Here is a 112801-nt window from a genome sequence, read left to right on the forward strand (position 1 = left end):
GCACTCCTCACCACCATGCCAGGTAGGTATATAAATATATAGTAACTGCCTACGCGGCGGAGGCAAGTCCGAGTTCGCGGTAGCTTCGTGTCGCTCTTGAGGTCTCGTCGCCCGTGCTCTACCTTGACCCGAGGGCTCGTTCACTATCCGAAACCAGAGGAGATCCCCCGTCATGGGTGAAGTGGATGCCGCGGCGATGGAACCGATGTGGCCCCAGGGCGCGAGCGACGAATACATCACGGCCCGTATCGAACTGGCGAAAGCCGAACGCACGCTACGCGATCAGATCGAGGCGGTGGCCGCCGCCCGCCGGGAGATGCCGGCCGGACGCACCCTCGACGACTACGCCTTCGCCGAGGGACCGGCCGACCTCGGCAGGCCCGGACCGCTCCGGACCACGAGACTGCGGGAGCTGTTCGGCGAGCACGACACCCTCGTCGTCTACCACTTGATGTTCCATCCGGACGACGACGCGGCGTGCCCGATGTGCTCGCTGTGGGTCGACGGATTCCAGGGCGTCGCCCATCATCTGGGCCAGCGCACCAGCTTCGCCGTCATCGCCAAGGCCCCGCTGCCGAAACTGCGCGGCTGGGCGTTGCGCCGCGGCTGGGACGGCCTGCGCATCCTCTCCAGCCACGACACCACCTTCAACGCCGACCTGAACGCCGAACGGCCCGACGGCGATCAGCGCCCGATGATCAGCGTCTTCACCGCCGAGGGCGACCAGGTGCGTCACTTCTACACCCTGCCCGCCAACTTCCTCGACGACGCCCAACGCGGCATCGACCTGCTGTCCCCGGTCTGGAACATCCTCGACCTGCTGCCCGCCGGGCGCGGTGAGTGGTACGCCGAGAACGACTACGCCGGGCGTGCGCGCCAGGCCTGAGCGGCCGACGATCTCGCAGCGTCCGACTGGTTCTCAGGCAGGTTCCGGGAAGTCCCGAATGACCGGAGTCCAAGCATCTCCCAGTTCGTTCAGGCGGCGGATCTCGGCCAAGGCGGCGAACCAACCGGCCTCGTGCTGGGCAGCGTTGTCGAGTTCGGTGTCGGTGTAACCGCTTTGGACGAAGGTGAGGCGGGTGCCGCCGTCGGTGCCGTCCAACTGCCAGGTGACGATCGAGCCTTCGCTGTCGGCGAGGGTGATCCGGCGGTCGGGCTCGAATTCGGTTACTTCGCCATCGATACCCAGGGTGGCGCGGCCGCCGACCCGGGGTTCGAGTTCCACACCGGGGGCGCCGAACCACCGTTGGATCTGCGCGGGCTCGATCAGCGAGGCGAACACCTGCTCGGGCGGTGCGGCGATGCTGATCTCGGCCCGGATCTCGGTGCTGCGGCCAGGGCCGAAGTCGGCCGCAGGCGTCAGTTCGGTTCTGCCGTCCAGGTATTCGGTCAGGCGGGCCAGCGCGAGCGGCCAGAACACGTGCATCGCGTGCCTGCCGTCGCGGCGGCCCGGCGGATCCATCAGTTCTTCCAGCGTCGGCAGCCCGTCGTGGGTCAACCGCAGCACAGTGGCGGCGCCCGTATCTGCGAGCCGCAGCTCGACTTCGGTCTTCGCACCGTCCAGAACCCAAATGAACGCCAATGATTCGGACCCGGCGGTCGCGCTCTCTTGGTGCGGTTCGTCGCCCTGCGGGGTGGTCGATCCCCAGAACTCGTATCGGCCGGCATCGAGATCGACCTCGGCGTGCTCGGCCAGCCACCGGGTGAGCCGTGCGGGATCCGTCAGAGCCCGGTACGCCTCGTCTCGGCCTACGGAAAGCTCGGTTTCGACACGCAATTGATCACTCATCGGGTTCTCCTTCATCTTCGTGTGGATAACAGGCGACCGCGAGGCGAAAGGTCTCGCCCTGGCCGGCGCCGTGCCGGGTGAACAACTCCTGCAGCACGGTGCGCAACTCGTCGAAAAAGGCTTGCCGGTGGCCGGGTTCGAGCCGGATCTGTCCCGAGACCCCGAGTGTCGGGACCGGACCGTCCACCGGGGACAACGCGCCCAGCTCGCTCTGCACGTGCTCGACCAGGTCGAGCAGATAACCCAGGCTGAACTCGTCGCGCACCCGGCGTCGTTCGGCCGGGACCAGTCGCGGCGACACCCAATACGACCGCGCCACGGCCTGATAGACGCCCTCGCGGATCCCGTTCACGGGCCGCTCCGCGACCCGCTCGACCAGCCCGGCCGCCACCAGCTTCTTGACGTGATAAGAGACCCGCTGCGTCGATTGCCCCAGCACCTGCCCCACCTCCGGGCACGACCGCGGCTGCGCGAGCTGCTGCAAGACGTCGACCCGCTGCGGCTTGAACAGCACCTCGGCCTGCGCGATCGAGTCGACGTACAAAAGTTCTTTCACGAGAAACAGTATTTGTATGTCGCCGCGCTGTTGTCAATCCCCTTACGGCACCCAGACCACGGATCTCCGCCCGCGACACGTCGGCGGCTGTGGGCTGGTGTCCGCCCGGCCGCGCTGAACGATCGATCTTTGTTCCGTTCCACGGAACGTCGGCTGGAAAGCGGGGGCCGCACGCCGTGCAATCGAAAGACCTTAACCGAGAGCAGAGTTGGGAGCTCGAGCGTGATTTCCGACAACCTGTACCGCACCACCCAGGAACACCGAGCAGGCGCGGGGAGCGCACACGGCAAGATCATCCTGCTCGGTGAGCACATGGTGGTGTACGGCATGCCGGCCATCGCGGTACCGATGCCCGAGCTCCGCGCGCACGCCACCGCGTACGGTCGCGCGGCGGCCGGCTCCCCCGCCGCGGACGCGGTGCTCGACGCCCAACGCTCGCGCAGCCACCTCGTGCACGTCGACCCGCGTTCCGACGGCCGGTCGGCAGACAGCGTCGAGGTGGCCGCACACGCGTTCATGCGGCTGGTGGGTTACACGGAGCGCGGCGTCGACCTCGTCCTGCGCTGTGCGATACCGCCCGGCCGGGGCCTCGGCGCCAGCGCCGCGTGCGCCGTCGCGGCCGTACGGGCGCTCGCCGAGCATCTCGAATGCACGCTGACACCGGAGATCTTGCACCGCGCGGTACAGCACGGCGAAGACATGGCCCACGGCACCGCGAGCGGCATCGACGCGGTCGCCTGTATGGCAGCGGGACCGGTCTGGTTCGAATCGGGCTGGGTACAACCGCTTTCGGGACCGGCGCGGGCCCGCATCGTGGTCGCCGATACCGGGATCACGGGCAGCACCAAGGCCGCGGTCACCCAGGTCCGCACCCAGCTCGCCAGCGAGATCAACCAGGCACGAACACATTTGATCAACGCCGCGGCGCTGACGCGGATGGCGGCCGAAGACCTCGCCGCGGGCCGCATAGCCGAGTTGGGCAAGCACTGCACCGCGTTCCACGCCATGCTGTGTGAAATCGGTGTCAGCTGCGGCGCACTCGATCGGCTGGTCGCCGCCGCGATCGAGGCAGGCGCAGCGGGCGCGAAACTGACCGGCGGCGGCCTGGGCGGCTGCATGATCGCGCTGGCCGAGGACGACGAGCAAGCCGTCACCGTCCGCACGGCGCTGCAACAGGCCGGCGCCGTGCGCACCTGGACCATTCCACTCGGACGCCGATAACGCCCGCGCCGCAGCACTTCCCCGACCCGACATCGGACGAGCGATCGCCGGGTTGTCCAGCACCACCGCGAAGTGATCGCTACTCCGGCCCGTCCTCGCTACCGGTCGCCGAACCGTAGCCGAATCGCAGTTGGACAAGCGATCACCAGGTAATGATTGCGGCATCGGCCGAGAGCCCTCCGCCACCATTACCTGATGATCAACCGTCCAGGCTGCTCTACGCGTGCGACGGCGGATTGCCTGGGATCTGTGGGTTCGCTGAGAGATCGCCGACTAGGTCGATACATGCATACTTTCGCATATATTGTGGGGGCGCGGGGCCGCTCGATGGCCCTCCCGATCGAAAGGAACGAGCATGGCATCGACGCTGGCGAGAATCTTCGCAATGACCAAGGGCGGCAAGGTGAACAGCGCGACCGTCAAGTCGGCGATCCGCGCCAACGAGGGCACGATCAAGCGTGCGACCGACCTCCTCGACGCGCGGACCGCCGGGCGCTACCGCGGCAAGCTCGACAAACTTCAGCAGTCGGCGACGAAGTGGGCAAACCGATAGTTTCCCGGCCCGGAGCGGCCGATTCGGCCGAACGACGTTCTGCACCCAGCGCGTGCAAACTCCGGGCAGGGGGTTACGGCACAGATCTTCCTGAGTAGGTTCGGGCTCGGCGGGCTCGGAAGTAGTTGCCACAAGGGAGTGATCGATGTCCATCATGCCGCGGTATCCACGCCCGCTCGTGCGCGAGAGCGAAACCCAGGTCGAAGTGCCGGAGGCGGCAACCGAGCGGGGAACTCCCCCGGCTCGGCCGTACGAGCTCCGGTGCGATGTCTGAGCAGCCGGAGGGCCTCGTCGCCCGATCCGCTCGCCTGCTGGATCTGCTCGGCGATCAGGTCGAACCGGTCAGCCCCGCCGACCTCGCGCGCCGCGCCGAGTTGCCCAAGACCACGGTGTGGCGACTGATCAGGGTCCTGTGTGCCAACGGGCTGATCGAGCAGCAGGGGCCCGGTTACGTCGTCGGGCAGCGTTTGATGCGCATCGCCGTGCCGCCGCCGGAGAACCGAGATCTGTTGCGCGCGGCGGCCGTACCGTTCCTGGTCGATTTGCACATACGCACCGGGGCGACGGTGTCACTCGGTGTCCTGGCCGGCTCCCAGGTGCGGTACACGGAGCGGATCTACGGGCACGCCGCGGCGCGGACACCGTCGTTCGGTCAGACCTTCGCGCCGGTGCACTGCACCGCGATCGGCAAGGTCCTGCTGGCGTACGCCCTCGATCAGCCCGCCGAACTCCTGCGGGCCAAGTGCTTCGACCAGCTGACGCCGCGCACGATCACCGATGGCGCGGACCTGAAATCGCATCTCGCCCGCGCGCGCAGTTCCGGAATCGCCACCAGCGACGAGGAATTCACTCGCGGCGTGCGCTGCGTGGCGACGCCGGTGATGGATTGGCGACGCCGTCCCGTCGCGGCGATCGCGATCGGCGATTCCGTCGCGCGGTTCGACATCGACAGCGCGTGCGCGCTGATCCGCCGGACGGCGTTCGCGGTGTCGGTCGCGCTGCGAACCGGCACGCACAGCGGGCGCACGGAGCCCATCACGCGCGCGCATCGGTATCGGTGAGCAGTTCGCGCCCCACGTTTCGCACTGTCCCGTGGCCGCGGCGCTGATCAGCACGGTCGAGTCGCACGTTCCGCGCTGCCTCATGGCCGCAGCACTGATCAGCACGGTCGAGTCGCACGTTCCGCGCTGCCTCATGGCCGCAGCACTGATCAGCACGGGCGATACGTTCTACCAGCGTCGATTATCAACAGCGACAGCTACGTACCTCAGCATTCCGATCCAGATAATCCGCCGTCGTTCAGCGATCCTGCCGCACCCGGCCGATCAGGTAATGGTCCGACACCGGGTCGCCGAGGTCGACGAGCGAGCGTCTTGTGCGTGCGCGGATCGCCCAAAGGGGCACGGACGCTGCCGATCTCGGTCGTACCGAGCATCCGGCAGAACGGAACCGGTACCGCCGGGTCGGCCGAGCCATCGGGGGGCGGACGCCACTGCGCGCGGAGCCCGCCGGACCGCGCCCGACCGCGCCACCGCTGGGCCCGCGCCAAATCGCGGCTGCGGCCTGGCGCGCTCAGGCCGAGAGATGGGCGAGCAGTGCTCAGGCCGAGAGGTGGGCGAGCAGACTGCGTCGAGCCGAATCCACGTGCTCCTCGGCGCAGCACGCCAGCGTGTCACGATCACCGGACCGCAGCAGCTCGGCCAGCTCACGATGCTCATCGATCACCCGGTCCCGATAGTGCTCGTATCCCGCTGCGACACGGTGCGTTTGGAACAGATAGACCTGCGATCGCACGGCCTGCCACGCTTGGCTGAGCCGCTGGTTTCCGGCGGCGGCGTAGATCTGGTCGTGGAATGCGATGTCGAGAGCGAGCAGTCGCGGCCCGGATGCCGCACCGGCGATCTCGGCCGCCATCGCCTCGACCAGGTCGTCGAGCGGGGCGAGCTGCTCCGGACTCGCGGTGGCCTGGGCACTGATCGCGGCCAGCCGGTCCAGTGCACCGCGGACCGCGTAGACCTCCTCGATGTCCTGTGGCGTGACCTCGATGACGGCGGTGCCGCGATGCCAGCCGCTGCGGATCAAGCCCTCACGCTGCAGCAGGGCCAGACCCTCGCGGACCGATCCGCGGCTGACGCCGAGTGCGGCGGCGAGTTCGACCTCGCGCAGCGGCGCACCGGGCACGATATCGCCGGCGAAGATCGCATCGCGGATGACGTCGGCGGCTTCGTTCGCGAGCCCGCGACGTGCCGCCTTGGGCAGCGGTAAGTTCATGTCCCAATGTTGACATTAGGACATGGGGCGGAGCAAGCTGAAAGCCAGATTGCAGGAAGAAGGAGTGCTGACCATGCCAACCCGTCCCGCCATGCATTTGGCAATCCCGGTCGATGATCTGGACGCCGCCCGCCGCTTCTACGGAGACGTCCTCGGCCTCGAACAAGGGCGCAGCAGCGACCACTGGATCGACTGGAACCTGCACGGCCACCAGTTGGTGACCCATCTGGCGACGGGTGAGATCACCGCACAGGGCCTGAGCGAGGTCGACGGACATCACGTGCCGGTGCCCCACTTCGGACTACTCCTGCCGGCGAACGACTTTCACGCCCTGGCCGCGCAGCTTCGCACGGCCGGTGTGGAATTCGTGATCGAGCCGTACCTGCGATTCCCCGGTCGACCGGCGGAACAGTGGACGATGTTCTTCCGGGATCCAGCCGGAAATGCGCTGGAGTTCAAGGCGTTCGCCGATGAGGCACAGGTGTTCGCGCGATGAGACGAGTCTTGGTGACCGGGGCGTCGCGCGGGATCGGCCGGGCGGTAGCGGTGGCCTTCGCCGAGAACGGCGATCGCGTGGCGGTGCACTACGGCAGGGACGCCGACGCCGCGGCACAAACTCTGCGGCTGTTGCCCGGCACGGGGCACACCATGATCACCGGCGACCTCGGTGCTCCGGAGACCGCTCGACAGGTGGTCGAGGCGGCTGTGGACGCGCTCGGCGGCATCGACATCCTGGTCAACAATGCCGCCGTCGCTACCTCGGCCACCACCCGGCACGCGGTCGCCGAGGTCGATTTCGGGCAGTGGCAACAGATTTGGCAACAGATGCTCGATGTCAACCTGCTCGGCGCGGTGCACCTGACGTATGGGGTCGCCCGGCATCTGATCGACCGCGGCGCGCCCGGCCGCATCATCAACATCGGCTCACGCGGCGCGTTCCGGGGCGAACCCGAATTTCCCGCCTACGCGGCGAGCAAGGCAGCGCTGCACGCATTCGGCCAGTCCATGGCGATCGCACTCGCACCCCATGACATCGCGGTGACCTCCGTCGCGCCCGGCTTCATCAGCACCGAGCGCCAAGAAGCGAAACTCGCGAGCGACGCGGGTGACGAGGTCCGCGCCCAGAGCCCGTTCGGCCGAGTCGGCACCCCGGACGAAGTCGCCGCCGCCGTGCGCTACCTCGCCTCCCCCGACGCCGCCTGGGCCTCGGGCACAATCCTGGATCTGAACGGCGCGTCCTACCTACGCAGCTGAACACCAGGTAGCGGGCCGTCGCCTCGAGTCCGGTGGACGAGACGACGGCCAAGCCCCAGCTTGCTGCGGGCCGCACCAGCCCTCCCAGGACGCCGCGAGGCGCGGCAACGATGGGTAGCGACCGCGCCTCGCGCCGGCGCGGCGGATATCGCCATCGAACACGACACGGTCTGCCCGCCGCCGCAGGCGGCGTGCTGAGCACACTGCCGCTGCTCATGCAGCATCGACCCGCTCGTCGAACAGCCAAGCGCTGCCGGTCAAGTCATGACCGGCGGCGCTTGCCATCGCAAGGCCGATCACGCACGCGCCGCGCTGTCGTAGCGCCAGAACGATCGCACGCTCAGCGCCACGAGCACCGCCACGGCGACGCAGACGAGGGCCCCGCCGGACCAGGCGATCGTGAGCGTCGTGGCAGCCGCCATCGCACCGGCTCTGAGGTCACCGAGGCGGGGACCACCCGCGACGACCACGGTGAACACGCCTTGTAAACGTCCGCGCATCCCGTCGGGCACCTGGGTCTGCAACATCGTCTCCCGGTAGACGGCGCTGACCAGGTCCGCCGCCCCCGCCAAGACCAGCAACCCCACAACGGCCCACAAACTCCGGACCGCCCCGGCGGCGGCGATGGCCGCGGCCCACACCACCACCGCGACACTCAACGCCACCCCTTGGCGGCGCACGCGGCCGATCCATCCTCCGAACACACCCGCCAGCAACGCACCGACAGCGATCGCCGAATACAGCACCCCCACCCCCACGCCCGCGCCTCCGTGCCATCGCTCGGCCGCGGCCTGAGGGAACAGTGCCGTCGGCATCGCCAGCACCATCGCGGCGATGTCCAGCGCGAACGAGGTCGACAGCACCGGGTTCGTGGCGAGAAAACGCAGGCCTTCGAACACCGAACGCAGGCCGGGGCGGGTGGCCACCGCGGCCGCGGGCAACGGTGGCAGCCGCGCGGCGGCGTAGAGCGCGGCGGTGAACAGCACGGCGTCGGCGCCGTAGGCGAGCGCGAATCCGTGTGGCAGCGCGAGCAATACGCCCGCGAGCAGCGGTCCGAGAACTTGCCCGAGCGTGCCCGCGGTGTAGTTCAGCGCGTTGGCGGCCGGGAGCTGTTCGGCGGGCACCAACATCGGTATGAGTGCGCCGCGTACCGCCGCCGACACCGCGAAACCACCGGCCTGCACGGCGACCAGCACGAGAATCAATGCAGCAGAACGGATCCCCAGCAGGCTCTGCGCCAGCAGCGCGAGCGTGATCGCCCAGGTGAGCGACGACGAGAACAGGTACAGCTTGCGGCGATCGATGGCGTCGGCGACAGCGCCACCGTAGAGGCCGAACACGATTGTCGGCACCAGCCCGACCAGTCCGGCCAGTCCCACCACCAGTGACGACCCGGTCAGCGAAAACAGTTGCACCGCAACGGTCACCGAGGTGACCATCATCCCGACGACGGCGGTGGACTGGCCGAGGAAGAGGCGCCGGAATCCCGCATGCGCCAGCGGCCTGGTATCGGCCACCATGCGTCGCAGCCGATCACGGCGCGGTACCACCGTGGGGCCGGAACTCGGCGATGGCTTTCGAAGTGATCTCGTCGCTCGCATATCTTTACGATGCGTGGCCGCGAGGGTTCGATCTTCCGATAAACTGTCCAGTTGTGTCGCAAATCCGACAACACTTTCCGGCGGGCGAGGTCATTGCCCGGCACCGGCACGACGTCCATCAGTTGATGTATGTCAGCAGCGGCATTTTCGCGGTGCGCACCGATCACGGCACCTGGGTCGCGGGCGCCCACCGCGCCGTGTGGACACCGGCGGGCACCTGGCACGAGCACCGCGTCTACGGGCACGCCGATGTGCATCTGCTCGAATTCCCCGCCCACGACACCCTTTTCCCCGACGAGTCACCTACCGTCCTCGCGGTGTCCGCCCTGCTGCGCGAATTACTCATCGCCGCTACGGAACCCGAGCTCCCGCGAGGCGAATCGGCCCGACTGCGCGCCGTCATCCGCGACCGGCTCCGCAGCGCACACGTCACGCCGCTGGCCCTCCCGCAACCGCAGGACCCGCGCCTGGCGCAAGCCTGCCAACTCGTCGTCGACGATCTGAGCCGGCCCCGGACCATGACCTGGCTGGCCCGGCGCGTGGGCACGAGCGAACGCCACCTCGCGCGCCTGTTCCGCGGCGAGTTCGGCACCACCTATCCGCAGTGGCGCACCACGGCCCGGGTATTCCATGCGATGCTCGAACTCACCGCCGGCGCCTCCGTCACGCAGACCGCCCACCGCTGCGGCTGGGCCACTCCCAGTGCCTTCGTCGACACGTTCAGTCGCACCATGGGGCAGACGCCGGGCGCCTACCGCGCCGCCGCGATCGACGAAAACGCCGACTAGACAGCCGATCTCGGCGCGGTACCGCCGCTCGCCCGTCGAGTGCGGGCCACCCGAAGGATGGTGGGCGGCAGCCGAGTGGCTGTCACCGTTCATCCGTTCGGTGGTGTGCGCCGTTGCGGAAATTCGCTAATTTCGGGCGGCAGTCCCGCATGCCGCGCGTATCGACTCCCGCGTCGGTTCATCAGCCCTGAAAGGACATTCGATGGTTGATCCTGTGCCGAACCTGGCGGAAACCACCCGAGATCGCCTCGAACGCGGCACAGCCGCCCGGCCTTGGATCCGCGCTCCCGGCAACTGGTCACCCTCGGCATGCTGGCCGCGCTGGGTGGGTGCGAGCGCGAACTCACGGTGCACGCCAAGGCGGCTCTCACGGCGGGGCTCACCTCGGACGAACTACTCGAAACCGCTCTCCATTCGGCCGTCTACTGCGGCTTTCCCCGCGCAATGGAGTCCATGTTCACCATCAAGAAAGTCCTCGCCGAACACGAACTACTGTCGGCGACGTAAAGGTTCACACCCGTTACTCGAGCGCCTGCGAACCGACGAATTCGGCTGCTTCCTCTTCGGATTGAGCGGCGGGGGCCGAACCCCACATGTGTCTGCCGTTGGGTTCTTGGAGGAAGTAGACGGATGCGGCGCCTACGACGCCTGCGATGATCAGATAGTAGGCAGGCCAGTTCAAATCGCCGGTCAGGCCGACGAGGGCGCCGACGACGACCGAGGTGGTGCCCGCGAACAGGGATACCGCGACGTTGAATGCGACCGACAGGCCCGCGCCGCGCACCTTCGTGGGGAACAGTGAGGGCAGGGTCGAGGGCATCGTCGCGCTGAAGCAGATCAGCGTCAGCCCCATCATCAGCAGGCCCACGAAAACGGCGAACGCGTTGTTCGTGCGAACCAGCAGCACCATCGGGAACGACAGCACGATCAAGGCCGCGATACCGGTCCAGATGATCGGTTTACGGCCGACCCGATCGGAGAGGAAACCGATCACCGGAATGGTCAGCAACGCGACGGCCATCACCGCGATCTGCAGCCACTGCGAGACCGACGAGGACACCCCACCGCCGGTCGCGTCGGGCACCGTGGCGGTGACATAGGTCGGCATGTACGAGGTCAGCATGTAATTAGGGACATTCCAGACCACGACCAGACCCATGCAGACCAGAACGTACGGCCACAGCTTGGCGAGGATCTTGGCTTCGTCGCCGGTCTTGTTCGCCTTCTCGCGCTCTTCGGATTCTTTTTCCAATGCGGCGAAAGCCGGGGTGTCGGCCAAACGCATGCGCAGGTAGACGCCGACGATGCCGAGCGGCAGCGCGAGGAAGAACGGCAGCCGCCAGCCCCACGCCAGCAACTGCTCGTGGCTCAGTGTGGCATCGGCGAGCGTGACGATCAGCGCGCCGAGCAGATATCCGGTGAACGTGCCGAATTCCAGCCAGCTGCCGAGGAATCCGCGCCGCCGATCCGGCGCGTATTCGGCGATGAAGGTCATCGCGTTGCCGTATTCACCGCCCGTGGAGAAGCCTTGCAACAGCCGTGCGCACAACAGCAGCATGGGCGCCCAGAAACCGATCGAATTCTGGTCCGGGATGCAGCCGATGGCGAAGGTGCCGAGCGCCATCAGGATCATCGTGGTCGCCAGCACCCGATTACGGCCGATACGGTCGGCCAGCGGACCGAAGAACATACCGCCCAACGGGCGGACGAGGAACGCCACCGCGAACAGACCGAAGGTGGCGATGGTGCCCGTGGTGTCGCCGAGATCGGCGAAGAACACCTCTTTGATCGTGGGCTCGAAATAGGCGTAGACGCCGAAGTCGTACCACTCGGTGATATTGCCGATGCTCGCCGCGCCGATCGCCCGGCGGATGATCGGCGGATCGGTGACGACGATGTCGTCGAGCGACCAACGCCTCGGACGTTCGCGCGGGGTCAGCACAGCCACAAGGACACAACCTCCTCGAGTTCGCGATCCGCCGCGGCGCTACTCCCTTCCTGGCAATCGCGGCACTGTCTCAGGCTAAAACGACGGCGGACCGATCCCCGGGCGACGCTCCGCAGGGCGGTGACCCGGATCCGAACTCAACGCTCCGGCGCCAGAGCGCTGTAATAGTGGCGCATCGCCTCGATCACGGAGTGCAGCACTTTGTGCGCGGCGGTCAATTCCGTATCCGTCATGCCGGTCATGGCGAAGCTGATGTGATTGCTCACCGGGGTGAAGAACTCGCGCGCAACCCGCATCCCGTGCTCGTCGTAGCGCAGGATCACCTTGCGGCGGTCGGCGGCATCGGTTTCCCGTCGAATATGCCCGGAAGCGATCATTCGTTCGACCAGATACGTCACTGCCGCCGAGGTGACACCGAGCATGCCACCGAGCTGTCCCGCGGTGAGCGGCTTGCCGTCCATATCCGCGACGGCGATGAGGAGCAGCGCACGAAAATCATTGGGCCGCAGATCGTTCGACCGAGCGAACACATGGCCGATCTCTTCGGAGACCGCGGTCAGCGCACGAATGTCGAGGGCGATCGCCTGCTCCAGCTCCGCGCGCGCTCCCCCCGGGCGTGGGTCTCTCGTCGGCTCGTCGTTGTCCATGATCCGGGTAGCTTAACCTGGTACGCCCGTCCGCTTGCGTGCCCGGTCCGCGTGGTTTCCGGCCTCACCGCGACCGGTTACGCAGGTGATAGCGGCGCTCGGCATAGACCAGGTCATCGCGCCACAGCCGTTCGGCCGCATACCGCATCATCGGACGCAACAGCGGTAGCACCGGTCCGGCGTGGCGGAAGCCCGGACGCTCGGAATAGGCGATCACGGCCTCGACCACCGCGGTCCGGGCGCGGCCGTCCGGGCCCGGACCCATTGGGGTGGCGTGGGTTTCGACCACACTGCCGGTACCTTCGCCGGAGATGATCCGCATGACGATGGTGCGCGGGTCCGGACAGGTGAATTCCGCCTCGACCGGCACGCCGAGTCGGCGGGTCACCCGGAAGGTCACCGTCAGCAGGAATCGATGATTGTCGTCGGTGATGCCATGGCGTGGTGGTGTCTGTGTCACCTCCAAGCGGGCGAACGAGTACGGGTGGAACCAGGATCCGTGCCAAGGATCGAGGCGGTTGGCGATGATGTCGCGCGGTTCACAGACGCCGACCAGGCGGGTCACGGCGTTCACGGCCGCATCGGCGGGGCGATCGCCGAGAATCGGGGCGGCGGTGGGTTCTTCGCCACCGACCGCGTCCAAGCGCACCCAGGCGAGTACCCCGTCGTCGTGACCGGGATACGGGCACCATCGCGACGAGCCCTGTGCGCCGACCCGCAGTCCGTGCCACCGGCAGATCAGCGCGGCGTCTTCGATCTGTGCGGTCGCGAGATCGGCTCCCAGGTGTGGGCACGCCCCGGGACCCACGTGCAGGCTCCCGCTGTGATCGCGCCACGCGACGACCTCCACGCCGGCGACCGTGGTGGCGAACGGCCGATCCTGGCGGATCTCCCGGCTCCCGGCGATCACGTACCAATTGCCCGACGGCCGACCCTGCGACCAGCGCAGCGCCGCCGCGATCAGCGCCGGATCGGCATCGCCATAGGTGGGACGTTGCCGTGCCCACTTCTCCGGCGAGAACCGTTGCAGCGGAATCTTGTTCATCGATCAGTCCTTCCGCGGCCGGCCAGCGCACGCAATACCGCCGAGCGCCCCTGGCCCGGTACTGTCTGCAACCGGTGCCCCGCACCGCCCCACCGGCTCAGCAGCGCGTTCGCCGCGAGCCAGCCGGTGGTCGCGGCGCGTTCCATCAACGCGACCGGTAGGTCGACGCGGATACCGTCACCGGCCAGCACGAGTCCGGGTTGCGGTGTCCGCACTCCGGGCCGCCGTGCGAAGTCGCCAGGGGCGAAACGGGGGCAGTCCTGGCGCCACAACATGGTTTCACCGACAACGCGCGCGTCGGCGGTCTCGGGATAGATCTCGTGCAACCGGGCGAGCAGTCGGCCGCGCACCTGCTCGGCCTGCCCGTCCGGCGGCGGCCCGTCCGCTACCGCATAGGCGTGCAGTTCGATGACGCTGCCACCGCGTTCGCGAGCCCAGTCGGACGCTTGGCGCTCGTAGGTATCCACGACGCTGATGTTGTCCAGCGGGTCCATCCCACCGGTTCCCAGGAAACCGGGCCGATCCGCGCGCACCGGACGGTCCAGCCACAGGCGATAGACGGCGAAGCTCGGAGCTGTCGCCAAATCCGCTATGTCAGAGCGCCATTCGGCGGTGCCGAGCGTCGGCGACGCGGCCACGATGCGTCGCAGCCCGGCGATATCGGCCGCCAGCACCACCGCGTCGGCCGATATCGCCGCGCCCGCGTCGTCGGTGACGAGGAAACCGCCGCCGGTGGTTTCGATCCGGTCCACCGTTACGCCCGTGTGGAACCGGACGGTTCCGGGGCGTCCCTGAACACCTGATGCGGTGAGGTACTCCCGTAGCGGCGTCCACAGGCTCGCGTCGAAATTGTCCGCCGCGACGTCGAATACCAGTCCCTCGCTGGAACCGAGAAAATAGATGTGGAACATCGTCGCCAGTTCCGCGGCCGACATGTGCCGGGGTTCGACGAAGAAGCTGCGCGAGAACACCTCGAAAGCCAAGTGCCGGGCCGCTTCCGGGAAGTTGATCTCGCGCAGGAAGGTTTCCGCGTCCAGGTGGTCGAGCAACTCGTAGATGCCCGGCACCGACACCGCCGCCAACGGCGCCGCCGCACGCGCATCGAGCCGGATCAGGTCACGTAACCGAAACGTGGGACTGCGCAACGCGAAGGCGAGCGCGTTCCATGGTGGTGTCCGGGGCAGACCACGAAAGCTGTCCAGGCGACCGTGGCCGTCGATCAGCGGGTAGTCGTCCAGCCTGCGCAACCTGCCGAGCTGCGGATCACTGCGCGACAACAACTTTCGCAAGTTGTAGTACTGCGCGAAGAAGGCGTGGAAGCCGCGATTCATGGCGACCGGGGTGCCGTCGGGCAACTCCTGCGCCCAGCCGCCCACTCGCCCACCCAGATAGTGCTCCCGCTCGACGACCTCGACATCGACACCGCGCTCGGCCAGGCCGGTCGCGGCCGCCAAACCCGCGATGCCCGCGCCCACGACGACCGCTCTGGGCCGGATGCCCCCTCGGCCGAGATCGGCCAGACCCGGCGCTGCCGGGTAGCGCACCCGGCGCGCATCACGCCCGATTTCGGTGACGGTGGTCATCGTCGAGATTCCTCCTCTCGCTGCCGCGTCCGCTCCCAGCCGAGCAGCACCGCGGTCACCAGCGCGAACCCGAAGAGAAAGTCCTCCACCGGGATGTCCAACGGAAAGCGCAGTCCGAGAATATGATTCGGGTCGTAGCTGACGATGGGGGCATGCAGCTTGGTGAGCCAGCCGTCGACCGGGATCTGGAAGGCGAGCACGATCACCATCGACAGCCAGTAGGCCGACCGGCGAAACAGTCCGGTGCGCAGCCATTTCCACTCCAGCACGCAGACTACGGCGACCGCCGCGACGGCGGGCAGCGTGTAGCCGATGCCACCGAAGTTCACCGCTCGGCCCGCTTCCGGCGCATTGCCGCTGCGGTGCGCAGCAGCCGCTCGACCGCCACGAAGGTCAGTAGCCCGCACAGCGGTACCACCACGAAGAACAGGAGTTCCTCCAGCGGTAGCCCACCCGGCAGCAGGACGCCGACTATGTACCGCGAGTTGAAATTCCACACGCCTGCGGCGATCGCGACGAGATCCCAGATGACGAAAGCGGCGACCGGCACCAGGGTGCCGAGCAGCAGCCGAGGCCTGCGATACACGCCCTGGCCGACGAATTCCAGGGGGACCGTCAACAGCACGCACGCGAGCAGGACGAACAGATAATGCCATCGATCCACGCGCCCTCCTCAACGATCCTCTTGGGCGGTGCCGCGCACCGGTGCGGGCACCGAAACCGGCACGGGTGGTGCGTCACTGCGCCGACGGACCCACCAGGCTTCGACCGCACCGGATACGCCGACGCGCAACCGCGTCCAGGTGCCGACGCGGGCCCGATGCCCGAAGACTTCGAAGTCGCGCTGCTCGATGCGATCGAGAATGCGCGCGTAGAGGGTCAGTGCCGTCGCTACGCAGGGCTGGGAACGCGGTGCCAGCGACTCGATTCCGGCGCGGGCGTAGTCGTAGATTCCCCGGGTGATCTCGTGTTGTGCGGCCAACGCGGCACGAACCCTCGGCTCGACTTTGCGGTTACTGCTGCACCACAGCAGTAGTTCGCGATCGACGCCGTGCGCGGCGAGCTCATCGGCGGGCAGGTACACGCGGTCGCGCGCGAGGTCCTCGTCGATATCGCGTAGAAAGTTGGTGAGCTGGAACGCTTTACCCAAGGCCGCCGCGTACGGTGCGGCCTGGGCCACCGATGTCGCGGTCCCGAGCACCGGCAGCAGCTGCAGCCCGATCACCTCGGCCGAACCGTAGACATAGTCGTCGAGTTCGGCCCGGTTCGCATAGTCGGTGACCGACAGGTCCATCCGCATCGAAGCCAGGAACGCGTCGAAGAGATGCCCGGGGATTCGATAGCGTTCGGCGGTGTGCAGCACCGCCGCGAGCACCGGGTCGCCGTCTGCGTCGCCGGACTCGAATTGCCGGGCCAGCAGGCCCAATCGGCTTGCACGCTCGGGCACGGTGAGCAGCGGATCGAAACCGTCGAGGATATCGTCCGCACGCCGCGCGAATCCGTAGAGGGCGTGCACCGCGGGTCGCTGATCCGGCGCGAGCAACCGCGTCGCGAGGAAGAAGGTCTTGCCGTGTCTGGCGTTGAGCGCCCGGCATTCTCGATAGGACCGGCGTAGGGCCGGATCGCTGATCCCCGCGGCGTCGAGCTCGGTGCGCGTCATCGGACCTGCCGATCCGCGAAAGCCGCGGCCGCCTGGCCGGCCTCGCTCCAGGAGCCGGTCACTCGATCCGCGGCCAGGCGGCCGGAGATCAGCACCGGCGGTATCCCGACACCCGGAACGGTGGAACCGCCGGCCAGCACCACGTTCTCGACACCGCGAATCATGTTGGCGGGGCGGAATGGACCCGTTTGCGCGAAGGTGTGCGCCAGCGCGAAGGGGCTGCCGTCGAGCATGTCCTGACGTGCCCAGTCCGCGGGTGTCACCACCTGCAGCACCTCCGCCCCGCGCAGCGCATCGGACCCCAGCCGCCGGCGCGCGATGGCGAGGATCTGCTCGGCGTATTCCGGACCTGTTCGGTCCCAATCTATGTCGCCACGGGACAGATTCGGCGCGGGTGCGAGCAGGTAGAACAGGTCACGTCCCGGCGGGGCAAGCGAGGGATCCGCGGCGGTGGGCCGCGTGAGCAGCAGCGAGGGGTCGGACATGACCCGCCCCTCGGAGGTGATGTCGCGGAAGACGCTTTCCCACGCCGCACCGAACAGCAGTGAATGGTGCGCGATCTCGCTGCCGCGGTCACAACCGAGGTGCAGGATCACCGCCGACGGAGCAGCGCGCACGGCGACCGGACGTCGCGAACGATGGCCGAGCAGAGCGTGGCTACGGTGCAGTTCGGTGCTCAGGACCACTGCGTCACAAGCTATCTCGTCACCCTGAGCGGTGCGCACGGCGTGCACTCGACCGCCGGACCGGACCAGCTCCGTCACCGACGCGCCATAACGGAACCGCACACCGGCGTCGGTGGCCGCCGCCGCCAACGCGTCGGGTACCGCACGCATGCCCCCGCGCGGAAAGTACACCCCCGCCATGGTGTCCATGTGGGCGATCACGGCGTAGGCCGCCAGCGCGCGCTGGGGGGCGACGCCGGCGTACAACGACTGAAAGGTGAAGACGCGCCGCAGGTCCGGGTCGCTGATGAACTCGGCGACCTTGCGGTCCCAGCCGCGGAATCCGCCCAGGGCGACCAGCCGGGCCAGGGCGGGCGAAACCAGCGACAGCGGCGATTCGAAGTTCGACCCGATGAAACGATCGAACTCTGCCGCATACAGCTTGCCCAGCCAGTCCCGCAGCCTGCGGTATCCCGCGGCTTGCTCGGATCCACCGAACGCGGCGACCTGCCGCGCCATCTCCTCGGCGTCACTGTGCACGTCGAGCGTGCGGCCGTCGGCGAACCGCGCCTGATAGGCGGGAGTCACCGGGATCAGCTCCACCCGGTCCGCGGTCTTCTCCCCGACCGCCGCGAAAACGTCATCGAGCAGCTCGGGCATCGTGAGTACGGTCGGGCCGGTATCGATGCGATAGCCGTCGATATCGAGCCGACCCATCCGGCCGCCCGGCGTGGCGTCCCGCTCGACCACCGTGACCGAACGCCCGCGGCCGGCCAGGTGCAGCGCAGTGGACAGACCCGCCAGACCTGCGCCGACGACAACGACATGATCGGTGCGGCCTTTTACGGTGCGCATCATCTCTCCCTCGTCACAGCTGCCGCGCAGTGCACAGCAGCGCCATATGTTCCAGTGCCGCACGCCGATCCGCTGCCAGCGCGGCGGCGCCGAGCATCTCGGTGGCATCGGTCACCCGGTCGGCGATCATCGACTCGATGTACTCCGGCGCCCCGCTCGCCGCGATCAACTCCCGGCAGCGCGCGATCGCGGCGGTGTCGAGCACCGGCTGACCGGTCAACTCCGCCAACTCGATTCGAGTAGCGCTGTCGGCCACCTCGAACGCGGTGACCACCACGCTGGTCGCTTTGTGCTGGCCGAGGTCGCTGTCTTCCGGCTTCCCGGTGACCGCGGCGGACCCGAAGATGCCGAGCAGATCGTCACGCAGCTGGAAGGCCTCGCCGATGAGCGTCCCGTAGTGGCCGAGCACGGTTCTCGTCGTCGCCGGGCAATCGGCCAGTGCCGCACCGAGTTCCAGCGGCCGGCGCACGGTGTAGTCGCCGGATTTCGCGCGTGCGATGGCCAGCACCGCGTCCAGGGTGGGCATTTCCCGGCTGTCGTTGGACAGGTCGGCGAACTGCCCCACCGCCAATTCGATCCGCATCCGATCGTAGAGCGACCACAATCGCGCCAGCGCATCGGGCGCGAGTCCGCTGTCGCGCAACATCTGTTCGGCCCACACCAGGCACATGTCGCCGAGCAGAGTCGCTGCCGACGCGCCGAACCGGGCCGCCGACCCCGATCGGCCGTTCTTGTGATGCCGCTCGGCCAGTCGCAGATGGGCGGCCGCTTCGCCACGTCGCAGCATTCCCTCGTCCATCACATCGTCTTGCAGCAAAGCGAAGGCGTGCAGCAACTCCAGGCTGGCGGCCGCCCGCACGGCGGCCGGATCCGGCTCCTCCCCGCACAGCCAGCCCAGGTACATGAAGGTGGACCGCAGGCACTTGCCGCCGAGCACGTACTGCCGCAAGACCTCGTCGACACCCGTGCTCGCCAGCTCCTCGATTCGGGCCTGCCGTAAGAAGTCTTCGAGTTCGCCGAGCACGCGATCACGAAGCTCGTGCTGCCAGCGGGCGAAGTCGCGCCCACGATCCCACCCGGCCACCGTGCGCGGCGGTCCGACCGGATCGAAATACACTGTGCTCACTGGGGTTCTCCGTTTCGGGTAGCCGCGACGCCGGGATCGGCTCGTTGCCTGGTATGAGCAGACGACACCCGCGCCAGCGCCGTGGCGATCGACTCGAACGGGGCGTATCCGGCGATCTCGGTGGCCATCCGCCGCGCCGCCGCGCGGAGGTGCGGAGCAGACGCGACGTGGTCGACGGCCGCCGCGAGCGCGGCGGGCCGGGGACGAGCGGTCCCCAGATCGACGCCGACGCCGGAATAGGCGACACGGGAAGCGATTTCGGGTTTATCGGCGGTGTCGCCCGCGACGATCAGCGGCACGCCGTGCCGCAATGCCTGCTGCACGCCGCCGTACCCGCCGTTGGTGATCATCACATCCACGTGCGGCATCAAGTGTTCGTAGGGAACGAAGTCGGTGATGTACGCATTCGACGGAATCGGAGCAGCCGGCATCGGCGCACCACCCGTACACGCGACGACCACCAGATCGTGGCGATCACGCAAAGCCGTCAACGTCGGCCGGATCAACTGGTCGAAATCGTTGTTGTCCCAAGTACCTTGGGTCACGTGCACCACCTTGCGGCCGGTACGCAACGCGTCCCACCACGCCGGCAACACCGGATCCGGGGCGGCGGCGGGCGGGATCGGCCCGGTGAAGACCACCGAGCCGGGTAGGTCAGCCCGCGGGTACTCGAACCCGGGCACGGTGAACTGCAGGACCCGGTCGGCCAATACGGGCCAGTCCAGCAGAAAACGCGGCGCGGGACCTGCGCCGAGATCATGCAGCATCGCGTCGAGGCGGGTTTGCGCGCCGCGAAAGAGCAGTCGCTGCACGACGCGATTCATCGCTGTGTAGTCACGCCCCGCGCGCGGCTGCCAGCCGGTGCCGAACGGCGCACAGTCCGCGCTCGACAACATCAGCGGCACGACGCCGCACGCGAGAACCGGTGGACGCGGCGCGACACCGAGGACGAGCGGAATCGCGCCGGTGAACATGACATCGACCAGCACCGCATCGAACTCGGCCCGCTCCAGCACGGCGTGCAGCGCGTGATACTGGGCGCGCAGTGGCGACAGGAAGCCGGTTCGCATCTCGATCGTGCCGGTTCGCCAGCGCCGCACCAGGTTCGGCGTTCGGCCGCGAACAGCCCGCACGCGCGCCACCTCGGCTTCGCGCGGCAAGGATGTCACCGGCACGCCTGACGCCCGGGCCGCGTCCACGAAGGCCGCGCCGGTCAGGAACCGCACGTCGTGACCACGCCGACGCAACTCGGCCGCGACCGCCAGCATCGGTGTCACATGTCCGGGAATCGGTGACGCCGCGATCAGATATCGAGCCATGCAACTGTTCCTTCGCTGGTCGCCAGGCAGGCGCCGGCCACGTCGAGCCCGGCGATCCGGACGGCGGGCGGCGGCGCTGCCGCCCGCCCCAGCAAGGCCTCGACGCCGCCGGAGCAGGGTCGCTGCCTCGCGTTCACCGCCTCCGTGCCGATTGACACCTCCGTGCCGATTGACACCTCCGTACCGATTGACAGGGCGCCGATCGGGAAGACCGTACGGGTGCGAACCCACGCAAGCTCCTCTCGGGCGGTTGAGACACATCCTACGCTAAACGATGCGAAAACGATGCAGCATGTCGGCAGCATTGTCCGGTTCCTGAACCTTCGGGCATCTACGTCAAACCCCTTGCGGCACAACATTGGAGCGCCGACAGGCCCGGATCGCTACCGAGCCACCCGTCGCGACGGGGCGCCGCGCACACCGGCACGGCCTTCCAGACTCTTTCAGAAACTTAATCATTTGCCAAGTCCTTTCCCTGACAATTCAGCCGAGAAGGTCGATTGCCTCCTCCAGCGAGTCGACCCGAATCACCCCCTCGGGCAGGTCGTTCGCGCACCACCCGGGCCCCGCGGCGACGGTGCGAGCCGCAGTGTCGCGCACCGTCCGCGCCAGCTCCGGACTCGCCGTTTCCCGAGTATGCGACCACAACACCGCGACACTGCCCGGCCCCTGTTTGGCCATCGCGTCGGCGAGCGCATCCGCCGGCACCGACGCGCCCAGCAGCACCGCGGGGACACCACGCTCGGCCAGCGCCGCACGCAGCACTTCCAGCGGCAGCGAGTGCGTCTCCCCCGCGACGCACGCGAGCACGACCACCGGCACACCGGCCACCGGCCGCAGCAACGGCACCACCCGGTGCAGACTGGTGGCCACCGCCCAGGACAACATGTGTTCGACGTCGATCAATCGATCGCCGTCGGCCTGCCGCCGCTCGATTTCGGCAAACGCCGGACGGCACAACCGATTCCACGTCGCGACGACGCCGTAGCCGACGAAATGACCGATGATCGCCGCCAGCAGTTCCGTAGGGTCCAGGCGCTCCGCGGCCGCCAGCACGGGCGCCGTATCGCCGAGCGCGGGTACCGGAACAGAGACCGCCCGCGCCGCTCGGGCGGCATTGCCAGGACTCGCCCCGGCCCGCACCAGCCCCACCATCCGCGTGATCACGGCGAGATCGGTCTGCGAATAATGCCGATGCCTGCCCGGCCGATGCAGGGACGGGCCGAGACCATAGCGCTGCGTCCAGCTGCGCAAGGTCGCGACGGGGATCCCGACCATCCGCGCCGCCTGCCCCACGGTGTATTCGACGGCGGGCGCACGGGAGCTACCCCTTCCCGCGCCCTCGATGTCGTTCACGAACCATCACCGAGCGCAACCGGGCGGCCAGGCACCATCGCGTCTCCTCAGATCGGTTCTTTGCTGCACGATACCAACTAACGATGCACTATTGATGCAAGGTAGCCTGGCGGATATAGTTCATTTGCTTAACTATTAACTGTTTGAGATTGTTGGCGGAGGGCAACCGGCTGGTGGATGGCCACCTTGTGGCAAAGATCGACAGACTTAGGGAGAACCCATGTTCCACAACACTTCTCGCCGATTGACCGCAAGCCTGCTCGGGCTCGGCCTCTCGACCGTGGGCGCAGCCTGGATCGCCGCACCGCAGGCCGCGGCCGCACCCGCGGTGGATTGCCGCGCGCCGGGCGCCAGTCGGGTCGTCGGTGCGCTCGATGGGGCGCAGTGCGGGGCGAGCAGCGTCGACGGCAGCGCCGCTGCGGCGTTCGGCTTCGACGGCGCCGCCTACGCCGATGCCGGGCCCGCGAGCCTGGCGCTGGCGCTCGCGCAGAACGGCGGCACCGCCACGGCACGATCGCAGTCCCTGGCAGGTCCGGCCGCCATCGCCATCGGCCCCGGAGCCACCGTCAACGCCGCCGGCGTGCGCCCGGGACTGTCGATCGCCATCGCCGGGCCGGGAGCCACCGTCGAATTGACCGGACAGACCGGACCCACCTGCGGCGGTGGACTCGCGTTCGCCGGTGACTTCCAGACATTGCAAGGGTGTCTGTCCACCCGGTGACCCGGCGCAATTCATTGCGTCGACGCGAGGTCGCACCGGCGGCCTCGCGTCGACGGCGGGTCCACGACTTCGACGCATCCGACGATCAAAGGGGTTCTTATGCAAGCGGGTCAGCCGAGCCGGACCGCGTTGGGCGCTGCCCGCGGGCGCGCGGCGCATCAAAGCGCCGACGAACCAGTGATCTTTCACGATCCGCTGGCTGTTCCGATCGCCGAGGCGGCCGCCGCACTATCGGCCGAAGACCGCGAAGTGCCATGGGAAGCAAGGCTTTTCCTCGCGATGCGGCACCGCTTCGCCGAGGACGAACTCGCCGCCCGCGCGGATGACGTGCGTCAGGTCGTGGTTCTGGGCGCCGGCCTGGACACCTTCGGAGTGCGCAGCACCGCTCCGAACGTGACGGTCTTCGAGGTCGATCACCCCGACACCCAGGCCTGGAAACGGGACCGCCTCACCGAGGCCCGGATACCCGTGCCCGCATCGTTGCGTTTCGTAGCAGTGGATTTCGAGACCGACTCACTCTCGACTCGGCTGCGCGAGTCCGGATTCGATCCCGCCGCGCCGACCTTCTTCCTCTGGTTGGGTGTGGTCCAATACCTCACCGACGCAGCGATCGACACCACCCTGGGTTTCATCGCCGGCCTGCCCGCGCCGAGTCAGTTGATCATCGACTACAGCGAGCCGATATCGGCGCTGCCCCCGGACAATCGGGCCATGGTCGAAGTCCTCGCCGGAGTCATGGCGGCCATCGGCGAGCCATGGCTGTCGCTGTTCACCGCAGACGAAATCGCGGCCAAGCTGACCGAATTCGGCTTCGACGATATCGAGGACCTCGACTGGCCGGACATGATCGCCCGCTTCGCACCGGACAGCACCGCCACAGATCAGGTCGGCGGGCATGTCCTTCGAGCCGCACATCCAGGTCACCAGGCCGCCGAAGCAGCACCCGAAAGGACAGAAGATGAGCGTCACGAATAGTTTTCGACCACCCACGCCCGCCACGCTGCTACGCACCGGCGCAGCAGTCGCGGCGACCGCGCTGATCGGTTCGGCTGCGGCAGGACCGGGATCGGCGTGGTATCGGCGGGTGGACAAGCCTGGCTACCAACCACCGTCGGCCGTGTTCCCGATCGCCTGGACGCTGCTCTACGGCGATATCGCGGTAACCAGCGCCTACGCGCTCGACAACGCCGCCGAGCCCGAAAAGCGCTCACTCCGAGCAGCTTTGGCGGTGAACCTGGTCTTGAACGCGAGCTGGAGCTGGGTATTCTTCCGCGCCCATCGCCTCGGCGCCGCCACGGCCGTCGCCGCCGCGCTCACCGCCAGCAGCGCCGACCTCAGCCGACGAGTCGCCACAACCCACCCCGTCGGCCGGGCCTGCGCCGCCTACCCGGCGTGGTGCGCCTTCGCAACCGTGCTCTCGGCCGGCATCTGGCGCCGCAACCGCTGATCCACCCGCCGAGCGGCGCTAGCCGGAGATCTTGTTGCGCACTGGCTCAGTCGAGTTTCGCGAAGAAGGTGCGCAGGTCTGCGATGAGCGAGTCGGGGGCTTCCATGGCCAGGAAGTGGCCGCCGTGGTCGAGTTCGGTCCAGCGGACGATGTGGTGGTCGCGTTCGGCCCAGCGGCGGATGGTGACGTCGTGGGCGGAGACCAGCACGGCGGTGGGCACGGTGCTGCGCACGGCGGTCGACCAGTCCGCACCGCTCCACACGTTCGCGACGACGTCCTCGTAATAGACCTGAGCCGCCGAACCCGCGGTGCCGGTCAGCCAATACAGCGAGATGTCGAGGAGGATGCGATCACGGTCGATGCTGTCCTCGGGCAGACCGTCTTCGGGCATGGTCAGCTCCTTGAACTTCTCCACGATCCAGGCGAGCTGACCCACCGGCGAATCGTGCAGCCCGTACGTCACCGTCTGCGGCCGCTTCGAATTGCATTGCAAGTACGCATCGTTGAAGTTCATCATGCGGTCCCAGCGTTGCTGTTCGACCTCGCTCAGCCCGTCCATCTCGCCGTCGGCCCCGATCGGGAACGTGATCATCGCGCCGACGTGAATGCCGACCACATGTTCCGGGTACTGCCTGCCGAGGTGCGGGGCGACGAAAGCGCCGGTGTCATAGCCGTGCACCCCGTAGTGGTCGTATCCGAGCCGAGTCATCAACTGGCCGAACACCGTTGCCATCTTGCCGGTGCTCATGCCCGGACCGGCCAGCGGTGTGGAGAACCCGAAGCCGGGCAGCGACGGGATGACCAGGTGGCAGGCTTCGGCCGGATCCCCACCGTGCGCAACGGGATTCGACAGCGGGCCGATCACGTCGAGAAAGTCGGTGAATCCACCCGGCCATCCGTGTAGCAGCAGCAACGGCGTCGCATCCGGCTCCGGCGAGCGGACGTGCAGGAAGTGGACATTCTGCCCGTCCACCGTGGTCATGAACTGCGGGAGTTCGTTGAGCATCGATTCCTGCGCCCGCCAGTCGAATTCGGTGCGCCAATAGTCGGCAAGCTCCTTCAGGTATTCGACCGGAACGCCGCGACTCCAGCCGACGCCGGGCACCTCGCCGGGCCAGCGGGTGTTGGCGAGCCGAGCGTGCAGGTCATCGAGTTCGGTCTGCGGAAACTCGATACGGAAGGGGCGGATGCTGTCCGGGGTGTTTGTCATGACGCCGACGGTATGGAGCGCTTAGGACAGATCTGTTCCTAAGCAGAAAACGTTCCTCACCTCTATGAACCACGACCTGCACGCGGCGAACTCGCCCAGGCTCAACGCACCCGGGCCCAATTCACAGCGCCGCGGCGGCGTCGATCATCAGCGCCCGGGAACGTTCCGGTGACTCCGCCTGAATCGAGAGGCGGTCCATGACCCCGCGGTAGAGCCGAACATCCTCCGGACGATCCAGATACAGCGCGGTGGTCAACTGCTCCAAGTAGATGATGTCGGTCAGTTCCTGTTCGGCGAAGCGCAAGATGGTGAACGAACTTCCCGCGGCCGCGCTACCACCGGAGCCGTACGACAGCACCTGGATCGTCACGTTGGGCATGGCCGACATATCCACGAGATGCTCGATCTGTTCCCGCTGGACCGCCGTACCGCCGACCGGCCGATGCAGCACCGCCTCATCGAGTACCGCCCAAAGAAACGGTCCGCCAGGGGCAGCCAGAATCCGCTGCCGGTTGGTCCGCAATTCCACGCGGCGCGCCGCCTCGTTGCCGTCCTCGCCCATCTCGACAACGGCGGCAGCGTAGTTCCCGGTCTGCAACAGACCCGGAACCAGTTGGCCCTCATAGGTTCTGATCATCTGTGCCGCCCCTTCGAGACCGACGTAGGTCTCGAACCATTGCGGCAGCAGGTCGTTGTATCGATGCCACCAGCCCGGCTCGTTGGCCTTGCGTGCGAGATCGATGAACATCTTCCGCTGCTCGGAGTCGGTCACTCCGTAGAGATCCAGCAGATCCGCGATGTCACGTTCTTTGAACCCGGTGCGCCCCAACTCGAGCCGGCTGATCTTGGCGTACGAACCACGAATGTGGTCACCCGCCTCCTGCGGTGTGACGCCACATTGCTCACGCAGCTTGCGGAGTTGGCCACCGACCGCGATCCGCAACGCCGTCGGCCCTAATTCTGCGACTCGGGGGTCGACGACGATCCGGGCCGGTTCTGCGGTCATGGGTTCTCCGATGTTGGAAGTCCACAGCAGCAGCGCCGCCAGGCCCTCCCGGGCCGGACCGCGCCAGCGCTGATGATAACGCGCGAGTGCGCAACCAGCCCGCAGCCACGGCTCGGTCGTTTCGACCCGTTCGAACCTGGACGTGATTCATCTCGGCGAATAGCGTTCGGCTACCGCGTCGAAGGCCTGCTTGCGCTCGATGGACCCGTCGGTACCCACCGTGACCAGGCCGAAGCCTGCTTTGTCGAGGTCGTACGCGGGATCGTCGGCGTGGGAAAAACCCGGCATGGCGAAGGTGAAGACGAAGCAACCGTGCACCCCTTCGGTGTCGAACAGGTCGATCAGTTCGGTCAGGTAGCGGGCCTGTACGGATTCGTCGCGGGGATGGTCACCGCGGATGCGCGGTGGCGCGGCGAACCAGTCGACGATCTGGAACGAGCCCGCGCCACGGCGGTCGGCATCGGCGAACGCGCCGCAGCCGAATTCGGTGATGATCACCGGCTTTTCGTGGTCGCGCACCAGCGCGCGGATCCGGTCGCGGTAGGTGTCCTGGTTGCGGGCGGAACGGTAGAGGGCGGCACCGACGAGGTCGAACGGTGTCCAGTCGACGGACTCCCAGCCGGCGGCGGAGTAGGTGATCGGGCCGCCGAAGCCGGCGCGCGCGACGGCGACGGCCCGAGCGAGGAGCTGGTGCAACCGGCGGTCGATCCGGCGACGTAGCACGCGATGGAACCGGATGACGAGTTGCAGGCGAAGAAACGAGCGCGGTCCGGGAACGATACCGGGCACGGTGTGGGAGAACTCGCTACCGACCAGGAGCGTGACGCGGCCGGGGTGTTCGCGGCGCAGAGCCTCGGCGGCTGCCGCGACGACGCCCAGGTGCCGCAGCATCTGCCGCTGCGGGCGGTCGGTGGGGTCGGGGCGGAGGTAGACGTCCAAGCCGAGCTCGAGCGCGGCACCGGCGGCGTCGATCAATTGCGTTGCGTCCCTGCCGATCAGCATGACGGTATCGCAGTGCAGGTCCGCGGCGATGATCCGCAGGTGCTCGCGCCGGTGGCCGGATTCGACGTCATCGATCAGGTACGAGACACCCTGGGGATTCAGCATCGCGACGCCGTCCGGTTCGAGCCGGCCACTGGTCCGCCGATGACGTCGAAGGTGCTCGGCAGGTCCTGCCCGATCCCCCGGGAGGCGTCCTCGCCATACCGGGCCAGTTCGGTGCGGAGCGTGGTGAATTCGTCGGACAGACGCTGCGGGCCGAGATGGCCGGGCCCGCCGCCGGTGTCGATACGAATCTCGGGCATGCCGTCGCCTCCTGACGCACATTGTTCGGAGTCAGCCGTATTATGTCACCTGTATTGCAAAGGGGTAGGCGTGCCGAAACAGGTGGATCATGACGAACGCCGGGCGCTGATCGCCCGCGCGCTGTGGCGTGTGGTGGATGAGCGCGGCGTCTTCCGCTTGAGCATGCGCGAAGTCGCCCAGGCGGCCGGCATGTCGCTGGGCCAGCTGCAGCACTATTTCGCCTCTCGCGAGGCCATGCTGAGTTTCGCAGTGGACTTCGCCGGCGAGCAGACCGGGCTGCGCGTGCAACAGGCCCTCGGTACCGACCCACACCCCCGTGCGGCGTTGCGGGTGCTGCTGACCGAGCTGCTTCCGCTGCGCCCCGAAGCCCGGGCGACCAGCCGCTTACACGCGGCATACGTGCTGGTCGCACTGCACGACCCGGCCGTTCACGACCGCGCCCGCGAGGGCCTGCTCCGGGGGCGTGATCTCGTGGAACAGCTTGTCCGGCGCGCGATCACCGACGGCGAGATCGCCGACGAGCGTGATCCGGTCCTCGAGACCGATCGCTTGCTCGCCCTCACCGGCTTCACCTCGCTGCTCGAACTCGGCGTCGTCACGCCCGAGCAGGTTTTCGCCGCCATCGATCAGCATCTACAGGAGCTGTTCGCCGAGCGGTGACAGGCTCCGTCGGTGCGCGACGCCATCACTGCGCCGGTTGGCGGGCTCATGTCCGGATGACGCCTCACATTCGGCCGAGCCATTTCGTCGGACTATCGCAAGCGCAGGTTCGGCGGCCAGGTAGCCGCGATCTGCCACCGAGAATCGCGAACGGAGACAGCATGGCAGCGCAGGAAATCCAGATCAGAGCGTTCCTGGCGAGCCGGACCGAGGCACAACGGTCCAAGGACATCGATCGGCTCATGTCCTTCTATTCGCCCGATATCGTCTATTACGACGCCATCGCGCCTTTGCGGTTCGCGGGGCGCGAGGATGTGCGCCGCAACTTCGTGCGGTGGTTCGATGGGTACGTCGGGCCCATCGGCTTGGAAACCCACGAGCTGACCGTCGTCGCGGCGCAAGACATAGCCTTCGCCAACATGCTGCATCTGGACTCGGGACAGCGCCGCGGCGGGATCGAGCTGCCGATCTGGGTGCGCGAAACGGTCTGCCTGCGCCGGACGGACGACACCTGGGCGGTAACGCACGAGCACATCTCGCTGCCGGTCAATCCGGCGAACTTTCAAGTGTGGTTCGCGACAGGCAAAGACGCGCCGGCCCGACGTGGTGGACGATCCATTTTCGGGCTGGTCACCCAGAGCGTGCTCACGCGTTTCGGCCTGCGGCGCAAGGCATTCTGAGGAGCAGGCCGCGCGGCAGTGCCGAGCGCGCTGCTGCGCAACCTGCCTGCGAACATCGACCTTTCTCGTCCACGGACTCGCCGCACTGCAGCGAGGGAACCGCCGGCAGACCTGAAACTGACGGAGAAATTACGCTGCCACAAGTAGAACCAAGTGCATGCGCCCCTTGATCATCCCGCACGGTGCCTGGCTGCCACCGGCCCACCTACGACGGGGTCACACAGCGGTTGCGCCGCGACGGCGTCGATGTGACGGTGCCCGACCCGGGGGGACGGTCACTCGCCGACGGACGTACCGCAGCAGTTTGCCCAGCATCAACGCATCGCGAGAGCACGGGAGAGGGCAGCATGAACACCGCAATCGTAATCGGCAGCGGCATCGGCGGATTGGGCGCGGCACTCGGTTTGACACGCGCCGGCTGGCAGGTGACCGTATTGGAACAGGCCGACGACTTCCGTACGGCCGGTGCGGGACTGATGCTGGCGCCCAACGCGGTTCGAGCACTGAACTGGCTAGGACTGTCCGACCGGCTTCGGACGCTGGACGCAGCGCAGGGAGCCACCGGTATCCGGACCGCATCCGGGCGGTGGCTGATGCAAGGGGACGTGCGCGAGGTGCACCGCAGATTCGGCGTCTCGGAATATGCACTGCACCAGGCCGACGTGCACGCCTGGCTCGTCGACGCGCTGCGGCAGACCGAGCTGTGCTCCGGACATCAGGTCACGGCAGTAGATCCCGATACCGGTACCGTGACGTTCCTGCGCCCGAACGGCGAAACCGGCTCGCGTAGCGCGGAACTCGTTGTCGCCGCGGACGGTCGCTACAGCCCGACCCGGGCGCGCCTTTTCCCCCACCATGCGGGAATGGCCTACACGGGGTACCTCACCTGGCAGGGCGTCGTACCCGCCTGCGCCGCGGCCGATATCGACACGAGCGGTGCGTCGATCGAGAGTTGGGGCCGCGGACAGCGATTCGGCATCACGGCGCTCGCCGCCGGGCAGGTGTCCTGGTACGCCACGCTGTCGGCCCCACCGAACACCTACGCCGAGACAGGCATCGACACGGTCGCGCGACTTTTCCGGGACTGGCACGATCCCATCCCCCGGTTACTCGCGGCCACGCCACCGGAATCGCTACTGCGACAAGACATCTATTCGCTGGAGGCGCCGCTGCCCACTTACGCGCGCAAACGAGTCGTCCTGCTCGGCGACGCGGCGCACGCGATCACGCCCGATTTCGGACAGGGCGCGGCGCAAGCGCTGGAGGACGCCGCGACACTCGGTCGGCTCGGCGCCCAGCTGCCCACCGCGCAATCCCTGGTGGTCGGCTACGACCTGGCACGGCGCGGACGGACGCAGCGGCTGGCGCGAGCCGCGGCCGTCCGGGGGCGGGTCGCGCAGTGGCGCAATCCGGCACAGGTCGCACTCCGCAACGGTCTGGTGTGGTCGACACCGCGCGCGGTGTATCTGCGCTCGATGCGCGAAATCTACTCCTGGACTCCGGAATCCACGCTCGCCGCGCAGGACGCCGGGGCATCGGGCACGACGGTGACCGTGCCGAAAGCAAACAGCTGACAGGCGCAATCGTTGCCGTGCCAGGCATGAGCCGCGGCGGCAAGCTCACCTACGGCATGTTTCGCGAATGGCCTCGCCTTCCCATTCGTCATCCTCGATGACCTCGCCGTCGCGATCGCGCAGCAGCAGGCGCGGCTTCTACGACACCCGGCCGGTCGAACACAATGCCGTGCCTTTCGCGGTGACCATTCCGGCTGAGCAACTCCACGAGCAAAGTACCGTCGCCGCCGCCGAGGTCGGCGATCGAAGCACCGCCGGGCAGCTGGTAGCCGTCGAACATACCCGCCCGCAGGGTGCCGGCGAAGACCGTCATGGCCCGCCCGAAAAGTTCCGCGAGTTCCGGATTGGTGGCGATGTGGTCGAAATACGGTGTGCCGAAATACTTTTGCGCGGCGGGCTACCCGGTCCGCAGGGTGTGCGCGAGCTCGGCGACCGCTCGATAGTGCCGGTGCGCGCCGCCCACGGCGATGCCGTACATCGACTGCGGATGCTGCTCGGACAAGGTTGCCCCGAGGGGGGTGACGGCCACCTTGTCAGCTTCTGTCCGAAACACCCCGTGCGGCGTGACGGTGCGGATAAGCCGAGCCAGCGCGTCGGCGTCCGACCCGGTCCGTTCCGCCAAGGCCGCCACCGTCCGGGGTCGTTCTTGATCCAGAATCGTTGCGACGCCCGCTTCCGTGAGCACGAACAATGCCTGCGACAGCAGGAACCGATGTCCGGGGTCCGCGGACTGCCGCTCACCCTCGACGACTTCCTGCGCTGACGGCGGGATCCGGGAGTTCGGCGTTCGGTGATCCGAGGCTCGGCGACACGGGATCCGGCGGCGCGGGGTCCTGTGGCGCCGGATACCGCACTGCTGCGGGAAAGCAGCGCAGCAGTGCGGCGAGCCGCTCGGTATCGCCCGCCACCTCGGCGTCTGCCCGCTCGACGGCGTCGTGCAGCGCCGCACCGGCGAAGACCAGATCGCGCAATGTCGCCGCCTCCGGCACGGTCAGCCACGCGTCGGGTTCGGCGTGCTCACCGCGGTCTAACTCGAGGTGCCCGCCCGCAACGGTGAGGCGGAACCGATCGCCCGCGACGTCCAGCTGGCAGCGCAGCGACAGCTCACCCGCCAGTGCCGGATCGAAGGTGGCGCGCAGGGCGAACAGGAGCGCGTCGACGCTCAGTTCCGCCGCGCCGTCCTCGGGCAGCGGTGCGCGGCTGCCCCAGTGGGCGAGCGCGCGGAGCACGGGCTCCAGTTCCTGCCCGCGCTCGGTGAGTTCATACACGGCGGCGGGGGCAGGCGGTCCCAGGCGCCTTCGCCGCACCAGGCCGTCGGCTTCGAGCTCGCGCAGCCGCTGCGCGAGGACGTTCTGGCTCATCTGCGGCAGCCCGCGGTGCAGGTCGGAGTAGCGCTTCGGGCCGAAGATCAGCTCCCGCACGACGAGCAACGCCCACCGCTCGCCGACCGCGTTCAGCGCTCGCGCGATGCCGCAGGGGTCGTCGAACAGCCGCTTCTTGCTCATGCACCCGATTGTACTTGCACAACAGGTGTGAGCACTCCTAAAGTAGGAGTATGAACCGTGACCTCAGCCGACGGCACCGTCATCGGCTACACACGGCACGGCGGCGGGCCCCGGGTGGTCCTTGGTCGACATGCTCCGACGGTGACGACCACGCATCGAGAAATGGAGAGAAGCAGTGAACGAGATGACACTCCGTGTGACGTCCGCCGACGGTACGAGGATCGCCTACGACCGGAAAGGCACTGGCCCGGCGGTGATCCTCGTCGGCGGCACCCTAGACGACGGCGCTGAGAACGCGCCGCTGGCCCGGCTCCTTGCCAACCATTTCACGGTTTTCAATTACGCACGACGCGGCCGGGGCGCCAGCGGCAATACACCGCCGTACGCCTTGGCGCGGGAGGTGGAAGACCTCGACGCGCTGATTGCGACAGCCGGCGGCTCAGCGCACGTGTACGGCGCCTCATCTGGCGGCGCCCTCGCGCTGGAGGCAGCAGCGGCAGGTTCGGCGATCGACAAGATCGCGGTGTGGGATGTGCCGTACGTGATCGGGGACGACCTGCGGCCGAGGTTCGACCAGTACCTCGCGGACACCCACGAGGCAGACAAAGCCGGGCGGGACGAGGAGATGCTGGAACTGTTCGTGCGGCTTACCGGCGGACCCGACGCGGACATCGCGGCCGGCAAACAACACCCCTACTGGGCCTCGTCCGTCGCGCTCGCCCACACGCTCGTCAAAGACGCCGTGATCCTCAATGACTACGAGATCCCCACGAACCGACTTGCCCGCATCACTCAGTCGGTCCTGGTAACCACCGAGGGTCCGATCACCGAGCCCCAGATGGCGGGCCTCCCGACCGACTTCTTCGACCGCGCCGCGAAAGCGATAGCCGCTGCCACCCCCCAGACCGAACGACACACGCTCGACGGGCAGGGACACGTCGTCGCCCCCGAACTCATGGCCCGTGTACTGAAGACGTTCTTCAACCAGTAACGCGTCGACTGATCAGGTCGAGACCGTGGGTCGCTTCGGAACGCAGGCCCATCGGCCACGTCAGCATCGGTCGGTGAGCGGCGACTCCTGAGTTCCGGAGTCTCGCCGCGTGCTCAGCCGCCTGCGGACTCCAGATTGTTCACAAGCCGGCCGACAGCGAACTCGAAGCGTTCGTGTCCGGTGCCGGAGATCAGGTCGGCGGCATGGCGTCGGGTCAGCGGAAATTTCTCGGCGGGCAGTGCGGTGAAACGGTCCAGCAGTTCGTCGCGGCTGAGCACCCATTCCTGATCCTGGTGGCGGCGCCGCTGCTGGACCAGCGACTGCTCGAGGGCATAGGCGCTGACGTAGAGGGACAGCGCGTCGCGCGCCCAGGCGGCCGTCCGCGGTTCGACGCCGCCGGTGAGCAGGATCGCCAGGATGCCCTCGCCGACCCGCAGCGTCTCCAGATTGGTCGAGACCGTGGCCAGCGCGGCACGGGAGATGCCGGGGTATCTCAGGTAGAGGTCGCGGATCTGGGCGTAGACCGAGAGCAGCTGCGCACGCCATTCGACCGGATCCGGTTCGGGGAGCACGACTTCGGCGTAGAGCCGGCCGATCAGCAGATCGTCGATGTCGTCCTTGTTGACGATGTGGGCATACAGCGACGACGGACCGGTGCCCAGCACCGCGGCGACCCGCCGGATGGTCAGGGCGTCGTAGCCCTCGGTGGCGACGACCGTCAAGGCGGCCTCGGTGATCCGTTCGGCCGTAATCGGCGTCTTGCGGCGCGCCGACGCGACCGCCTCCGCGGCGGGTTGAGCGTGTCGAGCGGCACGGAGTCGACGGGGATCGGCTGGCATGTCGCTCACTATAGCTTGACACGAACTAAGTTCGCCGAGTAGTTCTTAGATCGTCATAACGAACTAAGTTCGTTTCGTGTGGTTTGTTCGTGGAGGTGAGTGATGCGCGTTTCCATCGCCGGAGCCGGTCTGGGAGGTCTGGCTCTCGCCCAGGGTCTGCGCGGCGCCGGGCTAGAGGCCGAAGTGTTCGAGCGCGATCCGGGCATCGCCGCACGCTTCCAGGGCTACCGGCTCGTGCTGAACGAGATCGGTTTCCGGTCCGTGCGCGACTGCCTGCCGACCCGCTGGCACCCGCTGCTGGACGAGATCGTCATGCCCGCCGCCGCCGAGCAGCTGATCCTGGACCCGCAGCTGAACGAGATCGGCAGGCTCGGCGCGGGCCGGACCGGCATCGTCGTCGACCGGCAGGTGCTGCGACACCTGTTGCTGACCGGTCTCACCGTGCACACCGATGCCGCGCTGACCGGCTACGACGTCCTGGCCGACAGCACGGTCCGAGCCCGGTTCGCGCACCGCGACCCGGCCGCCGCCGATCTGCTCGTCGGCGCGGACGGCGTCACCTCCGCGGTCCGCCGGGTGTTGTCGCCGCAGACCGCCCCGACCGATACCGGCGTCCGGTTCGTCATCGGCCGCACCTCGCTGACCGACGAATTCGCCGGTCTGTCCAAGGCTTACGGCTCGAAGATCAGCGGCGACGGCGTCAGCCTGCTGCTCGGCGCGATGCGCTTCCGCACCCCGCCGCAGCAGGCCGCCGAACAACTGGCTCCCGAAGTCACGCTGCCCGACATCGGCGACTACGTGCGCTGGGCCATGATCCTGCCGCCGAACGACTCGCCGGCAGACGCCACCGCACAGGACGCCGTGCTGTCCAGGATGCCCGGTTGGCACCCGGAACTGCGCGCACTGATCGAACAGGCCGACCCCGACAACACCACTCTGCTGTCCATCCGGGTCATCAAGCCTGGTGCGCGCTGGGCGGTCGGCCCCGTCACGCTGCTCGGCGACGCGATCCACGCCACCTCCCCGACCGGCGGCAACGGCGCGAACACCGCGCTGCGCGATGCCGATCTGCTGCGCCGCTGCCTGATCGAGGCAGAGGAAGGCCGCCGGGATCTGCTCGGCGCCGTCGACGACTACGAGCGGCAGATGTTCGCCTACGGCGCCGAAGCGGTGCGCAGCAGTCTAGAGAAGCTGCCCGCGTTCGCCCCCGAAGCCGCACTGTCCTGAGGCGGCATGCACGCGAAGCTGTCGAAGCTCCACTGGCCCGCCGGCGTGGGCCGAGTCGGCGCACACCGTCGTCGCGCCCGCCGCCGTCTCGCAGAGCCCCTCACCATCGCCGTGCTCGCCAGCACGCCGCACCCAGGCGGAACTGCTCATCCCCGCAAAGGTGCAGCCCCGGCCCTCGAATAGTGCCGGTCGCCCACCCGGTCCGCCCTGCGAGATGAGCCTGCGCCGGCTCGGTGTGGACCGGATAACCCGTCCGGAACGTTTCCGAGTGATACACCGGACACCATGCGGCTGCTCATCATCTCCGACACGCACGTCCCCAAGCGCGCACGCGATCTGCCGGACGTCATCTGGCGTGAGGTGGCCGCAGCCGACGTGGTCGTGCACGCGGGCGACTGGACCGAGGTCGCGTTGCTGGATCGACTCGAGGCGCGCTGCCGACGCCTGATCGGCGTATACGGCAACAACGACGGCGCACAGCTGCAGGCCCGGTTGCCCCTGATCGCCCGCGCCGAGCTGGCCGGGGTGCGGCTGGCAGTCGTGCACGAGACCGGGCCGGCGAAGGGGCGCGAGCAGCGCTGCGCCCGGAACTTCCCGGACACCGACCTATTGGTGTTCGGACACAGCCACATTCCGTGGGACAGCGTCACCGCGACCGGATGCCGGCTGCTCAACCCCGGCTCACCGACGGACCGGCGCAGACAACCACAGCACACCTATCTGACCGCACGCATCCACGCCGGCCGGCTGGATTCGGTTGTCCTGCACCCGATCACGAACAGCTCAGATCGTCGAGTCAACGACGGATGAGGCGGCGGGAGCGATATGGCCCCGCCGCCCGCGCCCCAAGGGCCGACTCGTTGTGCCCCACGTGCCGGCGATCGAGGGACGGACCGTCCGGTGGACCGGAGGTATCGCGAGCAGCCGGCGGGCCGTCTCGGATCGGGACGAACCGCAACGAAATTCGCGAACTCGTCAAACCATCGGCAGCCTGGACACCAGGGCGCCGACGGTTCAGATCCCGCCCTTCGATAACGCAGCGCCCGTACCCGGATATAACTCAGCATTCCCGTCATCACTCAACTTGCGGGTAGCTACGCACTCTTCGCATCGGTAGCACTGTCACCACGACTTCCACCCATCGGAAGGGATCTCGATGAGCCGACATCACATTGCCGCACGCACGCTCCTGGCCGCGCTAGGCACGGCCGCCGCCGTCACCCTGGCCGCACCTGCACACGCCGCCACTACCGTCGGTGTGCGCTTGAACGGAACCGAATTACGCATGTCCGGAAGCGATTTCGCCGACGACATCGAAATCGGTGCCGAGTCCGACGGGCTCACCGTCACCAGTAGAGCGGCCACCATCTTCATCGGCAGCGACTCCGGTTGCGAGCGGATCAACGACTTCAAGGTCCGCTGCCGCGGGGCCACCACCATTCACGCCGAACTCGGTCTCGGAAACGACACTTTCCTCAACGTCACCAACCGGCCCGGTGAGATCAGCGGCAACGTCGGAGCCGACAACATCACCGGCGGAGCCGGCGACGACACCCTGCGCGGCGGCAACGGCAACGACATCCTCGACGGCGCCGGCGGCTTCGACACGGTCATCGGCGGAAACAACTTCGACACCTGCATCGGCGAAAACGAATCCCTGAGCTGCGAAAGCTGAGGCTGTACAGCTCGATGCTCCCGCCCCGCCTACTTCGGCTACGGCCCTTCTCGAAGTGCTCGATGAAGGTTGTTGGCGGCGTTGGTGTTTGGACGAGGTCTCCGGTAGACGGTTTTCAAACCGCCGTACCGTCGCTGCAGGAGAGTCGGCGAATCGTGTCCGTGCCGCGCGGACGAAAGTCGCTGCGCTGGAATAACTGTGGCTTACGACGCGCGGCCCGGCGCGGTGGATGATCATCTTGCCATTCAGCAGAATTGGCACCCAGGATATCCGACAATGGGGAACGTCGGCATTTCACTGCCGACGAGTGGCTAACAGGAGAGCCCCATGGCACAGCTCGAATCCCCGTCCACCGCAATAGATTCCCCCACATCCGGCCGTTCCGCGGCAACGAGTGTTTTCGTCAATGGCTATCCGCCACGGCGGCGCGGCCTGGTCCTACTGCTCGGCGTGCTCGCCGGGTTCCTGCTGACCGTGGCGTGGTCGGCGCCGTTCGTGGACACCACGATCGGTGGCACGGTGGCCGACGGGCTACTCGGCCACGACGCCAAGGAAGCCGCGATCACCAGCATCGGCGCCGGTATCGTGTTCGCGTTCGTCTCCGGGCTGGCCGGCACGTTCACCGCGTGCAATATCGCCGTCTTCGGCGCCGTGGCGCCGCTGGCGGGCAGCGCGGGCGGCTGGTGGAACCGCGCGCAGGCGGTGCTGCGACCGCTGCTGTGGCTGGCCGTCGGCATGGTGGTCGTGTCCGCCGCCTACGGTGTCGTGGTCGGCATCTTCGGGACCGACATGCCGCAATTCGACACCGCGCCGAGCCGGCCCGGCGAGCTGTCGCCGCGGCTGGTCCAGTCCATGGTGGTGTTCGGCGTAATCGGGGTGATCATGACCTATCTCGGGCTGGCCGTCCTCGGTCTGGTGCGCGACCCGTTCGCCCGCATTGCCGCCCGCTTCCCGAACGCACCATTGGTCGTCTTCGGCGGCCTGATCGGCGCCTTCCTCATCGGACGCCCGTTCCCCTTGTTCCGCAAGCTGTTTCGCGATGCCGCCGAAGAAGGCAACATCCTCTACGCCGCGAGCGCCTTCGTCCTGCAGTCCCTCGGCAACATCGCCATCCTCGCCGTCCTCCTCATCCTGACCGTCCTCGTCGGCGGACGCCTGCAACGCTGGTTCCAAGCCGACCCACGCCGCGTCAGCATCCTCAGTGCCACCGCCCTACTCACCGTCGGCGTCTTCACCTTCCTCTACTGGGACGTGCGCCTGCTCGCCATGCGCGACATCATCCCGTGGTATCCGGTGGCGCCCTGGGTGTAGTCCTTTCCGCGGAGCCCGGCGCACGGATGCTTCCTCGCGCCGGGCCAGACCCGATACCCGGCGCAATCCATGCCGAGACAGTGCCTCCGGGAATCGATCGTTTGTTGGACACCGGCCCGGCCGGACCGAATCGACAGGACAACCACGCCGACGCACTGTCCAAGAAGCGTGTCGAAAACGCTTAGTGTCCAACAACTCGGAGAGCTGGGGCTGGTGGGTCTAGCCCCACCAGCTTGTGGGTCTAGACCTGTGTTGCATCGCTGTTGGTCTTCGTAGCGTCGTTGGCATGACGAACTCGAGAGACCCGAAGAAACTGCGCAACAGTGACTCTGCGGTGGCGGTGTCGCCGAACGATACTGGTGCCCAACACGTCTTCGGCATGGTGAAGGCGTGCATCGTGATCTTCGGTGTGATCAGTGCCGTGGTCTTGGCGACGGTGGCCGCGATCGCAGTGGCTCATGGCCTGGTGAATACGTTCATGTGGGTTCGAGCCGGTCTTCTGCTTCTCGCTGCTCCGCTGTTCTACCGGCTGGCTGTACATGCGTCGCGGGGAGAGTGGAAGAGCTTGGAGCGCTTGCGCATCGTGACGACGATCGTGCCGATCGCGATCGTCGTGGTTGACTTGATTCCGGGTGTCTGCCCGGTGTGGTACGCGGGGATGCAGGCGGTGTCGGCAGTGCCGCTGATCGCGATTGCCGTCCGCACCCGACGCGTCATGCAGACCGCTTTGCCGGCGGGGGCCTGAGCCGCCGTGACTCCTCGGGCAGGCAAGATGGCGCACAGGCGATCCTTGGGAAGGAGGGGGCTCGTGCGACGGTCGAGTTCGTGGTTGGGGGCGGCAGTCGGCGGGTTCGCCAAGGCGGCGGTGCTCGCAGCGGCGGCAGTGATTCTCCCAGCGCTGTCCCTCGCCCCGGCCGTGGCCTCCGCGTTGCTGGGTTCTGCATGGTCGTGGCGCAACCCGTGGTCGTGGGTGGGCGTGCTGATGTTCTTTGTTCCGCTCGCCTTGGTGTTCGCGCGGCGGCTCGGCGCGTTGTTCCGTCGGCTCGTCGCCCGGTGGTGCGGCATCGTGATCGAGGACGGCTACCGACGGCCGGAGACCGCGCCAGCGCCCGTGCGGTTGTCGACCGGGTACTGGTGGAACGGCCACTCCTATGAGCGCAGCCGCCGTGACGCAGAGGCAGATCAGCAGTGGCGTCGACGGATCGGCGATCCGGCGTATCGGCGGGACGTGCGGTGGGTGGTGATCGCAGCCGTCCTCGTGGGACCGGTGTGCGCTGTGCCGGTGGCTGCGCTGGCCGGTGCCGTGATCGCGTTCGCTCATCCGACGTCGGCCTCCGTCATAGTGGGAGTTCTGCTCGTGGCGGTCGCCGTCGCCAGCGCACCCTATGCCTGGCGGATCGTCGGCCCGCTCGCGCACCGATGGCTACGACTGTCCGAACACGCCGCTACCGCAGAACGCATGCGGGAGTTGGAGTTGCAGCGCGCGGACTTGACCACGGCGCAGGCCGCCGAGATCCGCCGCATCGAGCGTGACCTGCACGACGGTGCGCAGGCTCGCCTGGTCGCGGTGGGGTTGTCCCTCGCGACCGCGGAGAAGCTGATGGATCACGACCCGGCGCGCGCCAGAGCACTCCTGCGCGAAGCGCGGGAAGGCACGTCGAGCTCGCTGGCCGAGCTGCGCGAGCTCGTGCGCGGCGTCAACCCGCCGGTGCTCGTCGAGCGGGGAGTGGTCGAGGCGATCCGTGCGCTGGCCCTCGACAGTCCGGTCGACGTCCGCGTCGAGGCTCCCGACCGGATACGGCTGGACGTCCCGGTCGAGGCCGCTGTCTATTTCGCCGTCGCCGAACTGCTGGCCAACGCGGCGAAACACGCGCCTTCCGGGCACGTACAGGTCCGCATCCGAGATCGTGGCCGGGCCGTCGAGGTGGATGTCGACGATGATGGCCCCGGCGGCGCCGAAGTCGTTCCCGGCGGTGGGCTCGACGGCATCCGCAGGCGCCTTGCCGCATTCGACGGAGTTCTCACCCTGACCAGCCCGGCGGGCGGCCCGACACAGGCCAGAATGGTGGTGCCATGCGAATCGTCGTAGCCGAAGATCTCTACCTACTTCGCGACGGCATCGTCCGGCTGCTGGATGCGTACGGTCACGAGATCGTGGCAACGGCCGCGACCGGCCCTGAAGCGCTGCACGCCATGCTCACCCAGCGCCCGGATATCGCGATCGTCGATGTCCGGATGCCACCGACGAACACCGATGAAGGCCTCACCGCAGCGCTCAGCGCGCGCAAACAGATCCCGGGCCTGCCGGTGCTCATCCTGTCCCAGCATGTTGAGCAGTTGTACGCCCGCGAACTGCTCGCCGACCACGCAGGCGGTGTCGGATATCTCCTGAAGGACAGCGTGTTCGATGCCGAACAGTTCATCGACGCACTCGAACGTGTCGCCGCGGGTGGCACCGCGCTCGATCCCGCGGTCGTGACGAAGCTGCTCGCCCGCCCGACGGCCGCCACAAAGCTCGCCCAGCTCACCGAGCGGGAACGATCCGTCCTCGCGCTCATGGCCCAGGGGCTCTCCAACAGCGCGATCGCGAGCCGCCTATTCCTCAGCGAAAGCGCGATAAGCAAGTACACGACCACGACGTTCGACAAACTCGGCATCCAGGAGGACGGCACCGCCAACCGACGCGTGCTCGCCGTTCTCGCCTACCTCAACGACAGCACCAGAGGTAGCTGATCCACTCCTGGCCGTTGCTCACTGGTCCTTCGCACACCGTCTTCGGAAGATTTGTGGTGGGCGGAGGCTCGGCCGCATGAGACGGCGCGTCGCCGAATCGGGTAGACAACGTCGCCCCAGAGCAGTTCGGGCCGCCGCCGACCAGCAGGACCTCGACACGGGCGGGCAGGACGTCGAGGCGGGCAGTGAATCTGTTGCGCCCGAGCAGTTCTCGCCCGCATAGGGAGTCAATTGCTTCGGGCGAGGAAGGAATACGGTCACGTCAGCTCCGATGCGGCTGGGGCCGGCCGGGCCGTCGAGCCGGGGACAGCGAGCAGGGCAATGAACGGCAGCGCCAGCACCGCCAGCGGAGGCGGCGACAAGGGCGGATCCCGTTCCCAAGAAGGTGGCCCGAACCGCGGTGACACCCCGAACCGTCCCTCAGGCGAGCAACCCAACGCCCCTGACGATCCGCCGAAGGGCCAGCAGTACTCGGGAGATCTCCAGAAAGTCGACAATTCATACGCGGACAAACTGGCCGAACGCATCGGTGGCCAGTCGCGAATGAAGTTCGGCAACGACCCCAGCGGGCGAGAATTCGACGTCGTCAGAGACGAATTCGACGGACAAGCAAAACCGGGCGGACAGCAACTCGGTTCAGCATTCAGAAATCAGGGCAAGGAGTCCTTTGAAGCAGCGCAAGCGACTGGCCGTAAGGTGTACTACCATTTCGACGGTGAACCAGGGCCAGGCGTGATCACCAAGCTGTACGAATACTCAGCACGGTACAGTATCGAAGTTTGTCATCGACACCACTCCGTTCTGACCCGCGACCAGGAGGACGAGTGTTCGAATACCACGGATGGCTCACCGTTCAATACGACGTCGAGTACGACGACCATGCCCAGCTCGAATCGACATACCAGGCCGTGGAGGCTCGGCTCGACGTCTTCGATACCGGTAGCGGTCTCGTCGACCTCCGGTACGTCAACGGTAAAATCCAACTTCATTTCGCTGGATACACAAACCACCCACACTGGAACGTACTGGACGGCTTCAAAGAAGTCGGCGGCATAGCGCCAGGGTCGTTCGGTACCCTCTGGATAAGGAATGATGAAGACCCGAAACTCTACAACGAGTTTCAAATATTTGTCATGTGCCGCGGCAATACAACAACACAGAACGATACCCTTCTGTCCCCCTGCGTTCCACTGATCGAGAACCAGGACGAATAATGATGGCGCCTATCGCGACAGGCCGACCATCGCCCTGGCGATCGTCGAGCAGCTTCTTCGAAATCGAGCGCGATTGGGCCGGTGGCGGGATGAACTGCTCGGCATCGAGGTCGTCACCCCGGAGTCCAGCTACGTCTGGCAGTACAACAACGCCGACCGGTTCACCGTCGGCACGATCGCCGAGTCGCACTTCGACATCGGCCAATCCCGTTCTGTCCTATGGGATCGCCGCGCTGAAGCCGCGTAACTCCTCGCCGCGCAGATCGACCACGCCCGTTTGCCCTGTGGCCCAGCAAGATAATGTGCCGTTCCTGCTAGAACCGTTTCACATACTCGCAACTCACGATTCGCCCGATGCCTGGCGCAGGCGGAGTCGCGCCGATGCCGAAACCCCTTCGCATCAACCAGATTCGCGCCACCTTGACCCTTGGGCGTGCGTCGTGAACGCCTGGGCCAGTCCCAGTCGTCATGGTAGGCGATCACGAAACATGCAGAGCAAGCGGCAGCTTCGACCGTCGAGCTTAACCTAACCCGCGTTTGCCCAGTGCCGCTTCGTTCAGGTCTCAGCCCTTCGAGTTGCGCCTTCGGACCTGGCAGGACGTGGTGCGCGTGCGGTGGCCTGCATCCGCAATTGTCGAGGTTGCGGCACGACAGCCAAGGTCGGCCTGGTGTCGGTACCGGGAAGCATCTGCAGACTCCATCGACCAGCGATGGTCGCCAACGCCAAAGTTGCCTCCGTCAAGGCGAATTGGTCACCGATACATTTTCGGGCTCCAGTGGCAAAGGGCAGCATCGCATGACGCGACGGTGGAGCGGGGAGGTCAGGGTCGAACCGGTCGGGGTCGAACCGCTCGGGCTCGGGGTAGAGGTCGGCGCGGTGGTGGATCAGATACGAGCTGTAGATGACGGTGGTACCGGCCGCGAGTGAGTAGCTGCCGAGTTCGGTGTCCTCGGTGACCGTCCGCGTCTGCAGCCACGCGGGTGGACGTAAACGTAAGACCTCGTTGAGCACTTGGGCGGTGAACTGAAGGTTCGGCAAGTCTTCGGGGCCTGCGGGTCGGCCGGCGAGCGCGGTGTCGACTTCTGCGTGTAATCGGGCAGCGAACTCCGGATGCTGGTCGAGCAGGATCAGCGCCCACGCCAGTGTCGCGGCGCTGGTGTCGGTGCCTGCGAAGAAGAAGGTGAGCACCTGATCGACGATTTCCTCGTCACTCAACTGCCCGCCTCCGGCGCTGTCATGGGCAAAGAGCAACGCGGAGAACAGATCACCGTGATCGACTCCCTCAGCGCGACGAGCCGCCACAAGCTCGCCGAGGAGGGCCCGCGCCTCGGCTGCCGCTTCGATGCAGGCTCGATTGCCGATGATCGGCCACCGGCGCAGCCACACCGGCAGGACGGCCTGACGCATATTCCCCGCGAAGACAACCTCGACGTCATGCAGCAGCCGCTGTTGGGTTTCCTCGGTGATCGCCTGCCCGAACAGCGCCGCTGCGATCACGCGGGCGGCGAAGGTGTGCAGGTCGGTTTTCACGTCGACAGCCTGACCGTCACGCCAAGAGTCGACCATTTCAGCTATCTTCTCCCCCATCACCGGCGCGTATGCAGTGATACGTCTCGAATGAAACGCGGGCTGCAGCAGGCGTCGTTGCCGACGATGCTTGGCATGCGGACACGTCGCCAAGCCGTCGCCAACCAGTTCTCGGCCGCCGTCGTACAGTGCCCCGCCCTTGTCGAAGATTCGGTCGTGAAGCAGTACTTGCCGAGTCAGTTCGAGATCGCAGACCACCACAGCGGACACCGGTCCGAGTCCGATACTCACCACATCGCCGTACGCAGGAAGAGAAGCCATGAATCCCAGGGGATCCCGCAGTAGCGGCACCAGATGCCCCAGCACAGGCAACCGCTGCGGTGCTACCGCTATCGCCGCACCACTGCGCCGTCCCTCAGTGCCCGTGGTTGCGCCGAGTCCTGCCGGACCGCCCTCTGATGTCCGACGAATCCTCTTTGATACCCGCCGAATTGGCGACCGTTCGCCCATGACCAACTCCCCTCCACCGCAAGTCGGACTTCCCGCCATTGTCCGCCAAGCCCGACCGCAGCACTACTACCCGCACGGGTGGACTGTCACCGACTACGCGCGCCCCGAGCGTCACTCGGACTCGCCCGGATCGAAGCCCGTTTCCGAGGCAAGCTTGGCGGCAAGCCGACGCCCCGGTGGCACGAACCGGACGAAATGGTGGCAGGGCCTCGGGCATTGGTCACGAACCGTAGGCGCCAGACCTTACAGGCAACGACTGATCATGGGTCATTTGTGGCCGTGGTGTTCAGCGGGTTCGGCGAAGGCCGCATCGACGGATGCGGTGTCGGTGACCACGCAGCGAACGCCGAGGAGCCCTTCGTGGTCGGCCGCCGTCGCGGCGGGCACCGCGACAGCGTCGAGCAGCGGCGCCAGCAACGGCCTGCCCGGGCGTGAGCAGCACAGCCAGGCCGTGAGCGTGCCCAGCGGCGGCCAGATGAACTTTGCTCGTCAGCCCGCCGTGGGACCGACCGATCGCATGATCGGCGGGTTCATAACCTGTCTTGGCTCGTTGTGATGCTGGTCGTGGCTCGTCGATGATCTGGGCGATCGCAGACCCATCCCAAGTCCGCACACTGGCCTAGGCAACGCCGATGAGTGACCAGGGCGTCGTCCGGGAGTGGCGTCTCGAGGAGGGGTGGGGTGTCATTGATGCTCCGAGCGTTCCAGGTGGATGCTGGGTCTCGTTCGCCGCGTTGAAGTTCGAGCGTCGAAACCTCGACAACGGTCAGCGGGTGGAATTCGAGTGGGAGCCTGCCGAACAGGACGGGTATGACTTTCGTGCCGTGCGTGTCTGGCCCGAGGGTGCCGCACCCGTCGAACCATAGACCCGGCAGGCAGGTCAAGGCATGACCATGGCCGCCTGGGATATCGATCCCATCACCAACCAGCGACACCAGATAGACGAATAGAAACAACGAACGTTCGATGCAAGGGCGCAGGCATCACCTCCGGCATAACCGGCGGCTGGTTGTCGGCGGCCTCGGCAGCAGCCAGCCGCAGCGCGCGTTTGCTCACTTCGACCACCGGCACGGCCTTCCAAATCCCTTGGCTCGCAATCTAACAGCGCGAGCACATCGACAGGAACGCGCAGCATTCGATCACATACCCCGCCGGCAGAGTGATGGATTCACTGACATTCTCGTGCAGCCCGGCCACTGACATTTTCGTGCGGCATCACAAGCGCGGTACAGCAACCAGCGGTCAGGCGTTCCACCATTCATCGGTTCCGTACCCGACCTCGTAGTGCCACCATCCCGACTCCGTCCCGTGCGCCAAAAGCTCCTTGATCCCAGCGAAATCGGCGCCAGCAGGGACCGTGAACGCCACCATGGGGAAGTCCTTGCTGTACACCTCACCTCCGAGCTTGAACCCCGACAGTCGTTGATGCACCGCCTCAGGGCTCCGCCCGAGCGGCCCGGTAGGGACAGGTACGACACGGATCGTGCAATTGCCAGAAGAACTGACGCGATCAACTGCCCAATGACGCCCGTCGGAGTCTGTCCGGAATCGCACAACGTCACCCTCAGCCACTCCGCCCGCTAGGAGCGGGCTGTTCTGAACGACCGCCGTGCCCTCCCCAATCCTCCTCGCCCACATGCCTTCGTGTTCGTACTGGTGCCACTCATCACGCGGCAGGAAGAACCACACTTTGATCATGTCGACACCACGCTCCATAGCCACCCATCATGCTCTGGTGGCCGGATATTCAGCACCGCTGGATCTGGACTCGCCGTCGGCGGTTCGAACGGCGACCCGCACGGCCACGGACTGGACGGCCCGTCCGCTGACGCGAATTCAGAGGCGGGAGTAGCCAAATTCGGGGATGTGGATGAAGCGAGCCTCTCTTTACTGCTGAGCCTCGCGATGGTGCTCCCAGCACGCGAAGATAGAACGAGCACACCGAAGCGGCCGTCGCTGAACCCGGCCAGGGACGTTAGCCTCTCGCGTCACTGCGCGGTCCGACCTTGGTGAAGCAGAAGGGCTGTATCCGGCGCCGACGACAGCGGACCGAGCCCCTGACTACTTCGAAGCGGCACGTATAGAGGCGAGCTCGGCTCGTGATCGAAGGTAACGGGCGCAGCGTGATCGAAACCATAAAACGGTAGTTGAGAGCTCGACTACCCACCGCTTGCAGGGTTGGTCGTGTGTCTAGATGGTGAACGGGTGATAACGGCGACTGTCAGAACGCTGCGAATGGTTGCTGAAAGTTAGCTTATGGGTTTTCCTTGTTCACGCGGGGAACCTCCGCACTTGCGCAAGGGGGATCGTGAACGTGACAAGGAATGCAGCCCAGTGAAAAATGTCGCGCATCGGCGCAAGACCTTGATGGCAACAACCGCGATCTTATCGGTAGCAGTGGGATTGCTATCGACCGCGGGGATGGCATCTGCGGATGCGGTGGCCGACAAGTCTCGGACGGTCGGCACCGATGACGGGTGGACGTTGACGGTGACCAAGACGTCGGAGACGTTGGATCGCTACCCGAATCTCGCCGCGACCATGTTCACCCGTGAGGGTTTCGTCTCGCTCAAGGCCATTGCCGAGATCGCCGGTACCGGGAACAAGCCGGTCAGTTCGGGCCAGGTCAGCTTCGGCTATCAGGTCGGCTGCCAGATCGACGTATCCAGCGGTCTGACAACAAGTCTCGGCTTCTCGATGGGCCCCAACGCGTCGGTCAACATCTCCTACCCGCCCAGTGTCAGCCTGGGCGTGAACGCTTCGGTGAACCCGAACGTGAGCACCACCCTCAAGCCCGGCTCCATCGCCACCATCGAATTCGGTCGCAAGCAACTCGCTTCCGGCCGCGCGTCCATCGCGATGGACCAGGTCGAGGTCAAGGTCGACGCCTGCATGGGCCCGGTCTCGTTGCGTTCCTTCGCCACCGCCACCATGTCGACTTCGACCGCGGACAACACCACCACCGCCTACGGCGACCCCATCTGGCTCTGACATTGCACCCCAATAGATTTGGCGGTCGCCGCAGGACGATCGAGGCCGAGAAAGGCGCACGATGACCGACACCACTCCTTCCGCCGAGTCAGCCGCAGCACACCGAGCGCAACCCACGGTCCAGCCGATGAATCCCACCGCGGTGGCCGTCGGGGCACTTGTGCTCGGACTGCTGTTGCTGATCGTGGCGTTCGCGAACCTTGACCGGATGCCCGGCTGGGCCGACGACTACGGATCCGTGTTGGTCTATCTGGCGTTCTTTCTCTATATGTCCATCGCTGGTCGCCTAACCTGGTGGGCCATCGACACCCTGCGCGAGCAGGTCGGCAACCGACAAAAGCGCCAATGAGGACACAACTCGCGCGCTATGCCGCGCTGCCCGTGGCCACCGGCGCGCTCGGGCTCGGAATCTGGGCCATCACTGTTGTGTCCGCAACGCCCCCGGCCGCAGCCCAGGACTACGTGCCGTGCGAGCAGTGGCAGGCCATGCACCCGGGCTGGCCGTGTATCGACACCCCGACAGTCCCCCCGGTGCCGCCGGGTGGCCCGTCCACCTCGCCGCCGCTGCCCTCGCAAACACCGGGCTTGCCGTCTCAGTCGGGTGCTGGTGGCGGGATCGGCGCGGGCGCGCTGACTCCACCGGCTATGCCGCAGGGCAACGGCGCACCGATCGTCGCGGTCCCCGGAGCGGAAACACCCGCGCTGCCGGGCAATCAGGTCCCCATGACGCAACCCGTACCCGCGATTCCGTGGCCGAGCGGCGAGATACCCGCGCCAGGCTCGGGATCCGAACCACCGCAAACTCCGAACCCGGCGGCCGCCGAAGCGCCAATACCTCCTAACGCAGTGGCGCCACCAACGGTCATCAGCTCTGTACCACCGCCCGAGGTGAAGGTTCCAGCATCATCGTCGAGCTCGGGAAATGGCGACTTGGATCCGCGTCTTTTAGCGTTGACGGTAGTCGGGGCAACGGCATTCGCCGCACAAGCTACTAGGTCGCCGAGCAGAAACGGGGGTGTGAAATTCGTCAGCGGCCCCGTCGGTCCTGTCCAGCAAGCACCGTCGTCCCCTGATGGGCCGACACAGCCATCGGTAGCAAACACGATAATATTGTTCCCGTCGACACGGGCCGAAGTAGTTCCCAAAAGGCCACCATCTTCGCCCGTACTCTCCGACGGCGAAGTCCGGTTTGTTCCTGACAAACCCGGCTCGGAAACTGGCGCAATAATAATCGGCCGCGAAGAAGTTGGTCCACCGGGATCAATATCGACTTCTACCGGATATGATGTTTGGGTCGATGATCGGTATCAGCATGTCGACGCCATACAATCTGGGCCGGGTCTCTATCCCGCACGGATCGAGGGTGTGCGCTCAGGCTCGACCGTGCGCATCGAACAAACCGTTGTCACAACATGGACAGACCGTCGCGGCACGAACCGTGTCGAAACCGACTTCGACACGACAGTATCGCCCTATGCGCCCAGATTGAATCAGGGAAAGCAGGACAAACATATTCCAGGTACCAACAACTACATACCAGGAAAGAGCATATGGACGGACCCTGATCCACAAGGACTGCTCGATAGATATTGCGGTACCGGACAGCAGGCCACGCCAAAGTTCGATATCCCTACGCCAGGCTCGAAAGAGCGAGTAGATTTCGGCAAAGTAGTCGGACAGTACTACGATAGCAACACGGGGCAGTACGTCCCGACGACAAAAGGTATGATCATCTACTCCAGCACGGGCGAGCATATAATCCCCGCAGCCCCGTAGTCCATCAGAAAGGTTGAGATGAACGAAGAAATTGAACACGGCCGCGTGATTGTTGCCGTGAATCGTGCACTGCTCGGGGAAGTGTGCGACTCTTTTCGTGCGATCTACCTCAAAGTTGATGAAGGCACCCTCTATCTGCATTTCATAATCGATGGAACGCCTTCAGTCGGCGACATCGAATCAATACATGAAATCGGCGGCGAAACCATCGCAGATTTCACCGAACTGAATGTCGACGAGGAGTGGACGACTGTTGACTACCCGGAAAAAATAGAGATGCCTTCAGGGTGGGAAATGGTATTTCTCCGAAAGGAGTCACGCTGAAACATCTACCGGTTCGATGGCTGCGGCACACAGATGCTCGCGGCTGCCTCGGCAATGTTGGGCACCCTTCCCCGGGGGTGTGCGATTTCATGTTCGTGGCACCTCGCGTGCAGTGCACGCACGCGTCAACGGCGTGCGCGATGCGGTCGGTGGAGGCAGCCTGCGTCAACCCTGGGCTCGAGACCACGTGCTGAAGCCACGGACCAGCTCCGCGTAGAACTGTTCTCCGGGGACTGCGCCGGGATTCTTTCCGGTGTTGTAGAACGCGACATTGCGGAAGGTGGCGGAGGTTGACGAGTTGAGGTTCTTGTAGAACGCCATCTTCCCGCGGCCGAACCCGATAAAGATCCAGAACACTCCAAGCGTCGCGGAGTTCTGCAGCAGCGTTCGTACCGCCCCTTTATCGTCGGGTTCCTCTCCTACCTGGACGATGACCAACGCGGGATCTGCTGCACCCGACTCCTGGTAGTGATTGACCACACAACGCATCGCTTCATCGACTTGTGACCAGCCCCAGTCAACCTGGGTGTGCAATTGGCCGATCCTGCCCCGGTAGTTCCGCAGACTGAGGTCCTCGACGAACGGCTCGTGGCGACCCGAGAAGACCACAGGGACGGTGCCGTCGTCATCGAGGTTCGCCGCCAAAGCAAGAATTCGCTCAGCAAACGCTTGAACGGTAAAGGACTCGTACAGTTCCCGCATGTCGTAGCTGTGGTCGAGAACCAAATACACTGCGGCGCGTTGGCTTCCCATTCCCGCGTCTGCGAGCGCCCGGTTCGCTTCGGTCGCTACCGGCAGCAAGCCGGGCGCGATGTCGGTGACCTTCGCGAGTTGGGTCGGTGTCCTCGACCCCGGTGATGTACCTACATTTGCTGGGGCGGACGTCTCGTCGCTGTCGATATCGACCCCGTAGTCAGTTGCCAAGCCACCCAGGCCAGTAGCGTAGCCTTGGCCGACTGCTCGCACCTTCCAAGCATCATTGCGGCGGTACGCCTCGGCGATGACAACGACTGTCTCTCGATTGGTGAAGTCCGGGGCTGTGTATTCGATTGTCGGTCCGGGGTTTTGGGTGACGACCAACCGTGGGGCACGACCGAAAACTGTCCCCGGCCTCAATGGATCGATGCTCGCGACAACCACCACCGTGGCAACGTCGCGAGAGCCGTGCGAAGTCGACCTTGACTGTTGTACCGTCAACTTCGACTCCGTGTCGCCTCGGGTTGTTGTAGAACACCAGGTCACTGTCATCGCGCACCTTCCTCTCGGGACCGAGTAGCAGCGCCGAGACATCGATCGGTGTCTGATCCGATGCGAGGGAGAAGGACACCTGTCCTTCGTTGAGGGCGATATTCTCACCCTTGCGCAACGTGGTGCTCGTCATTGGCTTCCTAGGCTGAAGTGAGTGGACTCGACTCTGTCCGGGAGTTGCATCGCAGCAGGGGATTTCGGCGCTCAACCGTCCCCGGCTGGCGTAATCGGAAGTTTCTGCCCGACAGCGGATTTCGACGGGTGTCATTCCCTCGCTGAGGATTGAGACGTGACTATTGATGGGTATCGCAGTAAGACGGTTCTTGAATCGATGCCACGTGCAAGCTCCTCGCTCCGATGACTTCCCCGTAGTTGGCGCTGATCCAGACCCTGCCAAGTTACGAACGTATTCCATCAACCAGGGCGAGCAAGCGTCAAGACAACGACCGTACGTCAGTCGCTCGGCTGACATCGTTGTCCATGTAGGCGCATTGGATGGCGACGCGACCGTCTCAGTCAGGCAGTGTGTGGTACGGGTGTGACGCACGCACCGCGACGCGTTCTGTGCTTGAGCCGCACAGCGTGGGCAGCGGGAGCAACGCCCAGAATTGCACCCATGACCCAGTCCTGACTCAACGTACAGGCGGCAAAGTGCACACGGGAAACGCTGCGGGATAAAGGGATTCGTGCAGGTCGAGGCAGCTTGACCGATTCGTCTGCGACCGTCCTTATCGTCGTTCCGCGTGCGGAGTAGGGCTCCGCGGGTGATGGCCTGCGGCAGTGCCTTCCGTCGTAGCCAGAATTCTGCTGCTGCAGAACGTGATTCGGCCAATCGGGCGTACCCTCTGCGCTATCGTGATGAGGGGAAGTCATTCGAGGACGCAGGGGGACTCATGCCTGACATCATCCGTGAGCGGCGTCGGGGTTGGGTGGAGCGCCGTCTCGCCGAGATTTCTTCGCTGACCGCTGGCCAGCGCCGGTTTCTGTCAATTCCGATGATGGAAAGTCGATGGCATGTGCTCATCGACCGAGCGCCTGGTAGGGAGGATCGAGCGAAGGCTTTCGCGATCGGCCCGACGGGCGTATACGCGCTGGTGTTCACCGAGCGGGTGCCTGAACGGCAGGTCCTCCGTGCCATCCGCAAGCATGCGGAAGAGGCGTTTGCCGGCCTGGTGTTCGGACGCACTCAGTATGTGCCGCACATGCTGGAGATCCTGCTGCTTATGCCGCGAGCGGTGGCCACCGAGGCGCACGACCCATTTGTCTCAGTGGACGAGTTCACCTTGAGGAAGACGCTAATCGGTGGCGATAACACGTTGTCACTCAAGTGGATTCGTGAGTTCTCGGTCACCCTCGCGGGGCGCGACGATCGCTACGACTGGCTCAGCAGCGACGATGCGCCGGTCGCGGAACCCGTTGCGTCCGAATCACTTTTCGGTGTCACTGAACTGCAGGAGGATAAGCGCGGCACGATGCTCGGCCGTCCGTTCAAAGAATGGATGACCTTCCTCGACCCAGATCAAATCGGCTTGATGAACGTCAATTTCACCGGCCCGGCCCGCTTCAGTGGACCGGCGGGCACTGGGAAGACGGTGGTGGCGCTTCACCGGATGGCCCGATTCGTCAAGGCGAACCCTGGTCGGGTGCTGTTCACCAGCTTCGTGAAAACTCTTCCTACGTACCATGAATCGGCCTTCCACCGCCTTGCTCCGCAGGCCATCGACCGAGCCGAGTTCATCGGCCTACACGCTTGGACCACGCGGTTTCTCAAGAGACGAAAAGTCCCATACACCCTCGCGGACGACGACGCCCACGAAGATGCCTTCGCTCGCGCATGGTCCACGGCCCGGCACGTGCTCCGTGAGATCGGCGAAACGGACTACCAGTACTGGAAGGACGAGGTCGATCGGGTCATCAAGGGACGCGGTCTGCTGGACCTCGACATGTATAAGAAGGTCGGCCGTTCTGGCCGTGAGGGCGTCGGGCTTGGGCCGAAGCGTCGCGAGGACGTGTGGACGCTGTTCTACGAGCCGTACCAGGCGCGCCTCGAGGAACGGAGATTGGATGACTTCAACGACGTAATCGGGAAAGCGATCGATGAGCTTCGTGCTTGTCCGCTGGACGACACCGAGGACTTCGCCATGGTTGTTGTCGACGAGGTGCAGGACTTCACACTGATGCAGCTGATGCTGGTCCACCAGATTGCCGGCGGTGGGCAGGACGCTCAGTTGCTGCTGGTTGGTGACGGTCAGCAGCAGGTGTACGCCGGCGGCTGGAAGCTATCCGACGCTGGTATCCCGCTGCCTGGTGGCCGTGGGCGGGTGTTGAGGAAGAACTACCGCAATCGAGAAGCCGTCCTGCGGTTTGCACAGCGGGTAGAGGCCGCTAACACCGTCGATGACCTCGATGGTGGCCCCGGATTTGTCCTACGGGACAGTGAAACTGTTCTCCCCGGCGGCAAAGCTGTCGAGAAGCCGATACGTCGTGCCGAGGCTGGCGACGAACTCGTCCGCGCGCTGAACGAATTCGGGTACGCCGCATCCGATTCCGCCGTGATCGTTGGTAGTCGGCGAGATGCCGTCCGCTACCAGCATGTGCTCGAACGTGCAGGCCTGTCGGTGTTGTCGCTCGACAAATACGACGGTACTCAGCACGAGGCCATTAAGGTTGGCACGGTCCATCGAGCAAAGGGCATGGACTTCGCTGCCGTTTTCCATATCACCGACAAGCCGGACACCCCGCTCAACGAACTTACCGGTGGCGCCCGTGACAGGGCTGAACTTGCCGCGCGGCAGACCATGGTGGCGTTGACTCGCGCCCGAGACTTCGTCTGGGTAGGGACGATCCAAGACTGACCGAACCAGATTTGCAGTCGAGAACTACAACGACTCAGGAGAGTTCGTGTCTGATATCGCACGTTGGGCCTGGGATGGTCGCCGCGGCTGGCCTGTGCGACGTGTCTTTGAACAAGCACCGATGGGCGGTCGGATGAGATCGAAACTAGAGCTGCGATGAGGGACGAGCTCTGCAAAGTTCCAAATCTCGCAGGGCCACAAGCCTCAGGCAACGGCCAGGTGACACACGCAAGGTTGGCCGTCGACGGACACAGTCGAGACGCTCCGCCTTCGCATCAACGCCGATGCCGGCATCCTCGAAATAGCGACTGCGACAAGGGGGCTCGATGAGTGCTGTTCCGCCGAACTGGTATCCCGACCCGATGGACGACCGCCACCTGCGCTATTGGGATGGCACAGCCTGGACCGAGGACCGAATGCCGGTCTCCGCCGTCCAGCCAACATCACCCAGAGCCGCGCGGTCTGAAAAGGTTCCGCTACTCGGCTCACGCGGCTACGCGAAACGACAGGCACAGGACCTGGCGGCTGCTCTCGCCGAGATCCAACAGCTACGAGCACAATTGGTAGCCCTCGGCGGGCTCGAGGTAGCCGAGTTACAGCGTAAGCGTGACCAGTTCGCCGTGCAGATCGCAACGGAGCAGTCGCAGCTCGACAGTCTCCGCTCGCAAATCATCGCAACCAGTGACGAGCGGGTGCTGCAGGAAATCGGCATCTACGAATATCGTCATCCCTTGTCGGACGCGGTCGCCTATCGTGACGAGCTCAAGCACCTGCAGGGCGAGATCAAGGACATGGCGCGCCGCGATGGTGGTGCGATCGAGGCGCCGAAAGCATGGGTTGTCGAAGGCTCAGTCACCAATGGCCGCAGAATGGTTCGCGAATACTCGACGTTGATGCTGCGGGCCTACAATGCCGAAGCCGACAACCTGGTGCGTAGTCTCAAACCCTACAAGTTGAAGAGTGCGCTGGATCGCCTGAACAAGATGGTCACCGCATTCGAAAAGCTGGGCAGAACGATGGAGGTGCGAGTCGCGCCGGCCTATCATCAACTCCGTTGTCGTGAACTGGAAATGACTGCCGACTACCTCGAGACGGTCGCGCGCCAGAAGGAGCGCGAACGCGAGGAACGCGACCGTATGCGCGAGGAACGCAAGGTGCAGGAGGAGCTCGCGCGCGAGCGGGCGATAGCAGAAAAGGACCGTCAGCGGTACCTTGCCGCCCTCGCAACGCTCGAATCCTCGGGCTCGATGAATACCGAGAGCGCGGAGGATCTCCAAGCAAAGTTGAAGGCGGTGGACGAACGTGTAATCAGTATCGACTACCGCGAGAAAAATCTTCGCGCTGGATACATCTACGTCATCTCCAACATCGGTGCGTTCGGTGACCGTATGGTTCAGATCGGGTTGACCCGCCGCTGGGATCCGCGAGAACGTATCCGGGAGCTCGGCAGCACGGCTGTTCCGTTTCGATACGACGAGCACACCGTGTTTCTCCACCACGACGCTGTCGGGTTAGAAGAAGAGATACACAGGCGTTTGGCGCACAAGCGGGTCAATATGATCAACCGACGCCGAGAATTCTTCTACGCCACCCCTGCTGAGGTCCGCGAGCACCTTGAGGCCCTTGCTGGTCAACCTTTCGAGTTCAACGACCTCGCCGAAGCTGTGGAATTTCGTCAGAGCAGGGCTGCCGCGCGCGACATGGCTGCGGACGAATGGAATTCGTAAGGCGATTTACCCGGTTTCCAGGACTGCTCGAACCTCGCACGGCAGTATGAACTGCATGCCAGAATCCAAGGGCCAGTTGACAATCCGAACCAACGGCGGCGCCGATGAGCTCGTCCAGCTGCTTCAATGGTTCAACGGTGAGGACGAGTTGCGGGGGAGGGTGCGTTTGCCCCAGAATCAGATTCGCCCGGGCGAGATGGGAAACATCTACGACGTGCTCGTCGTCGCGGTCGGCGCAGGAGGAATCGCACCCGCGTTGGCTTCGTCATTGACTACGTGGCTGTCCAACCGGAGATCCGACATAACCGTCACCCTTAGGCGCGACGACAACACCGAGATCACCGTAGATGCCAAGCGAGTCCGAACTCCGGAGATCGCCGAGGCGTTGCGGCGAATGCTAGAACCACCGAGCAACCTGCAGTGACTGCAGCACCTCGCAGCGGCTGGCGCGCCGTCCTGGTCGGTGTCAGCCGGTACAGCCATCCCGGTACACCCGATATCCCGGCCGCTGCCAACAACGTCGCAGATCTCGCAGAACTCCTGACGGCGGTCACTGGCACCGGGCTGGCCGATGACCACTGCAGTGTGCTGATCGATCCTGGTGACAGCGGGCAGGTCGGTAAGGCGGTCCGCAACGCCGCGTTGGAAGCCGAAGAAGTTCTGGTGGTGTACTACACCGGACACGGCATGGTCGATGATCGCGGGCGTCTGCACTTGGCGCTGCCGAACAGCGACCGCGACCATCTCGCCTGGAGTTCCGTGCCCTTCGCGACGCTGCGTGAAGAACTCACCAGAAGTTCTGCGCGTGCACGCGTCCTGATCCTGGACTGCTGCTTCTCCGGACGGGCTTTCGAAGCTATGAGTTCGTCGGCGTCCGTCGTCGACGGTCAACTCGACCTTCACGGCACTTACACAATGGTGTCCTCAAGCGCAGACGAAACCTCGTTCGCACCCGAAGGGTACCGCAACACCGCGTTCACCGCGGCCCTGCTCAACGCTGCCGCCGGCACCGACTACACCCTTGACGAGCTCTATCAACAAATTGATCGACTCCTACGTCAACGTGGCCACCCAAGCCCCCGACGGCGAAGCGTCAACGTTGCTGGAGACCTGCGTATTTTTAGCGGGAGTCAACCCGCCGACATCGGAGACCCGAAGGAACTGTTCGAGCGCGGCCTTGAGGCTGCGGACCACGGCGACCTTCTCCAGGCAGAGTCCTCTTGGCGGAAGGCCGCGTCCCAAGGCCACCCCGGCGCGATGAACAATCTCGGCAATCTGCTCACTACTCGAAGGAAAACCGCGGAAGCGCACGATTGGTATCGCAAGGCCGCAGAACAAGGAAGTCTTGTCGCCATGGTCAACCTGGCGAACCTTCTGCATAGGGTCAAGGAATTCAATGACGCCAAACAATGGTGGCGCCGTGCCGCCGAGTTCGGCAATGCCGACGCCATGCACAATCTCGCCGTTGCGCTCGACAAATCGCTCCACATAGACGAAGCAATCGCCTGGTACGAGCAGGCCGCACGAGCCGGCCACACTGACTCGATGCACAACCTTGCGATCCGCCTTCGCTACCTCGGGCAACTCAAAGAGGCAACGGGCTGGTGGCACCGTGCTGGACACCGGCATGCACAACGCGCCAACGAGAAGCCGCGAGGTCTGGTCGTGCGAAGGCCGTCACGATGAATCGCCGCACCCGCAATTCCTTGGTCTCTGCCAAGCTTGGCGACGGTAAGGGTGGCGCGCTTGTCGTTGGCGCTAAAGATCGTCTGTAGCCCAGGATCATGAGCGGCGGGAGTGGCGCAGGTTCGTCGGCTCAGCTCATCAAGACTTGCGCCGCAAGACTTGTCGACGGGTGAGTCTGGTGCTGTTCAGTTCCAGACACTTGCTGCCGAGATGAGCATCCCTCAAACGTCCGGGCGATCCCGGTATCCGTAGACGCCCCAATCATCGCCGGCCAGGTACGCGGCGTGTTGGGCGTCCGCCCTCGCAGCGACCTCCCGAGCCACAGTAGCGCGATCTCTTGACCGTAGCCACATCAGCCAACCGGCGGACCCAGCCATCCAGGCCGAACCAACGACAACTCCCCATGGCTGACCGAGGACAATGTTGTTCACTACCGCAGCGGTAGCAAGCCCGAGGCTGGCGACGGCGGACACTTTTCGGATGCCGCCCTACGGTGCGGATCACCCAGTTCACACCACGGATTACCTGATCGGGATGAGTCACACACCACTTCACGACCAGGTACAGCAAAACATACGGGAGGAACAGCACGACTGCGGCAACCCTCCAGGCCCGTGAGCCGCCGGTTGCGGCAGGGGCGCGCGTTTCACCCATACTCAGTATCCGCTTTGGCAGCCCTGTCCGTTGCAGTTGAGCCCGTGCCTCCCGTGACATACTCGAACACGAGCGGCTCGACCAACGTCGGCGCCTCAACCTACTGCGGTTTCGAATCCATGGATCCCGACAACCTCGATTAACGTCCGGCCCGCACATGACAGCACACAGATACTGGGACTTCAGTTCAAAAAAAAGCCGAAATCCCTTGCGTTGCAAGGAATTTCGGCTCTCACTGTGTCCGGAGGGGGACACAACCAATACGCACACCGACTTCATCACCAGACATCGCTGCAACTGGATGCCTAGCGGTCGGAGGCGCCGGCCGAGCGGAACTACCGGCTGGGTCGGCTGCCACGGCGCCGACCTGCTCGGGCTACGGTGGAGCCGTTTACGTGACGTATCAGCGCCGAAACCTTCCAAACTGCGCCGCGATCGGCTTGAGCCGATCGCCTTGCGGGGACGGCCGCGATACACGCTGCGGCCCACCAGCCCGCACCCGAGCCAACCGACAACGGTAGCGTTCCGCGATCCCGGCCAGTGGCGCGAACCTCGAAACCGGCAACAGTTGTGCCGCTCTCAGGGCTTCTAGGTCGGCGAAGGGACACCCTCGACACCGCCGCGCCGCTGGAACCGCGGCCTCGGCCAGCGCGAACTTGAATTGCTCGCTTTCGATCCGCAGCCGCCGCTCCTCAGCCCACCACGGGCGCCGGCAGGACCGCTCGGGCGCGGTTCGAGGGCTTTCGCACCCGCCTCCAGGAAGGCCTGCTTCCATTTCGACACTGCCACCGCGCTCACGCCACAGGATGCCACCGGTGAGTGGAGCTTCGAGGAACGCCCTCGGACAGGGTGCGATCCTGACGCGCCGGATGTACCGGCGGCAGCTCGCGGTCTGGCAGGCCGGGTCGCTCTTTCAATTCCAGGTTGACACCGACACCGCCACGCTGCGGATGGGCCGACGTGGCACGGTCAAACCAGACGGTTGTCGAAAAGTAGCCAGAAGCGCAGGCGTGGTCAGTTGCCGGGGCCGGTGGCGGTCCAACCGCCGTCTTGCTCTGTGACTGCAGGGCCCTGCGGCGTGAGTTCCTCGGGGCCGGTGCCGGGGCCGGGTTTGGAGTCGCCGACGAAATCTTTGGCGGTCTTGGGGGCGGGGCCGTCGAGGCTGGGTTCTTCGAGATCGTCGAGCCCGTCTGTCTGCTCGTCCAGTGGGTTGTTGTTGTCGACCACGGTGTAGTCCTTCAGGTTCGAGGTTGGTTTGCTTGTCGAGCTGGCGAGCAGTACCCCGCCCACGGCCGAGGCGGTCGCTACGAGCACGACAGCGACCGCGATCGTCGTCTTTCGTTGCATCTGCTCCTCCTCTGGATATTTGCCCCTCAGTGAATTGCTATTGCTCAGTCCACTGTAGGTGGCGGCTATGCGTACAGCTACGGTCCAGCGGTCAGGGCAGATGTCCGCCCGCTGCGAGAACGTAGAAGCTGTCGTTGTCGATGACTCGGTTCGATCCGTAGAAACTTCCCAGCCAGCTGCCGGCCAGTCGATTCTGCGGGTCATCGATCATGCACACGCTCCAGCCTGTGGCGGTCGAGCCGTTCAAGTCCGGGACGTGGCATTGAGGATTGAAGGTCCGGCCGGCGTTGGGTGCTCGGTTGGCGCCTTCTTTGGTGGACGCGAAGGGGAATTCATCGCAGCTGCGGCCGGTGATGCCGTTTTGTCGGTCCCGCATGATCGCAGTGCCCGATGGGCATGAGACGCGTCGGTTCTGATTGCGGGCGGCGACGTTTGCTTCGCGGTGAAGCGGGCTCGAGCTGGTGCCGGGGATGCCTGCCGCCAGGGCTGCGCTGACGTGACCGACAGCCTCGGGATAGAGAGCCGGGTCCATGTCGAACGCTGGTGTGGTGCTGGGGAATACACAGCCCTGCCGGAAGCCCGCGCTGGTGCGCATTGTCTTGTCGCAGCGCAGAGTGTTCATATCGAACCAAACTTTGCCCGTGTCGCTGTAGCTTGCGTCGAAATTGCCGAACTTGACCTCGAGGCGGGTACCGCGGGTGTCGACTGCGCCGTCGTTCATCGACTGTTCGTCGAACCACATCTGTACTGTCAGACTGCTGCCCTGGGGGACCGCGGTGCCCTGTTTCGGTCCGGCATAGCGGGAGTTGGTCTTGTCGAAGTTCGCGCCGCTGACCTTGTACAGGAACACTGGTTGCCCAACTGCTCCGCTGGCAGCACCGAATTCGAATTTGAATTCTTGAACGAAACCACCGGCCTTATGGGAGCTGCGGATACCGCCGGTGACGGTGACCGGGATGGTGCTGACAGTATTGCCGCGGATGTATTTTATCGGCTCCTGGTATCTCAAGCATCCGAACTTCCGTCCGCCTCGCCACTGTTTGTCGGCCGGAGCGTTGAAGCAGCGTGGATCGATCACCGCATCGGAGGTATCGATATCGGGCAGTGTCGGCTCCTCCAGATCAGCCAGGTTCCATCCGACACAGTTCGGTTCGCAGCTCTCCTTACCTATCGATGGGCCCGACACGAGCTGGATGCCTTGATTGGCCGGTGCCCCTGCCCGGGAGTCAGCGGCAAAGCCAGCGACCGTCGTCGGGCTCGGCCCCTCCACATTCGGGGCGATTTCACCGTCGTCGACGACGGCGGCGTCGGCAATCTGTTGGGTGGGCCAGCTCATGAGCCCGTACTCGAATTGCTGGCTGCTATTGGATCCGTTCACGGTTTGGTCAGCGGCGGGGTAACCCCAGCTGCCTTGTTCGTAGCCCGAGTAAGCCCATTTGGTGAGAATTCCACCAGTGACAGGGTGCGGCCCAAACTGCGGGTGCCAGTAGATGACGCCGTGTTCGAACCGGTTGAATCGGCCCTGCCCGTCGGCGGTCTTGGTTTCATCGGAGATGGGGTATCCGAGATATCCACCCTCCCAACCGGTTTGGCCCCATTTGTCGCGGATCGCACCGGCGACGTAGTACGCCTCGTTGAGTTTCCAGTAGACGGTGCCGCCTTGGAAGTATTGGCGTCGTCCGATGTTGTCGGGGTTGACGATTTCATCCGAGGTCGGGTATCCGAGGACTCCGCCTTCCCAGCCGTTGCGTTGCCAGGCCGCGAAGAAATGGTTGACCACCGGGTGCGCGCCTCCGGCCGGGGACCAGTAGATCGGCCCGTTCTGGAAGGTGGAGCGTTTCCCGACGCCGTCGGGATTGGCGAGTTCGTTCGAGGTCGGGAACAGCAGGAAACTGTTCGGCCCGCCGAGTTCGTTGTATTTGTCGCGGATCGCGCCACACACCTCATACGGGGCCGGCCAATACACCTGACACCCCGGCGCCGCCAACGCCGAACGCTGTTGCGGGCGTGCGGCGAGCGCGGCTTCCATGGTCTCTGCTTTGTCGGCCTGTTCCTTGCTGAACCCGCCCGGGACCTCTTGGCAGTCCGAGCGCATCCGTCCCGGCGTCACACTCGACTGGGGATCGGCGGTGGGTTCCCACTTTTCCGGTGCCCGCGTTCGTGATCCGGGAACACAGGAGCCACTCGCGGGTGCGCTCGTGCGCGGTGACGTAGGCGCTGTCGTCGTGGCCGGCGCCGGTGACTGGGGAGCAGTCGTCGTCGGTGCCGGTGTAGTCGTCTGGTTGGACGAAGCAGTCGTAGGGCCCCGGCTCGGAGCCGACGGCTGGGCAGTGCTGGGCGGTGTTGCCGGTGCAGTGGTCGATGTCGGTGGCGGGCTCGTGGTCGGTTCCGCAGCAACCGGTTGCGTACCTGCCATGACTATCAGGACCGCGAGGCCGGTCACCGCTGCCCACACGAAACCTCGATGAGCTGCGCGGGACTGCTGAAGTGCTGAAGCCCATGAACGTGTCACCCGAAACCCCCTCCATCAGGATTGCCAGACCGTAGCTGGCGCACGGTTCACAGTGTCACACACAATCGTTCCTGTCACGAACCACCAACTGGGGAACACCGTCCAGAGCCAGCGCACCCCAAATCCATCGCCCTAAGTAACGGTCAGTCCGACGTACCGTGCTGCCTTGACGATCCCCGGCCCTGCGCCAGGACCGGGAATCGGCGCGGTGCGACGGCGGGCCCGTGGACGTCGCTGGTGATTCCAGTAGTAGTAAACGGCCTGAGTTGCATCGTCATTGCCCGACGTCACCGACCGTTCACCGCGCACATCGAGCGTCGCGGGATGCGTCATACCGAGGCAGGCTCCTCACCGCGGGCGGCGAATTCGGTGGGGCGGAGGTTGCGGAGGCAGGATGCGATGCCTACTTCTATTCAGTGCAGGGCCTAAGGGGACTCGAACCCCCGACCTCCACACAGGGATTCAAGGCCGCACGGGACGTCTCATAACGTTCCAAAAGCGCTCATAAACTGCGGCGATGGCGAATTGCCATGACCGGAGACTTCCCGACACATCCCATCGTTTTCCATCCAAACCATGGGGGAAACCATGGGACGTGTGAAGTCTGCCCCACCCGCTCCACTGCGACGCAGAAGTCACCAGCTCTGCGTCTGCACGGGTTTCGATCTTGTTGAGAGCCCGCTTACGCGGAACCGGTTTGCGCTCTGAACACCGTTGCACCCGACATCGTGCACTCCCCCGTCGAGTGGCGAGGAGGCCGTCGCGCTGGGGTCTGCACGTGATCCTGGGCGCCGCAGTGCCCGTCGAGAACCTTTGTGACTCTTCGCCTCTCTCGACATCCCACCGCGGAGAGTGTTCCATGTCACCGGGGGTCTTCGTTCTACCCAGAATCGGCCGCCGCCGGGCACGAGCTCAATCAGCCTGACGCTCGAAAGGAGAACGCTCACATGGACATCGACATCTCGTGTCCACGTTGCCTGCGGATCGACGCGATCCAGAACGTGGAAGCACTTCGCGCCGAAGGCATATCCACCAGCTACAGCACCGCCAACTACACCGGTGTCGGCGTGTCCACCACAGGACTGCTGCCGGTAATCGGCACCGCGGACGTGGAACGCACCCATGTCACCGCGCTCGCCAAAAAGTTGGCCTTCGCGCCCGCACAGCAATCGGCCGCTCGTCTGGTGTCAGTCGGACTCCTGCTCGTGTCCCCGGCATTCGTCATGCTGATCCTCGCGGCACTGGCCGCCTCCGAACCTCGTGAATCCGGACTCGTAATCACCATCATCCAGACCCTCATGGCGCTCGCATTCATGGCCACACCCGGCGCTGTCGTTCTGGCGCTCGCGGCGCAGCGAATCCGTCGTAACAACAGGATCGCCCGAGGGCGCCCCGCCGCATATGCGGTGTGGCGCTGCGCCTTCTACTGCTTTCGCTGCAATGTTGTCTATTGGCCGTCCGCACCGGCCGCCGGCCTGCCGACCCGCCAGGCCCTTTCTTTGGACCACTTCCGCTGGTACGTCTGGAATACCGGAGGCTACGTGAATGTCTGAATCGGATTACGACGAATGACTGCACCACGCAATCGGTCCGCCCTCACTTCTACTCGTGTCGCTTACGGGACGTTGTCGCACTGCTCTCGATAGTCTCGTTGCTCGTCCTGTCATCGGACTTCGTGTCGGTCGCGATTCGGCTATCTGCTTCTATGCGTCCGGCGATCGTATCTAGCGAAACCGATGTAGCCGGGGTCGTTCGGGCGGCGGCGATCAGCCGCCGCGCTTGCTGGGTGGTGATTTCGAGCAGTTCTGCCACGTCTTCGTCGGATTGACCCTGCTCCGGCAATACGGCTGCTGCGGCGGCTTGTCGTGCGCGATGTTTGCCGATCTCGGTGTCCGCGAGGGCCTTTCAGTTCCTGAATCTTCTGCTGACAGATCTCGACTTCCTGATCGCGTTTGGTCTCGCAGTCGGTGATAGCCACCCACGACGCGATGTATTTCTTTACCGCCTCGGTGATGGACTTCTCGCGTCGGCGCGCTTCGGCGCGGCGCGCCAGGACCCGTTTCCGGGTCCGGTCCAGGCGTTGCTGGGCTTCGGGGTGGCGGGTTAGACGGTGGGAAGTGGCCGCCCCTGGATTCGGCATGGCGAGACTCCTGCTGCACTGTCCACCTGATTCTCCCGCTCACCAGCCTACCGGCGGACCCGCCGTGCCTTGCTTCGGGAGCGGCGAACGCTAGCTCGCGCGCCACGCTTCGCTGAGACCTGCCGCAAGGAAACGCCATCAGCGCGCCGAGGCTGCAGCTAGGGCTGCCGATCTTCTCGCCGAGGTGCGCTACACAGGGATCCGCCGGCGCTCTCGGCGGCGCGGCGTCACTGTTCGAACGACCCAGACTCGCCTGGAAGGTCACCGATCGTGTCGCCTGCCAAGAGGGTCGGCCGACGTCGCCTCGAGTTCCCACTGATCAGACAACCGTTGTCGGCCAACGGCTCCGGCCGTCCGTCGCGTGTTGCCGTGGTGCCCGAGCGAGGTCGCGCCCGCTCGCGATTGCGTGTGGCTCGCTGCTGCTGGCCGGTTGGCGCCGTGAACGCGCGGCTTGATTCGACCGGGACATGACTGGCCCTCGACCGACTCGTCAACTGATCTCCGCTCACCAGCGGACGGGCGTTCTCAGCTGTGCGGACGGACGTGTCGAAATGCTCGGCGGCGCGTGCCACCGCGGATCTACCCATTAAGTGCTAGTCGAAAGGAAGTGCAGTTCCATGGACAACGAGACATCCACCCACCAGAATTTCCAGGTACCCCGGCCAGCCCCCGCTGGCACTGTTCAGCCCTCAACGGCGAAAGCCCCTGTGTTGGTAGGTGACCCGGGTGAACTGATCGCTGGGATTCCCGCCATGATCGGGTTCCCGCCGCGGCGTTCGCTGGTCGTGCTCATCCTGCGTCCGGTGCAGGACGCTAACGCCGTGCTCGTCGACTCGGTGATGCGGATCGATCTCGATCAGAACGACGGCCACACCCCGCTGCAAGCTGCCACGGTGGCTAACTGCATCGCAAAGGTCACCGCAACCGAAGACCGGCCGGCGGTACTCGCGGTCGTCGTCGCTGACCTCGCCAGGTTGCTCGCCTCCTCAGAAATCGACCTCGCCGCGGCGTGGGCAGTGCAGGCAATCGAGTCCGAGCAGCCGTGGTGGACCCTGATCGGGTCCGCGAGGGCCGGAATCTTGCCTGATCCAGCCCGTTCGACGATCGCCGACGGTGCGACCGTCTTCGCCTCTCGCGCCAAACTGGAAGTTCGAACAGTCACAGACAGACAACAGTGCAGCGGTCGCGTCCGCTACCGCTCTCCGGGAATCCTTGACCGACTACGACCGCAAACTCAACTACTACCGCGCCGCGCTCGAGGCGGGCACCGACCCTCAACTGATCGCCGGCTGGACCCGCCAAGTCCAAGCCGAACGCGACGCCGCTGCCGGGCAACTCCTCGCCACGGAAGCCGCTGCAGAAGCCCGTCCGACCCTGAACCGCAACGAAATTCACGAACTCGTCAACGCGTTCGGCGGCCTTATCAAGATCCTGCACGCCGCTGGCTGGTGCACCTCGAGTTCAGGCAGTCGAGCTCAGGAGGGGGTCCGGGGGCGAAGCCCGCCGGGCGGGGTGTGGGGGCTGCGCCCCCACAAAAAATGACGAAACGAGAAACGGCCCATGCTCTCCATGAGCATGGGCCGTCCATCGAGTGAAGTGTCCGGAGGGGGACTTGAACCCCCACGCCCGATAAAGGGCACTAGCACCTCAAGCTAGCGCGTCTGCCATTCCGCCACCCGGACCGGTGGTGCTCAAGAAGATTATCGGATGTGGGCGCGTGGACCAAATCGCGGTTCTACCTCGCGTTTTGCGTGGGATTTGGGGGCCGGCAGGGAGGGCGGCCCCGGTCGAGTGGGTCAGTGGAGTTCTTCGACGGTGCGGGCCAGGTCGGCGGCGCCGTTGCCGTCGGCTACTTGGCGGTCGATGAGGGTTTTGAGGGGGGCGATGAAGTCGGTGGTGACGCCGGCGTCGCGGGTTGCGCGGGTGATGGCGTCGATGGCGGCTTTGTGGAAGGAGATGGTTTGGGTGGGGTCGGCGTAGTTGCCGGAGTCGATGAGGGCGCCGAAGGCTGGCAGGGATTGGGTCATGGCGCTCACCCAGCGCATGGCGCGTTCGGCGAATTCGGTGGCGGGGACGCCGACGGAGCGCATCATGGCGGCGCCGTGCAGGAAGCCGCCGAACATGGTGTACATGCCGGAGAGCAGGGCGAAGTCGTAGGTGGCGGCGAGGCCGGCGTCGTCGCCGAAATATTCTGCGGTGGCGAACAATTGGAGGGTCGGGAGGTTGTTTTCGTAGACGAGGCGGGAGCCGCTGTAGAGGATGGACGCGCCCGGATGGCCGATCATCGGGGGCACGGCCATGATGCCGCCGTCGAGGTAGTCGATGCCGTGTTCGGCGGCCCAGGCGGCGAGTTCGCGGGCCTCGTTGGGGGCGGTGCTGGTCAGGTTGACGAGTTGTCTGCCGCGGAGCTTTTCGGCGACGGGGTCGAGGGTTTCGTGCACGGAGGCGTGGTCGAACAGGACGGCGATGATCGGGCCACCCGCGTCGAGCGCTTCGGCGACCGTGGCCGCACTGACGGCGCCCGCGGCGGTGAGGTCGGCGTCCTTGCCGGGGGTGCGATTCCACACCACGGCCTGCTTGCCGCCTTTGAGCACGGTTGCGGCCAGGACCTGGCCCATCGCGCCGAGGCCGAGGACCGTCACCGGGGTGTTCGTGGATTCCGCCATTGCGGGGTCAACTCCTTGAAAGTTCGTGAACTGAGTGGTCAGCGCGCTGATTCCAAGGCTGCTCGTTGCCTGCGATTGCGACAAGTACCTACTATTTTGTCGGGTACTTACCGCTGGGTATGTGAACAGGTAGCGAGGTCGGACGATGGGCGAGAAGAGATCGGGGCCATACTTCTGTGGCATCGACGCCGCGATGGACGTGATCGGCGGCAAATGGAAATCGCTGATTCTCTGGGAGCTGGAGAACCACGGGGTCCGGCGCTTCGGGGAGCTGCGCCGCGGCCTGCCCGGCGTCTCGGAGAAGATGCTGATCCAGCAGCTGCGCGAACTGGAGCAGGACGGGATCGTGCACCGCGAGGTCTATCGCGAAGTGCCGCCGCGGGTCGAATATCAGCTCACGGAACTCGGTGTCGCGCTCAACCGCGCACTGGAGCCGCTCGGTGAATGGGGTAAGCGGCGGATCGATCGGATCGGCGCGGAGCGTGTGCATCCGGTGGGCGCTTGAACCGCAACGAGACCGCGTGGAATCGGCCGCGCCGCAGGCGAATCCGCTGGGTGCGCGCAACTTGATCGACCCAGGCATTCGGAACCTTTGCGGCTCAGGGGGAATGCTTGTCGACCGCCTCGCGCAACGTCCGGAATTCCGCGGCGAGGGCATCGAGGGTGTAGTGGGCGTTGAGCCCACTGGGGTTGGGCAGCACCCAAAGTGCCGTTTCCCCGATCTGCTCGGGTTGGGGACCGACTGTGGTACGCGGACGGCCGAAAGCTGTGCGGTAGGCGCCGATACCGAGGACGGCCAGTACTCGGGGTTGATATTGCTCGACCCTTTCGACCAAAGCGCGTCCACCGGCGCGCAGTTCGTCGGCGGTCAGTTCCTCGGCCTTGGCGGTCGTGCGTGCGGCCACGTTCGTGATGCCCAAGCCCAGGTCGAGTAGTTCTTGCTGTTCGCCGGGCTGCATCAGGCGTGGCGTGAAACCGGATCGGTGCAGGGCGGGCCAGAACCGATTGCCCGGACGGGCGAAGTGGTGTCCGGTGGCCCCGGACCACAGGCCCGGATTGATGCCGCAGAACAGCACCCGCAAGGCGGGACCGATCAGATCGGGAATAGTCCTGTCCTGCGCCGCGGCCAGATCCGCGGGCGACGGCCGTGCTGACGAACCAGAACCCATTCCGTCAGTCTGCCGGGTGCCGGTCGACCGCATGCTGCGGGGCTCGCCGAGATACCGACCCGCCGGTTGTGCGCCGTCCGATCGAACCGGCGCGGGTGATGCCACCGTCAGCGCCGGAAGGGGCCGGTCACCTCGTAGGTGATGCCGTCGCTGTTCGAGCCGCGGGTGCCGCGCTGGGAGGAGAAATAGAGGCGGTTGCCCGGCGGGTTGAAGGCCGGTCCGGTGATCTCGGATCGGCTGGACTTGTCCACCTGGAGGAACGGGGCGACCACGCCGCCGGAAATGATGCAGATCTGCATATCGCCACCGTCCTCGGCGACGAACAGGTCACCGTTGGCCGCGCCGGTCACGTTGTCCACTCCCGACAGCGGCGCACCGCCACCCGGTTCGTAGATGATCGAAAGCTGTTCGCTCGCAGCCTCATACGCCCAGACCCGGTTGTCGCCCTTGGTGGTGAACCAGCATGTTCCGGCTGCGTAGTAGCACCCTTCGCCGCCGTTGAACGGCTTCGACTCGGGTACCTGCCGCCGCGTCGGCGTGGACGCCCCCGACCGGTCCGGGATTTCTCGCCAGCTCACGGTGCCGTCGTTGTCGACGAGCACCTCGAGTTTGCCTGCGGCGAGGTCGGGCCAGACCGTGGGAACGAAACGATAGAACCGGCCGTCGGAGCGGTCCTCGGTCATGTACACGACGCGGCGTTCCGGGTCGACCGCGCACGCCTCATGGGTGAACAATCCCATCTCGGGTCTGCGCACCGCGGGCTCGACGCCCCAAGGGTCGGTTTCGAACACCGCGCCCCGCTCGACCTCTTCGCAGGACAACCAGGTGTGCCACGGCGTGGCGCCGCCTGCGCAGTTGCGGTTGGTCCGGGACAGCGTGCGGTGCGCGCCGACGATCGACCCGTCCGCGGCGAACTTGATCGCACCGACCCCTCCGGTGGCGTCGATCTCGCTGTTGGACACGTAGATCCAGCCCGACCCGTCGGCGAAACAGGCACCGCCGTCCGGCGCGGCATGCCAGGTGTAGCTCGACGAGGCCACCTGCCTGCCCGACCGGGCGACGATCCGGCTCGTGAAGCCCTTCGGCAGGAAAAGGCCGTTGGCGTCCGGCCGCTTCGCCAACGGCCCGTACGGGGATTGTCCGGCCTCGGCGCCAGCGCTGAAGGCCGCGAGCCAGGACGCGCCACCGAACGCGGCGGCGGATCCACCGACCACACCCACCCGCAGAAAATTACGACGACGCACGACCGTCCTCCAACGCGAACGCGGCCCGGCGGGGCCGGTAAGTGCGGTCACCCACGAATCCACGGCGCCGTGACGATCCATGCACGGTTGACCAGGTCGCCCACGATTATGCTGGCCCGCAATCTTTTTCGCATCCCCAGTTGCCGGTGCGGGCGATCGGCGGGACCGGTACCCCCTGAAATACGGGTCTGCAGAGAAACTCTCACATACTGGTACGGTCACGCGACCGTCGACCTGGGAGCAACAAGTGAGTGACCGCGTTTCACCCCGGTGGTGGAAATTGACCACCGTTGCGATTGCCGTTGCGGCAGTTGCGGTCTGCCTCGCAATGCTGTGGGGTGAGATGTCGCGAGAGTCACTTCGCTACACGCTCGGCATGTCGGCGTTGCTCTTGGCTGTCGGCGTGGCCTGCTTGGTGACCGGTTTGGTCGGCGCCTTGCGCTATCACACTTGGCGGTTGAGTCTCATCGCTCCGGCGGTGGCGATACTGAGCATCGCCTACTTCCCGGACAGCCCTCCGGTCGCCAGCAGTCCCGAGGACAGCTACACACACTTCGAAGGTCCCTGGTACCGCTTTTACGACGGCTTCTGAGCGCGCGCCCCGCACCGCAACCCGATCGGGTCGGATGATCAGGCGGAACCGACGGGACAGAGTGCACTCGTCGGGTTGGCGAAAGGGTGTGTGATGGGCGAAGGCTCGGCTGCGTAGGCGGTGCGTCACCAGATCCGGCGGCCGGCTGTTCCGGCGACGATCACGTGCTCGGCAATTTCGGGCGTTCGTCGGCGTGCCTGGCGCGCGGCGTGCTGGATTCTGCTCGTGTTCGGATTAGGCTGGCGTTTCCCGGTTTCGGACTGAACAGAAGGAGTTGTTGTGGCGCGCAAGGTGACTGTCGAACTCGTGGACGACTTCGACGGCGAATCCACAGCCGAAGATACCGTCCGGTTCGGCATCGACGGGGTCGACTACGAGATCGACCTGTCGGCGAAGAACGCGGACAAGTTGCGTGCGGCACTGGCACCTTGGATCGAGGCGGCTCGCCGGGTCGGCCGGGCGCCGCGGGGTAAAGAGGGCAAGGGGCGCTCGGTGCGCGATCGTGAGCAGACCGCCGCGATCCGGGAGTGGGCGCGACAGAACGGCGTCGAGGTGTCGAGCCGTGGCCGGATCGCCGCCGAGGTCGTAGCCGCCTACGAGAAAGCGGCCGCCTAGCCCGGGGGCGAGTTCGCATACGGTCCGGCTGCGCGCGAACGCGCACCCGACTGAGTCAGCGCACTCGACAACCAACGCCACCGAGTACGGGCGCAAATTCGTGGCTCGACTCGCAGGCGACCTCCCCGACGCGGACGGTCGATCGACAGTGCAGTGGGTGGCCGCAGCGGAGACCGTCAGCGAAGACCACATCGTCTACGGATCCGACTGGTGTGTTCCGCATCCGCAGTCGCTGGCCCGCCGCATCCAAGGTCTGCGGGCCACGACCGCGCTTTCGCCGACTGCCCGAACCAGGGCGCGTGACCGCGCCCGCGAGCTTTTCCCGCCGAGCCTACGAGCGCTCACCTGTAAGGCGTTGCGGTTGCCGACTCTGCGAGCTTTCGTACACCGTGTTCAGAGCCCGGCTCGGCTTGGTAGATCCACAGCTGCAGCTCGGGATGATCGGGAAGGGTCAGCACGTGCTGCTGCAGCGTGAGCCTGCCTACGACCGGGTGGTGAAAGTGTTTGATGGCGCTGCCTTTTCGGTGAATATCGTGGCGGGCCCACAGCTGACGGAAGGTGTCGCTGCGTAGCGATAGTTCTCCGATCAGTTCGATCATCTGCGGCGCCTGCGGTTGGGGTCCGGCGGCGGCCCGCAGCGTCGCGACGGTGCATTGGGCGAGCTGGTCGGGATCGTCGATGAAGCCGGTTATCGCGTCGTCGAGGAAGGCCATCCGTGCCAGGTTGTCCCGCAACGGTATTCCGGCGTAGAGGGCATCGGCGGGCCGGTTGCGGGCTGTCACCGCCATCCAGGGCGTGACGAGCATCGCGGGCGTGGTGATCTGGTTCAGCAGGCTCGCCAATGCGCGATCGATGGTTCCGCGATCCTGGTCGGTCCGCCTCGCGGGTTCGTCTGGAGCGGCGAGAGCGCGGAGGTAGGTGTGGGCGTCGTAGTCGAGCCGTAGTACTCGGGCCAGCGCGTCCAGGACCTGAGTCGACGGGTGTTTCTCGCGACCCTGCTCGAGGTGCACGTAATAGTCGGTGCTGATATCGGCGAGTAGGGCAACCTCTTCCCGGCGCAGGCCCGGGACTTGCCGTGCGGCACCGGGAACGAGCCCGACTTGCTCCGGGCGCACGAGCGCGCGCCGCGCGCGCAGGAATTCGGCCAGGGCACCCGGTTTCTCCACCACTGTGTCCAGAGTAAGGATGCCCGCAGATTCGGGGTGGGTGCGTCAGCACTACCCCGCTGCCACGGATCGCTCCTACCGTCGGCGACGTCGAGAAGACCCGTCAGGAAGGGAGACCGATGTTCGTGGTAACCGGAGCGACCGGACGTACCGGGCGTGTGGTGGTCGAGGAGCTACTACGAGCGGACCGCGCCGTGCGCGCGATCGGACGCAGTCACGAAGGGTTGGCGCCGCTGGAAGCTGTTGGTGCGCAGGCGTTCGTGGCAGATCCGGCAGACCGAGCGGCACTCGCCGACGCATTCGACGGTGCCGAGGGGGTCTACGTGATGGTGCAGCCCAATTACATCCCCGACAGCCCCGACTTTCTGGCACACCAGCGTTCCATCGTCGACGCCGTCAGCGCGGCGCTCGCCAGTGCGGAAGTCGGGCGTGTGGTGACCTTGAGCAGCTGGGGCGCGGACAAACCAGCGGGCACCGGCCCGGTCGCCGGACTGCACTACCTCGAGCGACAGATCGATACCCTCGACGCGATAGTGACGCACCTGCGGCCCGGTTACTTCATGGAGAACCTGCTCGGTCAGGTCGAGACCATCCGCAGCGCCGGGGTCATCGCCGCTCCGTTCGATCCCGATGTCGCGATGCCCTTCATCAGCACCGCCGACATCGGCCGGGCCGCCGCGCACAGCTTGCGCACCCTGACCTCCGCGTCGGAGATTCTCGAACTGCACGGTGCACGCGATCTGAGCATGTCCGAGGTCACCGAGGTCATCGGCCGGGTCGCTGCTCTGCCACACCTGCGCTACGTGCACCAGCCGATCGCGGAATTCGCCGCAGCTCAGCGGCGCGCCGGAGTGTCAGCGAATGTCACCGGTCTCATGGTCGAGGTCGTGCACGCGATCAATTCCGGGCACACCGCGACACTGCAACCCCGTTCGCCCCGCACCACCACCCCGACCAGCATCGAAACATTTGTCGCCGCAACGCTTCTGCCGCGGCTGCAGGCAGCACTCGCCACCGTCGAGCGCCGCCTGGGTCGGTAGCAATGGCGAATTGCGCGCGTTGTCCACTCCCGTCTTTGCCACCCACCACGCCGAAGATCCGCGTGCGGCCGTCAGCGTCGGCAATTCGGTAGCCGATGAACCAGCGGCCGGCCACCAACTCCTGACCACGGGTATACCTGGATGCGATCACGGAGACACGAGAAACGTCACGATGAGAGGTACGAATGGTGACCATCGAGATGGTACCGACCGAGTCCGCGGACGATACCGCGCTGGTCGCCGAGTTGACCGATCTGGTAAATCGGGTGTACGAGGTAGCCGAAGAAGGCTTGTGGCGTGACGGCGCCAGCCGCACAACGACATCCGAGCTGGCGGGGTTGATCACCGCCGCGGAGATCGCCGTGGCGCGCGAGGAGGGCGGCCGAATCATCGGCGCCGTCCGCATCCAGCAATTACCCGACGGCATAGGCGAATTCGGCATGCTGGTGTGCGCGCCCGAACACCGTGGCACGGGAATCGGCCGGGCCCTGGTCGATTTCGCCGAGCGTCACTGTGTCGAGCAGGGTGCGCGGACGATGCAACTGGAGCTTCTGGTGCCCCGCAACTGGACGCATCCGGTAAAGGAGTTCTCGCACGGCTGGTATCAGCGTCTCGGGTACGTCCTCGAACGCAAAGGCGAGTTGGAGGAGAGCTACCCCGATCTGGTGCCGCTGCTCGCCACCCCTTGCGATTTCCTCATCTTCCACAAGCCGATGCGCTGACTCGCGGCACCCCTTCGCGCGTGCCACGCAGTTCCTGAAACTCCCTGCCGGACACGCGATCAGGTCAGGTAGCAGACTTTCGCTACCCGTAACACTTTCAAGCCCGAACCTCGCAGCGCAACACGACGAGAGCCGACGCTACCGCGGCAGGTTGCGACCGTTGCGCTTGCTATGGGTACAACACGGCAGCCACGGAGGTCCGGGCGGAGTCGAAGGTCGTCGTCAGGGTCTTCCCGCCGTGCAAGTCGGTGACGCTGATCATGCTGTCACCGGTGAAGGATATCTTTGCGGGACAAGGCCCTTCGTACTCGACCCACACCAGCGCCTGCCTGCTGAACAGCCCACCGCGCTCGCGAAGCCATACCCGGCAACCGAAGTCGAAATCTTGATAAGGCACCACGACCGCTTCGTGGCGACCGTCGGGGCTCAGCACGATGTCCTGCACGTCGCCGTCCTCAGCAGACCAGGCCGCTACGAACGACGTCAACATCCACAGCGGTAGCGTCACCAGCGTCACAACGGCAACAAAGGTTCGCCACACCCACTTCGGGTACCGAGTCAGGCCAGGGGCGCAGGCAAAACAGAGCACCACGGCAGTCGTCCAGAATATCGGGACCGCGCTGAACGGGATAACGCCGAGCCGGTAATAGCGGACTGCCAGACCCTCCGGTCCGGCAACCAACCATGTCGCGATCGCGGCGGCGAAAAGCACTGGGATGGTGAGCAATCCGACGAGCCGCACTCGGCTCGTCGGCCGATCTACCCGGCGCGCGCCCGTGCCCGATGTGGGCGGCTGCTCTTCGAATATCTTCTCGGTCAACGATTTATCCACTCGCGCAATCTGTTTCCGAGCTCCTCGTGTCCGGAGGCGGGCCGCCAGCCTATCAGCGTCTGTCTGCTGTCCACGAGCCCCGAAAACCCTGGGAAACCCTCCTGCACCGCCTGGCGAAATTGTTCAGACCGCCGTGATCTCTTTCCACAGAGATGCGAGCACGATCCAGCTCGACGTCGGATACCGCGGATCCGTTCTGGTCCGCGACGACCGCCGCGACCAGGCGATCCTGCGCGCCGACGACCGCGCGACCGACGCAACCGAACACCAACACCGGTGTGGTAACCCCTCGCGTTTGCCGATGAAGTGTTCGGGAACTCGTTCGTCAACCGATAGAGCCGTATCGAACGGGTTCGCGAACGATGGGAGAGGTTGCATGGCGCTGGTAGGGCTGGTGCGGGTGAACGCCACCCGGCAGGAGACCCAACGCCAGCACGACGACCTCGACCCGATCTGTGTGAAGGTGTTCGAGGAGCAGATCAGTGGCAAGCTGCGCGTGACCGACCGCCCCGCGCTGTCCGCCGCACTGGAGTACCTGCGTCCGGGCGACATGCTCACCGTGCAGGAGGCCGCCCGCCTCGGCCGCAATCTGCACGAGGGTTTGATCGTGCTCAACGACCTGTTCCAGCAAGGTATTTCGGTGAAGATCCTCGAGGGCATCGCCGTCGGAGAGCACACGAAGCGCAGCCTGATCCTGGACCTGGCGCTCGCCCTGGCCGAGGACCGGCGTCGCGACATCGTCCGCAAGACCCGCGACGGCCTGCAAGCCGCGCGCCGCCAAGGCCGTACCGGCGGGCGGCCCCGGGTCGTAGACGACGACAAACGCCGCGCCATCCTGGCTCGCCGCGCCGAAGGCCAGTCGCTGCGGGAGATCTCCCGAGGTGTCGGCGTCAGCCTCGCTGTCGTCCACGGAGAAGTCAAAGCCGCCCGGCTCGACCCTGACGAGCACTGATTCGAGACAGGAAAGGGAACAGTCATGTCACAAACGCCGGCCGAGGGCCTTCGCGTACCGGCAGCCGCACGCGCCGCTGGTACGGGCCCGTCGACGGGCAGTTTCCGGTTCTGGTTCGCCACCCGACGCTGGGAGTGGTCACCGGAGGTGTATCGGATGCACGGCTACACACCCGGAGAGATCGAGCCGACGACCGAACTTCTGCTCGCGCACAAACACCCTGACGACCGCGAGCACGTGGCCGCGGCGATCTCCCGCTCGATCGAGCAAGGTGAGCCGTTCTCGAGCAGGCACCGGTTCATCGACATCACCGGCGGCGAGCACGAAGTGATGGTCGTAGCCGACCGCATCTACGACGGCGACACCGCGGTGGGCACCGTCGGTTTCTACATCGACCTCTCGGGCACGCTGGCCGAGAACCGCCGCGTCGCCCTGAACGAACGACTGCCCGAGATCCTCGAAGCGCGCTCGGTGATCGAGCAAGCCAAGGGCGTGCTCATGCGCATGTACCGGATCAACGCCGAGCAAGCGTTCAACGTGCTGGCCTGGCGATCCCAGGAGAGCAACGTCAAACTCCACATCCTCGCCCAGCAACTACTCACCGAGATCCCCACCCTGCCACCAGCTTCGCCCGGAGTCGTATCGGCCTTCGACCACATGCTGCTGACCCTGCACGAACGCATCCCCCACCACAGCGACAGCACTCCTGGATAACACACTTCAGCAACGCAGTGTGTGACTTCGACTGTGCCCATTGCAGTTTCGGTACGGTGTGGCGGACCGGCCGGGGGCGCCCGAGTCCAGCCGGCAACGATCGCGCCGCCAATCGGCGGCCCTGAGCCCCAGTCCGCCCGCCTCGGCGGTGCGCTAGGCTCACAGCGTGTTCACTCGGGCCCAGTTGCTGGCGTTTGCGGTTTTCGCAGCTCTTCTGCCCGCGTTGACCCTGTTCACGCTGCCCGATCGGCCACTGTCCTTCGCGCTGGTCGGCGTCATCGCCGCGTCACTGTTCATGGCGCTGGCGTCCATCCAGACGACCCGTCGGATACTGCTACCGGCCACCCGCTCCGACTCGCCGGCCTCGGCGCAGCAACGACGGCGCGGGTCTTTCCTGCGCCAGAGCAATCCTGACACTGCGGGCCGCCCGCGCCCCCGAGCACCGGGTATCGCCGACGCCCTGACGATCGTCTCGGCGTAGGCCCCGAGTCGAAACGACTCGCCGAATCCTGCGTCGGCTCCGCCCCTTTGATGAGGCGCGCCGAACCAATCCGTGCCCGTTGACGCGTCGTACCCAAACCCCCGCTGTGCCGGCGGTCGTCAGGAGGCGGGCTGCGCCCAGACACACTTCGACGTCGAGGGTGGCCTTGAACTCCGGCGTTTCGCCGCAAAGGACGGCAGCGGGGGTACCCGCCGACATTCTCGAGATCTGTAAGGACTTTCTGTTGAATAGAACTGCACAGCACCCAGCACAACCCCCATCAAGCGGTGCCACCGCGACCATGGCCGGCATCCTCGCGATACTCGGCGCCCTGCGTGACGCGTTCGGATTGTTCGGACTCATCGTATTTTTCGCGATCCCGATCTTCACTCCCCCATTCGAGTACGGCTCGTCCTTCGCCATACTCCAACTACGGCTGATCGTGGCGGCGGCGTGCGCGATACTGCTGCTGACCGGCGGTATCCTGATGCTTACCCGCAAGCAGGTCGCCCGTGTCCTGCTCGGAGTGGGTGGCGTGGGCACCCTGCTCCAGTCGATGGTCATCACCAGCGTCGAGAGCAACACGATCACGGTGAATACGAATCTCGACGCGGTATCGGCCGTCGGCATCGTAGTGAATATCGTGATGCTCGTGTTGACGTTCCTGCCCAGCACAGCCCGCTGGTTGACTTATCGGCCGATCTCCCGCTGACGCCAGATCACTGTCGATTTCCGGTCATTCGGCGGAGCAGTCCCATCACGGGGTGTGGAGCATTCGCCGGCTCCGGTTCAGCCGCCCAGCTCGACCGCGCGACGTAGATCCTCGACGTAGATCTCGGGCTGTTCCCAGGCCGAGAAGTGGCCGCCGGCAGGGTGTTCCAGGTACTCGCACACATTGAGGAATACCTCGGCGTAGCTGCGCGGCTCCGGTTTGGTGTCGCGCGCGAACACCGAAAGCACGGTCGGTGTGTCGATCCGGTCCGGGAGGGCGACAGGTTCGACATAGGTGGCGAACGAGGTGCCGATCGTGCCGGTGACCCAATAGGCGGTGACCCAGGTGAGTAGCTCGTCCGGCGTGAAAGCCGAATCATCGGACCAGGACTCCAGTTTTTCGACAATCCATGCCGCGAGGCCTGCGGGTGAATCGCCGAGGGCGACGGCGAGCGTGTTCGGTCGCGTCGACTGCTCGGCGATGTACCCGCCTTCTGTCCGGAACCACTGCGCACAGCGGGCGAGGTACGCCACGGCATCAGGGGCCAGCTCCACCGGATCCGCCGAAAATGCGTGCTGCGGAGCGATATTCGTGAGGTGCAGCGCGGCCACCCGGTCCGGGTGTGCGGCCGCGGTGAGTTCCGCGACGGTGCCGCCGACATCGAACGCCCGCAGGCGGCGGAGGCGCTGGCCGCCTTCCTCGACATGAATTCGCTGGAACCGCTGCACCGCTACTTACGCGAGAGCGGCCTCGACGACGCGGACGCCCACAGCCGAGCCGCCGCGATCGACGCCTTCGTCCTCGGCGTCTCGACCCGCCGCCGAGTCCTGCGTTCCGAACTCGATGCCCCCGCCGACCTCGAGGCCTGGCTCGGCGCCACTATCCAACGCCTCGCCGACGGGTGACTTCACAGGTCGCGACATTCCCCAGATGGGTGCATTGACGCGGTTTGTCACCGCGGCGGAGCCTGGTCGCATGAACTCCAAGCCGCTTCTGCTCGGCGCTGTCGCCGCCGCTCTCTTGATTCCTGCGGCGCCCGCGAGCGCCGCCGAACCCATCTATTCCTCAGGGACTTTCGCGCCCTGGCGCGACGGCGCGGATGCCGTCACCTACGACCAGAAACTTGCCCCCGCCGGCAGTCGTGCCATGGTCGTCGCCGTCGGCGACGACGAAAAGACCACGGCCATCCTGCTTGTCAGTGGGCTGCTCCCCAACCGCGTCTACGGCTCGCACGCGCACCTGAAGCCGTGTGGCGCCAAGCCCGCCGACTCCGGTTTCCACTACCAGAATGTGCAGGACCCGAACGCCAAGGACACGATGTCCATGGACGCGCGATATGCCAACCCGCAGAACGAACTCTGGCTCGACTTCACCACCGACAAAGACGGCAAGGCCGCCCAGGTCTCCACCGTGAAATGGCCCTTCCGCAAGGGCCAACCCGCTTCGATTGTCTTGCACGAGAAGAGAACCGACACCACCGACGGCAACGCCGGCATGGCCGGCGCGAGGGTCGCCTGCCTGAGTGTCCGCCGCTAGTCGCTCGTTCACCGCCTCGTGCGTTCAGGCCAACTACTCGGATACGAATCAGGTTGCGCTCCAGCGGATCTCAGTCAACGCGAACCGGCGTCGACCGTTGATGTGAGAGCCTCGAGTTCGAGGTAGACCTCGTCGACGACTTGCGCGAATTGCCGTGCCGGCGTTTCGTGGATCCATCGCGTGAAGGCCACCTCGAAGACGGCGATCGCTGTCCGGGCGGCCAATTCGGCGGTCGCCGGGGCGACACCCCGCGCGCCGAGCGTCTGCGTGAGGGCGTCGGCCAGCATCGCCATCTTGAGCAGTTCCCGCTCGCGCAGTTCGGCATTCGCGGTGATGACCTGATTACGCATCCGCGGGCCGGCGGTCTCATCCTCGAAGAACGCACCGGCCGCCGCGATGGCCTCGACGACCGCAGCCAGCGGCGTGACATTCTCGGGCACGGCCTCGAGCGCGGCGATCAGTGTCGCGGTCAGACGCTCCTGCCCCCAGAACAGCACCTCGCGTTTATCGGTGAACTGCCGGTAGAACGTCCGTTGCGTCACGCCGGCCCGCGCGGCGATATCGGCGACGGTCGTCTGGTCGAAGCCGCGTTCCACGAACAACTCCAACGCGGCGGCGATCAGCCGACCCTGCGAATCCGGCACCCATCGACCCATAAGCCAGATCTTACGTGATGACATAGTGTGACATCACTGCTAGCCTCGTGATGTCACACTATGACATCACGAGGAGAGAATCGCATGCGCGTTTTCATCACCGGAGCGTCCGGCTGGATCGGCTCTGCACTGGTCACCGAACTCATCGAGCACGGCCACACCGTCGTCGGCCTCGCACGTTCACCGCAGTCGGCCGACGCGCTGACCGCGCTCGGCGCCGATGTCGTCCGCGGCACCATCGACGACCTGGACCTCCTACAGGCCACGACTGTCGCCAGTGACGGCGTCGCCCACCTCGCGTTCAAACACGACATCGCTTTCACCGGCGGATTCGCACAGGCCGCAACGGCTGACCGCGCCGTCATCGATGCCGTAGGCGAAGCGCTGGCGGGCTCGGGCAAGCCGTTCTCTGTCGCTTCAGGCCTTTTGGGCGTGGCGCCAGGCACGGTGGCGACCGAGCGGGACGGTCACGAGGTGAGCATCGTTGCACCAGGGCATCCCGCGGCCGCGCCCATGATGCGCCGCGCCAACGCCGAGGCCACGTTGGCGCTCGCTTCGCGGGGGATCCGCTCGTCGGTTGTGCGTCTCGCCCCGAGCGTCCACGGAGAACGGGACCAGGGATTCATGGCTTCGATCGCCGGCATTGCCCGGGACAAAGGTTTTTCCGGATTCCTCGGCGACGGCTCGAACCGCTGGCCCGCGATCCACCGCTCCGACGCCGCCGTCTTGTTCCGTCTCGCACTCGAACAAGCCCCCGGCGGATCCACCCTGCACGGATGCAGCGAGCAAGGGGTTCCGATCCGGACCGTCGCCGAAGCATTCGGCAGTCAGCTCGATTTACCGGTCAAGGAAGTGGCCCCCGAGGACGCGGCGACTCATTTCAGCTGGTTGGCAGAATTCATCGGCCTGGATGCCGCAGCGTCGAACACGCGAACCCGGGAACTGCTGGATTGGGAACCGACCGGCCCCGGACTCATCGATGATATCGACGCCGGCTACTACACCACGCCCAGGTAAATCCAACTTGCGCCGGACCTTATTGATGCAGAAGCCCACCTGCGACCCGGTCAGCGAGTCCCGAGGGCAGGAAGTTCCCTGATTCCGATCTCGAATCCGGGCACCGGAGTTCCGATGTCGCCGCGATACTGGGCGATCGGCCCTTCCAAGACGAAGGCGATGGGTACCTTCCGCTGCCGAGCGGTCAGCCCGAGGTGCCCTAGCCCCAAATAGACGCCAGGGCTGAGAGTTCGCAGTTCGTCGACGGCGCGCAAGGCCCCGAGAGGAGACCGGAAGGCACCATAAACGAGCTGAAAAGCGGGTCGGGCATCGTACCTGGAGGGTGCGACGAGTGTGCGCATCGGATACAGCCGGGTGGGCCGACCCAGCACTGTCATCGCGTTGTATCCGATGCCCTGCGTCGCCGTTTCGGGCCGAAATGCCTTGGCGTGCCAATGATGTATCGGCACGGAGACCCCGAGGCGGGCAACGAACTCGACCAACCGGCTATCGGCATGGACCATCGTGCGAACGTATTCGCCGTCGAGTTCGGAAATCTGCGGTGCTTCCAGCGACCGGAACTTCTCGATGATTTCACTTAGCGGCAAGCCGTCCAGCCGTCTGCCGGCGGCGCCGTCTTGCGGTGAAGTGGAGACTTCCATGTTCAACCCTCCCGTGTGAACGATGATTGAAATGTAATCACCGTTCACAGTATCCGCAAGAGCCTGCACGCCGTCGACACCCCCGATTCGCCAGGACGCCGTCGAGGCGTCAGCCGATCGGCGGTGGAGCCGGCGCGGTCAGGAACCGAACGCCTCCAGGACCGCCAGCAGTGTCGACGCCTGGTGATTACCACCGAAAGTCGTTGTGCCCCGCCATCGAAACCGTCGCGGTGCACCTCCGAATGAGTGCCGGATCAGCGTGACAATTCGGGCTGGAGCATGGTCACACAAAGGGGCCGCTGCGTCGCCGCGCCCGTGCAGGCGGGCGCGGCGACGACCAGCGTGAGCCCGGCAACACGAAAGGGCTCGCCGACGAGCTACCCACACCTCAGCACGTCAAACAAACGGCCCGCAGGCCCGTCTGAGCGGGCCGAGATGATTCAGCGCGTCGCCCGCCTCGGACGGACCATCCGCAATCGGATATTTCACGACGGTTGTTGTACCGCAACCTATTTCATCGACTCAGTGATTGCGTCGCAGCCGTGCACTCCCGCGACGTCCCTCGGTCCTGTTCCGGTTCGCTGTCGCCATATCAGGTCGGCGAGTCCGTTCGCCGGAGGTGTTCGAGGACGAGGCTGCGGACAGGCTCGACGTCGGCCAGGAGACCGTGCCCCGCGCCGGGAAGGATCACCGTGTGCGCCCCGGCGCGCCGCGCGGCTTCCGCGGCCACCGCCGAATCGTGCACCTGGCTCGCGCCGGCCAGGGCGACGAGAGTCGGGACCGGCAGGTGCGGCAGCGCGTCCGGCAGGTGCGGGTGAACGATCGGTGAGGCCGGAAAGTGCGCGGCTCCGTGCGCGAGCAGGTCCAGATATGCCTCTACATGTGCCGGTCCGCTACCGGGGGCGCCCGGTGTCAGCATCGCGCGGGCATCCTCGAAAGTCGGGTGCGGGTCGCGGTTGCGGCCGAACTCCTCGAATTCGGGACTGAGCCCGGCGAAGACCAGCGGCGGATCGAGCAGGACCAGCCGCCGCACCCGTTCGGGATGGGCGAGCGCGAACCGGAACGCGAGGTGCCCGCCCAGCGACTGACCGCACAGGTCGGCGGCGGGGAGCTCGAGCAGATCGAACGTTTCCGCGAGCCAATCCACGAGATCGTCCATGCTGGTCAAGGGCGCGCCGGTGTGTCGGCTGCGGCCCGGCTCGCCGATGGTGTCCACCGCCCGCACGTGATGCTCCTCGGCCAGCGAACCTACTACCGGATACCACATTCCGGCTGTCCCGCTATATCCGTGGAGCAGGACCAGCGACCGCGCCGCCGTCGGACCTGCAGACGTGACTCGTGTCGTGCCGTACCGACCCGGGAGATCTACCGTCTCGGCCGGTACCGGCCAAGATGACATCACCGTGTCGTAGGCCGCGAAGTAGGCTTTCTCCAGCTCAGGGGTGGCGAAAGCAGTCATCGCGCACTCCCCGACTCGACACTGCTGCGCTCGCCCACAAGGGGACGGGCATGCGGCGCGGCGCAAACCTCCGCTCGGCTCGGGCGGTCCCCAGTGGGTGCTTCGACGGGCTTCGACCGACTGGTCATTCTCACCACTCCTTTTCCAAGTCAACTGTATTATGTCAGCTGTATTGAAAAAGGGGAACAGGTCGGGTGCCGAAACACGCGAGCTCTCACGAAGTGCGTTGCGGACCGCCAACGGTGAGCTTGCCCTCGAACCAAGCCCAGTTTCGCGAGCGCGTGCTGAGAGCGCGTCGTGAAACGCCTTCCGACAAGCCGTTCGAGCTCGGCACCGGCATTAGGTGCCGATCGTCGTCGAGCGTTGACCGCTACGGCGGATCACCGTCCACCTCCCTGCTGACGACCTTCTCTACCCGTGTCAACCGACATCGGCTCCAGTGTTCAGGTACACCAACAGATCACGGGGCAGGCCGTGGGTGTCGTGCAGATAGCGGTAATCGTCTTCGGTCAGGGGGCGTCCGTTGAAACGGCTGCGGGACAGTACCTTTCGTCCGCGCTGGAGCATTCGGTCGAATTTGCGTTCCTCGTCGAGAAGTATGGCGCGCACTTCGCGGGGGTGGACGGATTGCCGGAAGTGCTCGAGGGTGTGTTCGACCAGCTCTATCGGCAGGTCAGACAAGGTCCGGGTCGGATCGTCGCGCCACAGCGTGGTCAGGGTGCGGCGGATCAAACGGCGGAGTACGTGACCGCGGCCGGACGGGGACGGGGTGACCAGATCGCCGAGGACGACGATGCTCGATCGCAGATGGTCCGAGAGCAATCGCAGCGACCGTTCGTCCAGCGGGCCCCAGAGTCGGGGCAGGGCGGTCCGCCAAGGTTGGAAAACGTCGATCTCGAAGACGGACTGCGTGTTTCGCAGGATGCGCACCAGCCGTTCCAGGCCCAGCCCGGTGTCGATGCCAGGCCGGCGCAAGGGTTCGAGGCTGCCGTCGGGATGCCGGACGTATCGCATCATGACGTGATTCCACACCTCCACCCACCGTTCATCGGATGTCGGTGTGCCTCGCGGCATTTCGTCTCCCGTCCAGACGAAGATCTCGGAATCGGGTCCGCAGAGTCCGGTCGGACCGTTGGACCACCAGTTCTCGTCAATGGTCGGTTCGACCGGCAACCCCAGTTCATCGCATGTGCGCCACGACTGATGGTCAGGCTCGACGTGTTCGTCACCGCCGAACACCGTGACGTGCATCCGGCCGGGATCGATGCCGAACCCGTCGCGCAGCAGCTCGAATCCCCAACGCAGGCTTTGCGGTCCGTCGTAGTCGCCGAGCGACCAAGACCCGAGCATCTCGAACACGGTGAGATGGGTGTCGTCGCCGACCTCCTCGAGATCGGTGGTGCGCAGGCAGCGTTGCAGCCCGGTGAGCCGCCGGCCCAGCGGGTGGGGGTTACCCATGAGATAGGGGGTCAGCGGGTGCATCCCGGAGGTGGTGAACAGCACCGGATCCCCCGGCGCGGGAATGAGCGATCCGCCCGGCGTGAGTTCGTGCCCACGTTCGCGGAAGAAGTCGAGGAAGGTTCGAACAGTCTGTTCTGTCGTGATCACGGTGGTTGCTCCATCGGTGGGAATCGACCGGAAGCGACCGCAGATGGCAAGTCCTGCAACAAGACCCACGCGTGCCAGCGGACCGTTTCCGGTCAGCTGACATGGGGAGAAGGTCAGGCGGCAGCGACCGGCGAGCTCAGAGCTCGTGCGGCCGCGGCAGCGATTCGCGAATTGACCTTCATGGACGCACTGTAACAACCGGACCGTGCAGAGCACGACCGAATATCGGCCGGTGAAGTGATCGGCACCTACGCCGATATGAGCTGCACCGACTTGCCCCAGAGGAGCGGCCGACCACCCACGCCGACCATGCCAAGCCAGCGGACTACCCCGTAGTCCCGCCGACACCAGCCGTACATTCGTTTCTTCTCCCCCGAGACCATTGCCCCATCTTGCGTATCCCCGCATTCTGCCGCGCACGTCATCGCCCCGGTCCGCACTCAGACTTTCCGTAGAATGCGCGGAAGTCTCATGGGTATTGTGAGCTGTTCGATGACATCATCGAATTCGGCCGCCGCGCACCTTCATCCGTCCGCTTCTATTTCGATGGGACGTTTCTCTATCCCCGAACGGCATTGTCACCAGCGTCCGACAAGTTCGCACATCGGACTGATACGCTTCTTCTCGTAGAAAACATTCCGGCGGACACCGCCGCAGGCGGCAGGAGACGACACCGAATGAGGCCGACATCAGCTAGACGCCAACGAGAGTGGCGTGCGCCGACATCGGCCGGCGGCCGCACTGCCTCAGGTCACTGAACCTGCGATCCCGGCACGTTCACGTCAGCCCGCCTTCCGCTTATCATGAATGAATTAACGTAACTGAGAGTAAATCGGACCATATGGCAGACGTCAATCGCTTGCAGCGCACCTACCGCTCCCCGGTGCGCGAGGAGGCTGCGCGGCGCACCCGAGACATCGTGGTGCGAGCCGCGATGCAGGTGTTCGCGGAACGCGGATACGCCGGCGCCACCATTGACCAGATAGCGACCTATGCCGGCGTCTCCCGTCCGACGGTGTTCGCCGCGGGGAATAAAGCACAATTGTTCGCGCTCGCCCGCCAATACGTAGACAACGACGGTGATGTCACCGAAGCCGATTCGACGATGGCGCAGATCCTCACGATCGACGACCCCCGTCGGCTGCTCGAGCGGTTCGCCACGCACACGGCCGCGATCATGCGGCGAGCGCGGCCGTTGCAGGCAGTACTGGAGCAGGCCGCAGGCACCGATCCCGAGCTGGCGGAACTCCTGAAATCGACGCAGCAGCAACTCCTCGAGACGGCCGGTAGCGTCGTGGCCGCCGTCGCGGCGGCCCGATCGTTGCGCCGGGGGATTTCACGCCGCACGGCCACCGACGTGCTCTGGTTGCAACTCCAGTACACGAACTATCAGCGCCTGGTCGACGAACGCGGCTGGAGTCACCGGGAATTCGAGCGGTGGCACGCTACGGCGATGATCGCCGCCCTGCTCGAACCGAGCCACGAATAGCCATCCGCGCCGCCGCTGCAGGCCATCGTCGCTCGGAAGCGCCGATTTACGCTATAAGGCAACACCTTTCACTGGCTCCGTAAAACCAGCCGACGGACGGCGCTCCGCCGCGCCCGCTTCGCCATTCATGGTCAACAACGCACCGTGCACATGAGCGGCCCGGTGAGAGACGAGAAACCGGATGGCTTCCGCAACCTCCGCAGGCCCGCTATCATCCTGCGGTAACTCGCCCGGACGCAGCGTCCGGGGCGGAGCGAACAAGTCGCCGGGATCCACGAAATTGACCCGAACCCCACTCGGCCCGTACTCGTCCGACCACGACCTGGTCAACTCGACGAGCGCCGCCCGCGCCGCCCGAGCCCAGCCATTATCCGGCTTACCCGCCCGAGCACCGAACCCGCCGACGTTGACGATCGCCCCCGCGCCGCGTGCGGCCATCGATGGGGCGAGCGCCCCCGCCAACAGCAAAGGCATCCGCACATTCAGATTGAACACGATGTCGAACACGTCCTCGGTCGATCCGTAATCGACTTCCCCGGCGTTGTTGACCAGCACCTGCACCGGAACACCCGACAACAATCGGTCCATCTCCCCGATCAACCGAGGCGCGGCCGCAGGATCCCAGAGATCTGCCACCAGATCGACCGCCCGTCCCCCGGACCACTCGATCAATTTGCAGGTCTCCGCCACGCCGGTGCCGTCGTGACCGCAAGCCAGCACCGAGTATCCATCCTCGGCCAGCCGCAATGCGGCCTCCCGCCCGATGCCACCCGCCGAACCGGCCACCACTGCCCACCCACCCCGCTTCCGATTATCCCCCACCAAGGCTTCAGCCATCCGACGTCATCTCCTTTTTGCTTGCGTCGCTTGGTGACTCCGTCCGCCACCGCCGGCGGCACATGTGCGCGAAGGCTGGGGTAGGAGAACAGGTCCACGTCATGAATGTTGCATCGTTAATATTAACCTGTCAACACTTGAAGTAGCCCTAGGCATACAAGACGCACCACCAGCCGCGCAGGCGCTCAACAACAGTATTATCGTATTATCATTCTGGAATCGTGCCCCCGCTCGTCCTCGACCCTCCGCGAAGTGAATCCGCCCCGCGATCACGATCGTGCGGTTCATGGACCCTTTCCCAGGACTTGCGATGCGCGTGCACCACACACGCACTAGAGCGAAACTGGCCGATGACGCGGCCTGCGATCGCGTGCCGAGATCGAGACAAGAAGCGAGATCGCCGACGCACCGGACACGTTGTTCGGCGCGCTACGCAGGTCCAGCCGCACAGGACGCCGAGCCGTCCCGGTGATCCGGCGACACCTGGCTAAACGACGCGGGTGAGCACCGAAAACGCCGGCGCGCCATACCGCCCGGCCCAGCGACTCCGCACGCGAAGCAGCCTGCCGACAGCCAGCGGGCACACTGTGATTACTACAGCCCGGAGAGAACAAGTCTCGGCGAACCCGGCGACCCACGGCCCGTCCCGACAAACAGCTCGACACGACGCACATCGCGGCGACGATGTCGATCCCGCCGCGCTCGGGCCGACCGCTCGATCTCATCACTCCATCGATAGCGCGCCAAGACTTGACCAACGGTATTATCGTAATACCAACTCGGGTTCGCGCGAGGCCTGCGGCGGGACGCATGCAGGGCGGATCGTCGCCCGGCTACCGACTCCGCGGCCGAGCACTTCCCCTCACCGAACACGAACGAGGCCGAACTCGTACAGGCACTCACCGCACACCACACATGGACCCCGAGGTTCGGACGTTTACATCGGTCTTGAAAATTACACTTTACCCGAAGTAATCTCAATCGTGTGAACCGGCTGGTATCAACAACTTCGGCAAGCTAGAAGGATGTGTCCCACATCCTTGCGCCGCCGGCTGAAGCCAAATAGATTGCGCGCCAACGACGGGTAGCGGCCTCTCGGGTAGCATCGGCCACGTGGAGGAATTTCTGCCCCTGGCCGTGTTGGGTACGGCCGCGTTGTCCGAGGGTGTCAGGTTTCTCTACGACCAGGCCGGTGAGTTGCTCCGGCGACGACGTGCGGGTTCGGATCCGGAATCGGACCCGGGCACCGACCTCGAGACGCCGCCGGTCGTGACCGAACCCGAACAACTCCCCGCGCCGGACATGGCACAGGTGGAGCGATTCGAACCCGAACTGCGCGCTTTGCGCAGCGATCTGCATGAATACGCGGCCGGTGTGGACCCTGTCGCGCCGTCGGACGAACGCCTGCTCCACCTCGTCGACGCCCTGCGTCGCGTGCTGGAGGCGATCCACGGTACGCCGCTGGTATTCGCGGGCGAAGGGCGAGAATCGGCTCAGGTGCGCGGCAGCATCGACGCAGACCAGGTAGCAGGCTACGTGGCCGCGGTGCGCGCCGACCGCGCCGAGGGCACGATCGAGGGCCACACGCGGGTGCGCGAGGTGGCCGCGGGAGGGCAAGCCATTGGAGTCGATCTCGGAGCCGACCGCCGGGAACGGTGACCGAGGCCCACGCCCGTTCGCCGAGCTGATCCAGGACCGGGTCGGACCGGACTTCGTCGAGCGTAAATGGTTGCGGGACAGCGCAACAGCGGCAGCCGAAACCAACAGGTACGTCCTGGTGATCGGCGAGCCGGGAGCGGGCAAAACCAGCCTGCTCGCCGGATTGTCGCACGCCCATCCCGACTGGCTCCGCTACTTCATCCGCCAGGACAGCCGAATCCGGTTGGCAGGCGGGGACATCCAGTCATTTCTGCTGTCCATCGGCCACCAGCTCGCCCGCGCGCGGCCGGAGCTGTTCGAACCCGAACGCCTCTCGGTCGTCGTTCGCCAGCACATCGAGACAGTCGCGCACGGCGGTCGAGCGATCGGCATCCGCATCGAGGACCTGACCGTCTCGCCGTTCCATCGCACCGCCGTCCTCGAGGTGGAACAGCGGATCAGCAAGGTCTCGGGGACGGTGACCGGTATCGAAATCGGTTACGCCACTCTCGAACCCCGGCTGCTGGAGCCGGATAATCTGGCGCATCTGGCATTGCTCGCGCCGGCCGAAGTCCTGCTCGCTGCGGACCCGACCGCCAGGATCGTGATCGTGCTCGACGCGCTCGACGAACTGGCGGGCGACCAAGCCGCACCGAGCCTCCTGCGCTGGCTCGCCGACGGACCCGAGCTGCCACCGAACATCTGTGTCCTCATGACCTCTCGGCCGCATGCCGGGCTCGGTCAGCTGCGATCCGCGCGCGTCGGACAGCTCGCCGAGATACTCATCGATCCAGGCTCCCCGCAGGTGGCCGACGACCTCGTCGGCTACGCCCGGCGGGTGCTGAGTACCGAACCCATCGCGGCGGCCGCGCGAGCACAGGGCTACCTGCTCGATCAATTCCACCGTGACGTCGCCGACCGAGCCGGCGGAAACTTTCTCTACCTGTCCACCTATGCGCGAGCACTGACCGACGCTCTCGCCGCGGATGCGCCACAGACCGCGCGGTTGCTCGAGGTCGTCGGGCTGCCGCCCGGACTGGCGGGTCTGTACTCGTATTTCATCGACACCCTGCGCACCGACCTCACCCGGCTCGGCCTACTCGAGATCCGCGATCCGATCAGCGCCGACGACACGCTGACACCGGCCTGGGAAGGGGTGGTGCAGCCGATTCTCGGCGTGCTCGCGGTGGCCGGGGACGCGTTGACCACGGATGAACTCAGCACGCTGGCCGGTGTGCGGGTCTGGCCGAGTTCGGTACGCAGCATCCTGGCCCGGCTGCGCTGGTTGCTCGACGTCCGCGACGATCGAATCACCCTGTATCACAACTCGATCGGCGAATTCCTCACCAGCGAGCCGACCCGCCGGCAGCGCCCCGAGTACGCGGTCGACGCCCAGGAGTGGCACGAGCGCATCGTCCGCCACTACCGCGGCCGGGCCGCCTCGTGGGCCGCCGTCGACTGGGACAGTGTCGACCGTTACGGGCTCGTCCACCTCGGCAGGCACCTGGCCGGCAGCCGCGCCGCCGTCGCAGCGGAGCTGGCCGACCTCGTCTGTCCTGGGCTGCGTCGCGCCATCCGGGCTACCCTGGGCAGCGACCGTCACTTCCTCGGCCTGGTCGAGCTCGCGGCAGAGCGAGTTCTCGAAAGCCCCTCGCCGACAACGGGATTACCGGCGATCGTGTATCTGGGCGTGGTCCGTCGGCAAGCGCTGCGCTCGGTGCACGACGTGACGCCCGGCGTGCTGGGCCTGCTGGCTCGGATGGGACGCACCGAGATTGCGATCGAGCATGTGCTGGCAGTGCCGCCGTCGTATCAGCAGTTCCTGGGCATGCACGAGATCGTGCGGCACACGCCGCGAGGCGCGAGCGACGCCCGCCTGCGCGACCTGTTGGTGCAGAGCGCGTTGACGGTGCCGGCCAACGAGATCGGCACGCTGCAACCGGTCCAGTACCCGCTGCGATGGGCCGCGACGGCGATCGCGCCGTACGATCTCGACCGCGCCTTCGTGCTGTGGGAGCGGGCCCGGCGACCCGACTCCGGCTGGCGCGAGGACCATCCGCCGGACGCCCTGTATCGCGCGGCCGCGGCATCCAGTGACGGCCGCGCGGCACGAACACTCGTCGCCGCGATCCAGACCGATCGGGCAGGCGACTACCTGGATCTCGCCGCCCGCCCCGGCACCGAGGACGTGCCGGAGCTGCTTCGGCTCGCCGAGTCGAGTCTGACCGAAGCCACCACGGCGGGCCGTTTGCATTGCCGCGCCAGGCTTTTCCGGGCGTGGCTGCCGCACGAGGCGGACCGTGCCGATCGGCATCGGACGGAGCTGCTCGCGGAAGTCGAGCGGGGCAGCGACGACGCGGGCGCGCTCGGACGCGGCTTGGTCGACGCCGCCACCGAATTGGCCGACCTCGATCGGGCAACGGCTCAGCACCTGCTCGGCCGTCTCTCGACCGTCCCCGTCAACGGCCACACCGAAGAGGCATTTCTGCGAGCGGCACGCTTGCAGGCGAGATGGGGCGCGGTATTCGAGAGTGGCCGGCTGCTGAACCAGCTCTACGAGTGGAACAATTCCGTCTGGTGCCGAGTCGGACGAGCCTCGGTGGTGGCCGAGTTCGACACGGCCGACGCGGTGGGAATGATCGAGGACGCGCATGCCACGATCCCCGCACACCGGCCGGACCTGGACATCATCAGCCGAATGAACCGGGAAAGCCAATTACGTAGTATCGCATTGGGTTTCGCCGAGTTCGACCTGAGCCGAGCGTCAGCGGTAGCCAGGGAGCTGACGGAAACCACCTGGTCCCAAATGGTTACGGACCGCTACAGCGTCCTCGCTCTGCTCGCGCATCGTCACCTGGACGCCGGTGACACCGAGCAGGCGACCGCGCTGCTGCACGAATGCCTCGACCGTCCCGGCGAGGTCCGCCCGCTGGTCGACGCCCCGAAAACCGTGCCGTTCCGGCTCGCGGACAGCGAGCGGGCCGACGCGCCGGGTGCGCGCGAATTCGCCCTCATGTATTTGCACAATCACATGCGCGACTGGGCAACGCTGTGCCGCACTCGCTTCCACCGCTCACCGGGCGACGTGGTCCGCGCGCTGACACCCGGACCGAGAGCAATCGCAAACCCCTACAGCTGGGCACGCACCACCCGGGTCTTCGCTCAACACCTCGCTCGTCATGATCTGCGGCGGGCGATCGCACTGGTCGGCGCGCTGGCCGACGACGGCGAGCGGGTTGTCGGCTTGGCCACGATGTTCCAGTTCGCCGCGAGCGTCGCCGTCGACAGCACCGACGAAACAGCGAACAGCATGTGGGCGCAGTTCCGTACGGCGCTCGCCCGAATGCGGCGCTATGAATGGGTTTTCGACGACGGACTCGACGCGACTCCCTTCGCCTACGTGCGGCCGGACCATCGCACCCGGTTCGACGCCGCCTTCTGGCTCATCCCGTATGAGGCCGATTCCGCCATGGCGTTCCTGTCCCAGAGCGGTGCACGATATCTGACCGACGCCTTCGCAATGGTTTTCGGCTACGAGGGTTCGTCGGGATACATGATCAGTGCGGTGCAGGGCGGCCGACCGTTTCCGCCTTATCGGCAGCTGCACGCCGCGACGCTGTCCGTGCCCTCGGACGGAACCGGATTCGACGAGCTGCTGTGGAGCATCAGCCATGCCATGGCATGGGTCCATGAACATCTGATCATCTCGAGTACCGGACAGCCGACGCTGTCCGCGCCGATGCCACGCATCCCCGACCCGCTCTACGCCGCGCTGGTGGACCTGCTGTTCCATCCGCCGGGCAGGGCTCCTTATCGGGACTTCGCCGATCGAGTCCGCGAGCTGATGACCGGTGACCGGCTGCCCGCGGTCGCCGGTCTGGTCGCGTTCGCCGCGGGGCTGCGCCCGGCCGGGGACGCGCTTCTTCGCGAACTCGGCACGGAGATTCTCGCCGAGGCGCACCGCCGCGATCGGGCCACCCGCGTCGTCACGCTGCTCCAGTTCGCGGTATCGCCGACCTGTGCCGCGCTGGTGGACCCGGTCGAATTGCTCACGGACGCCGCCGAACTCGGTTTCGACCCGGAACTGTCGGTGTACCACGAGGTGATCACCGAACTGTTCCCCGTGCTACTGCACCGGGCTCCGGCATTGGCTTTGCGTCAGCTCTATGCCGCCCTCCGCGACAACTGGGCCCTGGCGATGGCGCTACTCGAGCGCGGCGCCGAACCGCTGCTCGCGGCCCTCGGTTTCGACGCGGTCGAAGCCCTGCATGCCGAAATCCGCCGAGCTGTGGCCTGCGTCGCCGACGACGGTACGGCGCCGGAGCTGGTGGACGGCGTGGATTTCGGGACAGCAGCGTCCGCCGCACTGTGACCGGACGCGCGCCTACCAGTCGAATCGGCAGCATTGATCGCGGGCGCGCAGGGCACAGGCGACGAGCCGCTAGGCTCGGCTCAGCCCCTCGCGGAACCATTCCGGCATGTCTTGATCCGACCGCGGAAACCACCTGTTCTCGGTGCCGAAGTGCTCAGCCGTCGGCGGTGTCGAGAAGGCTGGTAGCTGATCTCGGTTGTATCGGATGGTGAAGCGGTCGGGCGGATCCAGGATGTACTCGAACTCGATCCATGAGCCGAGTCCCTGCACGTACATTCCTTTCCGCAGTTGCTGAAACTTCCGCCAGACGTCAGGCGGGAAGGACCAGGCTCGGATCGTGCCGTCGGGCATACGCACGCCGGTATCGGATTCCGCGTGCGGCCCGATCATCTTGGCGCGCACTACAAGTCGAGTCCAGCCGATCGGCAGGGTGGGGAGCACCTCGCGCGTGATCTCGGTGAGCTTGTCGTGCTGTTCGATCGGGTCGAGCGTCGGCCAGTTCGGCATCTGGTCAATCCTCCTGCGGGAATGCGCCGTTGCGAGCGAAGACCAGCCTGCCCGCCCCCGGCGCCGCACGGCAACTCGACGCACTCCGGCCCGCCGCCGACGAGGTGGTCTACGAGTCACGCCTGCGGCGCTTCAGGCACACGCTGAAGGTGGCGGCGAAGACGACGGCGGTGCCGATGCCGGTGAGACCGGCGCCCAGGCCGAAGGATAATTCGAAAGCTCCGGTGAGGATCACGATCAGGATCAGGACGAGTCCGCAGATCCACGTGGCGAGCGCCGCGAACAGGGCGATGAGCAAGGCGGTGGCGCGGTCGCCGGCGCGGCGGGAGCGGGCGGCCTTCACGGTGACCTCGGGCAACAGCGTCCAGTCCGCGCCGCGAAACTGCGCCCACACCAAGCGGATTCGATCCACCTCCGCGTGCAGCAGCGGCTCGCTTCTGGAATCGAGATGAGGCAGCACGTATTTGCGTCCGGCGTGGTCGTAGACGACGGCGATCTCCCGAGCCACGTCGGCTTGCCCGACCGCCGCCACATTGGCTTCGATCTCGATGAGCTGGATATCGGGCCACGCGAGAACGCGGGTCTGCCACAGCGACCGGATGGTGAGCTGTCCCCGGTCGGTGATCGTCGCACTGCGCCGGTGCGCCAGGTAGGCGACGGCGATCACGGCACCGATCAGGACGACGGCACCGAGTAGGATCACGAGTGGCGAGCCCGTTCTGGACAGTTGCGCCAAGCCCGCGGCGAAGCCGATCAGCGCGAGGCTCGGCAGCGCGTATCCCACTGAACCCGCACGATATTCGCGATATATCGGTTCCATGCGAGCACGCTAGGCGCACTCGCTCCGGACCCCTCCGGAGCCGAAGTCACGACGATGGCGGCGGCCTGCCGACGCGATTGCCGGCAGGCCACCGCTGTCGCCGCCGCTCAGTCCCCTTCGGGAATGTCGGTGTAGCGCTGCAGGTACAGCTGCTCGCCGAGCTTTTCCAGCAGGGCGAGTTCGGTTTCCAGATAGTCGACGTGATGTTCCTCGTCTTCGAGGATCGCCTCGAAGATGCGGGCGGAGGTCACGTCGCCGCGGGAACGCATCAGCTCGATGCCGCCACGCAACCGCTCGACGGCTTCGAGCTCGATCTGCAGGTCGGCCTTCAGCTGTTCGGGCACGGTCTGGCCGATGCGCAGCGGGTTCAGCTTCTGATAGTTGGGCAGGCCATCGAGGAAGAGGATGCGGTCGGTGAGGATCTCCGCATGCTTCATCTCATCGATGGACTCGTAGCGGGTGTGCTTGGCGAGCTTGGTGAAACCCCAGTTCGCCTGCATTTTGGCGTGCAGGAAGTACTGGTTGATCGCGGTGAGTTCCGCGGTCAGTTGCTCGTTGAGCACATTGATGATGTCCTTGTCGCCTTCCATGGCCACGGATGGTGTCACACGTCACACCGGGGCTTTCCAGGAAGGATTGCCTATCTCGCTCAGGCGGCGGGCGCCTCGGGCCGGACCGTCGTCCGGGCTTGCCCGATCGCGTCGACGAGCCTGCGGGTGCAGCTGCCACAGCCGGGCTTCCAGCCGCAGACCGCTTTGACCTGCTTCACCGTCGCGGCACCGGCGGCGACGCAGCTGTGCACGTCCGCCTCGGAGACGGCGTTGCAGATACAGACGTACACGGTCGACCCTCGCAGGTAGGCTTCAGCTAGTAAGCGAGGCTAACCTAACTAGGTAAGCCTCACCTAATTGGTAGCACCTTTTGTCCGCAAGATCCAGTTACCGATCCATCCTGTGACGTTCAGGGCACGAGGTGCCGCACGAGGTCGGCGGCTTCCACGGCGAGCCCCGGCGGATTCGTGGCGATGAACATCGCGTCGGCGGCCAGATTGCCCAGCACGTGCCAGGTCGGGTCGGGACGGCCCGCGACGAGCAGTCGGCGGGTGCCGGATTCGGTGCGCACTCCCCCGGCCTGCGCGGATTCGGCGGCGCCGCTCGCCAGCAACGCGCTGATCAGCGGCTCGGTCTCGGTAGGCGTGGTGTAGGCGGGCGGGTTGACCGCGTTGAAGACCGTGTCCGCGTGCCACTCGGCGCCGTCGTGCACGGTGAAACCGCCGCCGGTGCGCGCCTCGATCTTGCGAAGTCCGGCGCGAAGCCGCAACTGACCCGAATCCAGCAGCCGCAAAACGATTTTCGCATTGTGCGGCACCATCGGTGAACTCAGACTGCTGATCGTGCGAAAGTGCTCGGTGCGCAGCATGGTTCGATCCGATTCCGTCAGCAGCGGCCAGACGATCGGGCCGAGCACGCGGATCGCCATGGTGAGCAGGCGGCGGCCCTGATGTGGGTCGTCCAGTTCGGTCAGCTGCCGGCGCAACCGGGTCACCGGGTCCTCGGTGGCCCGGAGCTGCGTGGCGAACGAGTCGAAATCCTGTCCCAGCTCGGCGAGTTCGGCGCGCATGAGGTCGACCAGTTGCGGCAGCCGCACGACACCGGCGGCGGCCAGTCGCTGCCCGTTGGCTGCGGTGAGGTGTTTCGGCGCGAGCGGAAGGGGCCGCTGTTGCACGAACGGCAGGACGCCGCTGCGCGACAGCAGGCTGATCGGCCCGGTGTGGCCGTTCGCGGTGAGCGCCACGGCGGTATCGACCGCCGTCAACCCGCTGCCGATCACCGCGACGTGCGCGTCGGGCGGTACCTCGGTGATCGTGTCGCCCAACGGGTATGGCTCGTTGACGTAGCCCGGCGCACCGGTCAACCCGTAATGGTCACGGGGACGGCCGCTTCCGACACTGAGCACCGCGCGGTCCACCGGATGGTCACCGATCGCGGTGTGCAGCAACGCCTTGCCGCCCGCAGCACGGGAGAAGCCGACGACGCGTGCGTTCACCACGCTGACCCGCCGGCCCGTGCGCCGCAGGCGGTCGATCGCGCTCCGGGCGGTCTGCTCCAGATACTCGCCGTACATGCCGCGCGGTACCAGCGGCTGCCCGAGGCCCTCGTCGAAGTAGCGGGCCACTTCTGGCCGTCCCTGCAGCCATCGCTCGTAGTGCGCGCGGTCGGTGGCTCGCACCGACATCAGCGCCGGCGGCGCGTTCACCCGAACCGCCTCGATGTCCGCCTGGTAGGGCCGCCCGCGCCAGACCGCGGTCGAGCCGTCGAACACCGTGATGCTGCCCGCCGTGCCCGACGTGGCCGCGAACGCGTCGAGCAGCGCGACCGCCGCCGCGCCCGCACCGATGATGCCGAGATCCATGCTGTTTCCTTCCGATCACTGAGACCGGACCAGCCTCACCCGGACGCGGTCACCGGGGACATCCCTCGTTTGCGGGGGTTCCCGCCGTGATTTCGCACCCCCGCAAATGAGGGATGGCGGTCGGACGGCGGACACGGCATGGTTGCGTGCATGAGTGTGGCGTCGGTCGGCATAGGTGGGCTGCTGGCGGGAATCGAAGCAGCCCCGGACGCGCACGCGCTGTTCGCGCAGACCTCTACGCGGTTGCGGCGGATCGCGCCGTTCGACGCGGCGGTGTGGGTGGCGACCGATCCGATCAACGGGCTCACCACCGCGCCGGTGCGGGTGGAGAACCTGCACGAGGGTGGATGCGGAACCTATTGGGAGTCTGAGCTCTTCGCCGAACACGTCAACCTGTTCCGCGAGCTGGCGCGGGCGCCGGTCCCGGTCGCGGGGCTGCGCGCGGTGACCGGCGACGACCCGGGCCTGAGTCCGCTGTATCGGAACTTCATGTGCCCGCGCGGTTTCGACGACGAACTGCGCGCCGTGCTCCGGATCGACGGGCAGCCGTGGGGCCAGCTCAGCCTGTTCCGCGAGCGGGGACGAAAGCCATTCCAGGACAAGGAAATAGCCCTGGTGAGCGGGCTGTCGACGCCGATGGCACGGCGGCTGCGCAGTTTCGCGCAACCATATGCCGCCACCGCGGCGAGCGGGCAGCCGGAAGCGCCCGGCATGCTGCTGTTCGACCAGCACGGCGGCCTCGTTTCGATCAACGACGAGGCACAGCAGCTCCTCGCCGAGATGCCGCCCGGCCCCGCGACCACCACCTCGAACGGCATGGAAATACCGCTGCCCGTATGGATTCTCAGCACGGCGGGCCGCGCTCGCATCACCGGCGAGAACTCCCGGATCCGTATTCGCACCACCACCGGACGCTGGCTGGTCTGCCACGCCTCGTGCCTGCGCGACCTGACCGGTGCGCCGGGCATGACCGCGCTGGTGATCGAGCCCGCCACACCCTCCGAGGTCGCGTCGCTGGTGGTGGCCGCCTACGAGTTGACCCGGCGCGAGCTCGACGTCACCGAGCTGATCGCGCGCGGCCGGTCCACCGGTGAGATCGCGAGCACCCTGTTCTTGTCCGCGCATACCGTGCGCGATCACGTGAAGGCGATCTTCGAGAAGGTCGGCGTCACCAGCCGCGGCGAACTGATCGCCAAGCTGTTCACCGACCACTATGAGCCGCTGTCCGCCACCCGGACGGTGCGGGTTTTCGACGGGGAGCAGGGCACCGCCGACGCCCGGACCGGGGGAAGATAGTTCGCCTGGCGAACGTTATGGTCGGTTGTGCACACAACGACTACCTCGTCCCTCCGGAAGCCGGTCACATGCTGATCGGGCTGATCGCGGCGTTGCTGGCCTGCCTGGGCTACGGCGTGGCCTCGGTGTTGCAGGCGTACGCGGCGCGGCAGTCCGCGGCGGCGGCGCTGGCGCGGGGTGTGGGCGGGCAGGTGACCGAGACCGGGGCGCCGACCGTGGCTTCGACGGTGGCGGCGGTGTTGACCGTGACGTTCATTCTGGGCAGCGTGCTCGATGTGGTCGGCTTCGCCGGGAACGCGGTGTCGGCGCGGTTGATTCCGTTGTTCCTCTCGCAGACGATCATGAGCGCGAACCTGATCATCACCGCGGTGCTGGGCATCTTCGTGCTCGGCATCCGGTTGCACCTGCGCGATTGGGTGGCGATCTGCTCGGTGATCTTCGCGCTGGCCGCGCTCGGCGCCGCGGCAGGGCACGAGGGTGGCGGTAGCGACGATCCGGCGCTGCACTGGGGTGTGCTGATCGTGTCGGTCCTGCTGTTCGCCGCCAGTCAGCTGGTGGTGCGGCGGTTGGGCTCGCGCGGTGCGGTTGCGGCGGGCCTGGCCGCGGGAATGCTGTTCGGTGCGTTGGCGATCGCGGTCCGGATCGTGCACGGGATCGATCCGTTCGACGTGCCCGCGCTGCTCACCGACCCGGCCGCGTGGACGATCGCGATCGCGGGCATCGGCGGCTTCTATCTGCATACCGTTGCGCTGCAGCTCGGTTCGGTGAACGGCGCGACCGCGGCGCTGGTGGTCGGTGAAACGGTGGTGCCCGGCATCGTCGGTGTGCTGCTGCTCGGCGACACCTCGCGGCCCGGCCTGGAATGGCTTGCCCTCCTGGGCTTCTTCCTCGCCATCGGTGGTGCGGTGGCCGTGGCGGTGTTCGGCAACCTGTCGCAGCAGGCGGCCGAACCCGCCCCCGAGCCGGTTCCGGTCAGCAGCCGATAGTCACTGACCGCCGCGTGCGGGATCCAAAGCCGGTGCGGTCGGGCGTATCCCGTTCACCTGGACCGGAACCGCCCGCGGCCGAGACTGTTTCGGCTCCGGTTTCCGCAGGATGTTGATCGGCCACCAGAACCAGCGCCCGGTGAGCGCGGCGATCGTCGGGACGACGAACGAGCGGACGATCAAGGTATCGAGGAAGAGCCCGATGCCGACGGTGGTGCCGATCTGGGCGATGTTGTGCGCGTAGCTCACCAGCATCGCGAACATGGTCACGCCGAAGACGAGGCCCGCGGTGGTCACCACCCCGCCGGTGTTGACCATCGACCGGATGATTCCGGTGTTGATGCCCGCCTTCAGTTCCTCTTTGAATCTGCTGACCAGCAGCATGTTGTAGTCCGCCCCCACGGCCACCAGGAAGGTGAACGAGACCGGCGCCACCGACCAGTGCAGCGGATTACCGACGATGTGCTGCCAGATGAGCACGGTCAAGCCCAGCGCGGACAGATACGACAGCGCGACGGTGCCGATCACCGCGATGGCGGCGACCAGGCTGCGCAGCAGGATCAGGACGACGCAGAACACGAAGGCGAACGCGGCCACCACGCTGGTGACGAAGTCTTCGTGCACGAACGCCTCGATGTTGAGCAGCGTGCCGCCCGGCCCGCCGATGCTCACCGTGCTGCCCGCCAGCGACGTGCCCTTCATCGCCTGTAGCGAGGCCGGAATGATCTGCGCGCTGAGATCCATCGCCTCCCGGCTGAAGCCCTCCATCTGCGGAGTCACGATCATCCGCGTCACCTTGCCGTCCGCCGAGAAGAAGAACGGCAGTGCGTTCTTGAACAGCGGGCTGTCGAACGCCTGACTCGGCAGGAAGAAGAATTCACCGGGATCCGCGGTGGTGAAACCGCTGGCGACCTCGTCGAGGAATCGGGTGATGTCCGAGATCTGCGGGAGCAGGATGTCGAGGGTGCCCTGCAGCGGCGCGATCACGCTCTTGACCTGCGCGACAAAGCCTTTGAGGCCGTCCACCTGGGTGGCGAGTTGTGGCAGAGCTTGCGACGCCGTGCGCAGACCGGTCACGAGTCCGTCGACGGTGCCGTCGAGCCGGTCGGTGTCGTCGAACAGCGAGAAGCCGGTTTGCGCCGCCCGGCAGGCCTGGATGTCTTGGCAATTCGGAATCGAGTTCACGAACTCCCTTGCCGGACCGGCTGTCTCGCGCAGCGTATCAAGTTTGTCGACCACCCCGGACACAGCCGTCTGCATGGCGGCGGCGCTGGTGTTCACCTGGCCGAATCCCTGCCGGCCGGTGGCGAGGGCGGTTTCGAGTCCCTTGATGGTGAGATTCAGCTGATCGATGCGTCCGGCGAGGGTGGTCAGATCGTCGAGGCGCGGCGTGAGCATGTCTTTCATCTGGGTGAACCGGCTGCCGATGTAGCCGGCCTGGCCGGTGAGCGTGCCGAGTTCGAGCGGGGTGGTCAGCGGCCGCGTAATACCCTGCACCGCACTGACTCCCGGCACCTTCACCACGGCGTTGGTCAGCTTCGCGAGTGCCACCAGGTCCGCGGGATTGCGCAGATCGTGGTCCGATTGGACCAGCAGGATGCTGGGCGCCATGATGTTCGGCGGCAGATGCCGGTCGGCGGCCGCGATGCCGAGATTGGCGGGCGAATCGCTCGGCTGGGCGATGCGCTCGTTGAAACTCGGCTGGAAGGTCGGCAGCACGAGGATGGCGAGCACGAGCACGGCCAGGCTCGCGACCAGCACCGGGCCGGGCCAGCGCACCACGGCGGTCGCGATCCGGCGCCAGCGGCGCTGCGAGGACTGCGCACGCGGTTCGAGGAAGCCGAGCCTGCTGCCGAGCGCCAGCAGCGCGGGCCCCAGCGTCAACGCGGCGGCGAGGGTGACCGAGACCGCGATCGTGCACGGCAGACCGGAGGTGCTGAAGATCGCGAGACGGGTGAACGACATGCACGCCGTCGCACCGGCGACGGTCAACCCGGACGCGATGATGATGTGCAGAACCCCGTGCAGCGCTGTGTAATACGCCGTTTCCGGGTCCTCCCCCGCGCGCCTGGCCTCTTGGTAGCGGCCGAGCAGGAAGATGCCGTAGTTGGTGCCCGCGCCGAGCACGATCACCGCGAGCAGCGCGGAGGCGAAGATCGAAACACCGATCACCTCGTGTTCACCGAGATACGCGACCACGGGCCGGGCCACCGCCAAGCCCATTCCGACGGTCAGCAGCGGCATCGCGACCGTGATCGGCGACCGGTAGACGCACAGCATCACGCCGCCGACGAGCACGGCGCACATGATGATGAGCAGCAGAATCGAATCGTTGATCGAGACGAGTTCGTCGTTGACCACGGCCGACGGTCCGGTCAGGTGCACTGTGATACCGGCGGGCGGCGGGTTGTCGGCGATGATGTCGCGAGCCGCCTGGGTGGATTCCATCGCCAGCGCGGTGCCCATGTTCCCGGCCAGGTTGAGCAGCACGTAGGCGGCCTTGCCGTCGGCGCTCTCGCTGGCGGGCGCGAAGTCCGGGCTGGACCACAGATCCATCGCGGAGTTGACGTGCTTCTTGTCCTGCGTCAGCCGATCCAGCAGCGTCAGGTAGTACTGATGTGCGTCACCGCCGAGCGGGTTGTCGCCTTCGAGCAGCACGTACACGAAATTGTTCGTGCCGGCACCGCCGAACGAATCACCCATTTTGACGATCGCCTGCACCGACGAGGCCTCGTCCGGCAGGAAGGATCGCGCATGCCCGTTGACCACCGTTTCCAGCTGGGGCACAACGAGATTCAAGCCGCCCGCGAGCAACAGCCAGATCGCGATGATCGGTAGCGAGAACATGTAGAGCAGGCGCGCGAACAACGGACGGCCGGGGGCGCGTCGCAGCAGCGTCCGGTCGAACGGCACCGAGAATTCTCGGCGCACTGCGGGGAGCAGCGCACGCAGCCGCTCCCGCAACGGTTCTCGCGACTCTTTCCCGCGCCGCCGCACGAAGTTCGTCATGACACCGGCACCGTGCAGTTGACCGCGGCGAACGGGCCGGTGGCCGCCTGCGCATCCCGGGCCTGCCCGTTGATCACGATCCGGCACGCGACCTGGTCGGAATTGGCTTGCGCGACAACGCCGGTCGGCAGAGCGAGCTTGCGGGTACGCAGCGAGGTGCGCCATGGAAGTTCGGTCGACACGTCTTTGACCTTGCCCTGCTCGTCCAAATAGGACAGATGCACCGGTGCGCCCGGTGGGCCGTCGATCTCGTAGTCGATGACCTTCTCGCGCAATTGGCCGAGCACCGGCGGCGGGCTGGAATGCCCGATCGCCAGATCCTCGATCTCGCTCAGCCGCAACCGCGCGATGAAGAGGGCCGTCAGGCCCAGAACCAGGAATACCACGCCGTATACCCAGGCATTCTTCATGACTTTCTCCGCTATCCGTTCGAGCGTCGAGCCTTCTTCTCCGCAAATACGCGGCACTCCTGCGCCGGCCCTGTTCGCCGGCCCGTCGACGGCCCTCGATTCGACGGCCACGGCTCGCCGCGGTGGGCGGATCATTGCCGTGACGCACGGTAACAGAAACCTTTCCCGTTCGGCAATATGCCATAGGACATACCCGTGGCACGCCTACTACCACTGGATTCAGCCTGATGTTCAGCGAGCGCGGCGACTCGGCGGCACGAAATCGAACGGATCACCCAGCGGGCGCGATGCCCGCGCGGCGGCCGGTCAGGACTCGGGTGCGGGCGGTGTCCGCACCGCGATCTCGCCGCCCAGCGTGTAGCCACCGGAAAGCTGAAGGTTGTCGCCGCTCCAGAAGCGGCCCGGGTCATACCAATTGGGGCTACGACGCTCCGGCAGCAACCCCATCGCCTGGTAGGTCGCGGCGACGATCTCCGCGCAATACGCGCTTTCCAGCTCGCGGGCGGCAGCCCTGCGCGATTTGCGCAGCGGCAGGCGCGCCCGGCCACGCAGCCAGCGCCCAGCCAGGCCTGCGGTGGAGGGGAACGGGGTGCCGTCGAGCCGGGCGATGGTGCGCAGCAGGCTGTCTTCCATCTCCCGCGTCGCGGGCCGGTCCAACTGACGCAACCACGCCTGCTGACCGTAGCGATGCGCCCACACCAGCACCGCGTCGCGCAGATTGTGCAATTGGACGCCGCGATGCGCCGCCCCCGACCACATGTCCGGCAGCGACCGGCCGAGTTCGGCATGCCAGATCAGTGCAGGCAGATCATCGAGCACCACCGACATCCCCACGTGATTCACCGGACTGTTCGTCGTCAGCCGAATCGCCCGGTCAGCGGCCGAATGCCCACGGAACAACCAGATGTCGCCGGTCCTGGTCAGCTCGAGTGCCCGATCCAGATCGATGCCCGTCCCCGTCATGGCCGTAGCCTATGCGCTATGCGGTGGTGGAAGGCAGTGGGATTGGCAGGTGCGGCCGGCGTGGTCGCCACCGGCGTGGTGGTCGTGCGCGCCGAGCGACGTCGGCGCGCCTACACCCCCGAACAGGTCCGCGAGCAACTACACGTGCGCTTCGCCCAGGCCACCGCCGCCGAGAGTGCCGCCGAAACCGCCACTCCCGCAGCCGAACCCGCCACCACCCTGCGCGCCCGCCTGCGCCGCCTGTGGCGGCGCTTCCGCCGCTGAGAGCATTGGTGGGCTTTCGAGCGGGTGCGCTTCAGCCAGGCGACAGAATCGAACGCCGAACCGCCACTCCGGCAACCGAAACCGCCGCGGGCCTACGCGCAGGCCTACGCCCCCACTAGCGCGCGACCGCGACCCCGCGACGTTCGTACCAACTCGAAAACCGGGTCACTACGACCGCGACGGCACCCACCGGCAGGTAGTACCCCCACGCGGCGAGCACGGAATCCGTTGCGGGTAGGGCGATCAGTGAGCCGAGCACCAAAACTCCCGCGATCGACCAGGACAGTCCACGCGCGACCTGCAGCGCGGGCACCGCGCACAGCATCACCGGCACCGCCAGCAAGAGCACCAGCCGCATTCCGTAGTGGGCGAACATGGGGTCGCCGCACGCCGCGTCCATCTGGACGACCTCGCACGAAGAGATCTGGTACAGCGGCTCGGACGCGACGAAGACGCCCCACGCCGCGGTCGCCCCCGCCAGCACCAGCCATGCCGCTCTTGCCGAACTCATGTCGAGATCATCGCACTCACCGCCGGGAAATCCGGGGCCGGAAACTACTTCATAACTAAAGCTTTAGTTGTAAAGTACTGCTACCGCGACTTCAGAGGAGAGCAGATGAAGGTCGTGTGCATCGGCGGCGGACCCGCCGGACTGTACTTCGGGTTGCTGATGAAGCAGCTCAACGCCCAGCACGAGATCACCGTCATCGAACGCAACCGGCCGTACGACACCTTCGGGTGGGGCGTGGTGTTCTCCGACGCCACGATGGACACCATGCGGGAGTGGGATCGCCCCACCGCAGAGCGGATCCAGTCGGCGTTCAATCACTGGGACGATATCGAACTGCGGTTCAAGGGCCGGGTATTGCGCTCCGGCGGACACGGTTTCGTCGGCATCGGCCGTAAGAAGCTGCTCAACATCTTGCAGGAGCGGTGCGAAGAGGTCGGGGTGCAGCTGGAGTTCGACCGGGAAGTCCACTCGGATCACGAATTCCCGGACGCGGACCTCATCGTCGCCGCCGACGGCATCAACTCCAGGATCCGCACCGGGCACCGCGACGTGTTCGCACCCGATCTGGTGACCCGGCCGAACCGCTACATCTGGCTCGGCACCGAAAAGCTCTACGACGCTTTCACTTTCGATTTCGTGCAGACCGAACACGGTTGGGTGCAGGCGCACATCTACAAGTTCGACGAGAACACCAGCACCTTCATCGTCGAATGCCCGGAACATGTCTGGCGCGCCCACGGGCTCGACCGAGCCGAGCCGGACGAATCGGTGGCGTTCTGCGAGCGGCTGTTCGCCGACAATCTCCAGGGCCAGAAGCTGATGACCAACTCGCGACACCTGCCGGGGTCCGGGTGGCAGAACTTCCAGCGGGTCAAATGCGATCAGTGGTGGCTCGACAACGGCGACAGTCACGTCGTGCTGATGGGCGACGCGGTGCACACCGCGCATTTCGCGATCGGCTCGGGCACCAAGCTGGCGCTCGAGGACGCCATCGAGCTCGTGCGGCAGTTCGGGGCGCACGGCGACTCTCCCGCCGACCTGCCCGCGGTGCTGACCCGGTATCAAGAGGTGCGTTCGATCGACGCACTGCGCTTGCAGAACGCGGCGTGGAACGCCATGGAGTGGTTCGAGGTGTGCGGCGAACGCTATTGCGACCAACTCGAACCCGAGCAGTTCATGTACTCGATGCTCACCCGCAGCCAGCGCATCAGCCACGAGAATCTGCGGTTGCGCGACAAAGGCTGGCTGGAGGACTACGAGCGGTGGTTCGACGCCCGGGCGGGCCTGTCCCGCACCGCCGAAGAGCCCTCCGTCCCACCGATGTTCACGCCCTACACGGTACGCTCGGTGACCTTGAAGAACCGGGTGATCGTCTCACCGATGGCGCAGTACTCGGCGGTGCACGGCGTGCCGACCGATTTCCATCTGGTCCATCTCGGCGCGCGTGCCACCGGCGGGGCCGGACTGGTCTTCGCCGAAATGACCTGCGTGAGCCCAACGGCCCGGATCACGCCCGGCTGCCCGGGGCTCTACACCGATGAGCAGCAGCGGGCGTGGCAGCGCATCGTCGAGTGGGTACACACCAACACGGACGCGAAAATCGGCATGCAGCTCGGCCATTCGGGTGCGAAGGGCTCCACGCGCCGCATGTGGGACGGCACCGATCAACCGCTCACCGCCGCGGACGACGAACCGAACTGGCCGTTGATCTCCGCCTCGCCCCAGCAGTATCTGCCCGGCGTGAGCCAATGGTCGCGCGCGATGACCGAGGCCGACATGGCCGAGGTGACACGGCAATTCGTCGAAGCCACCCGCCGGTCGGCGGAAGCAGGCTTCGACTGGCTCGAATTGCATTGCGCGCACGGCTATCTGCTGTCCAGCTTCATCTCGCCGCTGACCAACCGGCGCACCGACGACTACGGCGGCTCCCTGCCGAACCGGTTGCGCTATCCGCTCGAAGTGTTCGCCGCGGTGCGGGCCGAGTGGCCTGCCGAATTGCCCATGTCGGTGCGCATTTCGGCACACGACTGGGTGGACGGCGGGATCACCCCGGCCGATGCCGTCGAGATCGCGAAGCGGTTCAAGCAGGCGGGCGCGGACCTGATCGACTGCTCCGCCGGACAGGTGTCGAAGGCCGAGCAGCCCACCTTCGGCCGGATGTGGCAGACGCCGTTCGCCGACCGGGTGCGCCAGGAGGCCGGGATCGCCACGATCGCGGTGGGGGCGATCTCCGAAGCCGACCACGTGAACAGCATCGTGGCGGCGGGACGCGCCGACCTGTGCGCGATCGCCCGCCCGCACCTGGCGAATCCGGCGTGGACGCTCACCGAGGCGGCCAAGATCGGCTACACCGATCTCACCTGGCCGAAGCAATATCGCGCCGCCAAGCGGCAATTCGAGGCGAACATCCAGCGCCAGCAGGCCGCCGCGACGGCGAAGGGGTGACCGGCATGGCGCAACGCACCCTCGGCAGGCACGCGCTGATCACCGGCGGATCGCGCGGGATCGGCGCGGCGATCGCGAGCAGGCTCGCGCAGGACGGAGCTCGGCTCACCCTGCTGGCCCGCGATCTCACCCGAGCCACCGAAACCGTCGCCCGGTTTCCGAAATCGGCTGCTGCGCACGCGATATCGTGCGATGTCACGGATCCGGCGGCCGTCACCGCGGCCTTGACCGAGGCCCGCGCCCGGCACGGCGCGATCGATATCCTGGTCAACAACGCCGGGCAGGCGGCCAGCGCGCCGTTGCGGCACACCAGCGACGAGCTGTGGCAGCGCATGCTCGCGGTCAATCTCACCGGCACGTTCCTGTGCACCAGGAACGCCGTGCCGGACATGCTCGCCGGCGGACGCGGGCGGGTGGTCAACATCGCGAGCACGGCCGGGCTGCGCGGCTACCCCTACGTGACCGCCTACGCGGCGGCCAAACACGGCGTGGTCGGACTGACTCGCGCACTGGCACTGGAACTTTCGGGCACACCTGTCACGGTGAACGCGGTCTGCCCCGGCTTCACCGACACCGACCTGCTCCAGGAAAGCGTGGCACACGTGATCGAAACGACCGGGCGCAGCACCGAGGAGGCGCGCGCGGCCTTCGTCCGGCACAACCCGCAGGGACGGCTGATCGAACCCGCGCAGGTCGCCGCGACCGTCGCTTGGCTCTGCTCGGATGCGGCCGATGCGCTGACCGGACAGTCGATCTCGGTCAGTGGCGGGGAGGTGATGTGAGGTGACCGCCCACCGTGACGCCGGGCCCGTGCTCGGCGACGAACGCATCGGGATGGAGGCCCGCGCCGCCTCCGGCGACCATCTCGACGTGCGGCTGTGGCTGCGACTCCTGGCCACCACCAACGAGATCGAGCAGGAGATCCGGACCCGGCTGCGCCTGCGCTTCGCGACCTCACTGCCCCGCTTCGACTATCTGGCACAGCTCGACCGTCATCACGACGGCCTGCGGATGAGCGCGCTGTCGCGCTACCTGATGGTCACCGGGGGCAACGTCACCGGCCTGACCGATCAGCTGGTCGCCGAGGGCTGGGTGGACCGGATACCGGACCCGGTCGACAAGCGGGCGACGCTGGTGCGGCTGACCCAGCTGGGCCGCACGCGCTTCGAGGAGATGGCCGCCGAACACGAAGGCTGGCTCACCGAGATGTTCGCCGGTTTCGGCCGCGGCAACGAGCAGGCGTTGTTCGACCTGCTCGGCAAGCTCCGCATCCACCTCGCCACCACCGCCGAGCTCGACACCGATCCATCGACCCCACGGGACCTCGCATGACCCAGCACCTCGATCCCGCCCTGCGCGCGGCGAACCGCAGCACCCTCGCCGACTACACCGGCGAACACTTCCGCTGGCAGGTCGAGGCCGGCGTCGGCACGATCGTGCTCGACCGCCCGGCACGGAAGAACCCGCTGACCTTCGACTCCTACGCTGAACTGCGAGACCTGTTCCGCCGCTTGGCCTATGCCGAGGACGTCAGCGTGATCGTGCTGTCCGGCGCGGGCGAGAACTTCTGCTCGGGCGGCGACGTGCACGACATCATCGGCCCGTTGATCGCGCTGCCCGCGCCCGAACTGCTGATGTTCACCCGGATGACCGGCGATCTGGTCAAGGCGATGCGCGCGTGCCCGCAACCGATCGTCGCGGCGGTCGACGGGGTGTGTGCGGGCGCGGGCGCGATCCTGGCCATGGCCGCGGATCTGCGCGTCGGCACCGCGCGCAGCAAGACCGCGTTCCTGTTCACCCGGGTGGGCCTCGCCGGGTGCGATATGGGCGCCTGCGCGATCCTGCCGCGGATCATCGGGCAGGGCCGCGCATCCGAACTGCTGTACACCGGCCGGACGATGACCGGAGCCGAAGCGTACGCGTGGGGCTTCTTCAACCAGCTGACCGAGCCGGAACAGGTCCGCGGCGCGGCCGCCGAACTGGCGCGCCGGCTGGCCGAAGGGCCGACCTTCGCCCAGGGCATCACGAAAACCATGCTGCACCAGGAGTGGTCGATGACGGTGGACCAGGCCATCGAGGCCGAAGCGCAGGCTCAGGCCCTCTGCATGCTCACCCAGGATTTCGCCCGGGCCTATCACGCGTTCCGGGACAAAGAGCGGCCGAAGTTCGAAGGGAACTAGTCCGATGCACGCCGACCATTGGGACTGGCCGTTCTTCGCGGACGAGCACCGCAAACACGCTGCCGCGCTGAGTGATTGGGCAGATGAGCGGCTGGGCCGGGACACCGGCGCCGACCTCGACGATCGATGCCGCCGACTGGTCCGGGAACTCGGGGACGCGGGCTGGCTGCGGCATGCGGTCGCAGGCACCGACTTCGGCGGTAGTCGCGACCGGATCGACACCCGCGCCCTGTGTCTCACCCGCGAGATCTTGGCCGAGCGCGACGCACTGGCCGACTTCGCTTTCGCGATGCAGGGACTCGGCTCCGGGGCGATCAGCCTGGCGGGCACCGAGGAACAGCAGCGGCGCTACCTGCCGCGGGTGGCGACCGGCACGGCGATCGCGGCCTTCGCCCTGTCGGAAACCGAGGCGGGCTCCGACGCCGCCGCGCTGTCCTGCGCCGCGCGCGCCGACGGCGGCGATATCGTGCTCGACGGCGAGAAGACCTGGATCTCCAACGGCGGTATCGCGGACTTCTACGTCGTGTTCGCCCGCACCGGCGAAGCCCCTGGCGCGAAAGGCATTTCGGCCTTCCTGGTCGACGCCGACAATCCGGGTCTGCACATCGCCGAACGCCTGGACGTGATCTCCCCGCACCCGCTCGCCCGTCTGCGCTTCGAGGGGTGCCGGATACCGGCGACACAGCGGATCGGCGCCGCGGGCGGCGGTTTCGGTGTCGCGATGCGCACCCTCGACGTCTTCCGGACCTCGGTGGCGGCCGCCGCGCTCGGCTTCGCCCGGCGCGCACTGGCCGAAGCGCTGGACCGCACCACCTCGCGACGGATGTTCGGCGGCGTGCTGGCCGACTTCCAGCTCACCCGAGCCGAACTCGCGCGCATGGCGACCACGATCGACTCGACCGCGCTGCTCACCTATCGGGCGGCATGGCAACGCGATCAAGGCCGTCCGGTCACCAGGGAGGCCGCCATGGCGAAGATGGCCGCAACCGAAGGCGCCCAGCAGGTGATCGATGCCGCCGTACAGATGTGGGGAGCGCTCGGGGTGGTCCGCGACCAACCGGTCGAGCGGCTCTACCGCGATATCCGCGCCCTGCGCATCTACGAGGGCGCCACCGAGGTGCAGCAGTTGATCATCGCCCGCGAATTGCTGCGCGGCATCCCACCCGATCCGTCCTGATCTCCGATCACCCTCTCCCCCACAAGGTTCGACCATGACAAGCGCCCACATCGACACCTTCGCCCGCGACCACCTGCCACCGCTGGACCAGTGGCCCGACCTCGTGTTCGATCGACCGGAACTCCACTTCCCCAGCCGACTCAATTGCGCCACCGAACTACTCGACCGGCATGTGCTCGACGGCAACGGCGATCGGCTCTGCATCCAGGCCCCCGGTGGACCTCGCTGGACCTATGCCGAACTACACGACCAGGCCAACCGGATCGCCGCGGTGCTGGTGCACGACATGGGGCTGGTGCCGGGCAACCGGGTACTCCTGGACGCCCCGAACAATCCGATGCTCGCGGCCTGCTGGTTCGCGGTGATGAAGGCCGGCGGCATCGCCGTGACAGCCATGCCGCTGCTGCGCGTCAAAGAACTCACCCAGATCGTCGACAAGGCGCAGATCACCCACGCGCTGTGCGATGTGGCGCTGGCCGGTCAGCTCGCGGCGGTCGCGGCCGCCTGCCCCACCCTCGACCGGATCCGCTACTTCCACAGCAGTTCCGGCGACGGACTGGAAGCGCTGATGGCCCGCCACGACGGCTGGTTCGACACCGTGGCGACCGCGGCCGACGACGTCTGCCTCATCGCCTTCACCTCCGGCACCACCGGAGTTCCCAAGGCCACCGCGCACTTTCACCGCGACGTGCTGGCGATCTGCCACACCTTCCCGCGGCACATCCTGCGGCCCGAACCCGACGACGTGTTCATCGGCAGCCCGCCACTGGCTTTCACGTTCGGGCTCGGCGGGCTCCTGCTCTTCCCCATGACAGTCGGGGCGTCGACGGTGCTGGTCGAGCAGGCGAGTCCGGCCCGATTGCTGGAGGCCATCACCGAATTCGGCGCGACGGTGCTGTTCACCGCGCCCACCTCCTATCGGATTCTCGCGCGGCACGGGGCCGGACTGCGCAGCACGACCCTGCGCAAGTGCGTCTCCGCGGGGGAACCGTTGCCGCCGTCGACGCGCACCCGCTGGCGCGAGGCCACCGGGATCGAGCTGATCGACGGTATCGGCGCCACCGAGCTGCTGCACATCTTCATCTCGGCCGACGAGGCGCACGCGCGACCGGGCGCGACCGGGTTGCCGGTGCCCGGATATCAGGCCCGGGTCGTGGACGCGGAGGGAAATACGTTGGGGCCCGGGGAAGTAGGGCTGCTCGCGGTGCGCGGGCCGACCGGTTGCCGCTACCTCGCCGACGAGCGGCAGACGGTGTATGTGCGCGACGGCTGGAACTACACCGGCGACGCGTACTGGGTCGACGCCGACGGCTATTTCCACTATCAGGCCCGCTCCGACGACATGATCGTGTCGTCCGGTTACAACATCGCCGCGCCCGAGGTGGAAGATGCGCTGGCGGGGCATGCCGCCGTGGCCGACTGCGCGGTGGTCGGCGTGCCCGACGAGGATCGAGGTCAGATCGTCAAAGCCTATGTCGTGCTTCGTCCGGAGATCGACTCCACCGACGGGATGGTCGAGGAATTGCAGGACTTCGTGAAACGTACTGTGGCCCCGTACAAGTACCCGCGGGCCATCGCCTTCGTCGCGGATCTGCCACGCACCCCGACCGGCAAGCTGCAACGCTTCCGCCTACGGGAAACCGGTGCGATGCACGGTGATTCGGCGGCGACGGCATGAGGGTCCTGCAACCGCCGGGGTGGCCGCGGCCGCGCGGTTACGCGAACGGCGTCGTCGCGCGCGGCGAGCTGGTGTTCGTGGCGGGCATGGTCGGCTGGGACAGCGACGGCGTGTTCCGCGCCCACGACCTCCCCGGCCAGGTCCGGCAAGCGCTGTGCAATGTCGTCGCGGTGCTGGCCGAGGCGGGCGCCGAGCCCGCGCACATCGTCCGGATGACGTGGTACGTCACCGACGCCGACGCCTACATCGCGGCCCAACGCGAGATCGGCACGGCCTTCCGGGACATCATCGGCACCTTCGACGCCGCGATGACCGCCATCGAGGTCACCCGGCTCATCGAAAAGGAAGCGATGGTGGAAATCGAGGTCACGGCCGTGATCCCCGACCGCGCGTAGGACCGGCTCCCCGGCTTGTGCGTACGCCGCATAACCGCAGGCAGGAGCTGTGCATATGGCCGAAATGCGGTCGCCGTGCACAGGATCCGAGCCGATGATCGGCCGAATTTCCGAAGGAAGTGGCCGATCCCGCTGGCGTCCGGCGAACATTCTGGAGACACTGTTCGGACCTCCGGAAAATTCTGGAGGTGGGGGAACACCTGAAGAGAGACAGTCAACGGCGCTCAAAACGGACACCGGGCGCCTTCGCCGACCGGGCCGCGCCCCGGCAGTGCACACGGAGTACACGATGTTTTCGCGATGGAAGAACACCGCCGCCTGCGCGGCCGCCATGGTCACCGCAGTCCTGCCGGTCGGCGCGGCGACGACCGCACAAGCCGCCCCGCAACACTGCCCCGAAATGTACGTGGTCGCGGTGCCCGGCACCTGGGAGACCTCGAACGCCGAGCCGGGCAAGGGGATGCTCGCCGCCGTCGCCGACAACTTGCCCGGCGATGTCGCGACCGACTACGTCGCCTACCCGGCGACCGCGTTCCCCTGGGAAGGCGACGTCTACGGACGTTCCAAGCAGGAAGCCATCAACGGCACCCGCGCACTGCTCACCGGCATGGCCCAGCGCTGCGACTCGACCCGGTTCGCGCTGCTCGGCTACAGCCAGGGCGCGGACGCGGCCGGTGACGTGGCCGCCGAGATCGGCACCGGGCTCGGCGTCGTGCGCCCCGAGCGCGTCGCTTTGGTCGGGCTCATCTCCGATCCGCGCCGCTCGCCCACCGACACGCTGATCGGCCCGCCGGTGCTCGGTGCGGGTGCGGGCGGTCCGCGCCTGGGCGGCTTCGGCTGGCTCACCCCGCAGACCTACACCTTCTGCGCCGCGGGCGATCTGTACTGCGCGATCCCCGACGGTGATTTCGCCGCCCGCATCGCCGGCTTCTTCGCCCAGGTCTCGAACCCCAACCCCGCGCTGCTCGGCGCCTACCAGCAGCAGGCCAACGCGCTCATCGCCGACGCGCTCGCCGCCGGTGGTCTCGGGTTGCTGTCCGACCAGCTGAACAACTCGGCCTACGAAGAGCGCAAGCAGCAGATCGACGACTTCCTGAAGTCCGGCATCCACCAGAGCTACCCGCACTACGCGGTCGGCGGCGGGGACACCCCGCTGACCTGGCTGCGTGAGCGGCTGATCGAGGTGTCCAGGGGCTGAGGCCCGGCGCGGCGGTCCGGCACCGAATACCGGACCGCCGCAGCACTATTCGGCTCGCCGCCGACCATGCACGAGGCGGCAGAGTTCGGCGGCCTCGGCGGGGTCGGTGTCGAAGCGGTCGAAGCCTTGCGGCACACCGGATCCCGCGAACAACACCGCACTGCCCTCGGCGCCCGGCACCGGGGTGCGCATCGCCGCATGCAGATCGGCGACACCGGTCGCGTCCAGCGCCGCGATGGCATTCGACGGGCGGACACCGCCGCACGCCATCACGTCCAGCGCACCCGCGGCCCGCTCCACCAGATCCTTGATCACCGCGGCACCGTCGAGGACCGCCCGCTCCCTGCCCGCGGTCAGCACCCTGGTGAAACCGAGATCGATCACCTGATCCAAGGTCCGCTGCGACGACGCGCTGACATCGATCGCCCGGTGAAAGGTGATGTCCAGGTGTTCGGCCGCCGCCACGAACGCCGCGCAGGCCGGATCGACCGCACCGGACCCGTCGAGCGCGCCGACGACGACCCCGTCGGCTCCGGCCACCCGTGCCGCGGCGATATCGCGGACCATCAGCTCGATCTCGTCGCGGGTGTACCCGAAATCACCCGGCCGGGGCCGGATCAGCACGTGCACTTGGGTTTTCGTGGTGGCGGCGATCGCGTGCTCGAGCAGGCCGAGGCTGGGCGTGAGCCCGCCGTCGGACAGCCCGCCGCACAACTCGATCCGATCCGCACCCACCTGTTCGGCGATTCGCACCCCGTT

Annotated in this window: 112 protein-coding genes, 1 tRNA gene and 4 pseudogenes (1 of these 117 cut by a window edge); 63 read left to right on the forward strand and 54 right to left on the reverse strand. The window is 66.2% G+C overall.

Features of this window, described 5'->3' with window-relative positions; all coding sequences use genetic code 11:
* Window positions 1–172: 172 nt before the first annotated feature.
* Window positions 173–886, forward strand: a complete 714-nt coding sequence (locus NVU01S_RS37900; RefSeq protein WP_043683310.1) for a DUF899 family protein — start codon at window positions 173–175, stop codon at window positions 884–886.
* A gap of 33 nt (window positions 887–919) precedes the next feature.
* Here the strand turns inward: NVU01S_RS37900 and NVU01S_RS37905 are convergent, their stop codons facing one another.
* Complete coding sequence (locus tag NVU01S_RS37905) at window positions 920–1789, reverse strand: SRPBCC family protein (RefSeq protein ID WP_043683318.1); 870 nt, start codon at window positions 1787–1789, stop codon at window positions 920–922.
* Window positions 1782–2345, reverse strand: a complete 564-nt coding sequence (locus NVU01S_RS37910) for a winged helix-turn-helix domain-containing protein (protein WP_043683313.1) — start codon at window positions 2343–2345, stop codon at window positions 1782–1784. The genes NVU01S_RS37905 and NVU01S_RS37910 overlap by 8 nt, the downstream gene beginning before the upstream one ends.
* A 222-nt stretch (window positions 2346–2567) precedes the next feature.
* On the opposite strand from NVU01S_RS37910, the gene mvk reads away from it, so the two are divergent.
* The 3 genes from mvk to NVU01S_RS37920 all read left to right on the forward strand — a co-directional run bounded on the left by mvk (window position 2568) and on the right by NVU01S_RS37920 (window position 5180).
* Entirely contained in the window at window positions 2568–3566 is a 999-nt protein-coding gene (mvk, locus tag NVU01S_RS37915) for a mevalonate kinase (RefSeq protein WP_052281468.1), read from the forward strand.
* A gap of 355 nt (window positions 3567–3921) precedes the next feature.
* The gene (locus tag NVU01S_RS43815) at window positions 3922–4119 is read left to right on the forward strand and encodes a hypothetical protein (protein ID WP_156162020.1); all 198 of its coding nucleotides are present in this window, start codon (window positions 3922–3924) and stop codon (window positions 4117–4119) included.
* Between the two features lie 266 nt (window positions 4120–4385).
* Window positions 4386–5180, forward strand: a complete 795-nt coding sequence (locus NVU01S_RS37920) for an IclR family transcriptional regulator (RefSeq protein ID WP_052281469.1) — start codon at window positions 4386–4388, stop codon at window positions 5178–5180.
* A gap of 538 nt (window positions 5181–5718) precedes the next feature.
* On the opposite strand, the gene NVU01S_RS37925 is transcribed toward NVU01S_RS37920, so the two are convergent.
* A complete protein-coding gene (locus NVU01S_RS37925) occupies window positions 5719–6390 on the reverse strand; it encodes a GntR family transcriptional regulator (protein WP_043677789.1) in 672 nt (223 codons plus the stop codon).
* A gap of 73 nt (window positions 6391–6463) precedes the next feature.
* Here NVU01S_RS37925 and NVU01S_RS37930 point away from each other — a divergent pair, with 73 nt between their 5' ends.
* Window positions 6464–6886, forward strand: coding sequence for a VOC family protein (locus NVU01S_RS37930; protein WP_043677880.1), 423 nt, complete (start codon window positions 6464–6466; stop codon window positions 6884–6886).
* On the forward strand, window positions 6883–7644 hold the full coding sequence (locus NVU01S_RS37935; protein WP_043677791.1) for an SDR family NAD(P)-dependent oxidoreductase: 762 nt from the start codon (window positions 6883–6885) through the stop codon (window positions 7642–7644). The genes NVU01S_RS37930 and NVU01S_RS37935 overlap by 4 nt, the downstream gene beginning before the upstream one ends.
* Window positions 7645–7940: 296 nt before the next feature.
* On the opposite strand, the gene NVU01S_RS37940 is transcribed toward NVU01S_RS37935, so the two are convergent.
* Window positions 7941–9164: an MFS transporter gene (locus tag NVU01S_RS37940; RefSeq protein ID WP_043677793.1), complete on the reverse strand. Its 1224-nt coding sequence runs from the start codon at window positions 9162–9164 to the stop codon at window positions 7941–7943.
* Window positions 9165–9298: 134 nt separating this feature from the next.
* Here NVU01S_RS37940 and NVU01S_RS37945 point away from each other — a divergent pair, with 134 nt between their 5' ends.
* Both NVU01S_RS37945 and NVU01S_RS37950 read left to right on the forward strand, forming a co-directional pair.
* Window positions 9299–10033, forward strand: coding sequence for an AraC family transcriptional regulator (locus tag NVU01S_RS37945; RefSeq protein WP_043677795.1), 735 nt, complete (start codon window positions 9299–9301; stop codon window positions 10031–10033).
* 273 nt (window positions 10034–10306) lie between these two features.
* Complete coding sequence (locus tag NVU01S_RS37950; RefSeq protein WP_052281092.1) at window positions 10307–10540, forward strand: carboxymuconolactone decarboxylase family protein; 234 nt, start codon at window positions 10307–10309, stop codon at window positions 10538–10540.
* Window positions 10541–10553: 13 nt separating this feature from the next.
* Here NVU01S_RS37950 and NVU01S_RS37955 read toward each other — a convergent pair whose 3' ends face one another.
* The 12 genes from NVU01S_RS37955 to NVU01S_RS38010 all read right to left on the reverse strand — a co-directional run bounded on the left by NVU01S_RS37955 (window position 10554) and on the right by NVU01S_RS38010 (window position 22237).
* Complete coding sequence (locus NVU01S_RS37955) at window positions 10554–11981, reverse strand: MFS transporter (protein WP_043677798.1); 1428 nt, start codon at window positions 11979–11981, stop codon at window positions 10554–10556.
* Window positions 11982–12118: 137 nt separating this feature from the next.
* Entirely contained in the window at window positions 12119–12628 is a 510-nt protein-coding gene (locus NVU01S_RS37960; protein WP_043677800.1) for a MarR family winged helix-turn-helix transcriptional regulator, read from the reverse strand.
* 64 nt (window positions 12629–12692) lie between these two features.
* A complete protein-coding gene (locus NVU01S_RS37965; RefSeq protein WP_043677802.1) occupies window positions 12693–13673 on the reverse strand; it encodes a DUF5914 domain-containing protein in 981 nt (326 codons plus the stop codon).
* A complete protein-coding gene (locus tag NVU01S_RS37970) occupies window positions 13670–15256 on the reverse strand; it encodes an FAD-dependent oxidoreductase (RefSeq protein WP_043677803.1) in 1587 nt (528 codons plus the stop codon). The genes NVU01S_RS37965 and NVU01S_RS37970 overlap by 4 nt, the downstream gene beginning before the upstream one ends.
* Window positions 15253–15585, reverse strand: a complete 333-nt coding sequence (locus tag NVU01S_RS37975) for a lycopene cyclase domain-containing protein (protein ID WP_043677806.1) — start codon at window positions 15583–15585, stop codon at window positions 15253–15255. The genes NVU01S_RS37970 and NVU01S_RS37975 overlap by 4 nt, the downstream gene beginning before the upstream one ends.
* Complete coding sequence (locus NVU01S_RS37980; protein WP_043677808.1) at window positions 15582–15920, reverse strand: lycopene cyclase domain-containing protein; 339 nt, start codon at window positions 15918–15920, stop codon at window positions 15582–15584. The genes NVU01S_RS37975 and NVU01S_RS37980 overlap by 4 nt, the downstream gene beginning before the upstream one ends.
* 9 nt (window positions 15921–15929) lie before the next feature.
* Window positions 15930–16916, reverse strand: coding sequence for a phytoene/squalene synthase family protein (locus NVU01S_RS37985; protein ID WP_043677810.1), 987 nt, complete (start codon window positions 16914–16916; stop codon window positions 15930–15932).
* Window positions 16913–18436 (reverse strand): phytoene desaturase family protein, encoded by a 1524-nt coding sequence (gene crtI, locus NVU01S_RS37990; RefSeq protein WP_043677885.1) that lies wholly within the window; start codon window positions 18434–18436, stop codon window positions 16913–16915. The genes NVU01S_RS37985 and crtI overlap by 4 nt, the downstream gene beginning before the upstream one ends.
* A 13-nt stretch (window positions 18437–18449) precedes the next feature.
* Window positions 18450–19562 (reverse strand): polyprenyl synthetase family protein, encoded by a 1113-nt coding sequence (locus tag NVU01S_RS37995; protein WP_082032294.1) that lies wholly within the window; start codon window positions 19560–19562, stop codon window positions 18450–18452.
* Window positions 19559–20881 (reverse strand): glycosyltransferase, encoded by a 1323-nt coding sequence (locus NVU01S_RS38000; RefSeq protein ID WP_063776031.1) that lies wholly within the window; start codon window positions 20879–20881, stop codon window positions 19559–19561. Before NVU01S_RS38000 ends, NVU01S_RS37995 begins: the two co-directional genes overlap by 4 nt.
* Window positions 20866–21018, reverse strand: a complete 153-nt coding sequence (locus NVU01S_RS43820) for a hypothetical protein (RefSeq protein WP_156161816.1) — start codon at window positions 21016–21018, stop codon at window positions 20866–20868. Before NVU01S_RS43820 ends, NVU01S_RS38000 begins: the two co-directional genes overlap by 16 nt.
* Before the next feature lie 346 nt (window positions 21019–21364).
* A complete protein-coding gene (locus NVU01S_RS38010; protein WP_043677812.1) occupies window positions 21365–22237 on the reverse strand; it encodes a MerR family transcriptional regulator in 873 nt (290 codons plus the stop codon).
* 220 nt (window positions 22238–22457) lie between these two features.
* Here NVU01S_RS38010 and NVU01S_RS38015 point away from each other — a divergent pair, with 220 nt between their 5' ends.
* From NVU01S_RS38015 to NVU01S_RS38025, 3 genes are all read left to right on the forward strand, one after another.
* A complete protein-coding gene (locus NVU01S_RS38015) occupies window positions 22458–22958 on the forward strand; it encodes a DUF6764 family protein (protein WP_043677813.1) in 501 nt (166 codons plus the stop codon).
* 99 nt (window positions 22959–23057) lie between these two features.
* Complete coding sequence (locus tag NVU01S_RS38020; RefSeq protein ID WP_063776032.1) at window positions 23058–23933, forward strand: class I SAM-dependent methyltransferase; 876 nt, start codon at window positions 23058–23060, stop codon at window positions 23931–23933.
* The gene (locus NVU01S_RS38025) at window positions 23917–24405 is read left to right on the forward strand and encodes a TspO/MBR family protein (RefSeq protein WP_082032295.1); all 489 of its coding nucleotides are present in this window, start codon (window positions 23917–23919) and stop codon (window positions 24403–24405) included. The genes NVU01S_RS38020 and NVU01S_RS38025 overlap by 17 nt, the downstream gene beginning before the upstream one ends.
* 46 nt (window positions 24406–24451) lie before the next feature.
* Here NVU01S_RS38025 and NVU01S_RS38030 read toward each other — a convergent pair whose 3' ends face one another.
* The 4 genes from NVU01S_RS38030 to NVU01S_RS38045 form a co-directional block, all read right to left on the reverse strand.
* Complete coding sequence (locus tag NVU01S_RS38030) at window positions 24452–25615, reverse strand: epoxide hydrolase family protein (protein WP_043677814.1); 1164 nt, start codon at window positions 25613–25615, stop codon at window positions 24452–24454.
* 121 nt (window positions 25616–25736) lie between these two features.
* Window positions 25737–26621, reverse strand: coding sequence for a Sco1979 family transcriptional regulator (locus tag NVU01S_RS38035; RefSeq protein ID WP_043677815.1), 885 nt, complete (start codon window positions 26619–26621; stop codon window positions 25737–25739).
* Window positions 26622–26768: 147 nt separating this feature from the next.
* Window positions 26769–27728 carry a glycoside hydrolase family 113 protein gene (locus tag NVU01S_RS38040; RefSeq protein WP_043677816.1) on the reverse strand — a complete coding sequence of 320 codons (960 nt, stop codon included), beginning with the start codon at window positions 27726–27728 and terminating at the stop codon, window positions 26769–26771.
* On the reverse strand, window positions 27722–27925 hold the full coding sequence (locus NVU01S_RS38045) for a hypothetical protein (protein ID WP_043677817.1): 204 nt from the start codon (window positions 27923–27925) through the stop codon (window positions 27722–27724). Before NVU01S_RS38045 ends, NVU01S_RS38040 begins: the two co-directional genes overlap by 7 nt.
* 70 nt (window positions 27926–27995) lie before the next feature.
* On the opposite strand from NVU01S_RS38045, the gene NVU01S_RS38050 reads away from it, so the two are divergent.
* From NVU01S_RS38050 to NVU01S_RS38060, 3 genes are all read left to right on the forward strand, one after another.
* On the forward strand, window positions 27996–28586 hold the full coding sequence (locus NVU01S_RS38050; RefSeq protein ID WP_043677818.1) for a TetR/AcrR family transcriptional regulator: 591 nt from the start codon (window positions 27996–27998) through the stop codon (window positions 28584–28586).
* A 161-nt stretch (window positions 28587–28747) separates the two neighbouring features.
* On the forward strand, window positions 28748–29266 hold the full coding sequence (locus NVU01S_RS38055) for a nuclear transport factor 2 family protein (protein ID WP_043677820.1): 519 nt from the start codon (window positions 28748–28750) through the stop codon (window positions 29264–29266).
* A gap of 347 nt (window positions 29267–29613) precedes the next feature.
* Window positions 29614–30840, forward strand: coding sequence for an FAD-dependent monooxygenase (locus NVU01S_RS38060; protein ID WP_052281093.1), 1227 nt, complete (start codon window positions 29614–29616; stop codon window positions 30838–30840).
* Window positions 30841–30928: 88 nt separating this feature from the next.
* Here the strand turns inward: NVU01S_RS38060 and NVU01S_RS45525 are convergent.
* The 3 genes and pseudogenes from NVU01S_RS45525 to NVU01S_RS38070 all read right to left on the reverse strand — a co-directional run.
* Window positions 30929–31213, reverse strand: a pseudogene (locus NVU01S_RS45525) (methyltransferase); the annotation flags it as partial.
* Window positions 31214–31237: 24 nt separating this feature from the next.
* A complete protein-coding gene (locus tag NVU01S_RS45595) occupies window positions 31238–31687 on the reverse strand; it encodes a methyltransferase family protein (RefSeq protein WP_483143703.1) in 450 nt (149 codons plus the stop codon).
* Window positions 31578–32345, reverse strand: coding sequence for a winged helix-turn-helix transcriptional regulator (locus tag NVU01S_RS38070; RefSeq protein ID WP_063776033.1), 768 nt, complete (start codon window positions 32343–32345; stop codon window positions 31578–31580). Before NVU01S_RS38070 ends, NVU01S_RS45595 begins: the two co-directional genes overlap by 110 nt.
* Before the next feature lie 184 nt (window positions 32346–32529).
* Here NVU01S_RS38070 and NVU01S_RS38075 point away from each other — a divergent pair, with 184 nt between their 5' ends.
* Entirely contained in the window at window positions 32530–33336 is an 807-nt protein-coding gene (locus NVU01S_RS38075; RefSeq protein WP_043677899.1) for an alpha/beta fold hydrolase, read from the forward strand.
* 113 nt (window positions 33337–33449) lie between these two features.
* Here NVU01S_RS38075 and NVU01S_RS38080 read toward each other — a convergent pair whose 3' ends face one another.
* On the reverse strand, window positions 33450–34175 hold the full coding sequence (locus NVU01S_RS38080) for a TetR/AcrR family transcriptional regulator (RefSeq protein ID WP_043677824.1): 726 nt from the start codon (window positions 34173–34175) through the stop codon (window positions 33450–33452).
* 102 nt (window positions 34176–34277) lie between these two features.
* Between NVU01S_RS38080 and NVU01S_RS38085 the strand changes: the two genes are divergently transcribed.
* From NVU01S_RS38085 to NVU01S_RS43825, 11 genes and pseudogenes are all read left to right on the forward strand, one after another.
* Window positions 34278–35402, forward strand: a complete 1125-nt coding sequence (locus NVU01S_RS38085; protein WP_043677826.1) for an FAD-dependent oxidoreductase — start codon at window positions 34278–34280, stop codon at window positions 35400–35402.
* Between the two features lie 285 nt (window positions 35403–35687).
* On the forward strand, window positions 35688–36212 hold the full coding sequence (locus NVU01S_RS38090) for a metallophosphoesterase family protein (RefSeq protein ID WP_043677828.1): 525 nt from the start codon (window positions 35688–35690) through the stop codon (window positions 36210–36212).
* Window positions 36213–36558: 346 nt separating this feature from the next.
* Window positions 36559–37077: a calcium-binding protein gene (locus NVU01S_RS38095; protein WP_043677831.1), complete on the forward strand. Its 519-nt coding sequence runs from the start codon at window positions 36559–36561 to the stop codon at window positions 37075–37077.
* Window positions 37078–37404: 327 nt separating this feature from the next.
* Window positions 37405–38388 carry a hypothetical protein gene (locus NVU01S_RS38100; protein WP_043677833.1) on the forward strand — a complete coding sequence of 328 codons (984 nt, stop codon included), beginning with the start codon at window positions 37405–37407 and terminating at the stop codon, window positions 38386–38388.
* A 286-nt stretch (window positions 38389–38674) separates the two neighbouring features.
* Window positions 38675–39133: a hypothetical protein gene (locus tag NVU01S_RS38105; protein WP_052281094.1), complete on the forward strand. Its 459-nt coding sequence runs from the start codon at window positions 38675–38677 to the stop codon at window positions 39131–39133.
* A gap of 63 nt (window positions 39134–39196) precedes the next feature.
* Complete coding sequence (locus NVU01S_RS38110; protein WP_052281095.1) at window positions 39197–40477, forward strand: sensor histidine kinase; 1281 nt, start codon at window positions 39197–39199, stop codon at window positions 40475–40477.
* The gene (locus tag NVU01S_RS38115; protein WP_043677839.1) at window positions 40462–41121 is read left to right on the forward strand and encodes a response regulator transcription factor; all 660 of its coding nucleotides are present in this window, start codon (window positions 40462–40464) and stop codon (window positions 41119–41121) included. The genes NVU01S_RS38110 and NVU01S_RS38115 overlap by 16 nt, the downstream gene beginning before the upstream one ends.
* A 76-nt stretch (window positions 41122–41197) precedes the next feature.
* Window positions 41198–41344, forward strand: coding sequence for a hypothetical protein (locus NVU01S_RS44405; protein WP_169815270.1), 147 nt, complete (start codon window positions 41198–41200; stop codon window positions 41342–41344).
* A gap of 98 nt (window positions 41345–41442) precedes the next feature.
* Window positions 41443–41856: pseudogene (locus tag NVU01S_RS45530) on the forward strand (restriction endonuclease fold toxin); the annotation flags it as partial.
* Between the two features lie 89 nt (window positions 41857–41945).
* Window positions 41946–42335 (forward strand): immunity 7 family protein, encoded by a 390-nt coding sequence (locus NVU01S_RS45125; RefSeq protein WP_043677841.1) that lies wholly within the window; start codon window positions 41946–41948, stop codon window positions 42333–42335.
* Window positions 42336–42408: 73 nt separating this feature from the next.
* Window positions 42409–42582, forward strand: a complete 174-nt coding sequence (locus NVU01S_RS43825; protein ID WP_156161817.1) for a hypothetical protein — start codon at window positions 42409–42411, stop codon at window positions 42580–42582.
* Between the two features lie 309 nt (window positions 42583–42891).
* On the opposite strand, the gene NVU01S_RS38125 is transcribed toward NVU01S_RS43825, so the two are convergent.
* The 4 genes from NVU01S_RS38125 to NVU01S_RS38130 form a co-directional block, all read right to left on the reverse strand.
* Window positions 42892–44235, reverse strand: coding sequence for a cytochrome P450 (locus tag NVU01S_RS38125; RefSeq protein WP_280140868.1), 1344 nt, complete (start codon window positions 44233–44235; stop codon window positions 42892–42894).
* Window positions 44236–44640: 405 nt separating this feature from the next.
* Window positions 44641–44790 carry a hypothetical protein gene (locus NVU01S_RS45535; RefSeq protein ID WP_373864242.1) on the reverse strand — a complete coding sequence of 50 codons (150 nt, stop codon included), beginning with the start codon at window positions 44788–44790 and terminating at the stop codon, window positions 44641–44643.
* A 501-nt stretch (window positions 44791–45291) separates the two neighbouring features.
* Entirely contained in the window at window positions 45292–45444 is a 153-nt protein-coding gene (locus tag NVU01S_RS43835) for a hypothetical protein (protein ID WP_156161818.1), read from the reverse strand.
* A gap of 171 nt (window positions 45445–45615) precedes the next feature.
* Entirely contained in the window at window positions 45616–46089 is a 474-nt protein-coding gene (locus NVU01S_RS38130) for a DUF4265 domain-containing protein (protein WP_043677844.1), read from the reverse strand.
* Window positions 46090–46794: 705 nt separating this feature from the next.
* On the opposite strand from NVU01S_RS38130, the gene NVU01S_RS38135 reads away from it, so the two are divergent.
* From NVU01S_RS38135 to NVU01S_RS43845, 4 genes are all read left to right on the forward strand, one after another.
* Window positions 46795–47364 carry an MspA family porin gene (locus NVU01S_RS38135; protein WP_244467428.1) on the forward strand — a complete coding sequence of 190 codons (570 nt, stop codon included), beginning with the start codon at window positions 46795–46797 and terminating at the stop codon, window positions 47362–47364.
* 61 nt (window positions 47365–47425) lie between these two features.
* Window positions 47426–47713, forward strand: coding sequence for a hypothetical protein (locus tag NVU01S_RS38140; protein WP_052281096.1), 288 nt, complete (start codon window positions 47426–47428; stop codon window positions 47711–47713).
* 374 nt (window positions 47714–48087) lie between these two features.
* The gene (locus tag NVU01S_RS45540) at window positions 48088–49140 is read left to right on the forward strand and encodes a polymorphic toxin type 50 domain-containing protein (RefSeq protein WP_373864244.1); all 1053 of its coding nucleotides are present in this window, start codon (window positions 48088–48090) and stop codon (window positions 49138–49140) included.
* An 18-nt stretch (window positions 49141–49158) separates the two neighbouring features.
* Window positions 49159–49464, forward strand: coding sequence for a MafI2 family immunity protein (locus tag NVU01S_RS43845; RefSeq protein WP_156161820.1), 306 nt, complete (start codon window positions 49159–49161; stop codon window positions 49462–49464).
* Window positions 49465–49629: 165 nt separating this feature from the next.
* On the opposite strand, the gene NVU01S_RS45325 is transcribed toward NVU01S_RS43845, so the two are convergent.
* Both NVU01S_RS45325 and NVU01S_RS45545 read right to left on the reverse strand, forming a co-directional pair.
* Complete coding sequence (locus tag NVU01S_RS45325; protein WP_280140869.1) at window positions 49630–50661, reverse strand: VWA domain-containing protein; 1032 nt, start codon at window positions 50659–50661, stop codon at window positions 49630–49632.
* 58 nt (window positions 50662–50719) lie between these two features.
* A pseudogene (locus tag NVU01S_RS45545) lies at window positions 50720–51184 on the reverse strand (hypothetical protein); the annotation flags it as partial.
* A 421-nt stretch (window positions 51185–51605) separates the two neighbouring features.
* Here NVU01S_RS45545 and NVU01S_RS38150 point away from each other — a divergent pair.
* From NVU01S_RS38150 to NVU01S_RS38165, 4 genes are all read left to right on the forward strand, one after another.
* The gene (locus NVU01S_RS38150; RefSeq protein ID WP_167829430.1) at window positions 51606–53567 is read left to right on the forward strand and encodes a UvrD-helicase domain-containing protein; all 1962 of its coding nucleotides are present in this window, start codon (window positions 51606–51608) and stop codon (window positions 53565–53567) included.
* Window positions 53568–53893: 326 nt separating this feature from the next.
* The gene (locus tag NVU01S_RS38155) at window positions 53894–55294 is read left to right on the forward strand and encodes an SNIPE associated domain-containing protein (protein WP_082032303.1); all 1401 of its coding nucleotides are present in this window, start codon (window positions 53894–53896) and stop codon (window positions 55292–55294) included.
* A 55-nt stretch (window positions 55295–55349) separates the two neighbouring features.
* Entirely contained in the window at window positions 55350–55718 is a 369-nt protein-coding gene (locus tag NVU01S_RS38160; protein ID WP_063776035.1) for an effector-associated constant component EACC1, read from the forward strand.
* The gene (locus NVU01S_RS38165; RefSeq protein WP_052281098.1) at window positions 55715–56980 is read left to right on the forward strand and encodes a caspase, EACC1-associated type; all 1266 of its coding nucleotides are present in this window, start codon (window positions 55715–55717) and stop codon (window positions 56978–56980) included. Before NVU01S_RS38160 ends, NVU01S_RS38165 begins: the two co-directional genes overlap by 4 nt.
* Before the next feature lie 1668 nt (window positions 56981–58648).
* Here the strand turns inward: NVU01S_RS38165 and NVU01S_RS38170 are convergent.
* On the reverse strand, window positions 58649–58981 hold the full coding sequence (locus NVU01S_RS38170) for a hypothetical protein (RefSeq protein ID WP_043677848.1): 333 nt from the start codon (window positions 58979–58981) through the stop codon (window positions 58649–58651).
* 91 nt (window positions 58982–59072) lie between these two features.
* Window positions 59073–61010, reverse strand: a complete 1938-nt coding sequence (locus tag NVU01S_RS38175; protein ID WP_167829431.1) for a NucA/NucB deoxyribonuclease domain-containing protein — start codon at window positions 61008–61010, stop codon at window positions 59073–59075.
* Window positions 61011–62440: 1430 nt separating this feature from the next.
* Here NVU01S_RS38175 and NVU01S_RS38180 point away from each other — a divergent pair.
* The 3 genes and pseudogenes from NVU01S_RS38180 to NVU01S_RS45555 all read left to right on the forward strand — a co-directional run bounded on the left by NVU01S_RS38180 (window position 62441) and on the right by NVU01S_RS45555 (window position 65175).
* Entirely contained in the window at window positions 62441–63046 is a 606-nt protein-coding gene (locus NVU01S_RS38180; protein ID WP_052281100.1) for a hypothetical protein, read from the forward strand.
* 1339 nt (window positions 63047–64385) lie between these two features.
* A pseudogene (locus NVU01S_RS45550) lies at window positions 64386–64808 on the forward strand (DUF4192 family protein); the annotation flags it as partial.
* Window positions 64809–64845: 37 nt separating this feature from the next.
* Window positions 64846–65175 (forward strand): hypothetical protein, encoded by a 330-nt coding sequence (locus NVU01S_RS45555; RefSeq protein WP_342028820.1) that lies wholly within the window; start codon window positions 64846–64848, stop codon window positions 65173–65175.
* A gap of 55 nt (window positions 65176–65230) precedes the next feature.
* Here NVU01S_RS45555 and NVU01S_RS38205 read toward each other — a convergent pair.
* Window positions 65231–65315: transfer RNA gene (locus NVU01S_RS38205), tRNA-Leu, on the reverse strand.
* Between the two features lie 114 nt (window positions 65316–65429).
* Entirely contained in the window at window positions 65430–66299 is an 870-nt protein-coding gene (locus NVU01S_RS38210) for an NAD(P)-dependent oxidoreductase (protein ID WP_043677856.1), read from the reverse strand.
* A gap of 145 nt (window positions 66300–66444) precedes the next feature.
* On the opposite strand from NVU01S_RS38210, the gene NVU01S_RS38215 reads away from it, so the two are divergent.
* Window positions 66445–66804, forward strand: a complete 360-nt coding sequence (locus NVU01S_RS38215) for a winged helix-turn-helix transcriptional regulator (RefSeq protein WP_014985515.1) — start codon at window positions 66445–66447, stop codon at window positions 66802–66804.
* Window positions 66805–66898: 94 nt separating this feature from the next.
* Here NVU01S_RS38215 and mug read toward each other — a convergent pair whose 3' ends face one another.
* Together mug and NVU01S_RS38225 are read right to left on the reverse strand one after the other, a co-directional pair.
* A complete protein-coding gene (mug, locus tag NVU01S_RS38220) occupies window positions 66899–67468 on the reverse strand; it encodes a G/U mismatch-specific DNA glycosylase (protein ID WP_043677859.1) in 570 nt (189 codons plus the stop codon).
* 107 nt (window positions 67469–67575) lie between these two features.
* Complete coding sequence (locus tag NVU01S_RS38225; RefSeq protein WP_043677920.1) at window positions 67576–68712, reverse strand: alkaline phosphatase PhoX; 1137 nt, start codon at window positions 68710–68712, stop codon at window positions 67576–67578.
* Between the two features lie 280 nt (window positions 68713–68992).
* Between NVU01S_RS38225 and NVU01S_RS38230 the strand changes: the two genes are divergently transcribed.
* Together NVU01S_RS38230 and NVU01S_RS38235 are read left to right on the forward strand one after the other, a co-directional pair.
* Window positions 68993–69304: a hypothetical protein gene (locus tag NVU01S_RS38230; protein ID WP_156161821.1), complete on the forward strand. Its 312-nt coding sequence runs from the start codon at window positions 68993–68995 to the stop codon at window positions 69302–69304.
* Window positions 69305–69583: 279 nt separating this feature from the next.
* Window positions 69584–69919, forward strand: coding sequence for a histone-like nucleoid-structuring protein Lsr2 (locus NVU01S_RS38235; protein ID WP_043677863.1), 336 nt, complete (start codon window positions 69584–69586; stop codon window positions 69917–69919).
* A gap of 341 nt (window positions 69920–70260) precedes the next feature.
* Here the strand turns inward: NVU01S_RS38235 and NVU01S_RS38240 are convergent, their stop codons facing one another.
* Complete coding sequence (locus tag NVU01S_RS38240; RefSeq protein WP_209444855.1) at window positions 70261–71088, reverse strand: helix-turn-helix domain-containing protein; 828 nt, start codon at window positions 71086–71088, stop codon at window positions 70261–70263.
* A gap of 116 nt (window positions 71089–71204) precedes the next feature.
* Here NVU01S_RS38240 and NVU01S_RS38245 point away from each other — a divergent pair, with 116 nt between their 5' ends.
* Both NVU01S_RS38245 and NVU01S_RS38250 read left to right on the forward strand, forming a co-directional pair.
* Window positions 71205–72125 carry an NmrA family NAD(P)-binding protein gene (locus NVU01S_RS38245; protein WP_052281101.1) on the forward strand — a complete coding sequence of 307 codons (921 nt, stop codon included), beginning with the start codon at window positions 71205–71207 and terminating at the stop codon, window positions 72123–72125.
* 188 nt (window positions 72126–72313) lie between these two features.
* Entirely contained in the window at window positions 72314–72847 is a 534-nt protein-coding gene (locus NVU01S_RS38250) for a GNAT family N-acetyltransferase (protein WP_082032309.1), read from the forward strand.
* A 169-nt stretch (window positions 72848–73016) separates the two neighbouring features.
* Here the strand turns inward: NVU01S_RS38250 and NVU01S_RS38255 are convergent, their stop codons facing one another.
* Window positions 73017–73667: a hypothetical protein gene (locus NVU01S_RS38255; RefSeq protein ID WP_156161822.1), complete on the reverse strand. Its 651-nt coding sequence runs from the start codon at window positions 73665–73667 to the stop codon at window positions 73017–73019.
* 388 nt (window positions 73668–74055) lie between these two features.
* Between NVU01S_RS38255 and NVU01S_RS38260 the strand changes: the two genes are divergently transcribed.
* The 4 genes from NVU01S_RS38260 (at window position 74056) to NVU01S_RS38275 (ending at window position 76538) form a co-directional block, all read left to right on the forward strand.
* Entirely contained in the window at window positions 74056–74631 is a 576-nt protein-coding gene (locus NVU01S_RS38260; RefSeq protein WP_043677867.1) for a recombinase family protein, read from the forward strand.
* A gap of 24 nt (window positions 74632–74655) precedes the next feature.
* Window positions 74656–75345: a PAS and ANTAR domain-containing protein gene (locus NVU01S_RS38265; protein WP_063048230.1), complete on the forward strand. Its 690-nt coding sequence runs from the start codon at window positions 74656–74658 to the stop codon at window positions 75343–75345.
* Window positions 75346–75511: 166 nt separating this feature from the next.
* Window positions 75512–75826: a DUF6412 domain-containing protein gene (locus NVU01S_RS38270; RefSeq protein ID WP_052281102.1), complete on the forward strand. Its 315-nt coding sequence runs from the start codon at window positions 75512–75514 to the stop codon at window positions 75824–75826.
* 301 nt (window positions 75827–76127) lie between these two features.
* Window positions 76128–76538 (forward strand): hypothetical protein, encoded by a 411-nt coding sequence (locus NVU01S_RS38275; protein WP_043677870.1) that lies wholly within the window; start codon window positions 76128–76130, stop codon window positions 76536–76538.
* 77 nt (window positions 76539–76615) lie between these two features.
* Here the strand turns inward: NVU01S_RS38275 and NVU01S_RS38280 are convergent, their stop codons facing one another.
* Window positions 76616–77149, reverse strand: a complete 534-nt coding sequence (locus tag NVU01S_RS38280; protein ID WP_209444856.1) for a hypothetical protein — start codon at window positions 77147–77149, stop codon at window positions 76616–76618.
* Here NVU01S_RS38280 and NVU01S_RS38285 point away from each other — a divergent pair.
* Together NVU01S_RS38285 and NVU01S_RS38290 are read left to right on the forward strand one after the other, a co-directional pair.
* Window positions 77135–77443, forward strand: a complete 309-nt coding sequence (locus NVU01S_RS38285; RefSeq protein ID WP_209444857.1) for a TetR/AcrR family transcriptional regulator — start codon at window positions 77135–77137, stop codon at window positions 77441–77443. The two genes, NVU01S_RS38280 and NVU01S_RS38285, sit on opposite strands and share 15 nt — an antisense overlap.
* 70 nt (window positions 77444–77513) lie before the next feature.
* On the forward strand, window positions 77514–78074 hold the full coding sequence (locus NVU01S_RS38290) for a hypothetical protein (RefSeq protein ID WP_043677872.1): 561 nt from the start codon (window positions 77514–77516) through the stop codon (window positions 78072–78074).
* 74 nt (window positions 78075–78148) lie between these two features.
* On the opposite strand, the gene NVU01S_RS38295 is transcribed toward NVU01S_RS38290, so the two are convergent.
* On the reverse strand, window positions 78149–78754 hold the full coding sequence (locus NVU01S_RS38295) for a TetR family transcriptional regulator (protein WP_307684837.1): 606 nt from the start codon (window positions 78752–78754) through the stop codon (window positions 78149–78151).
* Window positions 78755–78814: 60 nt separating this feature from the next.
* Between NVU01S_RS38295 and NVU01S_RS38300 the strand changes: the two genes are divergently transcribed.
* A complete protein-coding gene (locus NVU01S_RS38300) occupies window positions 78815–79747 on the forward strand; it encodes an SDR family oxidoreductase (RefSeq protein ID WP_043677875.1) in 933 nt (310 codons plus the stop codon).
* 50 nt (window positions 79748–79797) lie between these two features.
* On the opposite strand, the gene NVU01S_RS38305 is transcribed toward NVU01S_RS38300, so the two are convergent.
* The 3 genes from NVU01S_RS38305 to NVU01S_RS38315 form a co-directional block, all read right to left on the reverse strand.
* Window positions 79798–80388 carry a hypothetical protein gene (locus NVU01S_RS38305; protein WP_156161823.1) on the reverse strand — a complete coding sequence of 197 codons (591 nt, stop codon included), beginning with the start codon at window positions 80386–80388 and terminating at the stop codon, window positions 79798–79800.
* A 592-nt stretch (window positions 80389–80980) separates the two neighbouring features.
* Window positions 80981–81847: an alpha/beta fold hydrolase gene (locus tag NVU01S_RS38310; protein ID WP_082032251.1), complete on the reverse strand. Its 867-nt coding sequence runs from the start codon at window positions 81845–81847 to the stop codon at window positions 80981–80983.
* A gap of 420 nt (window positions 81848–82267) precedes the next feature.
* Window positions 82268–83455 (reverse strand): alanine--tRNA ligase-related protein, encoded by a 1188-nt coding sequence (locus tag NVU01S_RS38315; protein ID WP_082032252.1) that lies wholly within the window; start codon window positions 83453–83455, stop codon window positions 82268–82270.
* Window positions 83456–84296: 841 nt separating this feature from the next.
* Here NVU01S_RS38315 and NVU01S_RS38320 point away from each other — a divergent pair.
* Window positions 84297–84944 (forward strand): TetR/AcrR family transcriptional regulator, encoded by a 648-nt coding sequence (locus NVU01S_RS38320; protein ID WP_043676791.1) that lies wholly within the window; start codon window positions 84297–84299, stop codon window positions 84942–84944.
* A gap of 51 nt (window positions 84945–84995) precedes the next feature.
* Here NVU01S_RS38320 and NVU01S_RS38325 read toward each other — a convergent pair whose 3' ends face one another.
* Window positions 84996–85781: an SDR family NAD(P)-dependent oxidoreductase gene (locus NVU01S_RS38325; protein WP_063776016.1), complete on the reverse strand. Its 786-nt coding sequence runs from the start codon at window positions 85779–85781 to the stop codon at window positions 84996–84998.
* Between the two features lie 1113 nt (window positions 85782–86894).
* Here NVU01S_RS38325 and NVU01S_RS38330 point away from each other — a divergent pair.
* Window positions 86895–87440 carry a hypothetical protein gene (locus tag NVU01S_RS38330; protein ID WP_043676792.1) on the forward strand — a complete coding sequence of 182 codons (546 nt, stop codon included), beginning with the start codon at window positions 86895–86897 and terminating at the stop codon, window positions 87438–87440.
* The gene (locus NVU01S_RS38335) at window positions 87403–91791 is read left to right on the forward strand and encodes an AAA family ATPase (RefSeq protein ID WP_043676793.1); all 4389 of its coding nucleotides are present in this window, start codon (window positions 87403–87405) and stop codon (window positions 91789–91791) included. The genes NVU01S_RS38330 and NVU01S_RS38335 overlap by 38 nt, the downstream gene beginning before the upstream one ends.
* A 69-nt stretch (window positions 91792–91860) precedes the next feature.
* Here NVU01S_RS38335 and NVU01S_RS38340 read toward each other — a convergent pair whose 3' ends face one another.
* The 5 genes from NVU01S_RS38340 to NVU01S_RS38360 all read right to left on the reverse strand — a co-directional run bounded on the left by NVU01S_RS38340 (window position 91861) and on the right by NVU01S_RS38360 (window position 95530).
* Window positions 91861–92298: a hypothetical protein gene (locus tag NVU01S_RS38340; protein ID WP_043676794.1), complete on the reverse strand. Its 438-nt coding sequence runs from the start codon at window positions 92296–92298 to the stop codon at window positions 91861–91863.
* 109 nt (window positions 92299–92407) lie between these two features.
* Window positions 92408–93118 carry a hypothetical protein gene (locus tag NVU01S_RS38345; RefSeq protein ID WP_156161777.1) on the reverse strand — a complete coding sequence of 237 codons (711 nt, stop codon included), beginning with the start codon at window positions 93116–93118 and terminating at the stop codon, window positions 92408–92410.
* 107 nt (window positions 93119–93225) lie between these two features.
* Window positions 93226–93708: a bacterioferritin gene (gene bfr / locus NVU01S_RS38350; RefSeq protein WP_014985862.1), complete on the reverse strand. Its 483-nt coding sequence runs from the start codon at window positions 93706–93708 to the stop codon at window positions 93226–93228.
* 59 nt (window positions 93709–93767) lie between these two features.
* Window positions 93768–93959, reverse strand: coding sequence for a (2Fe-2S)-binding protein (locus NVU01S_RS38355; protein ID WP_043676796.1), 192 nt, complete (start codon window positions 93957–93959; stop codon window positions 93768–93770).
* 119 nt (window positions 93960–94078) lie between these two features.
* Entirely contained in the window at window positions 94079–95530 is a 1452-nt protein-coding gene (locus tag NVU01S_RS38360) for an FAD/NAD(P)-binding protein (protein ID WP_043676797.1), read from the reverse strand.
* A gap of 150 nt (window positions 95531–95680) precedes the next feature.
* On the opposite strand from NVU01S_RS38360, the gene NVU01S_RS38365 reads away from it, so the two are divergent.
* Window positions 95681–96826 (forward strand): helix-turn-helix domain-containing protein, encoded by a 1146-nt coding sequence (locus NVU01S_RS38365; RefSeq protein WP_043676798.1) that lies wholly within the window; start codon window positions 95681–95683, stop codon window positions 96824–96826.
* 68 nt (window positions 96827–96894) lie between these two features.
* Window positions 96895–97812: a DMT family transporter gene (locus tag NVU01S_RS38370; RefSeq protein WP_043676898.1), complete on the forward strand. Its 918-nt coding sequence runs from the start codon at window positions 96895–96897 to the stop codon at window positions 97810–97812.
* On the opposite strand, the gene NVU01S_RS38375 is transcribed toward NVU01S_RS38370, so the two are convergent.
* The 3 genes from NVU01S_RS38375 to NVU01S_RS38385 all read right to left on the reverse strand — a co-directional run bounded on the left by NVU01S_RS38375 (window position 97813) and on the right by NVU01S_RS38385 (window position 102194).
* Window positions 97813–100821, reverse strand: a complete 3009-nt coding sequence (locus tag NVU01S_RS38375) for an MMPL/RND family transporter (protein ID WP_043676799.1) — start codon at window positions 100819–100821, stop codon at window positions 97813–97815. It lies immediately after the preceding gene.
* Complete coding sequence (locus tag NVU01S_RS38380) at window positions 100818–101231, reverse strand: MmpS family transport accessory protein (protein WP_043676802.1); 414 nt, start codon at window positions 101229–101231, stop codon at window positions 100818–100820. Before NVU01S_RS38380 ends, NVU01S_RS38375 begins: the two co-directional genes overlap by 4 nt.
* A 306-nt stretch (window positions 101232–101537) precedes the next feature.
* Window positions 101538–102194 carry a hypothetical protein gene (locus NVU01S_RS38385; protein WP_043676804.1) on the reverse strand — a complete coding sequence of 219 codons (657 nt, stop codon included), beginning with the start codon at window positions 102192–102194 and terminating at the stop codon, window positions 101538–101540.
* An 18-nt stretch (window positions 102195–102212) separates the two neighbouring features.
* Here NVU01S_RS38385 and NVU01S_RS38390 point away from each other — a divergent pair, with 18 nt between their 5' ends.
* Window positions 102213–102458 carry a hypothetical protein gene (locus NVU01S_RS38390; RefSeq protein ID WP_043676806.1) on the forward strand — a complete coding sequence of 82 codons (246 nt, stop codon included), beginning with the start codon at window positions 102213–102215 and terminating at the stop codon, window positions 102456–102458.
* Window positions 102459–102573: 115 nt separating this feature from the next.
* Here the strand turns inward: NVU01S_RS38390 and NVU01S_RS38395 are convergent, their stop codons facing one another.
* Window positions 102574–102969, reverse strand: coding sequence for a hypothetical protein (locus NVU01S_RS38395; protein ID WP_156161778.1), 396 nt, complete (start codon window positions 102967–102969; stop codon window positions 102574–102576).
* A gap of 105 nt (window positions 102970–103074) precedes the next feature.
* Between NVU01S_RS38395 and NVU01S_RS38400 the strand changes: the two genes are divergently transcribed.
* The 8 genes from NVU01S_RS38400 to NVU01S_RS38435 all read left to right on the forward strand — a co-directional run bounded on the left by NVU01S_RS38400 (window position 103075) and on the right by NVU01S_RS38435 (window position 112042).
* Entirely contained in the window at window positions 103075–105414 is a 2340-nt protein-coding gene (locus NVU01S_RS38400; protein WP_043676810.1) for a bifunctional salicylyl-CoA 5-hydroxylase/oxidoreductase, read from the forward strand.
* Window positions 105415–105419: 5 nt separating this feature from the next.
* On the forward strand, window positions 105420–106196 hold the full coding sequence (locus NVU01S_RS38405) for an SDR family NAD(P)-dependent oxidoreductase (protein ID WP_043676812.1): 777 nt from the start codon (window positions 105420–105422) through the stop codon (window positions 106194–106196).
* Between the two features lies 1 nt (window position 106197).
* On the forward strand, window positions 106198–106746 hold the full coding sequence (locus NVU01S_RS38410; protein WP_043676813.1) for a MarR family winged helix-turn-helix transcriptional regulator: 549 nt from the start codon (window positions 106198–106200) through the stop codon (window positions 106744–106746).
* Entirely contained in the window at window positions 106743–107594 is an 852-nt protein-coding gene (locus NVU01S_RS38415) for an enoyl-CoA hydratase family protein (protein ID WP_043676815.1), read from the forward strand. The genes NVU01S_RS38410 and NVU01S_RS38415 overlap by 4 nt, the downstream gene beginning before the upstream one ends.
* A gap of 4 nt (window positions 107595–107598) precedes the next feature.
* Entirely contained in the window at window positions 107599–108771 is a 1173-nt protein-coding gene (locus NVU01S_RS38420) for an acyl-CoA dehydrogenase family protein (RefSeq protein ID WP_043676816.1), read from the forward strand.
* Between the two features lie 34 nt (window positions 108772–108805).
* A complete protein-coding gene (locus NVU01S_RS38425; protein ID WP_043676818.1) occupies window positions 108806–110449 on the forward strand; it encodes an AMP-binding protein in 1644 nt (547 codons plus the stop codon).
* Complete coding sequence (locus tag NVU01S_RS38430) at window positions 110446–110844, forward strand: RidA family protein (RefSeq protein WP_043676820.1); 399 nt, start codon at window positions 110446–110448, stop codon at window positions 110842–110844. Before NVU01S_RS38425 ends, NVU01S_RS38430 begins: the two co-directional genes overlap by 4 nt.
* Window positions 110845–111133: 289 nt before the next feature.
* The gene (locus NVU01S_RS38435) at window positions 111134–112042 is read left to right on the forward strand and encodes a cutinase family protein (RefSeq protein WP_029897137.1); all 909 of its coding nucleotides are present in this window, start codon (window positions 111134–111136) and stop codon (window positions 112040–112042) included.
* Between the two features lie 45 nt (window positions 112043–112087).
* Here NVU01S_RS38435 and NVU01S_RS38440 read toward each other — a convergent pair whose 3' ends face one another.
* A protein-coding gene (locus tag NVU01S_RS38440) for a copper homeostasis protein CutC (RefSeq protein ID WP_043676821.1) crosses the window boundary here: on the reverse strand, window positions 112088–112801 show its 3' portion. The gene runs 30 nt beyond the window's last position; the window shows 714 of its 744 coding nt (coding positions 31–744); its start codon lies off the right edge, out of view; its stop codon occupies window positions 112088–112090.

Source organism: Nocardia vulneris (assembly GCF_001613425.1).
Taxonomy (GTDB): Bacteria; Actinomycetota; Actinomycetes; order Mycobacteriales; family Mycobacteriaceae; genus Nocardia; species Nocardia vulneris.

Bases quoted from the DNA above. Each gene is read 5' to 3' on its own strand.
- NVU01S_RS37900 (WP_043683310.1), top strand. From the start codon at position 173: ATGGGTGAAGTGGATGCCGCGGCGATGGAACCGATGTGGCCCCAGGGC.
- NVU01S_RS37905 (WP_043683318.1), bottom strand. From the start codon at position 1,789: ATGAGTGATCAATTGCGTGTCGAAACCGAGCTTTCCGTAGGCCGAGAC.
- NVU01S_RS43815 (WP_156162020.1), top strand. From the start codon at position 3,922: ATGGCATCGACGCTGGCGAGAATCTTCGCAATGACCAAGGGCGGCAAG.
- NVU01S_RS37920 (WP_052281469.1), top strand. From the start codon at position 4,386: ATGTCTGAGCAGCCGGAGGGCCTCGTCGCCCGATCCGCTCGCCTGCTG.
- NVU01S_RS37925 (WP_043677789.1), bottom strand. From the start codon at position 6,390: ATGAACTTACCGCTGCCCAAGGCGGCACGTCGCGGGCTCGCGAACGAA.
- NVU01S_RS37930 (WP_043677880.1), top strand. From the start codon at position 6,464: ATGCCAACCCGTCCCGCCATGCATTTGGCAATCCCGGTCGATGATCTG.
- NVU01S_RS37935 (WP_043677791.1), top strand. From the start codon at position 6,883: ATGAGACGAGTCTTGGTGACCGGGGCGTCGCGCGGGATCGGCCGGGCG.
- NVU01S_RS37940 (WP_043677793.1), bottom strand. From the start codon at position 9,164: ATGGTGGCCGATACCAGGCCGCTGGCGCATGCGGGATTCCGGCGCCTC.
- NVU01S_RS37960 (WP_043677800.1), bottom strand. From the start codon at position 12,628: ATGGACAACGACGAGCCGACGAGAGACCCACGCCCGGGGGGAGCGCGC.
- NVU01S_RS37965 (WP_043677802.1), bottom strand. From the start codon at position 13,673: ATGAACAAGATTCCGCTGCAACGGTTCTCGCCGGAGAAGTGGGCACGG.
- NVU01S_RS37970 (WP_043677803.1), bottom strand. From the start codon at position 15,256: ATGACCACCGTCACCGAAATCGGGCGTGATGCGCGCCGGGTGCGCTAC.
- NVU01S_RS37985 (WP_043677810.1), bottom strand. From the start codon at position 16,916: ATGACGCGCACCGAGCTCGACGCCGCGGGGATCAGCGATCCGGCCCTA.
- crtI (WP_043677885.1), bottom strand. From the start codon at position 18,436: ATGCGCACCGTAAAAGGCCGCACCGATCATGTCGTTGTCGTCGGCGCA.
- NVU01S_RS38000 (WP_063776031.1), bottom strand. From the start codon at position 20,881: ATGGCTCGATATCTGATCGCGGCGTCACCGATTCCCGGACATGTGACA.
- NVU01S_RS38015 (WP_043677813.1), top strand. From the start codon at position 22,458: ATGTTCCACAACACTTCTCGCCGATTGACCGCAAGCCTGCTCGGGCTC.
- NVU01S_RS38020 (WP_063776032.1), top strand. From the start codon at position 23,058: ATGCAAGCGGGTCAGCCGAGCCGGACCGCGTTGGGCGCTGCCCGCGGG.
- NVU01S_RS38025 (WP_082032295.1), top strand. From the start codon at position 23,917: ATGAGCGTCACGAATAGTTTTCGACCACCCACGCCCGCCACGCTGCTA.
- NVU01S_RS38030 (WP_043677814.1), bottom strand. From the start codon at position 25,615: ATGACAAACACCCCGGACAGCATCCGCCCCTTCCGTATCGAGTTTCCG.
- NVU01S_RS38035 (WP_043677815.1), bottom strand. From the start codon at position 26,621: ATGACCGCAGAACCGGCCCGGATCGTCGTCGACCCCCGAGTCGCAGAA.
- NVU01S_RS38040 (WP_043677816.1), bottom strand. From the start codon at position 27,728: ATGCTGAATCCCCAGGGTGTCTCGTACCTGATCGATGACGTCGAATCC.
- NVU01S_RS38045 (WP_043677817.1), bottom strand. From the start codon at position 27,925: ATGCCCGAGATTCGTATCGACACCGGCGGCGGGCCCGGCCATCTCGGC.
- NVU01S_RS38055 (WP_043677820.1), top strand. From the start codon at position 28,748: ATGGCAGCGCAGGAAATCCAGATCAGAGCGTTCCTGGCGAGCCGGACC.
- NVU01S_RS38060 (WP_052281093.1), top strand. From the start codon at position 29,614: ATGAACACCGCAATCGTAATCGGCAGCGGCATCGGCGGATTGGGCGCG.
- NVU01S_RS38070 (WP_063776033.1), bottom strand. From the start codon at position 32,345: ATGAGCAAGAAGCGGCTGTTCGACGACCCCTGCGGCATCGCGCGAGCG.
- NVU01S_RS38075 (WP_043677899.1), top strand. From the start codon at position 32,530: ATGACACTCCGTGTGACGTCCGCCGACGGTACGAGGATCGCCTACGAC.
- NVU01S_RS38080 (WP_043677824.1), bottom strand. From the start codon at position 34,175: ATGCCAGCCGATCCCCGTCGACTCCGTGCCGCTCGACACGCTCAACCC.
- NVU01S_RS38085 (WP_043677826.1), top strand. From the start codon at position 34,278: ATGCGCGTTTCCATCGCCGGAGCCGGTCTGGGAGGTCTGGCTCTCGCC.
- NVU01S_RS38090 (WP_043677828.1), top strand. From the start codon at position 35,688: ATGCGGCTGCTCATCATCTCCGACACGCACGTCCCCAAGCGCGCACGC.
- NVU01S_RS38095 (WP_043677831.1), top strand. From the start codon at position 36,559: ATGAGCCGACATCACATTGCCGCACGCACGCTCCTGGCCGCGCTAGGC.
- NVU01S_RS38100 (WP_043677833.1), top strand. From the start codon at position 37,405: ATGGCACAGCTCGAATCCCCGTCCACCGCAATAGATTCCCCCACATCC.
- NVU01S_RS38105 (WP_052281094.1), top strand. From the start codon at position 38,675: ATGACGAACTCGAGAGACCCGAAGAAACTGCGCAACAGTGACTCTGCG.
- NVU01S_RS38115 (WP_043677839.1), top strand. From the start codon at position 40,462: ATGCGAATCGTCGTAGCCGAAGATCTCTACCTACTTCGCGACGGCATC.
- NVU01S_RS44405 (WP_169815270.1), top strand. From the start codon at position 41,198: ATGAGACGGCGCGTCGCCGAATCGGGTAGACAACGTCGCCCCAGAGCA.
- NVU01S_RS38130 (WP_043677844.1), bottom strand. From the start codon at position 46,089: ATGGAGCGTGGTGTCGACATGATCAAAGTGTGGTTCTTCCTGCCGCGT.
- NVU01S_RS38135 (WP_244467428.1), top strand. From the start codon at position 46,795: ATGGCATCTGCGGATGCGGTGGCCGACAAGTCTCGGACGGTCGGCACC.
- NVU01S_RS38140 (WP_052281096.1), top strand. From the start codon at position 47,426: ATGACCGACACCACTCCTTCCGCCGAGTCAGCCGCAGCACACCGAGCG.
- NVU01S_RS45540 (WP_373864244.1), top strand. From the start codon at position 48,088: ATGACGCAACCCGTACCCGCGATTCCGTGGCCGAGCGGCGAGATACCC.
- NVU01S_RS43845 (WP_156161820.1), top strand. From the start codon at position 49,159: ATGAACGAAGAAATTGAACACGGCCGCGTGATTGTTGCCGTGAATCGT.
- NVU01S_RS38150 (WP_167829430.1), top strand. From the start codon at position 51,606: ATGCCTGACATCATCCGTGAGCGGCGTCGGGGTTGGGTGGAGCGCCGT.
- NVU01S_RS38155 (WP_082032303.1), top strand. From the start codon at position 53,894: ATGAGTGCTGTTCCGCCGAACTGGTATCCCGACCCGATGGACGACCGC.
- NVU01S_RS38160 (WP_063776035.1), top strand. From the start codon at position 55,350: ATGCCAGAATCCAAGGGCCAGTTGACAATCCGAACCAACGGCGGCGCC.
- NVU01S_RS38170 (WP_043677848.1), bottom strand. From the start codon at position 58,981: ATGCAACGAAAGACGACGATCGCGGTCGCTGTCGTGCTCGTAGCGACC.
- NVU01S_RS38175 (WP_167829431.1), bottom strand. From the start codon at position 61,010: ATGGAAGCCGCGCTCGCCGCACGCCCGCAACAGCGTTCGGCGTTGGCG.
- NVU01S_RS38180 (WP_052281100.1), top strand. From the start codon at position 62,441: ATGGACATCGACATCTCGTGTCCACGTTGCCTGCGGATCGACGCGATC.
- NVU01S_RS38210 (WP_043677856.1), bottom strand. From the start codon at position 66,299: ATGGCGGAATCCACGAACACCCCGGTGACGGTCCTCGGCCTCGGCGCG.
- NVU01S_RS38215 (WP_014985515.1), top strand. From the start codon at position 66,445: ATGGGCGAGAAGAGATCGGGGCCATACTTCTGTGGCATCGACGCCGCG.
- mug (WP_043677859.1), bottom strand. From the start codon at position 67,468: ATGGGTTCTGGTTCGTCAGCACGGCCGTCGCCCGCGGATCTGGCCGCG.
- NVU01S_RS38245 (WP_052281101.1), top strand. From the start codon at position 71,205: ATGTTCGTGGTAACCGGAGCGACCGGACGTACCGGGCGTGTGGTGGTC.
- NVU01S_RS38260 (WP_043677867.1), top strand. From the start codon at position 74,056: ATGGCGCTGGTAGGGCTGGTGCGGGTGAACGCCACCCGGCAGGAGACC.
- NVU01S_RS38265 (WP_063048230.1), top strand. From the start codon at position 74,656: ATGTCACAAACGCCGGCCGAGGGCCTTCGCGTACCGGCAGCCGCACGC.
- NVU01S_RS38275 (WP_043677870.1), top strand. From the start codon at position 76,128: ATGGCCGGCATCCTCGCGATACTCGGCGCCCTGCGTGACGCGTTCGGA.
- NVU01S_RS38290 (WP_043677872.1), top strand. From the start codon at position 77,514: ATGAACTCCAAGCCGCTTCTGCTCGGCGCTGTCGCCGCCGCTCTCTTG.
- NVU01S_RS38295 (WP_307684837.1), bottom strand. From the start codon at position 78,754: ATGTCATCACGTAAGATCTGGCTTATGGGTCGATGGGTGCCGGATTCG.
- NVU01S_RS38300 (WP_043677875.1), top strand. From the start codon at position 78,815: ATGCGCGTTTTCATCACCGGAGCGTCCGGCTGGATCGGCTCTGCACTG.
- NVU01S_RS38305 (WP_156161823.1), bottom strand. From the start codon at position 80,388: ATGGAAGTCTCCACTTCACCGCAAGACGGCGCCGCCGGCAGACGGCTG.
- NVU01S_RS38310 (WP_082032251.1), bottom strand. From the start codon at position 81,847: ATGACTGCTTTCGCCACCCCTGAGCTGGAGAAAGCCTACTTCGCGGCC.
- NVU01S_RS38320 (WP_043676791.1), top strand. From the start codon at position 84,297: ATGGCAGACGTCAATCGCTTGCAGCGCACCTACCGCTCCCCGGTGCGC.
- NVU01S_RS38325 (WP_063776016.1), bottom strand. From the start codon at position 85,781: ATGGCTGAAGCCTTGGTGGGGGATAATCGGAAGCGGGGTGGGTGGGCA.
- NVU01S_RS38340 (WP_043676794.1), bottom strand. From the start codon at position 92,298: ATGCCGAACTGGCCGACGCTCGACCCGATCGAACAGCACGACAAGCTC.
- NVU01S_RS38345 (WP_156161777.1), bottom strand. From the start codon at position 93,118: ATGGAACCGATATATCGCGAATATCGTGCGGGTTCAGTGGGATACGCG.
- bfr (WP_014985862.1), bottom strand. From the start codon at position 93,708: ATGGAAGGCGACAAGGACATCATCAATGTGCTCAACGAGCAACTGACC.
- NVU01S_RS38360 (WP_043676797.1), bottom strand. From the start codon at position 95,530: ATGGATCTCGGCATCATCGGTGCGGGCGCGGCGGCGGTCGCGCTGCTC.
- NVU01S_RS38365 (WP_043676798.1), top strand. From the start codon at position 95,681: ATGAGTGTGGCGTCGGTCGGCATAGGTGGGCTGCTGGCGGGAATCGAA.
- NVU01S_RS38370 (WP_043676898.1), top strand. From the start codon at position 96,895: ATGCTGATCGGGCTGATCGCGGCGTTGCTGGCCTGCCTGGGCTACGGC.
- NVU01S_RS38375 (WP_043676799.1), bottom strand. From the start codon at position 100,821: ATGACGAACTTCGTGCGGCGGCGCGGGAAAGAGTCGCGAGAACCGTTG.
- NVU01S_RS38380 (WP_043676802.1), bottom strand. From the start codon at position 101,231: ATGAAGAATGCCTGGGTATACGGCGTGGTATTCCTGGTTCTGGGCCTG.
- NVU01S_RS38385 (WP_043676804.1), bottom strand. From the start codon at position 102,194: ATGACGGGGACGGGCATCGATCTGGATCGGGCACTCGAGCTGACCAGG.
- NVU01S_RS38390 (WP_043676806.1), top strand. From the start codon at position 102,213: ATGCGGTGGTGGAAGGCAGTGGGATTGGCAGGTGCGGCCGGCGTGGTC.
- NVU01S_RS38395 (WP_156161778.1), bottom strand. From the start codon at position 102,969: ATGAGTTCGGCAAGAGCGGCATGGCTGGTGCTGGCGGGGGCGACCGCG.
- NVU01S_RS38400 (WP_043676810.1), top strand. From the start codon at position 103,075: ATGAAGGTCGTGTGCATCGGCGGCGGACCCGCCGGACTGTACTTCGGG.
- NVU01S_RS38405 (WP_043676812.1), top strand. From the start codon at position 105,420: ATGGCGCAACGCACCCTCGGCAGGCACGCGCTGATCACCGGCGGATCG.
- NVU01S_RS38415 (WP_043676815.1), top strand. From the start codon at position 106,743: ATGACCCAGCACCTCGATCCCGCCCTGCGCGCGGCGAACCGCAGCACC.
- NVU01S_RS38420 (WP_043676816.1), top strand. From the start codon at position 107,599: ATGCACGCCGACCATTGGGACTGGCCGTTCTTCGCGGACGAGCACCGC.
- NVU01S_RS38425 (WP_043676818.1), top strand. From the start codon at position 108,806: ATGACAAGCGCCCACATCGACACCTTCGCCCGCGACCACCTGCCACCG.
- NVU01S_RS38430 (WP_043676820.1), top strand. From the start codon at position 110,446: ATGAGGGTCCTGCAACCGCCGGGGTGGCCGCGGCCGCGCGGTTACGCG.
- NVU01S_RS38435 (WP_029897137.1), top strand. From the start codon at position 111,134: ATGTTTTCGCGATGGAAGAACACCGCCGCCTGCGCGGCCGCCATGGTC.